The sequence below is a fragment of the Streptomyces sp. NPDC096176 genome (assembly GCF_044763255.1).
Lineage (GTDB): Bacteria > Actinomycetota > Actinomycetes > Streptomycetales > Streptomycetaceae > Streptomyces.
The window spans coordinates 1-115,343 of the sequence record NZ_JBIWFV010000010.1 but is presented as its reverse complement, the minus strand read 5'-3'; the positions used below and the strand labels follow the sequence as shown (position 1 = coordinate 115,343).

87 protein-coding genes, 6 pseudogenes and 1 riboswitch (1 of these 94 running past the window's edge) are annotated in these 115,343 nt (G+C 70.9%); of the genes and pseudogenes, 29 read left to right on the top strand and 64 right to left on the bottom strand.

What is annotated here, in order from left to right; all coding sequences use genetic code 11:
- A protein-coding gene (locus ACIQ7Q_RS26060; RefSeq protein WP_403866784.1) for a hypothetical protein crosses the window boundary here: on the top strand, positions 1 to 210 show its end. The gene continues 225 nt to the left of window position 1, outside the view; the window shows 210 of its 435 coding nt (coding positions 226–435); its start codon lies beyond the left edge, outside the window; it ends in the stop codon at positions 208 to 210.
- Here the strand turns inward: ACIQ7Q_RS26060 and ACIQ7Q_RS26055 are convergent.
- Both ACIQ7Q_RS26055 and ACIQ7Q_RS26050 read right to left on the bottom strand, forming a co-directional pair.
- The gene (locus ACIQ7Q_RS26055) at positions 197 to 2,677 is read right to left on the bottom strand and encodes a bifunctional salicylyl-CoA 5-hydroxylase/oxidoreductase (RefSeq protein WP_403866781.1); all 2,481 of its coding nucleotides are present in this window, start codon (positions 2,675 to 2,677) and stop codon (positions 197 to 199) included. The two genes, ACIQ7Q_RS26060 and ACIQ7Q_RS26055, sit on opposite strands and share 14 nt — an antisense overlap.
- Position 2,678: 1 nt before the next feature.
- Entirely contained in the window at positions 2,679 to 3,506 is an 828-nt protein-coding gene (locus tag ACIQ7Q_RS26050) for an enoyl-CoA hydratase family protein (protein WP_403866778.1), read from the bottom strand.
- A 264-nt stretch (positions 3,507 to 3,770) separates the two neighbouring features.
- Between ACIQ7Q_RS26050 and ACIQ7Q_RS26045 the strand changes: the two genes are divergently transcribed.
- Positions 3,771 to 4,196 (top strand): ATP-binding protein, encoded by a 426-nt coding sequence (locus tag ACIQ7Q_RS26045; protein WP_403866775.1) that lies wholly within the window; start codon positions 3,771 to 3,773, stop codon positions 4,194 to 4,196.
- An 83-nt stretch (positions 4,197 to 4,279) separates the two neighbouring features.
- Here the strand turns inward: ACIQ7Q_RS26045 and ACIQ7Q_RS26040 are convergent, their stop codons facing one another.
- From ACIQ7Q_RS26040 to ACIQ7Q_RS25905, 28 genes and pseudogenes are all read right to left on the bottom strand, one after another.
- On the bottom strand, positions 4,280 to 5,710 hold the full coding sequence (locus ACIQ7Q_RS26040; protein WP_403866772.1) for an amino acid permease: 1,431 nt from the start codon (positions 5,708 to 5,710) through the stop codon (positions 4,280 to 4,282).
- Positions 5,711 to 5,831: 121 nt separating this feature from the next.
- Positions 5,832 to 6,863, bottom strand: a complete 1,032-nt coding sequence (gene argF / locus ACIQ7Q_RS26035) for an ornithine carbamoyltransferase (RefSeq protein WP_403866769.1) — start codon at positions 6,861 to 6,863, stop codon at positions 5,832 to 5,834.
- 61 nt (positions 6,864 to 6,924) lie between these two features.
- The gene (locus tag ACIQ7Q_RS26030) at positions 6,925 to 8,157 is read right to left on the bottom strand and encodes an arginine deiminase (RefSeq protein ID WP_403866766.1); all 1,233 of its coding nucleotides are present in this window, start codon (positions 8,155 to 8,157) and stop codon (positions 6,925 to 6,927) included.
- 67 nt (positions 8,158 to 8,224) lie between these two features.
- Complete coding sequence (locus ACIQ7Q_RS26025; RefSeq protein WP_403866763.1) at positions 8,225 to 10,432, bottom strand: hypothetical protein; 2,208 nt, start codon at positions 10,430 to 10,432, stop codon at positions 8,225 to 8,227.
- The gene (locus ACIQ7Q_RS26020) at positions 10,429 to 12,543 is read right to left on the bottom strand and encodes a hypothetical protein (protein ID WP_403866760.1); all 2,115 of its coding nucleotides are present in this window, start codon (positions 12,541 to 12,543) and stop codon (positions 10,429 to 10,431) included. Before ACIQ7Q_RS26020 ends, ACIQ7Q_RS26025 begins: the two co-directional genes overlap by 4 nt.
- Positions 12,540 to 15,110, bottom strand: a complete 2,571-nt coding sequence (locus ACIQ7Q_RS26015) for a hypothetical protein (protein ID WP_403866757.1) — start codon at positions 15,108 to 15,110, stop codon at positions 12,540 to 12,542. The genes ACIQ7Q_RS26020 and ACIQ7Q_RS26015 overlap by 4 nt, the downstream gene beginning before the upstream one ends.
- On the bottom strand, positions 15,104 to 18,880 hold the full coding sequence (locus ACIQ7Q_RS26010) for a tubulin-like doman-containing protein (protein WP_403866754.1): 3,777 nt from the start codon (positions 18,878 to 18,880) through the stop codon (positions 15,104 to 15,106). The genes ACIQ7Q_RS26015 and ACIQ7Q_RS26010 overlap by 7 nt, the downstream gene beginning before the upstream one ends.
- 51 nt (positions 18,881 to 18,931) lie before the next feature.
- On the bottom strand, positions 18,932 to 21,346 hold the full coding sequence (locus ACIQ7Q_RS26005; protein ID WP_403866751.1) for a VWA domain-containing protein: 2,415 nt from the start codon (positions 21,344 to 21,346) through the stop codon (positions 18,932 to 18,934).
- 6 nt (positions 21,347 to 21,352) lie between these two features.
- Entirely contained in the window at positions 21,353 to 21,898 is a 546-nt protein-coding gene (locus ACIQ7Q_RS26000) for a Pycsar system effector family protein (RefSeq protein ID WP_403866748.1), read from the bottom strand.
- Positions 21,895 to 23,145, bottom strand: a complete 1,251-nt coding sequence (locus tag ACIQ7Q_RS25995; protein ID WP_403866745.1) for a hypothetical protein — start codon at positions 23,143 to 23,145, stop codon at positions 21,895 to 21,897. Before ACIQ7Q_RS25995 ends, ACIQ7Q_RS26000 begins: the two co-directional genes overlap by 4 nt.
- Positions 23,145 to 25,457: a hypothetical protein gene (locus ACIQ7Q_RS25990; RefSeq protein WP_403866742.1), complete on the bottom strand. Its 2,313-nt coding sequence runs from the start codon at positions 25,455 to 25,457 to the stop codon at positions 23,145 to 23,147. The genes ACIQ7Q_RS25995 and ACIQ7Q_RS25990 overlap by 1 nt, the downstream gene beginning before the upstream one ends.
- Entirely contained in the window at positions 25,454 to 26,305 is an 852-nt protein-coding gene (locus ACIQ7Q_RS25985; protein WP_403866739.1) for a hypothetical protein, read from the bottom strand. Before ACIQ7Q_RS25985 ends, ACIQ7Q_RS25990 begins: the two co-directional genes overlap by 4 nt.
- Before the next feature lie 70 nt (positions 26,306 to 26,375).
- Positions 26,376 to 27,104, bottom strand: a complete 729-nt coding sequence (locus ACIQ7Q_RS25980; RefSeq protein ID WP_403866736.1) for a Crp/Fnr family transcriptional regulator — start codon at positions 27,102 to 27,104, stop codon at positions 26,376 to 26,378.
- 343 nt (positions 27,105 to 27,447) lie between these two features.
- Positions 27,448 to 30,042 (bottom strand): polynucleotide kinase-phosphatase, encoded by a 2,595-nt coding sequence (locus ACIQ7Q_RS25975; protein WP_403866733.1) that lies wholly within the window; start codon positions 30,040 to 30,042, stop codon positions 27,448 to 27,450.
- Complete coding sequence (locus ACIQ7Q_RS25970; protein ID WP_403866730.1) at positions 30,039 to 31,583, bottom strand: 3' terminal RNA ribose 2'-O-methyltransferase Hen1; 1,545 nt, start codon at positions 31,581 to 31,583, stop codon at positions 30,039 to 30,041. Before ACIQ7Q_RS25970 ends, ACIQ7Q_RS25975 begins: the two co-directional genes overlap by 4 nt.
- A 76-nt stretch (positions 31,584 to 31,659) precedes the next feature.
- Positions 31,660 to 32,574: a homocysteine S-methyltransferase gene (gene mmuM / locus ACIQ7Q_RS25965; protein ID WP_403866727.1), complete on the bottom strand. Its 915-nt coding sequence runs from the start codon at positions 32,572 to 32,574 to the stop codon at positions 31,660 to 31,662.
- Between the two features lie 16 nt (positions 32,575 to 32,590).
- A complete protein-coding gene (locus ACIQ7Q_RS25960; RefSeq protein WP_403866724.1) occupies positions 32,591 to 33,514 on the bottom strand; it encodes an LLM class F420-dependent oxidoreductase in 924 nt (307 codons plus the stop codon).
- Between the two features lie 72 nt (positions 33,515 to 33,586).
- Complete coding sequence (locus ACIQ7Q_RS25955) at positions 33,587 to 34,072, bottom strand: DUF6099 family protein (protein WP_403867145.1); 486 nt, start codon at positions 34,070 to 34,072, stop codon at positions 33,587 to 33,589.
- A 190-nt stretch (positions 34,073 to 34,262) separates the two neighbouring features.
- Complete coding sequence (locus tag ACIQ7Q_RS25950) at positions 34,263 to 34,595, bottom strand: nucleotide pyrophosphohydrolase (RefSeq protein ID WP_403866721.1); 333 nt, start codon at positions 34,593 to 34,595, stop codon at positions 34,263 to 34,265.
- Positions 34,592 to 35,887: an AAA family ATPase gene (locus tag ACIQ7Q_RS25945; RefSeq protein WP_403866718.1), complete on the bottom strand. Its 1,296-nt coding sequence runs from the start codon at positions 35,885 to 35,887 to the stop codon at positions 34,592 to 34,594. Before ACIQ7Q_RS25945 ends, ACIQ7Q_RS25950 begins: the two co-directional genes overlap by 4 nt.
- A 55-nt stretch (positions 35,888 to 35,942) precedes the next feature.
- On the bottom strand, positions 35,943 to 36,341 hold the full coding sequence (locus ACIQ7Q_RS25940; protein ID WP_403866715.1) for a cell division protein SepF: 399 nt from the start codon (positions 36,339 to 36,341) through the stop codon (positions 35,943 to 35,945).
- A gap of 83 nt (positions 36,342 to 36,424) precedes the next feature.
- Complete coding sequence (gene pulA, locus ACIQ7Q_RS25935) at positions 36,425 to 41,842, bottom strand: pullulanase-type alpha-1,6-glucosidase (RefSeq protein ID WP_403866712.1); 5,418 nt, start codon at positions 41,840 to 41,842, stop codon at positions 36,425 to 36,427.
- 97 nt (positions 41,843 to 41,939) lie between these two features.
- Positions 41,940 to 43,319 (bottom strand): annotated as a pseudogene (locus ACIQ7Q_RS25930) (alpha-amylase family protein); the annotation flags it as partial.
- A 398-nt stretch (positions 43,320 to 43,717) separates the two neighbouring features.
- Positions 43,718 to 44,779 (bottom strand): LacI family DNA-binding transcriptional regulator, encoded by a 1,062-nt coding sequence (locus tag ACIQ7Q_RS25925; protein ID WP_403866710.1) that lies wholly within the window; start codon positions 44,777 to 44,779, stop codon positions 43,718 to 43,720.
- On the bottom strand, positions 44,767 to 46,416 hold the full coding sequence (locus tag ACIQ7Q_RS25920) for a glycoside hydrolase family 13 protein (RefSeq protein WP_403866707.1): 1,650 nt from the start codon (positions 46,414 to 46,416) through the stop codon (positions 44,767 to 44,769). Before ACIQ7Q_RS25920 ends, ACIQ7Q_RS25925 begins: the two co-directional genes overlap by 13 nt.
- Positions 46,417 to 46,499: 83 nt before the next feature.
- Positions 46,500 to 47,351 (bottom strand): sugar ABC transporter permease, encoded by an 852-nt coding sequence (locus ACIQ7Q_RS25915; protein WP_403866704.1) that lies wholly within the window; start codon positions 47,349 to 47,351, stop codon positions 46,500 to 46,502.
- On the bottom strand, positions 47,348 to 48,358 hold the full coding sequence (locus ACIQ7Q_RS25910) for a carbohydrate ABC transporter permease (RefSeq protein WP_403866701.1): 1,011 nt from the start codon (positions 48,356 to 48,358) through the stop codon (positions 47,348 to 47,350). Before ACIQ7Q_RS25910 ends, ACIQ7Q_RS25915 begins: the two co-directional genes overlap by 4 nt.
- Before the next feature lie 20 nt (positions 48,359 to 48,378).
- The gene (locus ACIQ7Q_RS25905) at positions 48,379 to 49,653 is read right to left on the bottom strand and encodes an extracellular solute-binding protein (RefSeq protein WP_403866699.1); all 1,275 of its coding nucleotides are present in this window, start codon (positions 49,651 to 49,653) and stop codon (positions 48,379 to 48,381) included.
- A gap of 465 nt (positions 49,654 to 50,118) precedes the next feature.
- Here ACIQ7Q_RS25905 and ACIQ7Q_RS25900 point away from each other — a divergent pair, with 465 nt between their 5' ends.
- The 4 genes and pseudogenes from ACIQ7Q_RS25900 to ACIQ7Q_RS25885 all read left to right on the top strand — a co-directional run.
- Positions 50,119 to 51,168 (top strand): LacI family DNA-binding transcriptional regulator, encoded by a 1,050-nt coding sequence (locus ACIQ7Q_RS25900; protein ID WP_403866696.1) that lies wholly within the window; start codon positions 50,119 to 50,121, stop codon positions 51,166 to 51,168.
- Positions 51,161 to 52,078, top strand: coding sequence for a carbohydrate kinase family protein (locus tag ACIQ7Q_RS25895; RefSeq protein WP_403866693.1), 918 nt, complete (start codon positions 51,161 to 51,163; stop codon positions 52,076 to 52,078). The genes ACIQ7Q_RS25900 and ACIQ7Q_RS25895 overlap by 8 nt, the downstream gene beginning before the upstream one ends.
- A gap of 45 nt (positions 52,079 to 52,123) precedes the next feature.
- A complete protein-coding gene (locus ACIQ7Q_RS25890) occupies positions 52,124 to 53,149 on the top strand; it encodes a LacI family DNA-binding transcriptional regulator (RefSeq protein ID WP_403866690.1) in 1,026 nt (341 codons plus the stop codon).
- Between the two features lie 167 nt (positions 53,150 to 53,316).
- A pseudogene (locus ACIQ7Q_RS25885) lies at positions 53,317 to 53,556 on the top strand (helix-turn-helix domain-containing protein); the annotation flags it as partial.
- Positions 53,557 to 53,687: 131 nt separating this feature from the next.
- On the opposite strand, the gene ACIQ7Q_RS25880 reads toward ACIQ7Q_RS25885, so the two are convergent.
- Genes ACIQ7Q_RS25880 through ACIQ7Q_RS25870 form a run of 3 tightly spaced genes read right to left on the bottom strand, consistent with a single transcriptional unit; the run spans position 53,688 to position 58,454 of the window.
- The gene (locus tag ACIQ7Q_RS25880) at positions 53,688 to 54,575 is read right to left on the bottom strand and encodes a hypothetical protein (RefSeq protein WP_403866687.1); all 888 of its coding nucleotides are present in this window, start codon (positions 54,573 to 54,575) and stop codon (positions 53,688 to 53,690) included.
- Positions 54,572 to 56,497: a hypothetical protein gene (locus tag ACIQ7Q_RS25875; RefSeq protein WP_403866684.1), complete on the bottom strand. Its 1,926-nt coding sequence runs from the start codon at positions 56,495 to 56,497 to the stop codon at positions 54,572 to 54,574. Before ACIQ7Q_RS25875 ends, ACIQ7Q_RS25880 begins: the two co-directional genes overlap by 4 nt.
- A 31-nt stretch (positions 56,498 to 56,528) precedes the next feature.
- On the bottom strand, positions 56,529 to 58,454 hold the full coding sequence (locus ACIQ7Q_RS25870; RefSeq protein ID WP_403866682.1) for a tetratricopeptide repeat protein: 1,926 nt from the start codon (positions 58,452 to 58,454) through the stop codon (positions 56,529 to 56,531).
- A gap of 587 nt (positions 58,455 to 59,041) precedes the next feature.
- Here ACIQ7Q_RS25870 and ACIQ7Q_RS25865 point away from each other — a divergent pair.
- A complete protein-coding gene (locus ACIQ7Q_RS25865; RefSeq protein WP_403866680.1) occupies positions 59,042 to 59,266 on the top strand; it encodes a hypothetical protein in 225 nt (74 codons plus the stop codon).
- A gap of 156 nt (positions 59,267 to 59,422) precedes the next feature.
- On the opposite strand, the pseudogene ACIQ7Q_RS25860 reads toward ACIQ7Q_RS25865, so the two are convergent.
- Both ACIQ7Q_RS25860 and ACIQ7Q_RS25855 read right to left on the bottom strand, forming a co-directional pair.
- Positions 59,423 to 59,506: pseudogene (locus ACIQ7Q_RS25860) on the bottom strand (IS5/IS1182 family transposase); the annotation flags it as partial.
- A 48-nt stretch (positions 59,507 to 59,554) separates the two neighbouring features.
- Positions 59,555 to 59,716, bottom strand: coding sequence for a hypothetical protein (locus ACIQ7Q_RS25855; protein ID WP_403866677.1), 162 nt, complete (start codon positions 59,714 to 59,716; stop codon positions 59,555 to 59,557).
- 456 nt (positions 59,717 to 60,172) lie between these two features.
- Here ACIQ7Q_RS25855 and ACIQ7Q_RS25850 point away from each other — a divergent pair, with 456 nt between their 5' ends.
- A complete protein-coding gene (locus ACIQ7Q_RS25850) occupies positions 60,173 to 63,535 on the top strand; it encodes a hypothetical protein (protein WP_403866674.1) in 3,363 nt (1,120 codons plus the stop codon).
- Here the strand turns inward: ACIQ7Q_RS25850 and ACIQ7Q_RS25845 are convergent.
- Positions 63,510 to 63,632 (bottom strand): annotated as a pseudogene (locus tag ACIQ7Q_RS25845) (IS5/IS1182 family transposase); the annotation flags it as partial. The gene ACIQ7Q_RS25850 and the pseudogene ACIQ7Q_RS25845 overlap by 26 nt on opposite strands.
- Positions 63,633 to 65,092: 1,460 nt before the next feature.
- Between ACIQ7Q_RS25845 and ACIQ7Q_RS25840 the strand changes: the two are divergent.
- Positions 65,093 to 65,383: a hypothetical protein gene (locus ACIQ7Q_RS25840; protein ID WP_403866670.1), complete on the top strand. Its 291-nt coding sequence runs from the start codon at positions 65,093 to 65,095 to the stop codon at positions 65,381 to 65,383.
- Between the two features lie 120 nt (positions 65,384 to 65,503).
- Here the strand turns inward: ACIQ7Q_RS25840 and ACIQ7Q_RS25835 are convergent, their stop codons facing one another.
- Positions 65,504 to 65,824, bottom strand: coding sequence for a hypothetical protein (locus ACIQ7Q_RS25835; RefSeq protein WP_403866667.1), 321 nt, complete (start codon positions 65,822 to 65,824; stop codon positions 65,504 to 65,506).
- Positions 65,825 to 66,000: 176 nt separating this feature from the next.
- Here ACIQ7Q_RS25835 and ACIQ7Q_RS25830 point away from each other — a divergent pair, with 176 nt between their 5' ends.
- Both ACIQ7Q_RS25830 and ACIQ7Q_RS25825 read left to right on the top strand, forming a co-directional pair.
- Entirely contained in the window at positions 66,001 to 66,279 is a 279-nt protein-coding gene (locus ACIQ7Q_RS25830) for a hypothetical protein (RefSeq protein WP_403866664.1), read from the top strand.
- A pseudogene (locus tag ACIQ7Q_RS25825) lies at positions 66,276 to 67,426 on the top strand (winged helix DNA-binding domain-containing protein). Before ACIQ7Q_RS25830 ends, ACIQ7Q_RS25825 begins: the two are co-directional and overlap by 4 nt.
- Here the strand turns inward: ACIQ7Q_RS25825 and ACIQ7Q_RS25820 are convergent.
- The 3 genes from ACIQ7Q_RS25820 to ACIQ7Q_RS25810 all read right to left on the bottom strand — a co-directional run bounded on the left by ACIQ7Q_RS25820 (position 67,380) and on the right by ACIQ7Q_RS25810 (position 69,563).
- Entirely contained in the window at positions 67,380 to 67,865 is a 486-nt protein-coding gene (locus tag ACIQ7Q_RS25820) for a hypothetical protein (RefSeq protein WP_403866661.1), read from the bottom strand. The pseudogene ACIQ7Q_RS25825 and the gene ACIQ7Q_RS25820 sit on opposite strands and share 47 nt — an antisense overlap.
- Positions 67,866 to 67,992: 127 nt before the next feature.
- A complete protein-coding gene (locus tag ACIQ7Q_RS25815; RefSeq protein WP_403866658.1) occupies positions 67,993 to 68,826 on the bottom strand; it encodes an SDR family oxidoreductase in 834 nt (277 codons plus the stop codon).
- Positions 68,817 to 69,563, bottom strand: coding sequence for an SDR family oxidoreductase (locus tag ACIQ7Q_RS25810; protein ID WP_403866655.1), 747 nt, complete (start codon positions 69,561 to 69,563; stop codon positions 68,817 to 68,819). The genes ACIQ7Q_RS25815 and ACIQ7Q_RS25810 overlap by 10 nt, the downstream gene beginning before the upstream one ends.
- Before the next feature lie 463 nt (positions 69,564 to 70,026).
- Here ACIQ7Q_RS25810 and ACIQ7Q_RS25805 point away from each other — a divergent pair, with 463 nt between their 5' ends.
- A complete protein-coding gene (locus tag ACIQ7Q_RS25805; protein ID WP_403867142.1) occupies positions 70,027 to 71,304 on the top strand; it encodes an MFS transporter in 1,278 nt (425 codons plus the stop codon).
- Here ACIQ7Q_RS25805 and ACIQ7Q_RS25800 read toward each other — a convergent pair.
- The 10 genes from ACIQ7Q_RS25800 to ACIQ7Q_RS25755 all read right to left on the bottom strand — a co-directional run bounded on the left by ACIQ7Q_RS25800 (position 71,277) and on the right by ACIQ7Q_RS25755 (position 82,537).
- Complete coding sequence (locus tag ACIQ7Q_RS25800; protein ID WP_403866652.1) at positions 71,277 to 72,344, bottom strand: glycosyltransferase family 9 protein; 1,068 nt, start codon at positions 72,342 to 72,344, stop codon at positions 71,277 to 71,279. The two genes, ACIQ7Q_RS25805 and ACIQ7Q_RS25800, sit on opposite strands and share 28 nt — an antisense overlap.
- A gap of 22 nt (positions 72,345 to 72,366) precedes the next feature.
- On the bottom strand, positions 72,367 to 73,776 hold the full coding sequence (gene rfaE2 / locus ACIQ7Q_RS25795; protein ID WP_403866649.1) for a D-glycero-beta-D-manno-heptose 1-phosphate adenylyltransferase: 1,410 nt from the start codon (positions 73,774 to 73,776) through the stop codon (positions 72,367 to 72,369).
- Entirely contained in the window at positions 73,773 to 74,447 is a 675-nt protein-coding gene (locus ACIQ7Q_RS25790) for an SIS domain-containing protein (RefSeq protein WP_403866646.1), read from the bottom strand. The genes rfaE2 and ACIQ7Q_RS25790 overlap by 4 nt, the downstream gene beginning before the upstream one ends.
- Positions 74,448 to 74,597: 150 nt before the next feature.
- On the bottom strand, positions 74,598 to 75,881 hold the full coding sequence (locus tag ACIQ7Q_RS25785) for a glycosyltransferase (RefSeq protein WP_403866643.1): 1,284 nt from the start codon (positions 75,879 to 75,881) through the stop codon (positions 74,598 to 74,600).
- Positions 75,878 to 76,843 (bottom strand): glycosyltransferase, encoded by a 966-nt coding sequence (locus ACIQ7Q_RS25780; RefSeq protein WP_403866640.1) that lies wholly within the window; start codon positions 76,841 to 76,843, stop codon positions 75,878 to 75,880. The genes ACIQ7Q_RS25785 and ACIQ7Q_RS25780 overlap by 4 nt, the downstream gene beginning before the upstream one ends.
- Complete coding sequence (locus ACIQ7Q_RS25775; protein WP_403866637.1) at positions 76,840 to 77,925, bottom strand: glycosyltransferase family 9 protein; 1,086 nt, start codon at positions 77,923 to 77,925, stop codon at positions 76,840 to 76,842. The genes ACIQ7Q_RS25780 and ACIQ7Q_RS25775 overlap by 4 nt, the downstream gene beginning before the upstream one ends.
- The gene (locus ACIQ7Q_RS25770; protein ID WP_403866634.1) at positions 77,922 to 78,659 is read right to left on the bottom strand and encodes a D-glycero-alpha-D-manno-heptose-1,7-bisphosphate 7-phosphatase; all 738 of its coding nucleotides are present in this window, start codon (positions 78,657 to 78,659) and stop codon (positions 77,922 to 77,924) included. Before ACIQ7Q_RS25770 ends, ACIQ7Q_RS25775 begins: the two co-directional genes overlap by 4 nt.
- Positions 78,656 to 79,723 carry a glycosyltransferase family 2 protein gene (locus ACIQ7Q_RS25765; protein ID WP_403866631.1) on the bottom strand — a complete coding sequence of 356 codons (1,068 nt, stop codon included), beginning with the start codon at positions 79,721 to 79,723 and terminating at the stop codon, positions 78,656 to 78,658. The genes ACIQ7Q_RS25770 and ACIQ7Q_RS25765 overlap by 4 nt, the downstream gene beginning before the upstream one ends.
- On the bottom strand, positions 79,720 to 81,411 hold the full coding sequence (locus ACIQ7Q_RS25760) for a carbamoyltransferase (RefSeq protein ID WP_403866628.1): 1,692 nt from the start codon (positions 81,409 to 81,411) through the stop codon (positions 79,720 to 79,722). Before ACIQ7Q_RS25760 ends, ACIQ7Q_RS25765 begins: the two co-directional genes overlap by 4 nt.
- Before the next feature lie 166 nt (positions 81,412 to 81,577).
- On the bottom strand, positions 81,578 to 82,537 hold the full coding sequence (locus tag ACIQ7Q_RS25755) for a UDP-glucuronic acid decarboxylase family protein (RefSeq protein WP_403866625.1): 960 nt from the start codon (positions 82,535 to 82,537) through the stop codon (positions 81,578 to 81,580).
- A 250-nt stretch (positions 82,538 to 82,787) separates the two neighbouring features.
- Here ACIQ7Q_RS25755 and ACIQ7Q_RS25750 point away from each other — a divergent pair, with 250 nt between their 5' ends.
- Together ACIQ7Q_RS25750 and ACIQ7Q_RS25745 are read left to right on the top strand one after the other, a co-directional pair.
- A complete protein-coding gene (locus ACIQ7Q_RS25750; protein WP_403866622.1) occupies positions 82,788 to 83,609 on the top strand; it encodes an SDR family NAD(P)-dependent oxidoreductase in 822 nt (273 codons plus the stop codon).
- On the top strand, positions 83,609 to 84,793 hold the full coding sequence (locus ACIQ7Q_RS25745; protein ID WP_403866619.1) for a zinc-dependent alcohol dehydrogenase: 1,185 nt from the start codon (positions 83,609 to 83,611) through the stop codon (positions 84,791 to 84,793). Before ACIQ7Q_RS25750 ends, ACIQ7Q_RS25745 begins: the two co-directional genes overlap by 1 nt.
- Positions 84,794 to 84,973: 180 nt before the next feature.
- Here the strand turns inward: ACIQ7Q_RS25745 and ACIQ7Q_RS25740 are convergent, their stop codons facing one another.
- The gene (locus tag ACIQ7Q_RS25740; RefSeq protein ID WP_403866616.1) at positions 84,974 to 85,570 is read right to left on the bottom strand and encodes a TetR/AcrR family transcriptional regulator; all 597 of its coding nucleotides are present in this window, start codon (positions 85,568 to 85,570) and stop codon (positions 84,974 to 84,976) included.
- 79 nt (positions 85,571 to 85,649) lie between these two features.
- Here ACIQ7Q_RS25740 and ACIQ7Q_RS25735 point away from each other — a divergent pair, with 79 nt between their 5' ends.
- Positions 85,650 to 86,072 (top strand): DUF1707 domain-containing protein, encoded by a 423-nt coding sequence (locus tag ACIQ7Q_RS25735; RefSeq protein WP_403866613.1) that lies wholly within the window; start codon positions 85,650 to 85,652, stop codon positions 86,070 to 86,072.
- A 124-nt stretch (positions 86,073 to 86,196) separates the two neighbouring features.
- On the opposite strand, the gene gdhA is transcribed toward ACIQ7Q_RS25735, so the two are convergent.
- Together gdhA and ACIQ7Q_RS25725 are read right to left on the bottom strand one after the other, a co-directional pair.
- Positions 86,197 to 87,552, bottom strand: a complete 1,356-nt coding sequence (gdhA, locus tag ACIQ7Q_RS25730; RefSeq protein WP_403866610.1) for an NADP-specific glutamate dehydrogenase — start codon at positions 87,550 to 87,552, stop codon at positions 86,197 to 86,199.
- 263 nt (positions 87,553 to 87,815) lie between these two features.
- Positions 87,816 to 89,468 carry an FAD-dependent oxidoreductase gene (locus tag ACIQ7Q_RS25725; protein ID WP_403866606.1) on the bottom strand — a complete coding sequence of 551 codons (1,653 nt, stop codon included), beginning with the start codon at positions 89,466 to 89,468 and terminating at the stop codon, positions 87,816 to 87,818.
- A 266-nt stretch (positions 89,469 to 89,734) separates the two neighbouring features.
- Between ACIQ7Q_RS25725 and ACIQ7Q_RS25720 the strand changes: the two genes are divergently transcribed.
- The 7 genes from ACIQ7Q_RS25720 to ACIQ7Q_RS25690 all read left to right on the top strand — a co-directional run bounded on the left by ACIQ7Q_RS25720 (position 89,735) and on the right by ACIQ7Q_RS25690 (position 95,040).
- Complete coding sequence (locus ACIQ7Q_RS25720; RefSeq protein ID WP_403866603.1) at positions 89,735 to 90,862, top strand: SchA/CurD-like domain-containing protein; 1,128 nt, start codon at positions 89,735 to 89,737, stop codon at positions 90,860 to 90,862.
- Between the two features lie 76 nt (positions 90,863 to 90,938).
- Complete coding sequence (locus ACIQ7Q_RS25715; RefSeq protein WP_403866600.1) at positions 90,939 to 91,379, top strand: cupin domain-containing protein; 441 nt, start codon at positions 90,939 to 90,941, stop codon at positions 91,377 to 91,379.
- On the top strand, positions 91,376 to 92,644 hold the full coding sequence (locus ACIQ7Q_RS25710; protein WP_403866597.1) for a beta-ketoacyl-[acyl-carrier-protein] synthase family protein: 1,269 nt from the start codon (positions 91,376 to 91,378) through the stop codon (positions 92,642 to 92,644). Before ACIQ7Q_RS25715 ends, ACIQ7Q_RS25710 begins: the two co-directional genes overlap by 4 nt.
- Entirely contained in the window at positions 92,641 to 93,900 is a 1,260-nt protein-coding gene (locus ACIQ7Q_RS25705) for a ketosynthase chain-length factor (RefSeq protein ID WP_403866594.1), read from the top strand. Before ACIQ7Q_RS25710 ends, ACIQ7Q_RS25705 begins: the two co-directional genes overlap by 4 nt.
- A 16-nt stretch (positions 93,901 to 93,916) precedes the next feature.
- Entirely contained in the window at positions 93,917 to 94,174 is a 258-nt protein-coding gene (locus ACIQ7Q_RS25700) for an acyl carrier protein (RefSeq protein ID WP_356638108.1), read from the top strand.
- Position 94,175: 1 nt separating this feature from the next.
- Positions 94,176 to 94,670: an SRPBCC family protein gene (locus ACIQ7Q_RS25695; RefSeq protein ID WP_403866591.1), complete on the top strand. Its 495-nt coding sequence runs from the start codon at positions 94,176 to 94,178 to the stop codon at positions 94,668 to 94,670.
- Between the two features lie 37 nt (positions 94,671 to 94,707).
- Positions 94,708 to 95,040 carry a TcmI family type II polyketide cyclase gene (locus ACIQ7Q_RS25690; protein WP_403866588.1) on the top strand — a complete coding sequence of 111 codons (333 nt, stop codon included), beginning with the start codon at positions 94,708 to 94,710 and terminating at the stop codon, positions 95,038 to 95,040.
- A gap of 77 nt (positions 95,041 to 95,117) precedes the next feature.
- Here the strand turns inward: ACIQ7Q_RS25690 and ACIQ7Q_RS25685 are convergent, their stop codons facing one another.
- The 4 genes from ACIQ7Q_RS25685 to ACIQ7Q_RS25670 form a co-directional block, all read right to left on the bottom strand.
- A complete protein-coding gene (locus ACIQ7Q_RS25685; protein ID WP_403866585.1) occupies positions 95,118 to 96,143 on the bottom strand; it encodes a methyltransferase in 1,026 nt (341 codons plus the stop codon).
- A gap of 52 nt (positions 96,144 to 96,195) precedes the next feature.
- The gene (locus ACIQ7Q_RS25680; RefSeq protein ID WP_403866582.1) at positions 96,196 to 97,260 is read right to left on the bottom strand and encodes a nitrous oxide reductase family maturation protein NosD; all 1,065 of its coding nucleotides are present in this window, start codon (positions 97,258 to 97,260) and stop codon (positions 96,196 to 96,198) included.
- Positions 97,261 to 97,351: 91 nt separating this feature from the next.
- Positions 97,352 to 97,897, bottom strand: a complete 546-nt coding sequence (locus tag ACIQ7Q_RS25675) for a hypothetical protein (RefSeq protein WP_403866579.1) — start codon at positions 97,895 to 97,897, stop codon at positions 97,352 to 97,354.
- A gap of 600 nt (positions 97,898 to 98,497) precedes the next feature.
- On the bottom strand, positions 98,498 to 98,779 hold the full coding sequence (locus tag ACIQ7Q_RS25670) for a hypothetical protein (protein WP_403866576.1): 282 nt from the start codon (positions 98,777 to 98,779) through the stop codon (positions 98,498 to 98,500).
- Positions 98,780 to 98,918: 139 nt separating this feature from the next.
- Here ACIQ7Q_RS25670 and ACIQ7Q_RS25665 point away from each other — a divergent pair, with 139 nt between their 5' ends.
- Entirely contained in the window at positions 98,919 to 99,473 is a 555-nt protein-coding gene (locus ACIQ7Q_RS25665; RefSeq protein WP_403866573.1) for a hypothetical protein, read from the top strand.
- Between the two features lie 101 nt (positions 99,474 to 99,574).
- Here ACIQ7Q_RS25665 and ACIQ7Q_RS25660 read toward each other — a convergent pair whose 3' ends face one another.
- The 3 genes from ACIQ7Q_RS25660 to ACIQ7Q_RS25650 form a co-directional block, all read right to left on the bottom strand.
- A complete protein-coding gene (locus ACIQ7Q_RS25660; RefSeq protein WP_403866570.1) occupies positions 99,575 to 100,372 on the bottom strand; it encodes a transglycosylase SLT domain-containing protein in 798 nt (265 codons plus the stop codon).
- Between the two features lie 4 nt (positions 100,373 to 100,376).
- Positions 100,377 to 100,535: riboswitch (cyclic di-AMP (ydaO/yuaA leader) on the bottom strand.
- 396 nt (positions 100,536 to 100,931) lie between these two features.
- Positions 100,932 to 102,410 carry a glutamate--cysteine ligase gene (locus ACIQ7Q_RS25655; protein WP_403866568.1) on the bottom strand — a complete coding sequence of 493 codons (1,479 nt, stop codon included), beginning with the start codon at positions 102,408 to 102,410 and terminating at the stop codon, positions 100,932 to 100,934.
- Between the two features lie 328 nt (positions 102,411 to 102,738).
- On the bottom strand, positions 102,739 to 104,028 hold the full coding sequence (locus ACIQ7Q_RS25650; protein ID WP_403866565.1) for an ROK family protein: 1,290 nt from the start codon (positions 104,026 to 104,028) through the stop codon (positions 102,739 to 102,741).
- A 184-nt stretch (positions 104,029 to 104,212) separates the two neighbouring features.
- Between ACIQ7Q_RS25650 and ACIQ7Q_RS25645 the strand changes: the two genes are divergently transcribed.
- The 5 genes from ACIQ7Q_RS25645 to ACIQ7Q_RS25625 all read left to right on the top strand — a co-directional run bounded on the left by ACIQ7Q_RS25645 (position 104,213) and on the right by ACIQ7Q_RS25625 (position 110,167).
- Positions 104,213 to 105,529 carry an ABC transporter substrate-binding protein gene (locus ACIQ7Q_RS25645; RefSeq protein WP_403866562.1) on the top strand — a complete coding sequence of 439 codons (1,317 nt, stop codon included), beginning with the start codon at positions 104,213 to 104,215 and terminating at the stop codon, positions 105,527 to 105,529.
- 11 nt (positions 105,530 to 105,540) lie between these two features.
- Positions 105,541 to 106,536 (top strand): carbohydrate ABC transporter permease, encoded by a 996-nt coding sequence (locus ACIQ7Q_RS25640; protein ID WP_403867139.1) that lies wholly within the window; start codon positions 105,541 to 105,543, stop codon positions 106,534 to 106,536.
- Positions 106,537 to 106,558: 22 nt separating this feature from the next.
- Complete coding sequence (locus ACIQ7Q_RS25635; RefSeq protein ID WP_403867137.1) at positions 106,559 to 107,398, top strand: carbohydrate ABC transporter permease; 840 nt, start codon at positions 106,559 to 106,561, stop codon at positions 107,396 to 107,398.
- A 46-nt stretch (positions 107,399 to 107,444) separates the two neighbouring features.
- A complete protein-coding gene (locus ACIQ7Q_RS25630) occupies positions 107,445 to 108,812 on the top strand; it encodes a GH1 family beta-glucosidase (RefSeq protein WP_403866559.1) in 1,368 nt (455 codons plus the stop codon).
- A 428-nt stretch (positions 108,813 to 109,240) separates the two neighbouring features.
- A complete protein-coding gene (locus ACIQ7Q_RS25625; RefSeq protein ID WP_403866557.1) occupies positions 109,241 to 110,167 on the top strand; it encodes a hypothetical protein in 927 nt (308 codons plus the stop codon).
- 72 nt (positions 110,168 to 110,239) lie between these two features.
- Here the strand turns inward: ACIQ7Q_RS25625 and fusA are convergent, their stop codons facing one another.
- Both fusA and ACIQ7Q_RS25615 read right to left on the bottom strand, forming a co-directional pair.
- On the bottom strand, positions 110,240 to 112,354 hold the full coding sequence (gene fusA / locus ACIQ7Q_RS25620; protein ID WP_403866554.1) for an elongation factor G: 2,115 nt from the start codon (positions 112,352 to 112,354) through the stop codon (positions 110,240 to 110,242).
- A gap of 399 nt (positions 112,355 to 112,753) precedes the next feature.
- Entirely contained in the window at positions 112,754 to 113,233 is a 480-nt protein-coding gene (locus ACIQ7Q_RS25615; RefSeq protein ID WP_403866551.1) for an ATP-binding protein, read from the bottom strand.
- 144 nt (positions 113,234 to 113,377) lie between these two features.
- Here ACIQ7Q_RS25615 and ACIQ7Q_RS25610 point away from each other — a divergent pair.
- Positions 113,378 to 114,028, top strand: a pseudogene (locus ACIQ7Q_RS25610) (Scr1 family TA system antitoxin-like transcriptional regulator); the annotation flags it as partial.
- Between the two features lie 175 nt (positions 114,029 to 114,203).
- Here the strand turns inward: ACIQ7Q_RS25610 and ACIQ7Q_RS25605 are convergent.
- On the bottom strand, positions 114,204 to 114,719 hold the full coding sequence (locus ACIQ7Q_RS25605) for a hypothetical protein (RefSeq protein ID WP_403866548.1): 516 nt from the start codon (positions 114,717 to 114,719) through the stop codon (positions 114,204 to 114,206).
- 210 nt (positions 114,720 to 114,929) lie between these two features.
- On the bottom strand, positions 114,930 to 115,343 hold a 414-nt coding region (locus ACIQ7Q_RS25600), incomplete at its 5' end, for a hypothetical protein (RefSeq protein WP_403866545.1).

The following is a 115,343-nucleotide window of genomic DNA, read 5'->3' as shown; positions in this document are numbered from 1 at the left end:
CATCTGCACACCTTCCGCGCCAAGCTGGTGTACACACCGGCGGTGCTGCGGCGGTACGAACTGATCGGCTACCGACCGGTGTCGGACGAGGCGGAGGCCGTGGAGCACGCGGCGATGCTGGAGCGGATCGCCGCCGAGCAGCGCGCTTCGTACCACGGGGGGCCGCACCCCGACCCGTGCCGCTGCCACGAGTGCCTCAGCGCAGGGTGAGGCGCGGCTTCGGGGCGTCGGTGCGGCCCGTGGGCGGCTTGCGGCTGCCCGCGCGGTACGGGAGGGGCCAGGGCGCGGCTTCGCCCGTGTAATCCTGGTCGGCCGCCGCGTGGAGCGTCCAGTGCGGGTCGTAGAGGTGGGGCCTGGCGAGCGCGCACAGGTCGGCGCGACCGGCCAGCAGAATCGAATTGACGTCGTCCCAGGAGGAGATGGCGCCGACGGCGATCACCGGGATGTGCGCCTCGTTGCGGATGCGGTCGGCATAAGGGGTCTGGTACGAGCGGCCGTACTCGGGGCGTTCCTCGGCGACCACCTGGCCGGTGGAGACGTCGACGGCGTCGGCTCCGTGGGCGGCGAAGGCGCGGGCGAGCGCGACGGCGTCCTCAGCGGTGGTACCGCCGTCGGCCCAGTCGGTGGCCGAGATACGGACCGTCATGGGCCGGTCGTCCGGCCAGATGTCCCGCATCGCGTCGAACACCTCGAGCGGGAATCGGAGCCGGTTCTGGCGGGAACCTCCGTACACGTCGGTCCGTTGGTTGGTCAGCGGGGAGAGGAAGCCGGACAGCAGGTAGCCGTGGGCGCAGTGGAGTTCGAGAAGGTCGAAGCCACTGTGGGCGGCGCGCCGGGTGGCCGCGGCGAACTCCTCCCGGATTTCGGTGAGTCCGGCGCGGTCGAGGGCGTGGGGGATCTGGTTGATCCCCGGGCGGTACGGGAGCGGGGAGGCTGCGGACACGAGCCAGTTGCCGGTGTCGAGCGGCTGGTCGATGCCTTCCCACATGAGTTTCGTGGAGCCCTTGCGGCCTGAGTGGCCGAGCTGGACGCCGATGGCGGTGCCGGGCGCGTTGTGGTGGACGAAGTCGGTGACGCGGCGCCAGGCCGCGGCCTGCTCGGGCGTGTAGAGGCCGGTGCAGCCGGGGGTGATGCGGCCCTCGGGGCTCACGCACACCATTTCGGTCATGACCAGGCCCGCTCCGCCGAGGGCGCGGGCGCCGAGGTGGACGAGGTGGAAGTCTCCGGGCACGCCGTCCTCGGCGACGTACATGTCCATGGGCGAGACGACGACACGGTTGCGCAGGGTCAGCCCGCGCAGCCGGAAGGGGGTGAACATCGGCGGTGTGCCCGGCGGACAGCCGAAGTCCTGCTCGACGGCGCCGGTGAAGGCGGGGTCGCGCAGCCGCAGGTTGTCGTGGGTGACGCGCCGGCTGCGGGTGAGCAGGTTGAAGGCGAACTGGCGCGGCGGCTGGTCCGTGTAGGTGGCGACCTCCTCGAACCAGCGCAGGCTGGCAGCGGCCGCGCGCTGGGTGGACTCCACGACCGGGCGCCGCTCGGCCTCGTAGGCGGCGAGGGCGGCGGGCAGGTCGGGCTGCTCCTCGACGCAGGCGGCGAGCGCGAGGGCGTCCTCGACGGCGAGCTTGGTGCCCGAGCCGATGGAGAAGTGCGCGGTGTGGGCGGCATCGCCCAGCAGCACGGTGTTGCCGTGCGACCAGTGGTCGTTGACGACGGTGCGGAACGCGATCCACGTGGAGGAGTTGCCGCGCAGGGGGCGGCCACCGAGGGCGTCGGCGAAGATTTTCGCGCAGCGCTCGGTCGACTGCTGCTCGTCGCAGGCGTCCAGACCGGCCGCGAGCCAGACCTCCTCGCGCATCTCGACGATGACGGTGGAGGCGTCGGACGCGTAGGGGTAGCCGTGCAGTTGCATCACGCCGTGTTCGGTCTCGGCGATCTCGAACCGGAAGGAGTCGAAGGCGAAGTCGGCTGCGAGCCAGATGTACCGGCAACGGTGGGTGGTGATCCGGGGAGCGAAGACGTCGGCGTGGGCGTCGCGGGTGGCGCTGTGGACGCCGTCCGCGGCGATGACGAGGTCATGGCCGGCCGCGAGTTCCGCTGCGGGCGGGGCGGCGGTGCGGAAGCGGAGGTCCACGCCAAGGCCGCGGCAGCGCTCATGCAGGATCTCCAGCAGCCTGCGCCGCCCGAGCGCCGCGAAGCCGTGGCCGCCGGAGGTGCGGGTCTGCCCGCGGTGGGTGACGTCGATGTCGTCCCAGCGCACCAACTCGTCCTTCAGGGCCTGGTAGACGACGGGATCGGCGTGCTCGATCCCGCCGAGGGTCTCGTCGGACAGGACGACGCCGAAGCCGAAGGTGTCGTCGGGAGCGTTCCGTTCCCAGACGGTGATCTCGCGAGCGGTGTCCAGCCGCTTGAGCAGAGCGGCGGCATAGAGCCCACCCGGCCCGCCGCCGATGACGGCGATACGGAGGGGGCGGGCGGACCCGGCGGGAGCGGGTTCCGCCACCGGGGCGGGTTCACTCACCCCCGCTTCGCGGCCGGCGGCCGGAGCCGGGGCCGGTGCCGCTACGGGCACAGGGGCCGCTGCCGCAGGGTCCCCCACCGACGCGGGCCCGCTCAGGCCCACCTCGCGGCCGGCAGCCGGAGCCGGGGCGGGTCGGGCCGCAGGGCCGGTCGCGGGCATGTCAGCGGCCCTGCCACTTGGGTGTGCGCTTCTCGGTGAAGGCCGCGTGGAACTCCCTGTAGTCCGCGCCGTTCATCAGCAGTGCCTGCGTCGCCGCGTCCATCTCGACCGCCGCGGCGAGCGGCATGTCGAGCTCTGCGGTCAGCAGCGCCTTGGTCTGCGCGTACGCCAGCGCCGGGCCGTCCGCCAGATGCCGGGCGAGCTCGGCGGCCCGGGCGCCCACCCCGCCTTCTTCCACCAGCTCGCTGATCAGACCGATCCGCTCGGCCTCCGGGGCCCGGACCGCCTCGCCCAGCATGAGGAGACGGGTCGCATGACCGAGCCCGACGACCCGGGGCAGCAGATAGGCCGCGCCCATGTCGCCACCTGAGAGCCCCACCTTGGTGAACAGGAAGGCGAAGCGGGCGGACGGGTCGGCGATCCGGAAGTCGGCGGCCAGCGCGAGCACCGCGCCCGCCCCCGCCGCGACGCCGTGCACCGCGGCGATCACGGGGAACGGACACTCGCGGATCGCCCGTACGACCTGGCCGGTCATCCGGTTGAAGTCGAGCAGCTGGGCGGTGTCCATGGACAGGGTGGCGCCGATGATCTCGTCGACGTCCCCGCCGGAGCAGAATCCGCGCCCTTCACCGCCGAGGACGAGCGCACGCACCGAGCGCTCCCGCGACAGCTCCGCGAGCAGGTCGCGCAGGTCCGCGTAGGCGCCGAAGGTGAGCGCGTTCAGCTTGTCCGGCCGGGCGAGGGTGACGGTGGCCACACCGTCTTCCCTCGTCAGCCGCAGATGGCGCCATTCCTCCGTGCGGGGCGCGGAACCGGTAAAGGGGCTCATGGAGTGGGGCCTCCTTCGGCGCGGGCGGCCTGCTGCTCCGCCTCTGCGCTCGTACGGCACTTCTACGGCACTCGTTCTGCAGACGACGCTATCACCCATTCGTGACTCCCGTCACGAGTACGCGATACGCATGTTCCATCTCGGCAAAGGTCCCGTCCCGGTTGTGGCACAGGTCCCGTGCGGGGCGGGCACTCGCCTCTGGTCCGGCGTCCTGGGGTTCGTAGGGTGGGGAACTGCCCACCGCCGTCGAACGGACATTCAGCCTTGCCCCCAGCCACCGGCCCCGCCTCCTGGCGCATCGCACTGCCGCATACCACTGCGGCCGTGCCCATCGCCCGCGCGTTGGTGCGCGCGGCGCTGGCCGACGGCGATCACCCGGCGCCGCCGGACTGTGACACGGCGGAGTTGCTCACGGCCGAGCTGGTCGCCAACGCCGTCGAGCACACCGACGGCACGACGCCCATAGAGCTTGTGGTGGAGCTGCTCCCGACGGGCTGCCAGGTCGAGGTGCACGACGCCGATCCGGTGCCACCCGGCGACCTCTCACCGGCGGCCCCGATGCCGGAGCCGGATCCGTGGCAGGAGCACGGCCGTGGCCTGCTGCTGATCAGGGCGCTGAGTTCCGCCTGCGGTCACCGGCCGACGCCTCGCGGCAAGGCGGTCTGGTTCACGCTCCCCGCGGAAGCCTGACGAGGCTCGGACGAGGCATCGCCAGGCCTACCAGGCTCGACGATGCCGCGACGGCCGCCGTGACGGGCGAGGCGAGCCCTGCGTCACGCGTCGACGAGCTCCTTCTCCTCGGTCGGCGGCGTCCGGTCCCCCGTGGCCAGCCGGGAATGCCGGCGCCCGTAGAGCGCGTAGACGAGGGCTCCGACCAGCAGGAACACCGCGAACTGCACCCAGGTCGGCCAGCCGGTCCCCCACATCAGATAGAGGCAGCAGGCGACGCCGAGAGCGGGCGTGAGCGGGTACAGCGGCACCCGGAACTTCGTCTCCGTCCCCGGGTACCGGCGGCGCAGCGCGATCACGGCCACGTTGACGGCGGCCATGACGGCGAGGGTGCCGATGGTCGTCAGGTTCATCACCACGTCGAGCGGTACGACGGCGGCCGGGACGGCGAATGTCGCGGCGACGATCCAGGTGTTGGCGACCGGGGTGGCCGTCTTCGGGGAGACCCGTTCGAAGACCCGCGGGATCAGGCCGTCGCGGGACATGGACAGCAGGATCCGGGTCTGCCCGTACATCACGGCCAGGACGACGGAGGCGATGGCGACGACCGCGCCGAAGGCGATCACTCCGCCGCCCACGCCGGATCCGGTGACGTCCCCCACGATCAGCGACAGCGCGGCGGGCTTGTCGGCTACGTCGTCCGCCGACATCGCGCCGATGGCGGCGAGCGCCACGAGGCAGTAGAGCAGCGTGACGACGCCGATGCAGATCATGATCGCGAGCGGGATGTTGCGCCGGGGATTCTTGACCTCCTCACCCGCCGTGGTGATCGCGTCGAAGCCGATGTACGAGAAGAAGGCGAGCGACGCGCCGGAGGTGATGCCCGTCAGGTGGTGCGGCGAGAACGGCGAGAGGTTGTCCGACGTGTAGGCGGTGAAGGCGATGGCGCAGAAGAGCACCAGGATCGCGATCTTGACCACGGCCATGACGGCGGTGGCGCGGGCGCTCTCACGCATGCCGCGGACCAGGAGCAGCGCGGCGAGGATCATCACCACGACGGCCGGGACGTTGGCGATGCCGCCCTCGCCGGGCGGACTGGACAGCGCGGTGGGCAGCGAGAGGCCGGTGAGGCTGTTCAGCAGCTCGTCGAGGTACTGGCCCCACCCGACGGCGACCGCGGAGGCGGAGACGCCGTACTCGAGGAGCAGGCACCAACCGACGAGGAAGGCGACGCGTTCGCCGAGAGTGGCGTAGGCGAACGAGTAGGAGCTGCCGGAGACCGGGATGGCGCTGCCCAGCTCGGCGAAGGAGAACGCGGTGAAGATGCAGGTGATCGCCGCGAGGACGAAGGACACGACGACCGCGGGGCCGGCCTCGGCGACGGAGTCGGAGAGGCCGACGAAGATGCCGGTGCCGACGATGGCACCGACACCGAAGCACACGAGCTGGAAGAGACCCATGGTGCGTTTGAGGCCGTGGCCCTCGATGTCCGCGCCGGAGTCGGCGACAAGCTGGGCTGGGCTCTTGATGCGCATGGGGCCGTTCTCTTCTGCAGTCGTACGGAAACACAAGGGGGCCCGGGCGTGCGAGCCCGGACCCCACTGATGGCGGACATTCTAGCCCGCTTTACGCATGATCACCCAATCAGGCGTATTGCTATACGGTTGCCCCGTTCTCGCCCGCAGTGATGCCGGCGAGCGTGGCGACCATGACCGCCTTGATGGTGTGCATCCGGTTCTCCGCCTGGTCGAAGACCACCGAGCACTCCGACTCGAAGACCTCGTCGGTGACCTCCAGCTCGGTCAGCCCGTGTCGCGCGTGGATCTCCCGGGCAACCGTGGTGCCGAGGTCGTGGAAGGCGGGCAGGCAGTGCAGGAACTTGACGTCCGTGTTGCCCGTGGCGCGCAGCACGTCCGTGGTCACCGCATACGGCGCGAGCGCCTTGACCCGCTCGTCCCAGACCTCCTGGGGCTCCCCCATCGACACCCATACGTCGGTGGCGACGAAGTCGGCTCCGCGCACGCCCTCGGCGATGTCCTCGGTGAGGGTGACAGTGGCTCCGCTTTCGGCCGCGGCCCTGCGCGCCTCAGCGACGATCTCTTGTGCCGGCCAGTAAGCCCTGGGGGCGACGATCCGGACATCCATGCCGAGCAGGGCGCCGGTGATCAGGTAGGAGTTGCCCATATTGAGGCGGGCGTCGCCGAGGTAGGCGAACGAGATCCGCTCCAGGGGCTTGTCGCTGTGCTCGGTCATGGTGAGCACATCGGCGAGCATCTGCGTGGGGTGCCATGTGTCGGTGAGCCCGTTGTAGACGGGCACCCCGGCGTGCGCGGCAAGCTCCTCGACGGTGCCCTGGGCGTCGCCGCGGAACTCGATGGCATCGAACATCCGGCCGAGCACCCGCGCGGTGTCCTTGGCGGACTCCTTGCTGCCGATGTGGGAGCCTGCGGGGTCGATGTACGTGGTCGAGGCACCCTGGTCGGCGGCGGCCACCTCGAAGGCGCAGCGGGTGCGGGTCGACGACTTCTCGAAGATCAGCGCGATGTTCCTGCCGCGCAGCCGCTGGATCTCGCTGCCGGCGCGCTTGGCGGCCTTGAGCTCGGCGGCCAGGCCGACGAGGCCGCGGAACTCCTCGGCGGTGAAGTCGAGCTCCTTGAGGAAGTGGCGGCCCTCGAGATGTATCGCCATGATGGCTGCTCCTGCGTGGCGGATGCGATGACAATGGAACTCTATACGATCCAATGCATTGCTATACAGCTTCTCTTTCCACGGGGCAGCTCATACAGCGGGGCCCGCCGCGGCCCCGGCCCAGTTCGCTGCCAGGGATCTCGATGACCTCGATGCCCTGCTTGCGCAGATGGGTGTTGGTGGTCACATTGCGTTCGTACGCGACGACGACGCCCGGTTCGACGGCCAGGACGTTGCAGCCGTCGTCCCACTGCTCGCGCTCCGCCGAGTGCACGTCCTGCGTCGCGGTCAGCACCCGGATGTCCTTGAGCCCGAGCGCCGCCGCGATCGCGTCGTGCATCTGCTCCGGCGGGTGGTCGCTGACCCTCAGGCTGCCGGTGCCCTCGGCCGGCTCGATGGTGTAGGAGCGGAGCATGCCGAGCCCCGCGTACTGGGTGAAGGTGTCGCCGTCGACCATCGCCATGACGGTGTCCAGATGCATGAGCGCGCGCCGCTTGGGCATGTCGAGGGCCACGATCGTGCGGGCGGAACCGGCCGCGAAGAGCCCGCGGGCCAGCATCTCGACCGCCTGCGGCGTGGTGCGCTCGCTCATCCCGATCAGTACGGCGCCGTTGCCGATCACCAGCACGTCACCGCCCTCGATGGTGGACGGGTAGTCGTCCTGCCCCTCCGACCAGTGATGGAACGGGTCCACCTCGGGACCGACGAACAGCGGGTGGTGCTTGTAGATCGCCTCGAAGTGCACGGTCTCGCGTCGCCGGGCCGGCCAGCGCATGGCGTTGATCGAGACGCCGTCGTAGATCCAGGCCGAAGTGTCGCGGGTGAAAAGGTGGTTGGGCAGCGGATGGAGCAGGAAATCGTCCAGATCCATCACATGGAAACGCACCGATGTCGGCTCCGAATGGCCGGCGAGGAACTCCCGCTTGGTCATCCCGCCGACCAGCGCCTCGACCAGGTCAGAGGTGGGCAGTTCGTCGAAGGCCGCCCGGAGATGGCCGGTGGCGAGCGGACCGTACTCCTTCTCGTCGAAGACGCGGTCCAGCACCAGCTTTCTGGCCTCGGGGATCTCCATCGACTCGCGCAGCAGATCACCGAAGAGATGCACCTCCACTCCTCGGTCGCGCAGCACGTCCGCGAAGCCGTCGTGCTCCTGCCGGGCGCGGCGCACCCAGAGCACGTCGTCGAAGAGCAGTGCGTCCTTGTTGCTCGGAGTGAGCCGTTTCAGCTCGAGATCGGGCCGGTGCAGTATGACCCGGCGCAGCCGCCCGGTCTCGGAGTCGACATGGAATCCCATGCCCCCATCCTGGCCGGGCGGACCGCCGGACACACGCCGTACGCGGATCTTCGGCCATGAGCGGCCGTCAGGACCTCGCGACAATCCAAACGAGCAGGGTGATCACCAGTACGCCGAAGCCTGCCAGGGCGAAGAGGAAGTTCCTGCCGTGACCGGCCGCCCCCTGCGACGCGTGGCCCGGTGCGCCCGCGGGCTGCCGCGGGGCCCGCCGGGACCGCTCCGGATCGTCCGGCGCGTAACGGGTACGGGTCTGCGGCTGCGAGGTGGGGGCGGGCGGCGGTTCCGGGTCGCGGTGCACCTGCCTGCCGGGCTCGGGCCCATGGCGGCGCGGCTCGGGGGCGTTGCGTGGCGAACCATGGCGCTCGGACGGGTGCCGCTCGGGCTCTTGGCGTTGCGGCTCGAGGGGGCGGGGGTCCTGCCGTCCGGGCATGCGGGACGCGGACTGCGTGGGCGGCGGCTGCTCGGGGGGCGCCTGAAGGCGGCCGGAAGATGCCGGGGAGCGGCGCAGCAGTTCCTGCCACACCTGGAACGTGATCCCCGGATCGTCACGGCCCGTCAAGATCTGTTCGGCCGTGGCCAGCTTGACCCGGTCGTCCCCGCGGTACATGCGGGGCAGCAGTTCGGCCAGTTGCTCGCCGACGTCCGGTTCCGCCGCGAAGGGCCGCACCGCCCAGCGGTACAGCGCGGCCGCGTTGGCGGCGCGCACCGGCTCGTCCGGGTCGCCCGGAGCCTGCGGGGCCCGGCGCGCCAGAAGGAGGTCCTGCCGCAGGACGGCCCGGCACAGTTGCCTGCGCTCGGCGGGCGGCCAGTCCGGCCAGCGGTCGGCGATACGGCGCACGATCAGTGTCAGGGCGGTGTACGAGGGCTCGCTCACGAGCACCCGGAGCAGGTCCGTGTCGCCGGCGTCCCCGAGCACGTCGGCCTCTTCCCGCTCGTCGCGGCAGGCCTGCAACCGTGCCGCAAGCACATCGGCGCCCAGAGCGGCGGGCTTGCGGCCGAGGACCGGCAGCCGGCGCCGCACGCCGCTCGGCTCCGGCCAGGTGGGCCGCACCACCGGCAGTGCCTCGGCGCGCGGAGCACCAGTCGTCGGTGGCGGTGGCGGTGGCGGCATGGTGGGAGGCGCGGGCGTCTCCGCGCGGGCTGCGGGGAAAGGCTGCGGCTGCGGGTCGAAGGAGGAGCCCCGGCTGCTGCCGTACGAGGAGAGCGAGGACGAGGCGGACGGCCCGCCGAACAACTCGTCCACCGGCGCCCGCTCCGACACGGGCCGCCCGGGCTCATGCCGCTCCGCCATGGGCCGCCCGCGCTCGTGCCGCTCCCCTTCGGGCTGAACCGGGTGCGCTCTCCGCTCACGCGGCGCGCGGCGCTCCAGGGAGGCGAGCGCGTCCTCGGCGGCGGCCACCAGCATCCGGCCGTCTCGCGCCGCACCGGGGTGGGACAGCGCCGCGAGCAAGGCATCCGCGAGCTCGAACTCGTGCGCGTCGCCGCGTGCGACCGCGCGCAAATAGCCGCGCACCAACTGCTCGGCCACCTCCCGGGGCCGGTCGTCGGGCGGCTCCCAGGGGTCGGTGCGCACCCGCGGCCCGTCCTGGTCGGGCGAACTGGGCCAGCGGCTCACGAACATGAACCCGAGTTGCCGGCTGTCGGCTGTGTCGTGCGTCGCGAAGGTCCATGCCCGGGGCAGAGCTCTGCTGAAGATCCCGTACAGACCCCAGAGCAGACAGCACGGCCCGTCGTCGCCCATGCGGTCCAGCACGGTGTAGAGCCCGCCGGGATTCCGCAGCACCTCCGCCGCGACCGCCGTGAGCTCCGGCGCGGCATGCGCAAGGCGGCCGGCCAGCTGTCGCCCGCCGGCGAGGGCGGACTCCCCGAGGGCCGCGAGCGGAACGGGATCGAGCGCGCCGCGCACCTCACCGACCGGTATCCCGCTGCCCTCCCAGTTCCAGTCGTACAGACCGAGGCAGGTCTCGGCGTCGAGGCTCTCCTCCGGCCCGTACAGGGCGTGGCACAAGGTGTCCTGGCGTCCGCCGTGGCCGCGCCAGGGCCTGCGGTGCACCAGCATCGCCGTCGGCGAGTCGTCGCTCACCAGGCGCACGAGTGCCGGGGACGTGTCCCGGCCCGCCGACCGCAGCAGGTGGGAGATCGGCCTGAACAGCCGGGCCACCTCGCTGCGTTCGCCGGACCAGGCGACCGGTCCGAAGCCGGTGTTCCCCAGCGGGTTGGCGCCGTCCCAGCGGAAGACGATCTGGTCCACCGCCCCTGCCCGACGTGCCGTCATACCCCTGTCTCCCTCAACTCGGCCCCGGGCAGCAGCCCGCACATCGCGAACACGGAAAGCAGCGGAGCCAGGACCCGACGCGGCCGTACGCCGTGCGGGAAGGTCTCCCCCTGCTCCTGGCCGCCGGTCGCCGCCACGAAGTGCAGCGTGCAGCGGGCACAGTCGTCGAACGGTTTCAACCACGCCTTGCTGCCGTGGTGGCGGACGAAGGCGTGGACGTCGCGGCTCTCCTCGCGCAGTTGCCTGTCGTCCAGCAGGGGCGGCAGGCCGCGGGCCAGCCAGCGGTCGACCGAGGGGTCGAAGCGGATCAGGTCGCTCTTGTTCAGCGCCACGGCCGCAGGAGCCTCGATGTACGGGCCGCTGCGCGGGATCCTGCCGAGCACGGTGGCGAACGCCTCGTCACCCAGGTCGCGCCGGGCCAGACCGGTGCGCTCGCGGACCGGGTCGAGCTGGGGGATGCGCAGGGCACGCAGGGGGTCGAGCACGAAGATGAACGCGCCCACGCCCATGAGGAACCGCGTCACGTCACTGTTCTGTGCGAGGTCCTCACCGGCCAGGTCGAAGAAGACCACCGGACGCGTCCCCCCGGGACCGGAGACCAGCAGGCCGTCGGCGAACTCGGCGAACCGCACCTGACCGGTCCGCCGCAGTACCTCTCCCCGGTGCAGCGGATGCACCATCTCGTCGAGGTACTCCCGGTGCTCCTCCGGGTTGAGGGGCAGGCACTTGAGCCCGTACGGCTCGAGGCCGCCCTGCTCGATCTCGCCGAGCATCGCGGCCAGCAGATGGGTCTTGCCCGCCGCGGAACTGCCGACCATGGCGACGGTGAGCGGCTCGCCGCTGGTGAGGTAGGGGACGGGCAGCCGGTGAGGCTGGTTCTCGTCCGCGTGCGGGCACATCTGGAACGCCTGGCGCAGGGCGTCCTGACGGTGCATCGGGCGGCGTTCCGTGCTCAGGTCCAGCTTCTTCTGCTCCCTTCTGCTGTCGAGGGTGAACAACTGCGTCTCGTCGTACTGCACGGGCAGCAGGCAGTGCGGGCACAACGGGGGCGTCCCCGGCAGGGGCGCCGCCGCCGGAACCTCGGGCCGGACGACGGCGGGCCGGCCACCGCCCAGGAGCCACCGCAGCGAGCGGCGCGCCGGGATCTCCGCCGGCTCCTCGAACGTCTCCTCGTCCCGGTCGAGCCCGAGTCGGGAGCGCTTCTCCGCGAGCCTTTCGTCGAACTCGGTGCGTGCGCCGGCGAGCGGATCCGCGGCGGAGGAGACCGCGGCGAGCGGGTCGCTCACATTGAGCAGGCGCAGGAGTTCGGCCGGCCGCGCCCGCGCTTCCGCCCGGGGAGCGAACGCGCCGGCCTCCCCGAGCGCGGCAAGTCTGCGGAATTCGTCGAGGTCGTCGGGAGCCCCGTCGGCGCGGCCGTGCCGTCCCGAGAGCAGGAAGTACATGAGCTGCGCCACCGACCACAGGTCGTCCCGGGGGTCGGCGGTGCCCTGACCGTCGCGCTGCTCGGGCGATGCCCAGGGAGCCTCGCCGAACGATTCGCGGGGCTCACCGACCCGCTGGGTGCGGTACGGCTCGCACAGCCGTACGTGGGACCCGTCCCAGCGGACCGTGTACGGGCTGATGGCCCGGTGCACCAGCCCGGCCTCCTCCAGCAGACGCACCGCCAACGTGAGCTGGCTGAGCACCTTGAACTGGTCCGCGACGGTCAGCGCGCCCTGCCAGGCGGCGACGGGCCGGCCGCCCGGAGCCTTGTAGAGGACGAACGGCTCCGGCGCGTCGAGATGGAAGCCGACCATGCGGGTGAACAGCTCGCAGTAGGGCTCGGAACCGAAGCCGCGCTCCACCGCCATCGCCGCGCTCAGCTCCCTCTCGAGCGCGCTGTATGCGCCGGCGACTCCGCTCGCCGAACGCGGCAGCCGGTACTGGAGCACCCGCCAGCCCTTGCCGAGCACCACTTGGCGGGCGGAGAACGGCGCCCACTCGGTCCGGTGGACGTCGTCGGCGAATCGGGCGGCGAAACGGACGAGGTCCTGCCGGGGTGTGTAGAACTCCAGCTCCTCCATGGCCTCCACCGATGTCACCGCGTCGCCCGAGTTGTGCGGCAGGGTCATGGCGCCCCGCCCTCCTCTCCCCTGACCGACCTGACCGTCTCCGGCCGCATCGGCACCAGCTTCAGCACCCCCGCATGCCGGCCGCCCGCTGTCCAGACCACGTCCTCGGCAGTGGGCCAGGCGTCCTGACCGGTGTCCGGCTCGGCGCCCCTGCGCATGGCCTCCGGGGCGAAGCGGAACAGACGTGCCGCGTGCGGGTCCTTGGAGAGCAGCCGACGGTGCTCGGCACCGCAGAGCGGGACCAGGTGCTCGGCGCCGCCCTCGCCGAGGAGGCGGCCCACCCGGTCGGCGGAGACGCCCAGCAGGCTGGCGATACCCGGCCGGTTCGCGGGGTCGGGGGCGTACGGCGGCGCGGCGGCGGCTCCGTCCCTGCCGAGCCGCCGCTGCTCCTCGTCGAGGAGTTCGTCCATCCGGGGGCGCAGCGACGCCCCGCCCGCGGTCGCCGGTTCACGCTCCACGGCGGCCCAGCGGGTCGCGAGGATCCTCACGGTCCCCTGGGTGAGGTCGCCGACCAGGGTGTCGACCAGTTCCGGTCCGCCGTCGCCGGTCTCCCGCTCGAGCCAGGGCAGCGCGTCGGCGCCCGAGCCGGACGGCCACAGGTCGCGCAGGGCGTGCTGCTGCTCGTCGGCAGGCGGTGTTGCGTCGGCGCCCTCCGGCGCCCAGGCCGGTTCCGGCCACGGCGCGGGCCGCGGCACCGCACGGTCGGTGCCGGAGCCCGGACCCGGGGCTGGGACGGCGTCCGGCGCGAGCGATTCGGACCACGGGTCGTCGGACCAGTCGTCGGCGCCGCTTCCCCAGCTGTCCCAGTCGAAGCCGCCCCCCGCGCCGCCCGCCGCACCGGCCGGCGGACCGACCGGTTCGTCCACCGGCAGCGGCCGGCCGGCGGCCGAGCCGGCGCGCAGTCTGGCCTCCACGGTGTCGGCAAGACCGCGCACCAGCAGCGCGACGGCACGGGACGCGTCGGAGCAGTGGTAGCGCGCGTCGGCGAGCAGCCAGTCGTGCACGACGGTGTCGGCCAGCAGTTCGTCGATCTCCGAGACGGCGCGGGAGGCGAAGGTCCAGTCGGTCTGCGACCACCAGTTGTCGACTGCCGCCGTCCAGTCGCGAACCGCCAGCAGCATCAAGGCGGTCACGGCGGCGACCAGGGCGACCGGGCCCACCCACGTCGGCGGCGACAGCGCCAGGCCGGCGGCGGCACCGATCACGCCGCCGGCGACGCCCGCGAGGAGACGGGTGAGGGCGCGGGTGTCGCCCCCGCCGTCGAGGCGGCCGTCACGTGAACGGCCGGGCCGACGCCGCAGCATCAGTACGGCCGGCGCCGCGGCCACCAGCCCGGTGAGCGGGCCGGTGACCCAGCCGGTCACCGGCCACAGCCCGGCGACGCAGCAGATCAGGAAGGCGAGTCCGGCGTCACGGCCCCACGGTCCCGGCGTCGTGAAGCGTGGTGGCAGGGAGAGTTCCGCGACCCTCTCCGGCGGACAGGCTTCGTCGAGCCGCCGTAGCCGGGCCGTGCTCCCGGCCGGCGCCGACCGGTCGGCGAGCGCGATGAGCCGTGCGGCGACCGATCGCAGCGGAAGCCTGCCGCCGAGCAGACGCTCCGTGTGCCCGCGCAGGGCCGGGCCGACGCTCGCACGGGTGACTTCCGGGACCTCGGTCAGCTCGATGCCGCGCTCCAACAGGCGGCTGCGCTGCTCGGGGAGGATCCGGTCGCCGCCGCCGTCGCCGAGTGCGCCCGCGACCTCGGCGCGGAAGGCCGCCAGCGCGTCGGCGAGACGCTCGAACCGTGCGGGCAGGTCGGCCTCCTGGCCTGCCCTGCCGAACAGACCCGCCGCGCCGCGGATTCCTTCGTAGACCTCCCTGGTCTCGTCCAGGGCGTCCAGGCACTCCGTGTGCCGGTCGTCCATCCGTCCCCCGGGGACCAGCCACGGGCGGTCGGCGAGGCTGCGCGGCACCGACTGGCCGAGCAGAAGGGAGAGTCCCGGCGCGAGACCCTCCTGGGTCCCCGTCCCGGAGGATGCCCCCCGGGGCGGGGGCACGTGAGCCGGTACGTCCTGACCGGCGAACTGCTCCAGGGCCTGCCGCCAGGATCGGGACCGCGCGTCGTCGGTCAGGTCGTGTTCGAGCACACGGACGGCGAGCACGGCGACGCCCTGCGGCACGTCGGCCAGTTCCCGCAGCACCGAGTCGAAGGCTGCTGATTCCAGCAGGAGTTCGACCAACGGACGCAGCGACGCGTCGAACCTCTCGGTCCCGGGAGCGGCACCCGCGAGAGTGTCCGGGAGCCACAGCACGCCCGCCTCCGGCGGGCCGAGCGGCAGGGGCCTGCGGAGCTGTCGCTGTTCCGGCGCGCCCACCGCGAGGCACAACAGGCGGGCGGGGCCGTGGGAGTAGAGCCGTTCGTGGAGCAGTTGGTGGCCGACGAGGTCCGCCGCGCCGTCGATGATGAGGAACCGCCGGGTGGGGTCGTGTTCCGTCTGCTTGAGCGCCTCTTCCACGGACGCCGAGGCGCCGTCGCGGATGTCCACGACGACGACACCGCCCGCGGGGCTCTGAGTCCGGTTCACCATCGGTCGCCGTCCCGGTGCTGGTCGTGCTCCTGGTTCTTGTCCTGGTCCTGGTCCTGGTCCCGGTCCTGCCGTCCCCAGTCGCCGTGGTCCCACGGGTCGGCGCCGCCGCCGGGCGGCCCGGAGTGGGCCGAGGCCTCATCGGGGTCACGGCGGGGCGGGGGCCGGTGGTCGTAGGCGTCACGGCCCGGGGCGGGTTCGCGGTCGTACCCGGCCTCACGGTCACGACCCGAAGCCGGTTCGCGATCCCACCCGGCCTCACGGTCACGACCCGAAGCCGGCTCGCGATCCCACCCGGCCTCACGGTCACGACCCGAAGCCGGCTCGCGATCCCACCCGGCCTCACGGTCACGACCCGAAGCCGGCTCGCGGTCGTACCCGGCCTCACGGTCACGACCCGAAGCCGGTTCGCGATCCCACCCATCGTCACGACTCGAAGCGGGCGCGCGGCCGTACCCGTCGTCACGACCCGAAGCCGGCTCGCGGCCGTACCCCTCACGATCGCGGGCGTAGCCATCCCGATCGCGGGCGTGCCCGGGCTCCCAGGCGGGGTCCTCGTCCTGGCCCCGGCCGTCCCGCCGTTCGCCGCGGGCGTCCGGTGCCTGTTCCGGGCGCGGCGGCGGGATCGGCCCGGTGTCACGGCGTCGGGCGCCGCCCTGGGCGTGGCGTTGGTGCAGCGCGCGCAGGGAGGGGCGGGTGGGGCGGGTCGCGCCGGGGAAGCGCATGTCCAGCGCGCCCGGGAAGGTCTGCTCCCAGAAGTCGCGCAGCGGTACCAGCCACTCCTCGTCCTCCGCGCCGAACTCCCCGGTCAGCTCCTTGATCAGCGCGAGCTGGCGGGGTGCCACCTCGTGCACCAGCCGCAGGAAGAGCGGTGACGGCGCGTCGGGCGTCGTGGCGAGTCCGTTGGGCTGGGCGCTCATCAGACGCTCGCACACCTCCTCGACGATCCGGCCCTCGTCGAGGAGGGCCCACTCCTCGTAGGCCCGCAGCAGCCCGGCCCAGCTGGAGACGTTGTCGTCGAATGCCTCCAGACGCAGCGTCATGGTGGCCGCGCCGCCCTCCTGGAGGCGGATGCGGATCTGATCGGGCGAGTCGGGCGAGCCCTTGATGTCGACCAGGCCGTTCCACACCGCGCACAGGATGCGGTGCAGGATCCGCCGCCGGTCCTCCTCGGTGCTGGCCAGCCAGTCGTCCCGGTAGCCGAGGCGCTGGCGCCAGTGGAGGAAGTCGTCCACACCCGCCGCGTTCCGCGCTTCCGCCCACAGCCGCAGCACGTGCCGCACCTCGGAGATGTCGGTGAGGCTCATGCCGCTCCGGAACAGCACGACCGTGATCGACTCGGTGTCCACGGCCCTGAACTCGGGCACCGTCCCGTAGGGCAGGCGCAGTTCACGCCGCAGGAAGGCCGCCGCGCCGGACCCGGCCTCGCTCTGCGGGTGCACGATCAGCACCTTCAGCGGACCGCTGCCGTCCGGCTCGAATCCGACGGGGAGGAGTCCGACGAGCTGGGAGCGGAACTGCTCGAGCCATCTGGCGTCCACCTTCGCGGCGGCGTCCTCGTCACCGGCCGCGGCCTGCAGCAGCACTCCGAGGGAGGGCAGCAGCGGGCGGTCGCCGAGCACGCTCGACTCCACGAACAGTCCCTTGACGCGGCGTTCGATGACCTGCTTGATCTCCTTGACCGCGGCCTGCGGCGAGCGGCGCACCGACTCCAGGGCGCGCATCCAGTCGTCCGGCCGGATCAGCTTGGCCACCAGGCGCGCGGCGCCCGGATTCTCCGGGAGGTCCTCGTGCTGGTAGAGCCTACGGATCACGTCGTCGTAGAAGGCGGCGAGCGTGTTCTGCGGAGGCAGCAGGTACAGCACACCCTTGCGGTCCTTGCGGTAGAGCTCCTTGCGCCGCTCCGCGAAGAACTTCCGCTCCTCCTCCTCGTGCCCGCGCAGCGCCTTGACCAGCTCGCCGATCTCCTTGGTCGTGCGCAGCAGCGGCGGGCGCCAGCGCGTTTCCTGGTCCTTCCAGCCGCGGTGCCACTTCTGCCGGGACCGCCACTCGTACCAGGCGTTCTGCTCCTCGAGGGCATGCTGCACGTCGGGGTCGCCCCAGCGGGCCGGGACGAGCCCGCCGACCGCCCGCTTGATCAGCGGGATCTGTGGCGGGTGGACATCCACACCCTCGGCGCGTTCCGGGTCGTTCCTGCGGTTGTCCAGCATGCCGACGAACCCGGCTTCAGCGACGCGCTGGGGGTGCCCGGGCAGTCCGGTGAGCAGCTTCTCCAGCTTGAACGGGTCGACAAAGCCCAGTAGTTCACGGGCGCCCGGGCCGGGCCGGAACTCGTCGACCAGCCGTGGGACCTCGATGTCGAGTTCGCGCTGGAGCCGGCCCAGCGCGTCGTCCATGTCTCCGAGCCGGTTCCGCAGGGCCTGCATGATGGCCCTGGTGCCCCTGGGCAGCGGGTCGGGCGGTGTCACGACGGGTGCCTCGCGGGCCCACAGCGCGCCAATGGCGGAGCGGTCGAACATGTCGCGGACCCGTTCGGTGCCGTCGTCGGCGGCCTTGCGCGCCTCCTCGTCCATGGCCCGCACGGCCTGCGCCAGCAGCCGGCCCGCCACTATCTCGGCGAGGTCGTCGACCGGAACGGTCAGTGAGGCGGCGAGGCTCGTCGACATGGACCGGTGGCCGATGCCCGACTTCGACGGCTTGGACCGCTCCACGCTCTTGTTGACGAAGCTCGCAGCGAACGACTGGTAGTCGCCTTCGGTACGGCCCGGGCCGTTGTCGTCGCCGAGTTCCGTGCCGATGAGGGACATCACCATGGCGGTGATGGAGCGGCGGAGGTCCTCCGGCTCGATGCCCGCGGTGCGACTGAACAGGAAGGCGGTCTGCACCGTCGAGGGGCGCAGCGCGACCAGGCCCTCTCCGGGGTAGCGCACGCCGAGCGTGCCGTGCTCCTCCACGTCACCGAAGTCGGACCGGGCGCTGGGAACGTTCTGGTCGTCGACCAGTCGGGAGAGGTCCACCAGGGCGCGGGACGAGTTGAGTTCGGCCTCGCGTCCACCGCCGGCCTCGGGCGGGAAGGCCGAAGGCATGACGACCAGCGGATAGATCTTCACCCCCTTGACCTTGGACTTGCGGAACTCGTGCCCGATGAGGTGGATGAAGTCGTAGAAGATGCCGGCCCCGGTCCCGCCGGCCACGGAGAACGCCACGAACACGTCGCATCCGCGGATCTGTCCGCCGCCCATCTCCCGCAGGTCGCCCTGGCAGGCGCTGATCGCGCCGATCGCCTCACGCAGTTGACGAAGCACCGGCTCGAGTCCGCTGCGGAGCGTCGCGAAGAGCGCCGACCTGCCCACGGTCGGCAGTTGCCCTGCCCCGGTGTGCAGGGGGGCGACCCTCGGCTGCCGCTCCTGCGGCGGCAGCCAGTCGTGCGTCTCGTCGTGCAGCGCGACGCGCAGCATCCTGGCCACTTCGGGCGAGCTGTCGTAGTCGGTCGGGAGCAGGTCGTGGATGACCCGTGAGGTGCGGGCGTGGGCGGCGGCCTCGCCCGCTTTGAGGCCGGCGGGCTGCAGCTTGTCGAGTTCGGACTCGCTGAAGTCCGCGTAGACGAACTGCAGGCAGTCCGGCAGTTGGAAGGGCAGCCGACGGCCGTCGGTGACCAGCTTGTTGCCGTCGGGACCGCACAGCTCCCGGCGCAGTCCGCGCTCCAGGTCCGCGCCGATCCGGGCGCCAGTGCCGCCCAGACCGACGTAGAGCATGGGCTGGTAGATCTTCATGTGGTCTCTCCTTGCGCCGTCGTCGACGGCCGCTCATGGCCGGGAGGGGCTTCAGAAGTTGGGGTCGCGACGCCCGGTGGTGCCGCGTTGCCCCGGGGTTACGGAGGCGTCGCCGCGGCTCCGGCCGCCGCGTGGGCCGCTCCCGTTCGAGGAGCCCGCGGGGCTGCCGCCTCGGGGGCGCGGCATCCGCCACCGGCCGCCTCGACCCCCGCCGTCGCCCGGTCCGCCGCTCCCGTCGCGGCCGGTGCGGCTGCCTCTGCCGGCCCGGCCGGGGCCGGAGGCGGTACTGCCGTCGCCGACGACGAGTTCGAGCCCGTCGCCGAGCGCGGTCGCTTCGCCGGGCCCGACGCTCCGTTCCCGGCCGCTCGGGGGCTTGAGCAGCATCTGCCCGGCCGTCGTGCGCCGTAGGCGGTACGCCTGGGTGCCGCCGCGCCGTAGCGCGGGCGCCCCTCCGCCGGAGCGGTCGATGCTGAACAGGAACTCGCCGCCGGTGCTCTGACCGGACCTGACGGTCAGCGTGTCCGGCCGCTGTCCCTGCGCCCGCAGTTCGAGCCGTACTCCTGTGAGGTCCCGTCGCTTGGCTCCGGCCTTGTGGCGTACGACGGCGACCGCTGCCAGTGCGAGCAGCAGCAGCGCCGCTGCCGAGAACGCCCACCACCACTCGTCCCACAGGGTGGGCTTCTTGGTGACGTGCACCCCGAGGAAGACGTTGTCCACCACCCGGTCCCGGTCGCCGAGGTCGGTCACCGTGATGCGTCCCGACAGTTCCCCGAGCGGGGCGTCCGCGCCGAGGGTGACGGTGAACGGGGTGGAGCTGCCGCCGGGTGCGGCGTTCACCGTGGCGGGGGTGATGCGCAGGCCGGACCCGGGCGGCTGGTCGGCGAGCGCGAGACGCAGGGTGTGCGGCCCGGAGTCGTTGTTGGTGACGTCGAGGGTTCCCGTGAACGTCCCGCCGGGGTGGAGCTCGCCACGGTCGACGGTCAGTCCCGCGGTGAGCACCGGCGTGCCCTCGGAGACCCGCGCGTGCAGGGGACGGCGGTCGCTGGTGACGCCGGGTGCGGCCATCTCCGTGACGACTTCGATTTCCCCGGAGGCGGTCTCGGGTACGGTGACGCGCCCGCTGTAGCGCACGTCGTCCGCCTGTGCGTCCGGTTGCTTGCCGTTGTCGGCCAGCGGCACGACGACCGGGTCGAACCCGGCACCGGACATCCGCGCCGAGACCCGTACGCCCTTCAGCAGCTCGGGGTCGGTGATCACCACGCCGCGGCGGGTCTGCATGCGGACCTCGACGACGGCCTCCTCACCCGGTCGCGGGGAGGCCGGGCCGAGGGTGACGGCGGACCGCAGTCTGCCCTGCCAGATGGCGCGTACGGCGACCTCACGGTCGCGGTGGCCCTCCGGCGCCTCGATGTGCACCCGCCATTTGCCCGGCAGCGGGTTCTTCACCCGGAGCGCTTCCACCGGGCCGTCCTGTCCGCTGCTCTCGAAGGAGGAACCGGCGAACTCGCCCTGGGTGGGCACTCGTCGGCCGTCGGGGTCGTAGTAGGTGACGGTGACCTTGGGGTCGTGCTTGCCGACGGTGATGGAGCCGTCGGTGGCGATGGGCGGGATCGTGACGTGCAGGTCGGCGGGCGGTTTACCCACGGTGCCGTGGGCCAGGCCTGCGCAGCGCGCGGCGGCGAAGGTCTCCTGGAGGGCCTTGTCGATCTGCGCCGAGCTGCCGACCACGCGCATCTTGGGGGCCGAGCCGGGCCGGTCGGTGCATCCGTTGCGGAATCCGCCCTCGGCCATCCTGGTCAGCGCGGTGCGGTCGATCTTGTCGCCGAAGCCGAGCGGCCAGATCTGCACGGACTCCTTCCGCGCGCGGGCCAGTTCCTCCGCGAGGCGTTTGGCCCCGTTGGCCTGGCGGCTGGTCTTGTCGGTGCCGTACTCCGGGCTGTCGGAGACGTCGAGCCGGCCGTCGGTGAGCAGGAAGACGACCTTGGGGACGTTCTCGGCGTCGTCCTCCGTGAGCCGGTCGACGGCCTGCCGCACGGCGGCGGGGAAGTCCGTTCCCGGCCCCATCGTCTTGTCGTCCCTCTCGCCCAGCTGCTGGACGCAGTCGCTCAGCCGCTGGCGCCCGGCGGTGTCGGCCGTCGTCAGCGCGCACACCTCGCGGACCGGTGACTGGCCCTCTTTCTCCGAGCTGCCGAAGCCGATCACGGCGGCGCGGGACCGCTCGGAGATCTCGCCCTGCGTGATCAGCGAGGCGGCTTCCACCTCACGGGCCAGGTCGTCGTCGGACAAGCTGTCCGACTGGTCGACCACGACGGCGAAGTCGATCGGGTCGGGTCCGTCGGCCGCCGGGGCGGCCGCCGTACGCTGCGGGCCGCCCGGCCCGGCGGACACCTGCGCCGGTGCTGCTGCCACCAGCGTCAGGAGCACGCAGGCCAGAACCGGCGCATTGGTCTTGCGGATCAGTCTCATCGTCTCTCACCACAGCTCGCCGAAGAGGACCAGCAGCGCGCCGAGGGTCAACGAGCAGACCCCCATGCGCAGCCACCGGTATTTGGCGGCCAGGACCGCCCCGTGCACCCGTGCCTGGCCGACCAGCCAACGCACGACGTCCTCACCCGACTCGGAGAGCCGGGCGAGGAGTACATCGGCCGGTGTGCCGACCGAGAGATCCCGCAGGAACGTGCTGTCCGCGCCGGTGCGGGTGCGGGGCAGTATCACGCCGACGAGCATCAGCACGCCCGCCGCGCAGAACAGCAGACCGGCCGTCACGACGACTGCCGCCGGGCGGGAGGCCGGCAGCGGGAGTTCGTTGCGCGAGAAGGCGACGGCCAGCGCGGCGACCGCCCCGGAGAGCAGGATCGCCGCCTTGGCATCGGCGCGGCCGATGTCCTCACGCACGGAGTTGAGCAGCCGCTCCGCCACGAACCGCACATCGGGCCCGGCATCCGTGCCGGGCGGCGGGGCGGGGTCGGGGCCCGGCGGCGGCGCGGGGTCGGGGCCGGGCGGCGGGGCAGCGCTCATTCGTCACCCCAGTCGTCGAAGTCGGCGCTGGGGCGGGCATCCCGCGGCCCGGCCGTGCGCAGACCGTCGCGATCCCTGTCCCGATCGCCGTCGCGGGCGCGGTCCCGACCGCCGTCGCGGTCGCGTTCCGCGGACGACTGCACCCGCGTGGGTTCGTAGATGTGCCCGTCGTCCTCGGGATTGCCGGCCGGACCGGCGGGAGCGGCGTCCTCCGGCTCCTCGTCCCAGAACGGTCTTCTGGGCTCCGGGGTTTCGTCCGAACCTGCGGACAGCGCCGGCCTGTCCCCGCCGGACGTCAGGACCCGGTCGGTGACTCCGCCGATGACACGGCTGTTGTTGTCGCGCAGGTAGCGAAGCACCTCGTACATCTGCTCGCCGACGTCGTGGCGCTCGAGCATGCCCGCGTCGAGCAGCCGGTTGAAGAGGTTCAGGTAGTCGGCCTGACCCTCCCGCTTCTCCTGCCGGATCGCCTGGCGGATCTCCCACACCTTGTCGGGGTTGCTCGCCATCAGATGGATGATCTCGGCCTCCTCGCCGCGCCGCAGGACCTGTTCCAGCTCGGCGGCCCGGCCCGCGACCCGTTCCCGTTCGTACCTGTCCCTGTGGCGTTCCGCCTCGGCCTGCGCCCGGTCCTTCTGCATCTCGAAGGTGACGTTCTCGACCTCGACCACCCGGTCCCTGACCTGCTCGCTGAGGTCGATGAAGACGTGCACACGGGTGCGCAGACCGAGGTCGCGGCCGAGGTCCATCCGCCCGGCCCGCAGTTCCGCCTGGACGGCCTCGTCCGCGCGCTGCGCCTCTGTCAGCCGGAACCGGCGCGACACCTGGCGCAGCCCGTACAGCAGGTCGCCCCGCAGCATCTCGCGGACGTCCCAGACGGCCTTCTCGACGATCAGGTGGGGGTCGTCGACCTCCCACTGCACCTCCGCCGTCGCCTGGAAGGACTGGGCGTCGCCGGCGGCGGGCAGGGCCAGTTCGAAGGTGGTCACATGGCGCCCGAGGAGCACCTCGAAGACGCTGAACGGCTGCCCGAACCACGGTTTGTCGTGGTCCTCCCTGCGGCTCGGCCAGAGCACGCTGTGGCCGCCGTTGGAGTACAGGCACACCGCCGCCACCTGCCCGCTGCGCCGCTGGTACGGCAATGCGCATTCACGCAGCAGGGGGCCCTTCCGCGGTCCGTCGGGAGTCTGCGGTGCGTGGGGGCTTTCCTGCTGCGCGGGATGCTCTCCGGCGCCTGACGGGGTCATCACATCGCTCCTTCCGCCGCCGCGTCCCACATCAGGCGGGCGGCGTTCTTGTCCAGCGGGTCGTCCTCGTCCCGCACCAGCCGGGCCAGCAGGTGCCGCACCCGGTCGCGGTCCCTGCGCTCCTCGGTGATCAGCGGGAGGAAGCCGCACATCAGGTCCAGCTGGGCCGGGTCGTCGGCACACTGGCGCAGCACGCGCCCGAGGGCGTCGAGCGCCACCTCGCCCGACCTGGCGGTCTCGAGGGTGAGAAGCACGAGGTCGGCGAGCTTGCGCACCAGGGGGCGGTGGGTCGCGATGAGCGCCACGAGCAGCGGACGTCTGGCGTGCGCCTCGAGCGCGTCGGTCTCCTGAAGGCCCCACAGGTAGGTGGTGCGCGTGGTGAGCGTGCCGAGCACACTCAGCAGCACCAGGTCGGCCAGCTCCCGCCGGCCGCCGCGCAGCCAGTCGCCGAGCCTGGCCACGACCGTCTCCGGTTCCACACCGGCGAGCAGTCGGGTGACGCTGAACGCCGCGTTGGACAACACCGTCACGTCCCCGGTGCGGACGGTTTTCGCCAGCGCGTCGAGGGAGGCACGGACGGAGCCGGCCGCCATGCCGTAGCCGTGGGTCAGCAGGGCGGTCGTGACCAGCGTGTCCCGGTCGGACGCGGCCCACTCCTTGAGCAGCGCGCCGACCGCGGGCTGCACCGCCGGGTCCCTGGACGCCTCCGCGAGCGCCGTGGCGGCGGACATCTGCTGTACGGGGCTGTCCACCGCCGCCATCGGGACGATCAACTCGCCCGCCCCGTACACCCAGTCCCAGGAGCACAGCACCCCGGCGGCCACGGAGGCACGCACCCACACGTGGGGCCGCGGGTCGTCGCAGAGTGCGCGCAGCCACCGCACCATCGGTCCGCGCACATTGTGATAGCCGTGCCAGACCTCGCGCAGAACGGCGGTGGCGAGTGCTTCGCCCTGGAAGCGGATGGCGCGCACCGGGATCTGGGCGTCGCCCAGATCGAGCTCCGCGTCCTCGACCACGGAGCGGGCCAGGACCGGCCGTTCGTCGGCGTGCGTACCGAACAGCCTTCTGCCGAGGGCCTGTTCGGGGTCGAGAGTGACCGACATCTCCCAGGCGAGCTGCTCCGCGGCTTCCGCCGCCAGGCCGTAGGGCGACCCGTTGAACACGGCCACCGCGATACGGAAGGCGGCCGCGTTGATCGTGGGAGCGGCCTCGGGGAGGGTGCCGGGGCGGTCGGCGCCCGCGAACCACGAGCGTGCCTGTGCTCGTACGAAGGTGGCGCAGCCGTCGAGGAGCTCGTCCTTGCCGATGTCGCCGCGGTGGTGCCGGGCGAGCAGATCGGCGAGGCGGGCGGCCTCCCGGGGCCGTAGCTCGTCGAGTCCGAGTGCGCCCCGGACGTCGTCGTGACGGGCCAGTTCCCGGCAGCTGTCGAGGGCTTCCTGCGGCTCGTCGCCGAGCCGGATGCGCAGATGGCGGTGGAGCACGTCCTCGGTCCCGGGCGGCCGGGAGTGCATGCCGTAGCGGCCACGCAGCAGCCGCTCGGCCAGATCTCCGGGCTCGACGAGAACGACACCGAAGGCCTTTGCGACCAGCAGCAGCCGGCTGAAGCGGTCCAGATGCAGTTCGGAGAGTCGGCCGGGGCCGCCTGCGGCCTCCCGTCCGTCGGCGCCGGGGCTGCGGCCGCCGTCGCGGTGCAGTTCCTCGGAGGGGAGCTCCAGCAGGTGCCCGTACTGTTCCTTGAGCATCTCGCCGGTGAAGGTGTGCACGGCCTGGCTGGGGTCGAGCCGGGTGACCTGGTTCTCGGTCAGTTCGGCGAGCAGTGCGAGGGCTGTGGCCTTGCGGCCGCTGCCCCGTTCGCCGCACAGGACCAGCAGACCGCACTCGCGAAGCCGGGACCGCATCCGGCCGTACCCGGGCGATTCGCAGTAGACGCCGGCGAGCGTTCGCAGTTCCTCTGCGGGGACCGGTCCGTCGAGCAGGGCCGGGCCGACGCCCGCGCCGAACTGGCTGATGAAGTAGTTGCCGTGGAAATACTGGCCGTCGTCGCCGAAGTTGACGACGCGTTCCGCCTGCCGGGGTGCGAACGTCCGGCGTGCGGCGTGGGCGGTCCCGGATCCGCCGGTGCCGCCTGCCGAACCGATCGGGTTGCGGCCTGCCGTCGCGAAGGGGTTGGGCGCCTCGGGTGTCGGCTCCGCGCCGTCCGGCGCGCCGGCGCCGGCCTCGGCCTCTGCGGGGGGCCTCTGGTCGGCCACGGGTGGTTTCTCGTCCGCCGGGCCGCCGTCGGCCGGCGGGGTCTGGTCCTGGTCGCTCATGCCGCATCACCCGGGTCGGGTGCGCCGGTTCCGCGGTCCTTGCGGATGCCGGTCACCGGCGCGTGGAACACGTTGTTCTCGAACGCCGCCACGTCACCCCGCGCATTGATCTGCGTCCCGGTGCGTGGCGGGGCGGAAGGCGGTGGGCCGTCCCCCTGTACCGGCCCACCGCCGGTCGGTGCTCCCGGTGCGTCGGCCGCACCGGGGGTCCCCGCGCCGCGCCCCTGACCGGCACCCGGCAGGTCGTCCGGCCGGTCCTCGGGCAGGGTCGGCACGGGTAACCGCGGGATGTGGAACCAGGCTTTCTCGTCGGTCTCCTTGAACCGGACCCGGGCGCTGCGGTACGTCTCCGGCTCCACGTAACGGCCGCCCTCCGCGACCACGTTGGTGTAGAGCCAGTCGGACACGACCAGCAGCAGGTCGGAGCCGGGGGCCAGCTCCATCGTCCGCTTGGCGGTCGGGCTGTCGCAGAGCCGGGCCGCCAGGTCCACGGCCCGTCCGACCAGCCCTCTGCCGTCGTCGAGCACCGGCCCTGCGTTCATCCCGATGCGCAGCCGCAGACGGTGGGCGCTGCCCGCGTTGTGTTCGCGCAGGCTCTGGAACAGGGTGTCGGTCCAGGTGCCGACCATCAGCGTCGGCGGTACGCCTGGATCGAGCGCCGCGAGGATCCCGTCTCCGCGGTCCTCCTGGTGGATACGGCGCATGTCGACGCCGACGGCGCTGTACGCCTCGGTGAACGCCCCGTACATGGCGTTCCGCATGCGCCGCTTCGCTTCGAGGCCCATGGTTCCCGAGCCGCAGGCGTCCCCGAACACCACCATTCTGTTGACGGCTGCCGCACTGTTCACTGGGACCCCCTGGGTGCTGTTCGTCTCGGAGAAAAGACTGGGCGCATCGGGCGACGGGCGATGTAGCCGTTTACACAAGTGGCGGCTTTTTTCTCGCCGTTCTTCGCTGCGGCGGTTGTTCGCGGCCATCGGCCAGCAGCCGCAGCAGGTCCATGTCGGTGACGATCAGGCGGCGGTGCGCGGTACGCACCACGCCCTGTTCGCGCAGGAGGCGCAGCGCCTTCGCCACGGCCTCCCTGGTCGCGCCTATCGCCGCCGCGAGGTCGTGCTGCGGCAGGGGCAGGTCGATGACGGTGCCTTCGTCGCAGAGGCGGCCCACCCGTCGGCCGAGCTCGACCAGTCGCGCGGCGAGCCGCTGCAGCACCGAAACGGAGGCCAGCGACCGGCGTTCGACGTCCGAGCTGCGCAGCCGCGCGCTGAGCTGGCGCATGATCAGCGCCGTGGCCTGGGGCCGGGCGGCGAGAAAGCTGCGGAAGCGCTCCCCGGACACGGCCACGGTGCGCACGTCGCCGAGCGCGGTCACCGTGGCGCTGCGCGGGCCCCGGTCCACGGCGGCGAGGTCGCCGACGACCTCGCCGGCGCCCCTCAGGGCGAGGATGAGGCGCCCTCCGCGGTCGGTGTCGACGGACACCACGGCCCATCCCGAGAGCAGCAGCAGTACGAAGGTGCTGGTGCCGCGCTCCTGGATCATGACCGCGCCGGATTCGTAGACGCGGGGGGCTCCGAGGGCGATGAGGGTGGCACGGTCCTGCGGAGTGAGGGCATCGAGAAACGAACTACCCCCTCCGAACAGACTCATCGTTCGCCCCCCGCAGCGGATGTGCTGGCCCGTCGGGGGACCACTTCCTACGCCGGTGTGTCGTCCCGCGCCGTGGGCTCACGAGGCACTCGGTGCCCAGAGGTGATCAATGGTCACTCTGCGTCGGGGCAACGACGCTATGGGCCGGTCACCGGTCGGTCAATATGACCTGAAAGGGTCTTGGAGGCACATGGGGGCGCACTGGGCAACGCGCGGGCGCATGCCCTCGTGCCGTACCTCCCGGGTGAGCCCCCGGTCGCCTTCTCGGCCGCCGGCACGAGTCCTGCCCCCGGCACGACGCCCCGACCGCCGGGGAGGCGACCGGGGTCTCGTGCCGTTCCGCTCACAGACGCGGGTCGACCGGCTCCGACTCCAGCGCCAGCACCGCGAACACGGCCTCGTGGACGCGCCACAGCGGTTCGCCGTCGGCCAGGCGGTCCAGCGCCTCGAGCCCCAGGGCGTACTCGCGCAGGGCGAGCGAACGCTTGTGGTTCAGGAACCTGCCGCGCAGCCGCTCCAGGTTCCGCGGGCGGGTGTACTCGGGGCCGTAGATGATGCGGAGGTACTCACGGCCGCGCACCTTGATGCCCGGCTGCACGAGCCGGCCCTTGCCGTCCCGCGCGAGTGCCTGCAACGGCTTGACGACCATGCCCTCGCCGCCCCGCCCGGTCATCTCCAGCCACCAGTCGACACCCGAACGCACCGAGGCTTCGTCGCCGGTGTCGACGACCAGCCGACGGGTGACCTGGAGCAGGCCGGTGGGGTCGTGCTCCACCAGCCGGTCCAGCCAGGCCAGTTGTTCGTCGTGCGGCACCGCCGCGAGCGAGCGCCCCCGCACCGCGAGGATCTGGAACGGCGCGAGGCGCACCCCGTCGAGTCCGTCCGTGCTCCAGCAGTAGCGCCGGTACGCCTCGGTGAACGCGGCCGCGTCGGCGGCGCGCTCGTGCTGCCGCTCCAGCAGCCCGTCCACGGCGGCGCCACGCGCCGCCGCGGCCGCGAGGGCAGCGGTCGCGCCCGGCAGTGCGGCACCGGACGCGGCGCCGACCGCGGCGTACTGCGAACGCAGCAGACCGGACGCCTTGAGGGACCAGGGCATCAGCTCGGCGTCCAGCAGCAGCCAGTCGGTCTCGAGCTCGTCCCACAGCCCGGCGGCGGTGACGCCGGTGCGCAGGCGTTCGAGGATCTCCTCGGTGACCGCGGGGTCGTCGAAGAAGGGCCGCCCGGTGCGGGTGTGGAGTGCGCCCGTAGGGCCTCTCCGCTGGCCGTCGTCGCGGGAGGTACCCCCACCAGCACCGAACCGCTCGCGTGCGACGTCGGCGTCCCGGCAGACCAGCGCCACGGCACGCGAGCCCATGTGCTTCTCCTCGCACACGACCTTGGCGACACCGTCGGACCGGTACTGAGCGAAGGCCTCCGCCGGGTGCTCCAGGTAGCCCTCCTCCTTCGACGTGGCGGTCGGCGCCATGGTCGGCGGCAGATACGCCAGCAGGCGCGGGTCGATCGCGAAGCGGCTCATGACCTCGAGCGCGGCGGCGGCGTTCTCCTCGCGCACGCCGATGCGGGCCATGTGGCGGGTCTCCACGACTCGCCGGCCCTGCACATCGGCGAGGTCCAGCGGCCGGCCCTCACGGCCGCCCGGCGCCTCCGTGACGAGCGGCCTGACCGGCTCGTACCAGACCTTCTCCGCCGGCACGTCGACCAGTTCCCGCTCGGGCCAGCGCAGGGCGGTCATCTTCCCGCCGAAGACCGCGCCCGTGTCGAGGCAGATGGTGTTGTTGATCCATGAGGTGTTGGGCACGGGTGTGTGGCCGTAGACAACCGCGGCCCGGCCCCGGTAGTCCTCCGCCCACGGGTAGCGGACGGGCAGCCCGAACTCGTCGGTCTCGCCGGTCGTCTCCCCGTACAGCGCGTGCGAGCGGACCCGGCCGGAGGTGCGGCCGTGGTACTTCTCGGGCAGTCCGGCGTGGGCGACGACGAGCCGGCCCTCGTCGAGCACGTAGTGGCTGACAAGTCCGTCGATGAACTCCCGCACCTGCGCACGGAAGGCGTCGTCCTCCTTCTCCAGCTGTTCGATCGTCTCCGCGAGCCCGTGGGTGTGCTGGACGTTTCTGCCCTTGAGCCAGCGTCCGAGCTTGTTCTCGTGGTTGCCGGGCACGCACAGGGCACTGCCCTCGGCGACCATGCCCATCACCCGGCGCAGTACGCCGGGGCTGTCCGGGCCGCGGTCGACGAGGTCTCCGACGAAGACGGCGGTCCGGCCCTCGGGGTGTACGCCGTCCGCATAACCGAGCTTGGCGAGCAGGGTCTCCAGCTCGGAGCTGCAGCCGTGGATGTCGCCGATGATGTCGAACGGTCCGGTCAGGTGCCGCAGGTCGTTGTAGCGGCGCTCGAGGACGATTCCGGCGCTGTCCGCCTCCTCGACGCTGCGCAGGATGTGCACCTTGCGGAAGCCTTCACGCTCCAGGCCGCGCAGCGAGCGGCGCAGTTCGCGGCGGTGGCGCGCGATGACGTGGCGGGGCATGTCGGAGCGGTCGGGGCGGGTCGCGTTGCGCTGCGCGCAGACCTCTTCCGGCACGTCGAGCACGATCGCGATCGGCAGGACGTCGTGCTCACGCGCCAGCCGGACCAGCCGGCGGCGGCTCTCCAGCTGCACGTTGGTCGCGTCGACGACGGTCAGGCGCCCGGCGGCGAGCCGCTTGCCGACGATGTAGTGCAGGACGTCGAAGGCGTCGCCGCTGGCGCTCTGGTCGTTCTCGTCGTCGGCGACCAGGCCGCGGCAGAAGTCGGAGGAGATGACCTCGGTCGGTTTGAAGTGCTTGCGCGCGAAGGTCGACTTGCCGGAGCCGCTGGCCCCGACGAGGACGACGAGGGACAGATCGGTCACCGGGAGTCGGCGGCGGCCGGGGGTGCTGCCGGTGGTGTTCTCTGTGGTGCTCATGCGGCCTTCGCCTCCTTCGCCTTCTCCGTGATCTCAGCCTTCTCGGCCTGCTTCGCCTTCCCGGCGTTCTCCCTCTCCGGGTCGGTGGCCCCGTCGGTGGTCCCGTTCATCTCGAACACCGCCATCTGCGTGGGCGGGCCCACCTCGGGGTCGTCGGGCCCCACCGGCACGTATCGGACCTCGTAGCCGTGCCGCTCCGCCACCCCGTCGGCCCACGTGCGGAACTCCTCGCGGGTCCACTCGAACCGGTGGTCGCCGTGGCGGACATGGCCGGCGGGCAGCGTCTCCCAGCGGACGTTGTACTCGACGTTGGGGGTCGTCACGAGCACCGTCCTCGGCCGGGCCGAGCCGAACACCGCGTACTCGAGCGCGGGCAGCCGCGGCAGGTCGAGGTGCTCGACGACCTCGCTCAGCACGGCCGCGTCGTATCCCGCAAGACGCTTGTCCGTGTACGTGAGCGAGCCCTGCATCAGCTTGACCCGGGCCGCCTGGCGCTCGCCCATCCGCTCCAGCTTGAGCCGCCGTCCGGCGATGGTCAGCGCCCGCACCGAGACGTCCACGCCGACGATCTCGGTGAAGCGGACGTCCTTGAGCAGGGCCTGTACCAACTGGCCCTGACCGCAGCCCAGGTCGAGCACCCGGCTCGCCCCCGTCGTGCGCAGCGCGTCGAGGATGGCCTCCCTGCGCTGCTCGGCGAGCGGGACGGGACGCTCCTCGGTGTCGGTGGTCTCGTCCACGGCGTTGTCCACGTCCTCGACCTGGAGGTCGTCGGCCTCCGCGAGACGCGCCAGCTCCAGGCGCTCCATGGCCTGCCGGGTCAGCCCCCAGCGCCGGGACAGATAGCGGCTGGTGATCAGCTTCTGCTCGGGGTGCTCCGCGAGCCAGCCCTCGCCGGCGCGCAGCAGCTTGTCGACCTCGTCCGGTGCGACCCAGTAGTGCTTGGCATCGTCGAGGACGGGCAGCAGGACGTAGAGCTGGCGCAGCGCGTCGGCGAGCCGCAGCTCTCCTTCGAGCACCAGCTGTACGTAGCGTGAGGCGCCCCATTCGGGGAACGTCGCGTCCAGCTCGACCGGTTCGGCCTTGACGGAGCTCCAGCCGAGCGGCCCGAAGAGCTTGCCGACCAGTTCGGCGCCGCCTCGCGCCGGCATCGCGGGCACCTCGATGCGCAGCGGCAGCGGTGCGTCGACCCGCTCGGGCAGCGCGGCGCAGACGCCGCGCAGGGCGCTCTTGAAGACTGTGCTCAGGGCCACGGCCAGCAGGGACGACGCCGCGTACGGACGGTCGTTGACGTACTGCGCGAGCGCCGAGTCGGGGGCGCCGCCGCGGCCCTTGCCCTTGCCGCGCCGCACCAGCGCCACCGGATCCACCTCCAGGAGCAGCGCTGCCGTGCACCGCTCGGCCGACGCCTCGGGGTAGAAGACATGAGCCGTGCCGTGCGAGGTGGAGAACGCCTGCGCCTTGTCAGGATGCTTGTGGAGCAGGAAGCCCAGGTCGGTCGCGGGACGCTCACGGGTGCCAGTGGTACTGATCGTCAGGAACACGCGTTTGAGTATCGTCCAGTCGGTCGGCCCCGACCAGGGGTTTTCGCCGCGGACTGGACCGGGCGGTCCGCCTTCGTCACTTTTCCTCCTCCTCGGCCAGCAGCCGCGCGAGTTCCCCGATGTCGCGCGGCCCGACCCGGCAGCAGCCACCGATCAGACGGGCGCCGGCCGCACGCCATTCGCGCACCTGGGCCGGGTCGTAGGCCGACCCGCCCCGCCAGGCCCGTCCGGCGGCGTCCCACCGTTCGCCGCTGTTGGGGTAGACCACGGCGGGCTTGCCGGTCACCTCGCAGGCGAGCGCCGCCGCGGCCACGGTTTCGCCCGGATCGCAGCAGTTGACCCCGACGGCGATCACCTCGTCGCGGCCGGCCGCCAGGGCGAAGGCCTCGGCCGCGGGCCGGCCGGCCCGCGTCCTGCCGTCCGCGATCGTGTACGACAGCCACACCGGCACTCCGCACCCTTCCGCGGCGTCCAGCAGCGCCTGTGCCTCGTCCGCGTCGGGCACGGTCTCCAGCGCGAGCACGTCGGGGCCGGCCGCCGCCAGTGCCTCGATCCTCGGCCGGTGGAAGCGCTCGAGCTCGCGCACACTCAGCCCGTAGCCGCCGTGGTACTCGCTGCCGTCCGCGAGCATCGCGCCGTAAGGCCCGACGGAGGCGGCGACCCACACCTCGTGGTCGGCCGCCTCCGCCGCGGACCGCGCCAGGTCGACACTGCGGCCGAGCAGCCGGTGGGCTTCGGCAGGGCCCAGACCCCGCCGGGCGAACCCCTCGAAGGTGGCCTGGTAGCTCGAGGTGATGAGCACCTGCGCACCCGCCCGTACGTATGCCGTGTGCGCTGCCTCGATCTGCCGCGGGCCGTCGACGAGCAGGGCGGCCGACCAGAGACTGTCGGACAGGTCGCACCCCTGGGCCTGCAGTTGATTGGACAGACCGCCGTCGAGCACAAGGGTTCCTTGGGCGAGGGCGGCGGCGAGCGTACGGACGGGCCTCACATCTGCTCCCGGTGGATCAGGTCAGCTGGGTCTGGACCTGGGACGAGATCAGCTCCAGGTGGTCCAGGTCGTCGAGGTCGAGCACCTGGAGGTAGATGCGCGAAGCTCCGGTCTCGGCATAGCGGCCGATCTTGTCGACGATCTCCGCGGGCGAGCCGGCCAGTCCGTTCGCCTTCAGCTCGTCCACGTCGCGGCCGATCGCCGCGGCACGGCGGGCCACCTCCGCGTCGTCCTTGCCGGCGCACACCACCAGCGCGTTCGAGTAGACCAGGTCGTCCGCGGCACGACCGGCCTTCTCTGCGGCAGCGCGCACCCTGCCGAACTGCCGCTCGGTGTCCTCCAGCGAGGCGAAGGGCAGGTTGAACTCGTCCGCGTACTGCGCGGCGAGGCGGGGTGTGCGGGTCGCTCCGTGGCCGCCGATCAGCACGGGCACCTTCTGCTGGGCGGGCTTGGGCAGGGCCGGCGAGTCGGTCAGCTGGTAGTGCGTGCCCTCGAAGGAGAAGGTCTTGCCGGTCTCCGTGGCCCACAGACCCGTGATGATCGCCAACTGCTCCTCCAGTCGTGCGAACTTCTCCTTGGGGAACGGGATGCCGTAGGCCTTGTGCTCCTCCTCGAACCAGCCTGCGCCCAGGCCCAGTTCGACACGGCCACCCGACATCTGGTCGACCTGGGCGACCTGGATCGCCAGCACGCCCGGCAGCCGGAAGGTGCCCGCGGTCATCAGCGTGCCGAGACGGATACGCGTGGTCTCACGCGCCAGTCCGGCCAGGGTGATCCAGGCGTCGGTCGGCCCGGGCAGGCCGTCGGCGGAGCCCATGCTCAGATAGTGGTCGGAGCGGAAGAAGGCGTCGAAGCCCAGGTCCTCAGTGGCTTTGGCAACGGTCAGCAGGGTGTCGTAGCCGGCACCTTGCTGGGGCTCGGTGAAGATTCGAAGATCCATGCTTCCATCCTGCACCTTCGGCCACCGGCCCGTCGCAGCCCCTCGCGGGCCAGGACCGCTCGCCCGCCGGCCTCAGGGCCCCGCCCGGCCGCGGACGGTTTCCGGCGGCCGGTCCGGCTCGCGGGCCGCGAGCCGGCGCAGCATGCCGCGCACCCGGTCGCTCGACTCATCGGCGGTGTCTATCGTCTCGATGCACTGCCAGTACAGACCCTCGTCGTCGGTGGCGCACGCGACGCCGACCAGTGCGATGCCCACGTCCCCCAGCAGCACGTTCAGTCCGAGCAACGTGGCCTCCGGGTCGGCCACTTCGGTCAGTTGTGTGGCCCGGACGGAGCCGCTGCGCACCATCGGATGGTCGAGCACGCCGCAGCCACGGCCGCCGGTCTCGCTGAGGCCCCTGGCCTCGCCTCTCAGCTCCAGCGGTCCGCTGAGCGCGATACGGGCCCCGATCGCCTGCGCGAGGGCCTGCGCCTGCCAGGCCTCCGCGACGATGTCCGGCACTTCCCGGCTCTGAGCCAGCGCATGTCGGCAAACCTTGACGAGCCGTTCTGCGTCCATGTACGCGCCCCCGTTCGTACGACTGTCCACCCATCGAGTTCATTACCCAGAGTGAAGCCCGTTGAGCCGAAAAGCCAGGGGAATTCGGAAATCTATGGACAGCAAGCCCGTTGTGGATAACTTGATGACTCCATAGAGTGATGAAATTGTGCCGTGCACCCTGTTGAGCCCGCCCGTTCGCCTTCGGTTCTCACTTCCGCGGAAAACGGATCTCGTTCCGGTCGATCTTCTCCGACAGCGCCTGAAGGGCGTCGATCCCGAGCACCTCGCAGAACTGCAGCAGATACGCCAGCACATCGGCGACCTCGTCCCGCACCCGGTGCGCCACCTCCTCGTCCTCCATCACCCGGGCCGACTGCTCAGGGGTCAACCACTGGAAGATCTCCACCAGTTCGGACGCCTCGACGCTCAGCGCCACAGCCAGGTTCTTCGGGGTGTGGTACGGCTCCCAGCCGCGCGCCGCTGCGAATTCGGCCAGCCGGCGCTGCAGCGCTTCGACATCCAGCCCGTCGTCTCTCGTCACGGCACCAGGTCTACCACCGTCACGCCGCCGATCTCCCGCGCGCACGAGCCGTCGGTGACCGTCCCCACCAGCCTGATGTGACCCCGGGCGCACATCTCGGCGCCCAGCGCGATGAGTTGGCGCGTCTGCGCCGGGTCGAGGCTGCGGTCGAAGCCGTCCGCGAGAACCGACAACGACTGGTAGGCCACCGGCACCTCGGCCACCTGGTCCATGGCGAGCACCCCTGGACCGGTGAGCAGCACCAGGGCGAGACCCAGATACCTGAGCTCGCCATCGCCGAGCCGCCCCACCGGAGTCGACCCTCCGGCGCCGCCCCGTGCCAGCAGTGCGCGCACCCGCCCGTTCGCCAGTTCCTCGACGGCCAGGTCGTCCACGGCTCCCGCGCACCCCATCCGTGCCGCCGCCGTGAGCCGCGCATGCCGCTTGGCGCATTCGCTGCGGGTGCGGTGCAGCACGGCGGCCAGGTTGTCGCAGCCACGGCGCAGCCGTCCCGCTCCCGCGGGCACCGGCTCGCGCATCAGCTCCGGCCGCGGGTCGCAGGCGAAGACCGAGCGCAGTGCGACGACCACCTGCTCGGCCGCCGCGAGCACCTGTAGCTGCTCGTCTGTCCTGCCCGCGACGTGCAGCGGCAGCAGCGCCGTGCCGAGCCGGTCGTCGGGCAACGGCCCGCGGGTGACGCCCGCGGAGCCCGCGGTGAGCCAGGCGGCCTCAACGACGGAGCGCCCCGGATCGCGCAGCGCCGTGTTCAGGAGGGTGCGTCCGCCGCAGGTCAGCCGCTCCCCCGCGATGCGCAGACGTGGTTCGGCCTGCACCGCCAGATCGAGCAGGACCGGACCGGCGGGTCCGTCGACCGTGCAGCCGATGCGGAATCCGCGCCGCCCCTGCCGGTCCGCCACCGCCCGCTCGGGGACGCACTCGGAGGGCTCGGGGAAGGCGGTGGTGAGGTCGTTTCCCGCGCAGAGGAGGGCCAGTGCCTCGTACGCAGCCAGGGCGCTCGACTTGCCGCTGCCGCTGGCGCCCGCGAAGAGCGTCATGGGGCCGAGCGGGAAGGCGGCGGAGCGATGGGACCTGAAGGAGGAGAGCCGCAGTTCCGTGACGGCCGGACGGGCCTTGGCCGAGCTGGTGCCGACCGAACGGGCTCCGGCCGGGCGGGCGGTGGCGGGGTCGGCGCCGGCCGGTTGTGCGCCGGCCGAGCGGGCGTTGACCGGCGGGCGGGAGTTGACCGGCCGGCGGGCGGCGGCCGCCCCGCCCGGTGACGTCTGCGGGTCGACGACCAGCGTCTTCTCGTCCATGAGCGGGACGTTACGCAGCCCGCGACACGCCGAACCGTTCCGCCTCGGGGCCTTCCTACGAATGGGGGACGGCGGCCGCGGCGATCCCCTCGACCTCGGTACCGACAGGCGCGAGCAGGAAGACGTTCCGGTCGACCCGGTGCATTCCGCTGCCGAGTCCGAACACGACTCCACTGGTGAAGTCGAGGATCCGCTTCGCGACGTCGGTCTCCGCGCCGGTGAGGTCGAGCAGTACCGGCGTCTGGTTGACCAGGTACTCCGCGACCTCGCGCGCGTCGGCGAAGACCTGGACCCGCAGTACGACGAAGCGACGGTTCTCGGGGGCCGCGTACTCCCGTGCCACGGTGCGGTGATCGGCCCTCGACGGCCACTCGTTGCGACTGCGCAGTGGCACTACCTGGGCCAGGCCCTCCCACTGCTCGTCGGTGACGTCGTACCTCTCGTACCTACTCATGGCTCCATCCTCGCTCCCCTCACCCGTTCGGCCCAACAGCGACACGGGTGAGGGGAGGGGAACCTTGTGTGACGAAGCGCTCGTCAGCCGCGCTCGAACACGGCGACCGTACGCGCCGGGACCGTGAAGGTGCCCGAACTCGCTTCGTAGGACGATGCCTTGACGACATCGTCCGCGCCGGACCGCTGGACGGGATGCAGGGCGTAGCCCTTGCCGGCCAGAGTCCCGACCCGCTGGGTCTGCTGCTCGGGCGTGGCGTTGAACACCACCACGAGGTCGTCGAGCCGCATCGTGATCACACCAGGGGTCTCGTCCTTCCCGGACAGCGGGAAGGACAGCGCCGACTGCACCTGACCCGCGGTGCTCAGGCCGAAGGCCGGCTCACCGGTGCGAATCTCGAGCAGGTCGCGGTAGGCGGCGGCGGTGCCGTTGATCTCCGCACAGCCCACGGTCAGTGACGGGGCGGTCAGCAGCGGGCGGGCGAAGCCCCACTTGGACTTGTTGTCGGCCTCCGGAGGCAGACCGCGGCCGAAGCCGTTGCCGTCCCGGCAGTCCCAGTGGATGGCGTTGAACCAGTCACCGCTGTCGTACGAGTTGCGGTCCAGCGACTTGGAGCGCAGCAGGTCGGTTCCCGCCTGGGAGAGCGCGGGACCCTGGGACAGCGCGGAGGTCGCCATCGCGAGCACCTGCATACGGGCTCGGTCGGACGAGGAGGTGCCGGCCGGGAGTTTGAAAGCGAGCGCGTCGTACAGCGACTCGTTGTCGTGGGCGTCGGAGTAGGCCAGGGCGTCACCGGGTGCGGCTGCGTAGCCCGCCGGGGCGCCGTTGTAGTCGACCTCGGAACCCTTTACGGTGCGGCCGCCGGTGTCGGTGAAGGAGTAGGACGCGAGGTTGCCGGACAGACCGACCTTGATCAGGTCCTGGTAGTGCAGCAGCCGCGCCTTCTGCTCGGCCTCGGTGCCGTTGGCCTTCGAGGTGTTGGGGTCGGTGTAGAGACCCGAACCGAAGCCCTGCACACCGGGGTCCTCGTCGAACGGGCCGCCGCCGCGGACCGCGTCGCGAGCCCGGTCGGAGAACGTCGCGATGCCGGTGCCGGCCATGTTCTTCTGAGTGGCCTGGACGAAGCGGGCGTCGTCGGCGATCTCTCCGAAGTTCCACCCCTCCCCATAGAGAATGATCTTCTTTCCGTCCACGCCGTCACGCTCGAGCGTCAGCTCGTCGAGTGCGGCGCGCACCGCCAGGATGTTGGCCTTCGGGTGGTGGCCCATCAGGTCGAAGCGGAAGCCGTCCACCTTGTAGTCGCGCGCCCACGTCACGATCGAGTCGACGACGAGCTTGCCCATCATGGCGTTCTCGGGCGCGGTGTTCGCGCAGCATGTGGAGGTGGCGACACTGCCGTCGGCCAGCAGGCGCTGGTAGTAGCCCGGTACGACCTTGTCGAGCACGGACTTGTCCGACTGGCCGCTTGCCACGGTGTGGTTGTAGACCACGTCCATGACGGTGCGCAGCCCGTCCTCGTTCAGGGCCTTGACCATCTGGCGGAACTCGACGGTGCGCCGGGTGCCGTCCGGGTCCGTCGAGTAGGAGCCTTCGGGGACCGTGTAGTGCAGCGGGTCGTAACCCCAGTTGAAGGCGTCGTTGGCCGCGGCCTTCGCGACGCATGCCTGCTGCTCCGCGGAGTCGGGCGCGTAGATCTTCAGGTCGCACTCGGGCTGCTGCTGCTCGGACTTCTTCTCGGGGATGGTGCCGATGTCGAAGGCGGGCAGCAGATGGACGTACGACGTGCCGGCGCCGGCGAGGTCCCGCAGGTGCTTCGAGCCCTTGCTGTCCTTGTCGGTGAAGGCGAGGTAGGTGCCTTTGTGGTCGGCCGTGGGGTCCGCGACGGAGAAGTCGCGGATGTGCAACTCCTGGATCTGGGCGTCCTTGAGGGGCACAGCCGCCGGCTTCCTGAGCGTCGACCAGCCCTTCGGGGCAAGGGACGTGTCCGTGAGGTCGGCGACGACGCTCTGCTGCGAGTCGGTGGTCAGCGCGAGTGAGTAGGGGTCGGTGACCTTGTTGGTGACGACCTTCTGGACGCTGGGCGCCCAGACCTTCACGTGGTACCGGTAAGCGTCGCCCTTCCAGTTCTTCCTGCCCTTGGCGGACCAGACGCCGCTCATGTCGTCGCGTCGCATCGCGACGGTCTTCCCGTCGAGTTCCAGGGAGACCTGCTGGGCGGTCGGCGCCCACAGCCGCAGCGTCGGCACACCCTTGCGGTCGAAGGTGGCGCCGAGGTCGGCCTTGGTGGCCTTCGCGGCGTACAGGTCGTCGAGTACGCCGGCGATCTGGACGCCCGTGGCGGTCAGGGCCGCCCCGTTGGCGGCGTACTGCGCCGCCACGACCTGCCCGCGCAGCGCCTCACGCACCCGGTCGCGGTCGCGCGGGTCGACGCTGTACGCGTTGTACGCCTTGAGGTGGGGGAACTTCGCCTTCTGGGCGTCGCTCAGCTCCGACTCGTTCAGCCGCAGCACCTGCCGGTCGCCGGTGAGGGCGCCGCCCTCGACGGCGATGGAGCCGTCGCGGGAGTAGAGGAGCGCGCTGGAGGCGGCGGCGTCGCTGCCGTTCCAGGCGACGGTGTTCTCGTCGATCCACACGGCCTTCGACGTGGTGAGGTCCAGTGCCGCGCCGCCCCCCTTGGGCTGGGGCAGCAGGTACTTCTGCTGCCCGGCAAGCATCCACACCTCGTGGCCGGTGGCCTTGAGGTCGAGCGACTGGTCGGAGGGCAGGTCCTTCTCGTCGCCCTTGTGCAGGATGTAGCTGAGCGAGGTGGCCCCGGGCGCGAGCGGCACTTCGTACACCGCGCCGAACGCGTCGGTCCGAACGGGCTCCAGCGGCTTCGACCAGTCGGTCGGGTTCGCGGCGCCGGTCCAGGTGTGCAGGCCCCAGCCGGCGTAGTCCCCGTCGGCGCGCTTGTAGTGCAGGACGGCCTTCGTCGTGTCCTGGGGCGGGTAGGCACCCTCGGGGGCGGCGCTCAGGACCTCCGGCTTGCCCTGCTCGATCCACACCTCGCCCGTCCTGGACAGGTCGATGGCGCGGTCGGCGTCGGTGTCCTTCACTCCGTCCTTGTTCACGACGATGAAACCGACGGAGGAGGCACCGGGCTTGAGCTTGACGTACGCGAAGGCGCCGTAGGCGTCGCGGCCGGTGAACGGCTTGCCGGCGGGCCAGGTGGTGCCCTCGCCGTCCGCGATGTCGCCCCACGTGTACAGGCCCCAGTCGGCGTAGTCTCCCCCAGAGCTTCCGGCCTGGGAGGCGCCCCCGTCCGTGCGCTTGTAGTGGACGATCGCGTAGTCGCGCCGGGTGGCGGTCGGCGGCTGCTCCACGGCGGGCGCGCCGCTGGTGGCGGAGGCGGTCGCGCTCGCGATGCGGCCCGCGCTGTCGACGACGACGGCCTTGTAGCGCAGGGCCGTTCCGGCCGGGGCGGTGACCTTGTGCGTGACCTTGTAGGGGGCGTGGTCGGCGGTGCCGAGGACCTGCCACTTGGCGTTGCCGGTCTGGGCGGCGAAGACGACGCGGTTGAGCTGTCCGCCGTCGACGTCGGCGGAGATCTCCACGGTGCCGGTGGCTCCGTCCGCGGGTGCCTTCAGCGTGAGCGACGGCTTCGCGGCGGGCGCGGCGAGCGGCTTCGTCGCCTTCAGCACCAGGGAACCCAACGCCGGGACGGTCACCTTCACTGTGGAGTCCGTGCCGCTGGTGACTTTGGTGTCACCGCCGTGGATCGCGGTGAAGTCCATGCCGGCGGAGCCGGTGGGGATCTCGACGGTCTTCGCCTCGGTGGCGCTGTTCACGGCGACGACGTACTCCGCCTTCGCGCGGGCGTCGGTACGGGAGAAGGCGTACACCGAGCCCTCCGCGTACCGTTCCTGCTGGATGCCGTCGCGCAGCGCCGGGTTCGCCTTCGTGAGTTTCGCCAGCGCGGCGATCTGCCGGTACAGCGGATGCGTGGTGTCGTACGCGTCCTTCGCGTGCGTGCGGTCGGTGCCGATCTGGTCGTCGTCCAGGTAGTCGGCGGTCTTGGAGGCGAACAGGGTCTGGCGGGAGTCCTTGTCGCCGCCGGCGCCAGTGTAGCCCTGCTCGTCGCCGTAGTAGACGACCGGGTTGCCGCGGCTGAGGAACATCAACTCGTTGGCGAGCCGGTACCGCGCCAGCAGCTCGTCGTCGTCCGCCTTCGCGTTGTCCTGCCGCAGGAAGGTGCCGAAGCGGCCCATGTCGTGGTTGCCGAGGAAGGGCACCGATTCGTAGGCGTTGGCCTTGTCGGTGGTGTAACGGTAGTCCTGTGCGAAGAGGTTCGCCGGCTTGTCGGCGGAGCCGCCCTGCGAGGCGAAGCTGCGCACCGCGTCCTGGAAGGGGAAGTCGAGCGTGGCGTCAAGGCGGCCCTCGGTGACGTACTTCGAGGTGATGGCCGGGTCGGCCGAGTAGACCTCGCCGAACATGAAGAAGTCGTCGCGGCCCCGCTTTGCGGCGTACTCGTCGAGCGCGGTGGCCCACTGGGTCCAGAACTCGGTGTTGACGTGCTTGACCGTGTCGATGCGGAAGCCGTCGATGCCGAAGTCGCGGACCCAGCGCTGATAGATCTTCGCCATGCCTTCGACGACCTCGGGACGCTCGGTCCACAGGTCGTCCAGCCCGACGAAGTCGCCGTACTCGGAGGACTCGCCGGCGAAGGTCGAGTCACCCCGGTTGTGGTACATCGTCGGGTCGTTGAGCCAGGACGGGACCTTGAGGTCCTTCTTGGCCGCGGGGACGACGGGGGTACGGGGGAAGGAGTCCTCGTCCGTCGCGGGGAAACGCTTCGTCCCGTCCGCGTGGTCGGCGTCGTCGAACGGAACGCCGTCCTTCGTCAGATACGGGAAGGCGCCCTTGGAGAGGTAGCCGTAGGACTTTTCCTCGTAGTCGACGACGTCGGCGGTGTGGTTGGTGATGACGTCGAAGAAGACCTTCATGCCCTTGGCGTGGGCCTTGTCGATCAGCCGCTCGAGGTCGGCGTTGGTGCCGAAGTGCGGGTCGACCTGGGTGAAGTCGGTGATCCAGTAGCCGTGGTAGCCGGCGCTGGCGTCCTTCCCCTCCCCCTGCACGGGCTGGTTCTTGAAGATGGGCGCCATCCAGATGGCGGTGGTGCCGAGTCCCTTGATGTAGTCCAGCTTCTCGGTGAGCCCCTTGAGGTCTCCGCCCTGGTAGAAGCCCTTGTCGGTGGGGTCGTAGCCGGTGGTGAGGCGCGAACCGGTCAGCGCGCCGCGGTCGTTCCTCGTGTCGCCGTTCGCGAACCGGTCGGGCAGGACGAAGTAGAACTGCTCGCGGGTCAGGTCGTGGCGAGTCGGCTCGGCGGCCAGTGCGCGGTCCGACGGGGGCGGGGGCGGCTTCGGTGCCGCTGCCGCCGGGAGGACGGAAACGAGCGCCGCGACCGTCGCCGTCGCCACGACGACGGCCGCGGCCGGACGCAGCGGGAGGCTGGGGCGTATCAAGGGGTATCTCCTGGATGAGGCTGGACGAGGGTGTGGAGAGCCGCGCCGCCCCACGCCCGGGGACCCGGGGGGGGCGGCCCGTTGAACGGAGAGGTCAGCCGCAGGTCCTTGCCCCGGTGTGCAGGGCGACCGCGGTGTTGGGGCCGAGCATCGCCGTGAACTGGCCGGAACCGTTCACCGTGACGGGCGTGTTGTTCTGCACATTGCAGTAGGTGCCGGCGGGCAGTGAGGTCTGGAACGTGCGGTTCAGCGTCCACGTCTCGTGGTTGATGGCGACATATGCCTTGGAGCCGCGCCCGAACGCGATCTGGTCCCCGCCGTTGTCCCACCAGTTGGTGACGCCCTGGCCGCGGGACGCATTGCGCAGGGCGACCATCGAGGAGATCTCGCGCCAGGCGTGCTGGCACTTCCAGCCGTCGCTGTAGCAGGCGTTCACGGTGCCGCCGTTCGGCGGACCGGCGTCCTTGTCGGACCATTCGTAGCCGGAGTGGACGTCGGGCGAGCCGTACGGCCAGGCCAGCATGAAGACGCCTGCGAGGGTGTAGTTGGCGCCGTCCTTGTAGTTGAGGGTGTCGCCGCCGCGCTCGGTGTCGTGGTTGTCGACGAACACGGCGGACTTGTCGGACTGCATGTAGCCCCAGCCCTCGCCGTAGTTCTTCAGGTAGGCGAGGTTCTCGTTGTTGAAGACGCGCTTGAGGTCACGGGCGTAACGGAACTCCTGGACGTCGCCGTTGCCCAGGTACTCACTGGGCGAGACCGCCTCGCCGGCGCCGTATATGGCTTCCTGCTTCCAGTACACGGACGGGTTGGTGAGCTTGCTCTTGACGGCGGCCAGATCGCTCGCCGGCATGTGCTTCGCGGCGTCGATGCGGAAACCGTCGACGCCGAGGGACAGCAGGTCGTTCAGATAGCCGGCGATCTTGGTGCGGACGTACTCCTCACCGGTGTCGAGGTCGGCGAGGCCCACCAGTTCGCAGTTCTGGACGTTGCCCCGGTCCTGGTAGTTGGTGATGGAGGCGGTGCAGTTGTCCATGTCCCACGACGCGTACAGGCCGGGGTAGTCGTACTTGCTGTACGAGGAGCCGCCGGTGCCCGTCCCGGCGCCCGCGGCCATGTGGTTGATGACGGCGTCGACGACGACCTTGACGCCCGCCGATTGGCAGGCGTTCACCATGCTCTGGAAGGCGGCGCGGTCTCCGAGCCGGCCGGCGATCCGGTAGCTGACGGGCTGGTACGAGGTCCACCATTGGCCGCCCTGGATGTGCTCCTGGGGCGGTGACACCTGGACGTACCCGTAGCCGGCAGGGCCGAGGGTGTCCGTGCAGGCTTTGGCGACCGAGGCGAACGTCCACCCGAACATCACCGCGGTGACGTCCTTGTCGCCCGGCGGGGCGGCCTGAGCGGGACTGGGTGCCGTGACGGCGACGGCGGCTCCTGCCACTACGGCGAGCGCCGCGGCCACGGTTCTGCTGGCCATGAATCCTCCTGGGCTCACAGGAAGGTGCGGATGCGAGGGGTCAGCCTCGTGCGGCAACGCGCCGTGCCCGCAAGGCCTTTGGGATTTCTTGCTGCAAGAAGTCTGAAACTCGTTGCGGTCGAGACCGTAAGCCCCACCCGCGCACCGGTCAAGCCTCCGGGCAGACCCCGATGACATGCGCGAGAACAAGCTGTTTCGTGACCGCAAACTCTTTCGCAAGTCATTGCAGTGGTGTTACGTTCAACCACGACTCCGGTCCGGTCCTCACAGAGCCGTGGCCGGCCCGTGGCAGGGGCCGTCGGTGGTCACCCTTGGTGGGTGGCTTCCACGGGGCTTGCCTCGGCCGGGGGTCCCGGTCAGTGCCGGGCCCCACGCGCCCGGCCGACCGGGCCGGTCACTCAGGACCGCCGCGGCGCACCCGTCGATCCGCGCACCACGAGCTCCGGCTGGAAGACGAACTCGGTGCGCTGCACCGGGTTTCCGTCGATTTCCTCGACGAGTGCGTCCACCGCGGCCGTCGCCATCGCCTGCACCGGCTGCCGCACCGTGGTCAGCGGCGGATCCGTGAACGCGATGAGGGGCGAGTCGTCGAAGCCGACCACCGAGACGTCCGCCGGCACGTCGAGCCCCCTCGCGCGCACCGCCCTGATCGCGCCGAGCGCCATGAGGTCGCTGCCGCAGACGATTCCGGTGCACCCCTGGTCCAGCAGCAGACCGGCGGCGGCCTGTCCGCCCTCGACCGAGAACAGGGTGCGCTGGATGAGCCGTTGGGCGTCGTCCGGCGCCACGCCGAGCATCGACTCGAGGGCGGCGGTGAAGCCCTCCGCCTTGCGCAGGGAGGGGACGTAGCGGGTCGGCCCGATGGCCAGACCGATGCGCTCATGGCCGAGTTCGACGAGGTGGCGTACGGCCATCCGGGCCGCCGACCGGTCGTCGGGCGACACGAACGGCGCCTCGACGGCCTCGTTGTAGCCGTTGACGAGAACGAACGGCAGGCCCCGGCCGGTCAGTTTGAGATAGCGTGACGGATCGGCCGTCATGTCGGCGTGCAGGCCGGACAGGAACACGATGCCGGTGACGCCGCGTTCCTCCAGCTGCTCGACCAGCTCGTCCTCCGTCGAGCCGCCCGGCATCTGGGTGCACAGCACGGGCGTGTAGCCGTGCCCTGCCAGCACCTGCTCTATCACCTGGGCGAAGGCCGGGAAGATCGGGTTGGTCAGCTCGGGGATGATCAGACCGACGAGGCCGGCGCTGCGCCGGCGCAGCCGCACCGGCCGCTCGTAGCCGAGCACGTCGAGCGCGGCCAGCACCTTGTGCCGCGTGGCGGCGGCGACACCGGCCTTGCCGTTGAGGACCCTGCTGACCGTGGCTTCGCTGACCTGGGCCTGGACGGCGAGGTCGGCGAGCCTCGGGGCGGCGCTCGCGTCGCCCCGAGGCACGGGAATCGTCACACCGCCCACCAGACGGTGGTGTCGGCGGGGATCTCTGCCGTGTCGTCCACGATCAGGACGGTCTCGTTGGCGAGCAGGTTCCGGCCGGGCACCGGAAGACCGACCGTGGCGCCTGTGGTGTTGGCGGTGCACACGAAGCCGTCGCGGCGGAAGGCGAGCACCCCCTCGGGGGCGTCCAGCCACTGGACTTCCTCGCCCGCGCCGAGCCCAGGGTGCTCCCGGCGGACGGCCAGCGCGCTGCGGTAGAGCTCGAGAGTGGAGCCGGGATCGCCGGTCTGCGCCTCGACGCTCAGCGCGCCCCACTCGGCGGGCTGGGGCAGCCAGCTGCCGCCGCTGCCGAAGCCGTACGAGGAGCCGTCCGCGGTCCACGGGATCGGCACCCGGCAGCCGTCGCGGAAGCCGTCCTGCCCGCTGGCCCGCCAGAACGACGGGTCCTGGCGGACTTCGTCCGGCAGGTCGGTGACGTCGGGCAGGCCGAGCTCCTCGCCCTGGTAGACGTAGGCGGAGCCCGGCAGCGCCAGCATCAGCAGGGTGGCGGCGCGGGCGCGGCGCAGTCCGAGCTCGCGGTCGCCGGCCTCGCGCAGCTGGGTGCCGAGGCCGGCCGGGTTGGCGAAGCGGGTGGCGTGCCGGGTGACGTCGTGGTTGGAGAGCACCCAGGTGGTGGGCGCGCCCACGGGCCGCATGGCGGCGAGCGAGTCGTCGATGACCTTGCGCAGCTCCGCGGCGTCCCAGTGGGTGCCCAGGTACTGGAAGTTGAAGGCCTGGTGCATCTCGTCGGGGCGCACGTAGTTGGCGGTGCGCTCGACGGTGGGCGTCCAGGCCTCGGCGACGAGCACGCGCTCGTCGCCGTACTCCTGGAGGACCTTGCGCCAGGAGCGGTAGACCTCGTGGACGCCGTCCTGGTCGAAGAACGGCATGACATCGTTTCCGAGCAGCTTCAGCTGGTCGTGCTTGCCGAGGTCGGGCAGGCCCTGGGCCTTGATCAGACCGTGGGCGACGTCGACGCGGAAACCGTCGACGCCCATGTCGAGCCAGAACCGCAGGATCGAGCGGAACTCGTCGCGTACGGCGGCGTGCTCCCAGTTGAAGTCGGGCTGCTCGGGCGCGAACAGGTGGAGGTACCACTCGCCGTCCGGGGTGCGAGTCCAGGCGGGGCCGCCAAAGATGGACTCCCAGTCGTTGGGGGGGAGTTCGCCGTCCACGCCCTTGCCTTGGCGGAAGTGGTAGCGCTCCCTCAGCGGCGAGCCGGGGCCTTCGCGCAGGGCGCGCTGGAACCACTCGTGCTGGTCGGAGGAGTGGTTGGGCACCAGGTCGACGATGATGCGCAGGTCCAGTTCGTGGGCCTCGCGGATCAGGGCGTCGGCGTCGAGCAGGTTGCCGAACATGGGGTCGATGGCACGGTAGTCGGCGACGTCGTATCCGGCGTCGGCCTGCGGCGAGGCGTAGAAGGGGCTGAGCCAGACGGCGTCGACGCCGAGGTCTCGCAGGTACGGCAGCCGGCTACGGATGCCTTCCAGGTCTCCCATGCCGTCGCCGTTGCCGTCGGCGAAGCTGCGCGGGTACACCTGGTAGATCACCGCGTCGCGCCACCAGCCCGTGTGCGTGCCGGAGGTGGGGGCGGCGGGGGCAGCAAGGTGCTGGGTCATGTCATCCCTGGAGGTGATGGGGTGGGGTGCGGCGCCGGCCCGGGGATCAGGCACGGACCGGCGCCGCCGCTTCGTACGAGTGGTCAGCCCTTGACGGCACCGGCGGACATACCGGTCACCAGATGCCGCTGGGCGAAGAGGAACACGAGTGCGGCGGGGATCGCGATGAGCACGGACGCCGCGGACATCGGGCCCCACTGGGCGCCGTATTGGTTGACGAACTTCTGCAGACCGCCCGCGAGTGTCATGTTCTCGTCCCCGACCATGAAGGCGGACGCGTAGGCGACCTCGCCCCAGGCGGTGATGAACGAGTAGAACGCCGTGACCGCGATGCCGGGCTTGGCCAGCGGCAGGATGAGGCGCCAGAAGGTGCCGAACGGAGTGAGGCCGTCGACCTGTCCCGACTCGTCGATCTCCATGGGGATCGTGTCGAAGAAGCCCTTCATCATCCAGGCGCAGAACGGCACGGCGATGGTCAGGTAGGTGATGACCAGACCGGCCGGCTCGTTGAGCAGCCCCATGGACGACATGATGTTGTAGATCGGCACGATCAGGACCGCGACCGGGAACATCTGGGTGATCAGAAGGGTCCACATCAGCCCCCGCTTCCCGGGGAAGCGGAAGCGGCTGACGGCGTAGCCGGTGGTGGCGGCGATGAAGACACCGAGGAGCGTGGTCAGGCCCGCGACGAGCAGCGAGTTGGCGAACCACGTCAGGAACGGGGTGTCCTCCAGCAGCTTCGTGTAGTTCTCGAACGTCGTCGCCTTGACGAAGTCCGTCGTGGTCGCGAACTTGGCCGGCTTGATCGAGGTCAGGAAGACCCACAGCACCGGGAAGACCGCGATCACGGAGGCCACCACCAGGGTGGCGTGCAGACCGAGGGAGGCGAGCGGCGAGCGGCGGCCGCGGCGGGGTGTGTTGACTGCGGTGGTCACCAGACTTCTCCCTGCTTGCGAAGGACTCGCCGGTAGACCGCGGCGAAGACCATCAGGAGGACCAGGATCAGCACGCCCCAGGTCGACGACTGGGCGAAGTCGCGTGGACTGATCTCGAAGGAGAACTTGTACGCCTGGGTGACCAGGATCTGCGTGGCCTCGCCGGGTCCACCCCGGGTCAGCAGGAAGATCACCGGGAACATGTTGAACGTCCAGATGGTGCTCAGCAGAATCACGGTGGTGCTGACCGAACGCAGCCCGGGCAGGGTGATGTTGCGGAACCGCTGCCAGGCGTTCGCGCCGTCCATCTCGGCCGCCTCGTAGAGCTCGCCGGGTATGGACTGCAGGCCGCCGAGCAGGGCGACCATCATGAACGGGACGCCGAGCCAGACGTTGACGGCGATCACCGAGAACTTGGCCCAGGTCGGGTCGTTGAGCCAGGGCAGGGCGTCGATGCCGCCGCCGGCGAGGATCTGGTTGAGCAGGCCGCGGCGCTCGTCGTAGAGGAAGCGCCAGGCGAAGACGGACACGAAGCCGGGCACCGCCCAGGGCAGGATCAGCAGCATCCGGTAGAAGGAGCGGCCGGCGATGCGGCGGTTGAGCATGTTGGCCAGACCCATGCCGAGCGTGAAGGTCACCGAGACACAGGCGACCGTCCACACCAGGGTCCAGCCGAGCGTCCCGAGGAACTGCTCACCCGTCAGCGCGTCGGCGTAGTTGTCCAGCCCGACGAACTCGTAGGTCGCGGGGATGTGGTTGACGCCGATACTCCGTTCGACGTTCCTCTCGTTGGCGTCGGTCAGCGACAGATACATCCCGCGGAACAGCGGGTAGCCGATGATCACGCCGATCACGACCGTCACCGGGGCGACCATCGCCCAGGCGTACCAGTGAGTGGAAAGGGAGCGCCGGAGCCTGCCCTCGCGCTTGCCAGTACCGCGGCTCCGGCCGCGGGCGACGTCGCCCGCGGCCGGAGCCACCGACTGGCTGCTGGTGTCCACAGCCATCAGCCGGCCAACCTTCCTTGTTACTTCCAGTCCTTGAGGAGCTTGCGGTAGGCGTCGCCCGTGGTCTTGACGCCCTTCTCCGGGGTGGTCTGCCCGGTGAGGACCTTGGTGTACTCGGTCACCAGCGGGGCGAAGAGGCTGCCGGTCTCCGGGATCCAGGGGCGCTCGACGGCCTTGTCGACGACCGGGCGGAAGAAGCCGACGATCTCGTTGCTCGCGACACCCGGCTGCGAGTAGACCGAGTTGCGGGTCGGGAGCAGGCTGAGCTGCTGGGCGACCTTGGCCTGGCTCTCGGCGGAGGTCATGTACTCGGTGAAGGCGTACGAGGCGTCGAGGTTCTTCGAACCGGCGTACACCGCGAGGTTGTGGCCGCCCTGCGGGGCGCCCTGGCCGGCCGAGCCGGCGGGGACCGGCGCGATGCCCAGGTTGGCCTTGTCCGTGAACTCGTTGCCCGCGTAGGTGTCGGAGACGGCCCACGGGCCGTTGATCATCATGGCGACCTTGCCGTCCTTGAAGGCGGCCTGCATGTTGTCCCAGCCGTTGGTGGCGTCGGTGATCGCCGCCTTGGAGTCGACCAGGTCCTTGACGACCTTCATCGCCTTGACGCCCTCGGCGTTGTCGACGGTGACCTTCTTGGCCTTGGCGTCGACCAGGTCGCCGCCCTCGCCGTACAGGAAGGAAAGGAACCAGTAGGCGTCGTCGCCGCGCAGGTAGAGGCCGGTCTTGCCGGTCTTGTCCTTGATCTTGGTGGAGACGGTCTTCAGTTCGTCGATGGTCTTGGGGACCTCGACACCGGCCTCCTTGAAGATCTTCTTGTTGTAGAAGATGCCCATGGAGTCGATGACCTGCGGCACCGCGTAGGTCTTGCCGTTGTACTCGGTGGAAGCCGCGGCCTGCTTGAGGAAGTCGTCCTCGTTCTTCAGAGCGGCGGTGCCGTCGAGCGGCGCGAGGTAACCGAGGTCGGCGAACTCGGGGGTCCAGGCGACCTCGGAGCGGATGACGTCGGGGGCACCGGAGCCGGACTGCGCGGCGTTCTTGAACTTGTTCTGCGCCTCACCGAACGGCACGTTGACGTACTTGACGGTGACCTTCGGGTGCAGCTTGGTGAAGTCCTCGGCCAGCTTCTTGAAGACCTTGTCCTCGCTGCCGACCGTGGAGGTGTCCCACCAGGTGACCGTGCCGCTGAGCTCGCCCGAGCTCTTCTTGCCGGTGTCGCCGCCGTCGTCTCCACCGCACGCCGTCGCCGACAGGGCCATCGCCGCTACCAGCGCAGTGGCCGCTATGCCACGCCGCATGTGAACTCCTTCAACTGAGCCCGGAAGGGCGGAGACGAAGACCTGCCTCCTGCCGTCCGCTCCCTCGCGGTGCCGGGTTGCCAGGAACGTAACAGGGCTGAAAACCATCGGAAAGACCTTGCGGCAAATTTCTGCAAGGACGGGTGATCGTTACATCCGCGTGTCCGGAGAGTTGCCGAAGGATCGCTTGACACCCTGCCCCGACGGCGGACAGGCGCCAGGGTGGGCGCGCACCGGGGCCCGCCGCAAGCGCTCCGCAAGGCCTTGCAGCGATGTGACGCGCCTCATGGGCTCCGGCTTCCTTCCCGGCCCTCTTTCCCGGCCCTCTTTCGCCGGTCTCAACGGCCTGCTCGCGCCGCCCTCCTTCCGGCGGTTCGGAGCCCCTCGTCCGCACCTGATGGGATGAACCCGTCGAGGCGGGCACCTGGTGGGCAATCCGACGCACGCCCGGTACAGTCCACTTCCATGACCGCGCGGCTCGCCGACATCGCAGCCCAGGCGGGGGTCAGTGAAGCCACAGTCAGCCGCGTGCTCAACGGCAAGCCCGGTGTGGCCGCGGCCACCCGTGAGTCAGTCCTTGCCGCCCTGGACGTACTCGGCTACGAACGGCCCGTCCGCCTTCGGCAGCGCAGCGCGGGGCTCGTGGGACTGATAACCCCGGAGCTGGACAACCCGATCTTCCCCGCCCTCGCCCAGGTCATCGGCCAGGCGCTGACCCGGCAGGGTTACACCCCGGTGCTCGCCACCCAGACCCCCGGCGGGTCCACCGAGGACGAACTCACCGAAATGCTGGTGGACCGGGGCGTCTCCGGCATCATCTTCGTCTCCGGGCTGCACGCCGACACCACGGCCGACACGGAACGCTACGACCAACTGCGCGCCAAGGGCGTTCCGTACGTCCTGGTCAACGGTTTCTCACCCAAGGTCCAGGCGCCCTTCGTCTCGCCCGACGACCGGGCCGCGATGCAGCTGGCCGTGACCCACCTCGCCTCGCTCGGGCACGCCCGGATCGGCCTCGCGCTCGGCCCCCGGCGGTTCGTCCCGGTCCTGCGCAAGATCGAGGGCTTCCAGCAGGCCATGGAGGAGCGGCTCGGGCTCTCGCCCGAACAGTCGCAGGAGCTGATCCAGCACTCCCTCTACACCCTGGAGGGCGGCCAGGCCGCCGCGGCCGCGCTGATCGCCAAGGGCTGCACCGCGATCGCGTGCGCCAGCGACATGATGGCGCTCGGCGCCATCCGGGCCGCCCGGCAGAAGGGGCTGCACGTCCCCAAGGACATCTCGGTGGTCGGCTTCGACGACTCGCCGCTCATAGCGTTCACCGATCCGCCACTGACCACCATCCGCCAGCCAGTGCAGGCGATGGGGCAGGCGTCGGTGCGTGCCCTGCTGGAGGAGATAGGGGGCACACCCGCCCCGCACAGCGAGTTCGTGTTCATGCCGGAGCTCGTGGTCCGCGGTTCGACCGCTTCGGTGGCCGGGCGGAACCCGAGCCGGGGACGGGCCGACCATGAGTGAGCCGTCGTACGACATCCTGGTCGTCGGAGGCACCGGCGTGGACACGGTCGTACGCGTCGACGCGCTCGAAGTGCCGCCGGGCGATTCGGTGTTCGTGCCCCCCGTGCACGACTACGTGGGGCACACCGGCAACGGGGTGGCGCTGGGCTGCCACGCTCTCGGGCTCGCCACCAAGTTCATCGACTTCCTGGGCGACGACATCCAGGGCAGGACCGTGCTCGCCGCGTACGCGGAGCGGGGCCTGGACTTCAGCCATGTCCACAGCCCGCACGGCACGCCGCGCGGAGTCAATCTCGTCGACACGCAGGGCCGTCGCTTCTCCTTCTACGACGGCCGCCACCCGGCGGACCTCCGGCTGCCCCGCGCCTTCTACCTGCCGTACCTGGAGCGCGCCCGGCACGTCCATCTCTCGATCGTGGGCCACAACCGCGACGTGTACGACGACATCCACCGGCTCGGGATCACCAGCTCCACCGACCTGCACGACTGGGACGGCCGCAACCCCCACCACCGCGACTACGCCCTCGCCTCCGACTACGTCTTCCTGAGCGCCGCGGCCATTCACGACCGGCTCGACGAGGTCCTGCACACGATCCTCGACGAAGGCCGGGCACGGCTCGTCGTGGCGACGGACGGCGCGGCGGGCTGCCATGTGCTGGTACGCGGCGAGACGAAGGCGCGCCACTTCCCGGCGGTGCGGCCCGAGCGTCCTGTCCTCGACAGCAACGGCGCGGGGGACGCGTTCGTCACCGCCTTCCTGCACGCGCTGTCCGAGGGACGCGCGGTGGAGGAGTGTGTACTCGCGGGCTCGGTGTCGGGCGCCTTCGCCTGCGCGTCCGCGGGGACCCACACCGAGTTCATCGATCTGCCGGGGCTGCGCGCCGCGTGCTCGCGGGCGGCCCACCGGTAAGAGGAGCATCGAAGGTACCGGCGTACCCCTCACCGGAGGTCAGTCATGGCAGCAGCGGGCCGCTTCGGCCAGCCCACACTCGAGCAGGTGGCCGCGCGTGCCGGCGTCGGGCGCGGCACCGTGTCGCGGGTGATCAACCACTCCCCCGGCGTCCGTGACGCCACCCGGCACGCCGTCGAACAGGCCATCGCCGAACTGGGCTACATCCCGAACCACGCGGCCCGCGCCCTGGCCGGCAGCCGCACCGACGCGGTGACCCTGGTCGTCCCGGAGACGGAGAAGCGGTTCTTCACCGAGCCCTACTTCTCCGAGATCATCCACGGCGTCGGCGTCGGTCTCGCGGACACCGAGCTCCAGCTGCTGCTGACCCTGGTGCGCACCGAGCGCGAACGCACCCGCTTCCTCCAGTACGCGAAGGCCCGCCGGATCGACGGCGTCCTGCTCGTCTCCGTGCACCGCGACGACCCGCTGCCGGACCAGCTCCTCGAGATGGGCATGCCGACCGTCCTGGGCGGTCGCCGCACCGAAGCCGAGCCGGTCCCCTACGTGGACTCCGACAACGTCGGCGGCGCGCGGCTCGCCGTGCGCCACCTGGCCGCCGCCGGCCGCCGCAGGATCGCCACCATCACGGGAGGTTCCGACATGTACGTCGCCCAGTGCAGACTGCGCGGCTACGAGGAGGCGGCCCGCGACGCGTGCGAGGACTTCGACCCCTCGTGGATCGCGGCCGGTGATTTCACCGAGGAGAGCGGTCGCCACGCCATGCGGGAGCTGCTGCGGCAGAACCCCGGCCTCGACGCGGTGTTCGCCGCGTCCGACGTCATGGCAGCCGGTGCGCTGCACACGCTGCGGGCAGCGGGGCGCAGGGTGCCGGACGACGTCGCCGTCATCGGCTTCGACGACTCCCCGCTCGCCCAGCACACCGACCCGCAGCTCACAACGGTCCGGCAGCCGGTGGAGGAGATGGGCAGCGCCATGGCACGTGTCCTGATCGACCGGATGGCGGACCCCGTCGCCGCCCCGACCAACGTGGTGCTCCGCACCGAACTGGTACGCAGAGGCACTGCTTAGACCGTGTCCTGCATGGTCAGTCGACAGTTGTTCGAAATGAGAATCCAGGCGTGGTCTGATCGGCTTCAGCGAGTGGAACGTAGCTGGTGCCGCATCAGAGAACCTTTGCGCCTTGGTGATGTGACGCGCCGTTCGAATACTGGTCCGGACGGCGCGGTGTCGCCAGGCTGTGCGGGGGGGCAGAACGAGTACGCGTCCGCGAGATCGATGATGACGAAGGACAGCGCCTGTTGCGGATCGTCCGCAGAGGCACCGGTTCGGTGGTGACCTGGCGGCGGGCCCAGATGGTGTTGCTGTCCGCGCAGGGCATGCCCGTGGCGAAGATCGCCGAGGTGACGTTCACCAGCGAGGACCGGGTCCGGGACGTGATCCACAACTTCACCGCCGACGGCTTCGAAATCATCTGGCGGAACAAGCATGCCGCCGACGAGCGCCTCCGCGAGGTCGTGAAACAGGGCGAACGTTGCCTGATACGGCACTAGTTTGGTGACTCTTGACCATGGGCTTCAGCCCTTCGCTGTCGTGGTGTACTCACGTCTCAAGCGAAGGCTGTGTACACGGGCGAACCGACGTACACCCGTTTGCAGCCACGCAGTAGCCTCAATCGCTCTGGTCCTCCACCGCCCTCGCCGAGGATGCTCAGGAGCCGAGCCGGCAGTGGGCCGCGATGGCCCAGCATCACGTGCTGGGAGATGCGGAACGTGGTTTCGATGCGCTCGGCCGGAAGGACGGACAGGTAGCGCAGGCACAGGGTCGCCAGTGCCATGCCTCGGGGCGAGACCAACAGCTCAGGTGGAGCAGGTGTCTCTGTCAGCTCTACCAGGTGGCCGTGCCAGTCGGCCCACGGCAGGCCTGCGGTATCGGGGGCCTGTGCGTTCGGGCTTCCCGTGACGCCGAGGAGGGGCGATTCTTCGTCGGGTCCGCGCAGGCCGCTGTCGGCGAACCGGATGATGGTTGCCCATGTGCCGGTGGTCCCGCGTGCCCGCAACCCTTGGCGTACCAGGAGGTCGGCTTCGCTGAGCACGTTGAGGGGTGATCCTGCCAACAGAATGATCGAATCGTGCCAGCGCCTCCACGCCAGGTAGGACACGACGCGCACCCCGTCGCCGTCCAGGGCGGCGTCGCCCGCGAAGGAGTACAGACCATGGGCCCATACGGAGTGGTCCCGGTAGTAGTCGGAGGTGCCCAGTACGCCGGCCCCTGGCAGCGTCGTAATCATCTTCCGCTTCTCCAGCCGGCGCCGTACGTCATGCGTGCGTCGATGGAGATCGGTCTGTGCACCTGAGGGGGAGGGGGCGAGTTCGATTCCGCCGATCCCCGGAATCTCGGCACTCAACCGGCCGGTGACGGGCACCTTGCGAAACAGTGTCGCCTCAAGGCCCTCGACTTTCGTCTTCGAGATGTAGATGTATTGGCGGACTGTCACTGTGCCCCCTGTTCTTTGTGCTGCTCCAGCCGCCTGAGCAGCGCCGTCGCTAGTGTGTTGCGGCACAGATCGTCTTCGGGCTGCAGCAGGTGGGCCGTTGCCGCAGGGTCAAATTGCGGGGCCTTGGCGGCCAGCTCCCGCACCCGGGTCGACGCCCGTTCGATCCGTTCCCAGTAGTGGTCGAGGCCCAGCACCGCGAACCAGTTCCCCGGAACGTAGCCGGTCACGGTTTCTTGCGGGTCCCTCGCCAACGACATCAGCGCACGTGCTTCGTCCAGCAAGGACTCGGCGTCCTCCTTGAGAGACATGCCGGCGCACAGCTCGGCCGCCTCGCACCAGGGGACAACCGTGTAGGCATACACGTCCTGGACGAGGGTCAGGGCAGTGCTCACGAAGTCGGCGGCACCCATGAAGTCTCCTGCGTCTCTGCGCCGGCGAGCCTCTTCAAGGAGGGCGAGAGCCTTCTCCTCGGCCAAGCCTTGACTAACGATCAAGGTTCCGCGGGCGATCTCGCCCCGGGCAAGGAAGGAGGCGAGGCGACCGCCCGCCTCATCCAAGACGGTCCGGAGATACGCGTGGTGGGGAGGAGCTTCCTCGCCTTCTGGGACCTCGGCGAGTTCCTCCCGTAGGCGGGACAGTTGATGTGCACCCTCGAGCTCGAGTGCGGTGCTGGCCACCTCCTCGTCACCGTGGATCGCGAGGAGGACGAGGCACGACCGGTAGTCCCGGTTCAGCCGTTCGGCTTCTCCCGGAGACCCGTCGGCCTCGATGAGGGGAACGGCCTGCCTCTGCAGTTCGCTCGCGGTGCGCAGGAGACGGGGGTCGTCGGTCATGCCGAGCCTCATGAGCAGCCGCGCGAGGTGAGTGTTCACGCGGACGTGGTTGGCCGGATGCCAGTCGTGGCGTCCAAGCCGGCGTGCGGCCGCCGCGAAGCACACTCCTGTCCACAGTTCGTCCTCGTCGACGGCCTCCAGCAGGAGCGCGGCCATCCTGTGCTGCACTTCGGCGCGCATCCCTGGCCGGGCACCGCCACCGATCCGCTCAGCCGCGACCAGGTATTTTTGAAGGGCTCGCAGCCTGTAGGCGTCCTGTCGCGTGGGTTGGGACAAGGAGGCGTTCAGTGCCGTGTCGCCTTCCTCGAGTGGGGTTTTGAGCAGGTACTCCGATGCGTCGACCGGTCGGCTGGCACCGCCTGTGAGTGCGGCCTGCCAGATGCGCGTCGCGGTGTCGAGCGTCTCCTGGGCGACCTTCTGGGGGAGGGAGCCCCCCAGCCGATTGATGAGCTGTACAGCCTCACGCAGATGAAGAACCGCTTTCTCAAGATCGGCCGCGGTTCCGTTCGCCATCGAGCCGCATTGGCCTGCCAGAAAGTGGAGGCAGGCCGAGATTTCGTCCTCCAGGCCCCCAAGTGCCAGGGCTTGTTCGCACGCTTCGATCGCCGCGTGCAGGGCGTCGGGGTCGCCGGCGGCTTCGTCCTGGCGGGCCATCGCCAGATGGTGCAACAGTCTGGCCTTCTCTTCGGTGGGGCGGGGCCAGGTCACTAGCTCGGGTACGGCGAACTCCAGCAGTTCCAGCCGTCGCTGTCCCGACGCGGGATCGTCTCGGAGCGTCTGGCCGAGCTGCGCGGCACACAGCAGTATCAGCTCATCCGTGCCAATGCGCTGGGCGACGTGCCACTGGAACTCTGCGATGCGGCAGGCCTGTTCGGAGCGTCCGGAGTCGAAGAGATCGAGAACAACGGCGTAGAGGCCGTCGAAGCCCGGGGGGCTGCGATGCTTTCCCGGCACCTTGCCGCCCTCCTGGCTGTCGGGCTCGACCGGGGCCCAGTGCCCGGCCAGCCGCACCGCACCCTCCAGCGGCTCCATCTCCCCCGCCAGGACGGCCTGGAGGACTGGTGCTGCGTGCTCGTCGAGACCGGCCACGGCGAAGTCCGGTGCTCCCGTGCCGTCGGCGTCAGGCATTGAGCCGTGCCAAAGCGTCTTGAGCCCGTTGGTATCCGGGGTCCAGGTCGAGCGCCCGCTGGTAGGCCTCACGAGCAGTGTCGGGCTGCTGCCAGTCCTCGTAGATTTGGCCCATGTTGAACCATGCCTTCGCATATTCCGGATCGATTGCGATGGCGCGCTGGAAGTAGCGGGCAGCCTCCTGATGTCCCCCGTGAAGGAGGAAGACGGTACCCAGAGTGTTGAGGGCCTGAACGAAGTGGGGAGTGATCTCCAAGGCTCTGGCGAGAGCCACGACGGCCTCCTCGAAGCGCTGCAGGTGCGTCAGGGCCGTGCCGAGATTGAAGAACACCAAAGCGTCCTCAGGATCCGCCTCGCTGGCCTGACGAAAGCTCTCCGCGGCGTCGGTCCATTTGCCGCCCCTCATGTACACGTTGCCGCGACGATTCAACAGAGCGCAGTGGCTCGGTTCCAGCTCGAGGCCCTTGGTCACGGACCACAGCTCCTGCTCGCTGTCACCCTCTGCCTCGCACAACACCGCACGGTCCCACCACAGCTGCACAGTGGGTTCACGCGCGAGAATCCGATCGAGGAAGCCGATCGCCTCCTGGCTGCGCCCGAGCTTCTCCAGCGCGTACGCTGCGTCTTTGAGGGCCTTGGTGTCTTCCGGCCGTAGCTCGAGCTCGGCATGGCACAGTTCCAGGACCCGCTCCGGGCGGCCGGCCAGCATGAACGTACTTCTGGCATCGCGAATGACCTCAAGGTCGTCCGCGTGCGCCCGCAGATGCTCCTCGGCCTCGTCGAGATGTTCCTGGGGGACGATGGTCACCCAGCCGTGCTCCTTGTAGTCCATGAGAATGAAGGGCGCACGCTCCTCCTCCGTAGGAGGATTCGGCTCCTTGATGCGACGCATGTCCCGCATCAACTCGGCCTGCACACGCATCCCTTCATCGATGTGGCCGAGCATGAGGAGGCCATAGGCTCGCTGTCCTCGATCGGCGTAGTGTTCTTCGGCGCTTGTCGGACTCGGCTCGAAGGGGACTCCGACGACTTCCTCGAAGGCAGCCGCCAGGAGGGCTTCGATCTCCGCGACCGTCGGCCGATCCTGCGGCCGGGGTGACAGACACGACGCAAGCGCATCGGCGAAGACTGTGCGTCTGGAGAGTGCCAGGGCGTCCAGATGCGGAAGCAGCTGCGCCGTGGACGTACCTGCGGGCACGCACCGCCCGGTGAGCATTTCCGCTAGCACGACGCCAAGGCCGAACAGGTCGGCGGCAGCGCTGGCCCCCGTCTCGGCCTTCAGTACCTCTGGCGCCGCGTATCCGCGTGTGCCGTGGCCCCGTGTGCCTGCCTGGGACGAGTGAGGCCCGCGGCGGTAGGGCGCGGCGGTTACCGAGGGAAGGGGAACGCCGGGGGCGGAATCCAGGCGGGACAGTCCCCAGTCGGTGACCTTCGCGACCCCGCTCGGGGTGACCATGACGTTCTCGGGTGTGATGTCGCCGTGAGCCACCAGGCCTTGACCGGTGGCGAATAGCAGTGCGCGTGTCATTTGCGCACCGAAGCGCACGGCTGACTCGAACTCCAGCAAGTGGTGGTCGAGCCAGCCGCGCAGTGTGTGCGGAAATCCGCGCTGCGGCACGTATTCGGCAAAGGCGAAGGGCTGACCTGAGAGCCGGTCCGCATAGAACAGCCGGACCACATGCTTGTGCTGCCCCAGGTACAGCCATGCACGGCACTCGGCCTCGAACTGCGACACGCGGGCGGGATCCTTTGCCAGCTCCGGCCAGAGCGTCTTTGCGGCCAGGACGAGAGGGCGCCCGGACTCGTGTGCGTCGTCACGGAGGTCCTTCGTCACGTACACGATCCCGGAGCCGCCGAGCCGTCGGTCAAGCACCAGCAGGTGCTCGAGTCGATCACCGGGTTCCAACAGCCCGATCATTCCGCCCCTTCCCCCGCCTACCGGCATGGAACCGGGCGGCCCTCTCATGCTTACACATCTGGCAACAGGAGCGCGGAAGTCGGAGCAATCGGATACGACCGAGCAGTTGGTGCACCACTGCTCAGACAACCCTCACCGAGTACGCGCCCTTCCCTCGCACCATCTCTGAAGGACCGACTCGCTGCGTGACACGGGTTGCTGTCCGGGCGGCAGCGCATTTGCAGGCCCAGCACTCCCCCGGGTCAAGACGGGATCGATTTCGCCAGCTTCCGCGCGGGCGGCGGGAAACCAGCAGCGTCCCGTCCGACCGCCACCCCCGAAGACGCAGAGCACTCCGACGCTCCGGGCTCCGACGCTCCGGGCTCCGGGCTCCGGGCTCCGGGCTCCGGGCTCCGGGCCAGGACGGCCTTCACCCGGCCTGAATGGCGGAGCGTCGCTGGCTGAGATCAGATTCTGCTGCGGTCGTGAGTATTCCGAACCCCCGCATCCGAACCGTCGTCGCCCTGGTGGGGCTGCTGGAACTCCTAACGGAATGACTCATTGGGGTCGGCTGCCCGGCGTGGGGCGCTGTCGGGCAGCATGGGGCGATGGACTTCGACCAGCCGCTGCCTCGCGAGGTGAAGGTCATCGATTCGGCCTCGCTGTTCAGACTGGAGGAGCAGGCGGGTGACCTCGGCCTGAGCCAGCGGTTGGACCCGGCGTGGGTGCGAGCGAATGCGGCGCCTGAGGGCACCCACTACCTGTGGCCGGCCCTGTGGCACAGCTGTTCCACCGCCCGGACGTTCCGCGTCACGTGCGGTGCGAACTGCTGATCACTTTGCGTGCGGGAGACCGCGTGCTGAGCCTGCTGGATGTGATTCCCGACGACTTCACCCCGCTGCCGAGGGCGACCTCACGCGAAGAGGGGATGCAGGTCAGGCGGCTCCTGGCGTTTCGTGGAGCCGGGGCCACACGCCGGCCTCGGTCTACTCGGCCAGGCGCCGCCAGCACGTCATGCCCGAGCCGAAGCCGAGCTCCTACGGCAGGTGTTCCCATGCGATCGCGGTATGCAGAGTGCCTGGTCGGAGCCCAGCGGCCATGAGGAAACGTCACCTGGGCGGTCAGCGGGTGGAGAGCCACCACTGGAGGAGCGCGACGGCCGCCGGGCCGCCGGTGGTGGCGAGGGCGAGGACGGCACTGCGGGTGGCCTCCCGCCACAGGGGGTTCGGAGGGGTGGCAGGCGGGTGGGCGGCGGGGCGGCGGGTACGGCGGCGCTTGCTCATGGGACCACTCCTGTCGTCGGAAGCTTTCGCGGGTCGCGCCTGCCGGGCCTGCGTGACCTGCCACCGACTTTGCCGCCGTGCCGTCCGGCTGTGCCAAATGTCGGGCAGGGCGGGCGGCTTGGTCCCTAGGCTGCTGCTCACGGCACTGGCCGGGGGCCGCCCGCCGCGTCCGCCTGCGGGCACGAGCGGGCGCCGTGCTGATGCATTTGGTGGGCTCCCGGGGGCCGCGCGCGACAGGAAATGGGGTGGGGGCTGGTGGGGCCACAGGTTCACGAACTCCACGCGCGACTCAGGGGGTTACGGGAGCGCGCCGAGCAGGCCAGGCGTGTGAAGCGGCTGTCGGCCAGCCAAAGGGCCGTAGAGGGCCATATCAGTGCCTCGGGCGTCTTCGGTGCGGAAGGCTTTCGCGGACAGCGGGTCAGCGACTGGGCGCCGGAGGACCCGGCGTCTTTCCGCATGCCCGGTCCGGACAGTGACGATGTAGTGCTCGCGCTGGTGAAGCTGTGGTCGTCCTGGGCCGGGGAGCGCGTGGACGAGCCCTGGTGGCGCGCTCAGTTGGAACGGGCTCGTACGGAACGGGCGGCTGCTCGCCGCAGTATGTCCGAGAGCGGCGGCGGCCCTGTCGAGACGGTGACGACCCTCGGCCCGCTGGTGCTGGAGGTCCATCAGGCCGTCCTACCCGCCACCGGATCCGGGCCTGCGCCCGTTCTCCCGGTGCTGACCCCTTACCTGCCCCGGCCCCATGACGCACTGCTGCGTGAAGCCCTCGTCCCGCCCCTGGAGGGCGGCCCGTCCACCCTGGCGGTGCTGACCGGAGGCTCCTCCACTGGCAAGACCCGTTCCGTGTATGAGGCGCTGAGCGACCTCGCCGCCCACCGCCCCCTCCTGCGCCCCGGTAGCGCGGCCGCGCTGCTGCATCTACTGACCGCCGACCGTCTCGCCCCTGGCGTGGTGCTGTGGCTCGACGAAGCCCAGCGGCACCTCTACGGCAGCGACGGGGAACAAGCCGCAGCCGCCCTGCTGGAGGCGCTCCGCGGCCGGCGTGGTGTGGTCGCCGTGGGCACTCTGTGGACCGACCCCTATTGGCGCGACCTGACCCGCCGGGGACAGCCGGGCGACCCTCACAGCCACGCCCGTGCCCTGCTCACCGCACCGGTCACCCACCGTATCCCCGTCGCTGACGCTCTGACCGACGCCGAACTGGGTCGTTGGGCCGAGCTCGCCGACCAGCGGACGGATGGCCGCCTGGCCGCCGCGCTGGCCGCCGGAGGGGTGGACGGCCGCGTCGTGCAGCACCTCACCGGCGGCCCGGAACTCCTTGCGGCCTACCTTCACGGCCCCGGCGACCTGTTCACGCCCGTCGAGCACGCCCTGATCACCGCCGCCCTCGACGCCCGCCGCCTGGGCCACCGCACCCCGCTGCCCGCCGCACTCCTCGCCGACGCCGCCGACGGGTCCCTCAACGACCGCGCCCGGCCCGGCGAGCCGGACTGGGCCGGCAACGCCCTGACAGCCCTGAGTACCGGGACACGCCCGGACGGCACCCGCACCGATGTCCGGTGCGCCCTCAGCCCCCTGACGTCCCTGCGCACACGCGCCGGCACCCCGGCCCGCTACGAAGCCGCCGACTACCTCGACCAGCACACGCGGCAGCTGCGCGCCGACGAATTGGGCTCCCCCGCCCTGTGGGAGGCGCTGGTGGAGCACACCACCGAACCGGGCGACCTCCACCTGCTCGCCCACTCCGCCTGGCGGCGAGGCCTGTACCGACAGGCCGTCCTCCTGGGACGCAAGGCGACCCTCGCGGGCTCTCCCGACGCCCCGGCCGCCCTGATTCGACGGCTCGGCACCCTTGAGGACCCTCAGGTCCACCACGCCGCCGACTGGGTCGCCGCCCACGCCGACCTCACCTATCCGGGCGCGGTTACCTCCCTGCTCCAGGCGTTGAACGAAGCCGGTGCGGAGCAGGCCGTCACCGTGCTCCTCGACCGACGGCCGGAGGCACGCCTCGACCTGACCAGCGCCATCGACGCCGCTGCCCTGTTGATCGCGGTGGCGGAGGCGGGGGCCGTGCCGGCCGTGGACCCGGTGGTCCGCCGCGCCGTGGACGAAGCCGACCTCACCGACCCGGTCGGCGCCTACCTCCTGATCAGGACACTGCAGTGGGTAGGCGCCGACGACGCCGCGGCAACGGTGGCGCTCCGCTCCCTCGCCGAAGCCGACATCGGCAACCTGCACCAAGCGGCCGACATGCTGGGGGCCCTGGCGGGGAGGGACGGCGGGGAGGCCGCGGAGGCCATGGCGTACCGCGTCGTCGTGATGGTCGACTTCGCCACCTTCCACGACCGCGCGCTGCTCACGGATGTGCTGGCGTTCGCCACGTCACGCACCTCTTCGGCGCTCACGGAACTGGGCTTCGCACAGGACCCGTCCACAGGTCACGTCGTGCTTCGCGCCCCCGACGAGGCCCGTGCCCCCGATCCGCGGAAGGCCGGCGCCAAGCTGCGGGCGGTCCTGGCGAAGGATCGCGGTGACGCCGTGACCGCCCTGGCGCACCGCATCCTCGACGCGGCGGACCTCACCGACTCCGAGAACACCGGCCTTCTGGTGAGGCTCCTGTCGGCCGGTGCCGACCCGGTCACGGAGACAGTGGTGCGGCGGATCGAGGAGGAGATCGACCTCGGCCGGCCGCGCCATGCCGTGCTCCTGCTGTCCGCGTTGCGCGGAGCGGGGCTGCGCGAGGCCGCGGACAGGGTGGCGCTGCATGCCGTCGGCGCGGCCGATCTCACCGACCCGGACGGCGTTGCCCGGCTGTTGCAGGAGTTCCGCTTGGAAGACCGAGGGGAACTGGTGCCTGTCCTGATCGGCCGACGACCTGAGGTCCACGTCGCGCTCACCGACGCGCTGGGGGTCGCCCGTCTGCTGGGAGAGTTCCGTGCGCAAGACGCATGGGAGGCGGTGTCCGTGTTGCTGGACCGGCACCCCGAGGCCCACGTCCGGCTCACCGACGGCGAGGGAGTCACCTGGCTACTGGAGGAGTTGTGTGCCCTCGGTGAGGGGGATGCGGTGTCCGTGTTGCTGAGCCGGCACCCCGAAACCCACGTGAGTGTCACCGATGGACGCGGCTTCTACAGGCTGATGAAAGCGCTCCTGGCGGCAGGCGGAAGCCGGGCCGTCGACACCCTGGCGCGTCGTGTGGCCGCCGAGGCCGACCCCGGCAACCCGCGCATGGACGATGTGCTGCTGTGGTTGCGGGCGGAAGCCGCCGACACTTTGGCGTGCCGCATGGCCGCCCACGCCGATCTCGGCGAACCGCATCGCGTCGGCAGACTGCTGGACAGGATGCTGGAGGCGGGCGCGTACGAGGCGGCCGACACACTGTTGAGCCGCATCCTCGACGCGCCCCTCGACCCGGACGTGGCCGTCGTCGTACTGCCGAAGCTGAGGGGAGAGGCCGCCAGGACCCTGGCACGCCGCGCCGCCGAGGAGACTCCCCTCACCGACCCCCATGTGGTGGCCTCCCTCGTGGAAGCGCTCCAGAGCGCGGGTGATGCGCAAGCCCTCACGCTCCTGCTCGACCGCCACCCGCAGCACCGCGCCGACCCCTCCTCCCCGTACAGCGTCGACAGACTCCTGGAGACGCTCCGGGGCGTCGGCGCCCACGAGGCCGCCGACACCCTGGCGCGCCGTGTCCGCAGAGCCGGTTACTCCACGCCCGTTCCCGCACCGCGCCACGGGTGGGAACCCGATGAACGGCCCGCCGCACCATGGACGTGGAACGATCTGCCGCCGTTGCCTGTAGCCACCGCGGGCAGATGATGCTGCAGGTCAGTTCCGGCAGGCCCTGATGGAGACCGGACCGGCGTTCGTAGCGGATGCGGAGTCGTTTGAACTGATGGAGCCAGGCGAACGATCGCCTGCTCCGTGGCCGCTGCAGAAGTACGTGCCGACTTCACCGCTACGGCTGGTCCGGTGCGAACGGACCAGGCCGAGCACGCCGCCAGCTGCTCGAGCGCAGGGATCGCCGCCCGCATGGTCTCACCAGCCGCGTTGAGAGCATCGACGCAGCCGCTCACAAGGTCGGTCGCTGTCGTCACGTGCGGCCCTCCCGCAGACGAGGCCCGTCCCACACCGCGTCCCCCGTGCGTCCATGTTCGGGGCAATTGTTCCACCTGGGCTTCCGACGTCTTCGTCATGACCACTGGGTTCGGATGATCATCAGCCGTGGTCAGCACGAAGTCGGGTGCCGTCGACCCAGGAGCAGCGCTCCCCTGCACCGGCGGGGGTGACCCGGACGATGCGGCCGGTGTAGTCGCGAACGTGTAAGTCCCGCGCGAGCGGGGAGCGGATCCTCCCAGCTCATACCCCTCACCCCGCCCGAACTCCGACGGCTGGTCAGCCGACTCGCCCGGCCCCGACCGACCCTCGAGCATGTCCTGCAGTGGTCACACTGGCGCCGCCGCAGGAACCCTGCTGAGGAAGGGACGCGCCAGGGCCCCTACGCACGGCCGGCACCGCGCAGGACGTGCTGGCAAAGGGCGAGCATTGCGCCGGGAGCCACCCATATGGTGCCCGCCAGCCGGTGCAGCCTGCGCAAGGGGCCACATGGCGATGGCACTCGGCCGGCCGACGGGCGAGACCAGGCTGTTGGGCACCCACACGAGCTTTGCCTCAGCCAGCATGCGCTGTAGTCGATGCGTGCATGCGAGCACGAACTCCTCGACGAGCCGCGTCATGTCCCACTGGCCCAGGGCCGGATCGATGTGGCTGCACCGGGGACTCCCGAACACCCGGAAGCAGCGGTCGAGACGGACGTCGATCGACGCGGGCTGCCCCCAGCTTCGCCACGGTTCGATGCGGATACGGCCGACGTGGACTTCGGCGCGGAGGTCCGTGTCGGACAGGAGCACGCTCTCGACGGCAGGGCAGGGAGGGGGAGTTGCCTCTCGGGCGCCGGACGGCTCTGGACTGTGCGTCAGGGGCCGTCGGCGCACCGCTGGTTGATGCCCATGGAGGAGATCCGCGCCACACGAAAAATCCCGTTCGCTCCATTCGCGAAGTATCCCCAAACATGCACCATCTACAGCGTAATTATGCCCTATGCCCGGAAAGTGAAAAAGTGCTGACCTGCGACTTTCCCAGGCCGTCTCAAAGTCTGATACGCGACTTCTGGAGACCGGAGAGAGTGCAAGCCTGGTATCCGAACGGCACGAGCCGAAGCCCCAACGGGCGACGGCTCCCTGCGCCAACAGGAAGCCGTCTGTGGTTGACAACGTCCGCCCGCGTGAAAGGCTGGCTCGCCATCACTACCAATGCTATGGGGTCGCGCAACAGAGCCCCAAGTTCAATAGGCCCCGACGGTCCCCAGGGGACGCCATGTGCAACGGGCTGAAGCCGGAATACGTCACTGGCGAGCTGAAGCGCCTCGCCCGCATCGAGAAGGCAGTCGACGGGCTCATCGCCACCGCCGCCGGCATCACCTTCCTCACCGCCGCCGTCTTCTACCTCGCCATCATCTCCTTCGCCCTGGACAACAACGGGGCGGCCACCACCGCCTGCGGCGCCTTCGGCACCCTCGGGACTGCCATCGGCGCCTGGCTGGTCCGCGTATTCAAGCGACGCCGGAAGAAGCGCCGCCAACGGACCGAGGAAGGGCAGACCTCGTAGCCCTGAACAGCCAGGAAGCCGCCCCCGGATGAGTCCCGGAGGCGGCTTCGTGGCGTTGGTGCGGGGGCAGTGGCGCGGGGCAGCTCCCCGTCGCCTGGTGCCGCCGACGGCTGAAGGGCTTCAGTTCGCCGGGCCGTCGTCGGGGAGCTCTCCGCTCCCCCACCGGTTCCAGAGTGTGTGGTGCCACTCGTCGGCGCCCGGGCCGGGCGGCGGCACCGTGGGGACGGGGCCGGGAGCGGTCTCGATGAGGTGCAGCAGCGTCCAGGCGACGCCGTAGCAGTCGTCCGGGCCGAAGCAGCCGGCCAGAGCCTGCGCCTCCTCGGCCGTGACGGGCGCCAAGACCGCCTCGAGTTGCCTGACGCGACGGTCGATCTCGTCCTCGTCGGCGTCCTGGTCGGGCAGGGGGCCGCCGGCGACGAAGGCCTGGGTCTCGGGTCTCATCCCCCCATCATGACCGGTACGGATTGGCCCAGGGTTTCGGCGTCGGAATGACCCGGAGCGCAGGGCACTTCGGACCGTAGGATCGTGATCACGATTGAGGAAACGCCCACCGGATCCACGTCCACCACGTCCCTTCAGGCGGTGCTGACAGTGCATGGGGCGACCGCGGCGGCAGGGTGCTCGATCCGTTCGGCAACCTCTGGTGGGTGACGAGCCGGATTGAGGACGTCGCGCCGGACGTGGCCTGGCAGCGGCTGTCCGAGCCGAAGTACGCCGAGTCGATGCGCATCGCCCAGGAGACCCTGGACGCGAAACTCAGCGGCCGGAGTCGGGGGTGGTTAGTGCCCCGCAGCGCCCGGCCCGTTGAGCCCTTCGTCCCGCCCGTCCGCCCGGCCCGGCATTTTTTCGCCGCCCGGGCCCGGGCGGTGGCCGCACCCGGCACAATCCCCGCATGAAGATCACCGCGCACGGGCTCAACCGTGCCACGCTCGCACGGCAGTTGCTGCTCGTCCGCGAGCCGCTCGATGTCGCGGAGGGGGTGCGGCGGGTGGTCGCCCTGCAGGCGCAGCAGCCCGTTTCGCCGTACATCGCCCTGTGGAACAGGCTGAGCGGCTTCGACGCGTCGGGGCTCGACGCGTCGGTGGCCGGTCTGCGGACGGTGAAGGCGACGCTGATGCGGCTCACCCTGCACGCCGTTCATGCCGAGGACTACCGGACGTTCCGTGAGGCGATGGAGCCGGCGCTGCGCGGCTCCCGGCTCGGCGATCCCCGTTTCACGGCGTCCGGGCTCGCAGCGGACGACCCCGGTGAACTGGTCGCGGATCTGCTGGACTTCGCCGACCGGCCGCGGACCGCGGCCGAGATAGGGAGCCGGCTCGAGGAGCGGCTGGGCGCGCCGATGGAGTCGGCGGCGCAGCGGATGTGCTGCGTCAGTATGTGCCGCTGTGGCATGCGCCGACGGGAGGGCCGTGGTCGTTCGGTACGCGGCCGTCGTTCGTGGCGGCGGGTGAGCGGCCGGTGCTGGCGGATCCGGAGGTGGCCGCGGGGAGCCTGCGGGAGCTGGTCCGGCGCTACTTGGAGGGCTTCGGGCCGGCGTCGGTGGCGGACATGGCGCAGTTCGCGATGGTGCAGCGGGCCCGCATCAGGGCGGCGGTGCTTTCGCTGGGCGGTGGGCTCGTTCAGTTGGAGGGGCCTGACGGCACGGTGCTGTACGACGTTCCCGGCGGGCTGCTTCCGGCGGAGGACGTTCCGGCGCCGCCGAGGCTGATGGCGATGTGGGACAGCGTCCTGCTGGCCTACGCCGATCGGAGCCGTGTCGTCCCGCCCGAGTGGCGCCGGCATGTGACGCGGGTGAACGGCGACGTGCTGCCCACGCTGCTGGTCGACGGTTATGTCGCGGGTGTGTGGCGGGCGGTGGAGGGCGGGGTCGAAGCCGCGGCGTTTCGTCCGCTTCCCGGTCATGTCTGGGAGCAGCTGGCCGTGGAGGCGGCGTCGCTCGTCGCGTTCCTCGCTCCTCGTGACCCGCGGGCCTACCGGCGCTACGACCACTGGTGGGTCAAGGGGCTGCCGGCGGCCGAGGTCCGGCTGCTTCCGGGTGGGTGAGCCGGGGAGGGCCTCGAGTGCGCGGCGTGTACGGGGTTGTCATGGGTGGGCGGGGGCGTCCGGGAGGCTGCATCGTCAGCTTGGCTGAGCGGGATGTGAGTGACTGTCCGCCGGCCAAGGTGGTTCCTGCCGGGATTCGGGAGCCACCGGTGATGCCGTCGATCACGAAGGAAGAACCGAAGGACATGTTGTCGGTGCCGCGAGTCTTGCCAGGCCAGCCGAGCATGGTGTTGTCGGCCTTCCGGGCCCACAGGTCGGCCCGTCCGTCGCCGGTGACGTCGCCGACGGAGCCGGCGGCCGGGTATAGGGACACGGGGTAGCCGGTGCCGACTTTCACACGGCTCTTGGCGTTGCCCCAGGTGGTGGGGTCGAGGACGCCGTCGGTGCCCTTCTTGCCGTACGAACGCCAGATGCTGCCGTGCTGTCCTCGCGCAACCACAGGTCAGGCACCTGGTCTGCGTTGACGTCGCCAGGCGCGATGACGGTCCTGCCGACTTCCGCACATCGGACCGTGAGCGGTCCTCGTGATCCCCGCGGATGCATCTGACGCCGCGTCACGCCCCTGCTCAGGGACGGCGCCAGGAGTCGTCGTCGAGATGGGAGCCCGCCATGGGACCCATGCGCAGCATCCCTCCGTCGACCGACCACGACGCCCCGGTGACGTAACTGGCGTCCGGCCCGGCCAGGAATGCGATCACCGCCGCGACCTCCCGGGCGTCACCGGGGCGGCGCAGCGGGATGCCGGGACGGTCGGCGGCGTGCACGTTCTTGTCCTCCTGGCCGGTCATGGGGGTCGCGATCTCGCCGGGGGCAACGGAATTGACGGTGATGCCGTACTCGGCCAGTTCGAGCGCCATCACCTGGGTGAGCAGTCCCAGCCCGCCCTTGGCGGCGCAGTAGGGCGCGGCACCGACCCGCGGCTGGTGCTCGTGGACCGAGGTGACGTTGACGATCCGACCGCCGTCCCCCTGGTCGATCATGCGGCGGGCCGCCCGCTGGCCGCACAGGAACGGCCCGATCAGATCCACGTCGACGACCCGGCGGACCGTGTCGAGACCGAGTTCGAGGAACGGCGTGGCGGTGCCGGTGCCCGCGTTGTTGACGAGCACGTCCACCCGGCCCAGTTCCTCGGCGAGCCGGTCGACCACATCGGCCGCTTCGGGCAGGACCGTGAGGTCCATACGGGCCACGGCGGCGCGGCGGCCGTGACCGCGTACCTCCTCGGCCGTGGTCTCCGCGCCGTCATGGTCGGTGTGGAAGGTGATCCCGACGTCCATGCCGGCGGCGGCGAGCCGGGCGGCCGTGGCCCGTCCGATGCCGGAGTCGGAGCCGGTGATGATGGCGACGGGCGCCTGCCCGCCCTGCGGAGGGTGCATGGGGGTTCCTGTCGTCAGGGCCATGAGGGTTCCTTGCGCGGCACCACGACCAGCTCGGAGACGGCGCTGGTGTCCGGGACCGACAGCGCGTAGAGGACGGTGTCGGCGACGACGTCCGGGCTCTGCAGCAGGGAGAGATCGGCGTCCGGGAAGCGGTCGAGGATGAACGGGGTTGCCATCCCGCCCGCGATGACTCCGGTCACGCCGATTCCCGGGCAGTCGCGCTGCGCCTCCTGGAACAGCGTGTGGGTGAAGGCCCGCAGACCCGACTTGCCCGCGGCGTACGGCCCTGCCTCGGTCCACGTCCGGTTGGCCGCGGTGGAGAGGATGTTGACGATGTGACCGCCGCCATGGGCGACCATCCGGCGATAGGTCTCCAGGCAGAGGAACATCGGCCCGAGCAGATTGGTGGTGATCACCCGGGTCACCTCTTCGGCCGTCAGATGCTCGATCGGCTTGCAGACGTCGACGGCCGCGTTGTTGACCAGGAGGTCGACCCGCCCGCCCGACACCTCCACGTCACGGAAGACGTCCGCGACCGCGCCGGCGTCCGTCACGTCCATCTCGACGAAATCCGCCCTGCCGCCGGAACGGGCGATGTCCTCGCACAGCTCCTCCGCCAGGTCCTTGCGTACGTCCGCGACCAGTACGGACGCGCCCGCACCGGCCAGCCTGCGGCTGATGGAGGCGCCCAGCCCGCGTGCCCCACCGGTCACCAGGGCCTGCCTGCCGTGAAGATCGACCTGCACTCCGCTGCTCAATGCTCCGCCTTCCGTCCGTGCCGGTTGGGCACGCCGCCGTGTCGGGGGCGCCCGCGAGGGAATCAGCTCCCGCCCACCGAATCCACTGTGACGCGCGCAACTCCGTATGGCACTTGGGGCATCGGCCGTCCGGCGGGGCCGGTCCCTGTGAGCAAACCCACCAGCAGTGCGCGAGCCCAACGGGCGCAAGGGCTCGGGGCTTCCGAGACGGCCCGTGGGCTGCCGGGCGGCGACGCTTCCCGCGAACCGTCTGCCACGATGGTCACCGCCATGATCCGGTGGAGCGGCCGCGCAGTGCAGCCGGTGTTCCGAGTTTCCGCCGCATTCCGCCGCATCGGTCCCCTGGGCCTCGTCACCCGAGTACTTCACCGTGTCTTCTTCCTCTTCCCCGTCCGGCTCCGGCCGGCTCGCACAGCGCCTCCTGGGTGACCATTCGCCGTGGCGCTGCTTCAAGTACCCGAGCATGCGCTGGTGGTCCGTCGCGAACTTCGTGTCGAACGCCGGTACGTGGATGCAGCTCACGGTGCAGAACCTGCTGGTGCTCCAGATCACCGGGTCCGCTGCGGCGACCGGCCTGTCGATGTCCGTGCAGGCGGCACCCGGCCTGCTGATGAGCCTCGCCGGCGGAGCGGCGGTCGACCGCTGGCCCCGCAAGCTGACCGCCGCGGTCAGCCAGGCGCTGCTCGGCGCGGTCGCGTTCCTGACGGCGTTCCTCGTGGCCGTTGACCAGCTGAATCTGGGTGTCCTGATGGCGCTGGCAGCCGTCACGGGCATCATCGCCACCGTCGACGGCCCGGCCTGCGCCCTGCTCGGCAACGACCTGGTCCGCACGGAGGACGTGCCCTCCGCGATCGGTGTCGGCTCCCTGGTGCACAACGCGGGCCGGCTGGCCGGTGCCGCGCTCGCCGGTGTGACGGTGGGCTTCCTCGGCACGGCCGCCGCCTACGCGGCGAACGGCGTCTCGTTCCTGTTCGTCACCGCCGTCATCCCGTTCCTGCGTCCGGTGGCCGGAGCCGTCCGTGCACGCGCCGAGCGCCGGAACACGGAGCCCGCGAAGCCCGCCGGCACCACGAAGTCCGCGGGCGGCGAGGACATGAGCATGCGTGAGGGGCTCAGGTATTTCGCGCGCAGGCCGCGGCTGGTCGCGCTCGCCGGGATCACCGGCCTCAGCGCGGTCTTCGGACGGAACTACCAGCTCACACTGGCCGTGCTGGTCGTGGGACCGCTCGCGGGCGGCGCCGGCGCGTTCGGAACCGTCTCGACCGTGCTCGCCGTCGGGGGCATCCTCGGTGCCGTACTCGGAGCCCGGCTGCGCAGGCCGTCCGTGCGGCTCGTGGGCATGCTGGCGGCCGCAGGCGGTGTCCTCCAGGTCGTCGCCGGTCTTTCGCCCTCACTCGCCGTGCTGCTGGTCGTCGTGCTGCCCATGGCCCTCGTGGAGTCGGTCTCCGACACCGCGGGGACCACCGTGCTGCAGACCGATCCGCCCGCGCACATGCGCGGCCGTGTCCTCGGCGTCTGGGGCAGCGTCAAGACGCTGTGGGGCCTCGCGGGGCCGCCCGCGCTCGGGCTGCTCATGGAGCTGGCCGGTGCGCGCGGCGCCCTGGTGTCCGGCGGACTGCTGATCGCGGGCGTGATCGGGGCGGGCTACGTCCTGCGCGAGCGCCGCGTCGCCCGGCCGGTCGTCGTACGGACCGAGGAGCCCGGCCTCGCGGGTCAGCCGGGTCTGACCACGGCCGCCTGACCCGTACGCGGCCATGGCCCGGGCGGCGGCAGGGTGCGTACCGCGTCCAGGACCTCGTCGACGGTGATCCGCAGCAGCCGCTCGTCCGGCCGGTTGCCGTGGGCATCGCCCGGACGAGGCGGGTCGTCGGCGTCGGGGTGCCACAACACCCGGTGGCGGGCCCGGGCCGGCGGTCCCCACAGGCGGGGTGCCACAGGGCCGAACAGTGTGACGGACGGGGTGCCGAGCGCCGTGGCCAGGTGAGCGAGTCCTGTGTCCCCCGCCACGACGCAGTGTGCCTCGGCGACGAGGGGGGTGAGGACGTCGAACGGGACGTCGCCGCTCCGTCCGCCGAGGACCGCGTCCTGCGGCAGGCCGGCTTCTGCCGCCACGAACGCCGCGAGGCGCTCCTCGGCCGCCCCTGCGGTGACCACGACGCGATGTCCCGCGGTGCACAGCTCCCGCGCCACCGCGGCGAACCGATCGGCGGGCCAGCAGCGGGCGGCGGCGTCGGCGCCGGGATGCACGATCACGGCCCGGGGTGCCGGCGAGCGCGTCACCGGCCTCGGGATGGACACGTCGGCCGGATCGGCGTCGAGGCCGTACCAGCGCAGCAGCCGGCACCAGCGGTGACGTTCGTGCTCGTCCTCCTGCCAGGCGGGGCCGTCCGGGTGCGCATAGGCGTAGAGGCGACGCGGGTTCAGCCGGGCGAGGAGCAGACGGCTCTCGTGACCGTTGCCGTGCAGGTCCACCGCGACCTCGGGCGCGGGACCGTCCCAGGCGAGCGCTGGGGGCACGGACCGCCCGGGGGCTGACGCGGGCAGCAGCCGGTCCACCAGCCCGGTCGCCTCTGCGGCCGGCGCGAGCCGCTCGGGCGCGGCCAGCACGATGTCATGACCGGGCAGCCCTCGCCGCAGGGCCCGCAGCGCCGGCACGGCGGCGAGCAGATCGCCGAGGCCGAGCGCCCGCAGCACCAGGATTCGCGGACGGACGGCGGCGTACTTTCTCGACGGGTGTCCAAGGGGGCGCGGGTGCCCGGTGCGGTCGGCGCTCGATGTCATCGCTGGGTCTCCTCGGGAGCGGTCAGCTCCGCTCGGCCCGCCGCAGGACGGTCGCGGACCGGGCCGCGCGGCGGGCCAGCAGGGTGGTGGAGCGGCCGTCGAGGTAGGGCAGGACGAGTGCCTGGCCGCCCCAGGCATGTACGACGTCGGCCTCCGGGAGGTCCTCCGCCGAGTAGTCGCCGCCCTTCACCCACACGTCCGGCCGCAACCGACTGAGCAGTGCGACCGGAGTGTCCTCCTCGAAGACCGCGACGGCGTCGACGCTGCCGAGGCCTGCGAGGACACGGGTCCGGTCCTCCAGCGGGTTGAGGGGCCGGCCCGGCCCCTTGCGCCGGGTGATCGACTCGTCGGAGTTGACGCACACGATCAGACAGTCCCCGATGCGCCGGGCGCTCTCCAACAGCCCCACATGACCGGCGTGCAGCAGGTCGAAGCAGCCGCCGGTGGCGACCACCGTGCCGCCGTCCGCCCGGACCCGTTCCGCCAGAGCGAACGGGTCCTCCTCCACGGCATGGATTGGACGGGCCGGGGTCGCCGTACGCCACAGTTCCGGGTTGCCTGCGCCACCGGCCGCCACGAATCCCGCCGCACGGGCGACGGCCCGCTGCACGGCCTCCTCCGGCAGGGCCCCGTCGGCGAGTTCGGTGGCCGTGGCGGCGGCGAAGCAGTCGCCGGCGCCGCAGGTGTCGCCCTCCGCCCGGTACGGGGCGGGGACCAGCATCGGCGTTCCGTCGCCCGGCCGGGTGAGCAGGACGCCCCGTTCGCCGAGGGTCACGGCGACGGCCGCCGCCCGCCAGCGCTCCGCCAGTTCGCGCCCGCGTTCGGCGATGTCGCGCAGGGAGCGGCCCGCGCCCCCTGTCGGTCCAGGTGCCGAGACCTCCGCGGCGTTGGGCGTGACGATCCGGGCGCCGGGCACGGGCGCCTCGCCCTTGGGATGGGGGTCCCACACCAGGGGCCCGCGCCGGGCGGCGGCCACGAGATCCTCCCGCACGGCGCCGACCGTCCGGCGCCCGTAGTCGGCGACGAGCACGGCATGGGCTCCGGCCAGCGCGTCACGGACCGCGTCGTCCGGTTCGCCCGGTGTGCCGCCGCCGCGGTCGATCCGTACGAGTGGGCGGCCCCCCGCCATGACGCGGGTCTTGACGGGCAGGGTGCCGTCGAGCGGCAGCTCCACCAGCCGGACCCTGTCGCGCAGGGCAAGGCGTACCGCCTCACTGGCCGGGTCTCTGCCCAGCGCGGTCACCAGCACCACCTCGCGGCCGCCCTGTGCGGCGAGTGCCGCCGCGAGCCCCGCGCCGCCGGGGCGGCGGACGTTGCTCCGTACGTCGACGACGGGGGCAGGCGCGTCGGGCGCGAGCCGTTCGGCGACGCCTTGGATGTCCTCGTCGAGCAGTACGTCCCCGACGACCACCAGCGGCCGGCGCGCCGTCACGACAACCTCCGGCGAGCGGCGGCGGCCTGGGTCGCCGCGGCCCCGGGGGCCCGACGCACTGCCCGTGCCGGCATGGTCGTGGCGGTGACGGTCGCGGTGGCCGCGTCGAAGGCCTCGCAGAGCAGATGGACGGCGACGAGGTGGGTCTCCTGCACGGTGGCGGAGGAGTCGGCGTCGATGCACAGCGCCTCGTCGGCCGCCTCCGCCAGTGGGTTGGGCAGCCGGCCGGTCATCGCCCACACGCGCAGACCGGCCGCCCGGGCCGTCCGTGCCGCGCCGAGCAGGTTGTCGCTGCGGCCCGAGGTGGACAGGAGGAGGAGGACGTCGCCGGGGCGGCCGTGGGCCTCGACCTGGCGGGCGTAGACATGGCCGAATCCGTAGTCGTTGGCGATCGCGGTGAGGCTCGACGTCTCCGCATGCAGGGCGATGGCGGAGAGTGCGGGCCGTTCGTCGCGGTAGCGGCCTACGAGTTCGGCGGTCAGGTGCTGGGCCTGGGCGGCGCTGCCGCCGTTGCCTGCCGCGAGCAGACGTCCGCCGACGGGCAGGACCGCGGCGAGGTGGTTGCCCCACTCGGCGATCTGTTCCAGGCCCTGCCGACGGAACCGGCCGAGCGCGTCCTGTAGTGACTGACAGTGCCGGTGCGCGGCCTCGGTTGTACGGGGTTCGCTCATGCTGGTCGGGTGCACCGCGCCCCGGGGGACGGCGGCCTGACCCGCACCTCCTTCGAACGTCGGTCTCTTCGGGCGTCGGTGCTGCGGTCGTCGGGCAACGGGTCGGGCAGGGACAGGGTGCTGCGGTTGGGGAGACGGGCCGGTGGCCGGTCACGTCACCCGCGCCGCCCGGCTCCCGCCGGTGACCCGGAGCAGGGCCGGCCGGGCGGCCAGGACGCCGAGGTACTCGGCTTCCGTGGCGGCGGCCACCCGCACCCAGCCGAACCGGCTCAACACCCGTCGCCGGCCGGCCGCTCCGCAGGCCTCTCGCGCCGCCGGGTCGGCGAGCAGTCCGGCCACGGCCCGGGCGAGGGCGTCCGGGTCGCGGGGCGGCACCAGCCGTCCGGTGGCGGGATCGGCGACGGTGTCGAGCTGACCACCGACGGCGGTGGCGACGACGGGCCTTCCGCAGGCCATGGCCTCCAGTGGGACGATGCCGAAGGGCTCGTAGTCGCCGGGGCACAGCACCACGTCCGCGCTGCGCAGCAGCGGTGGCACGTCCTCCCCTGCCACACCGCCGGTGAAGCGGACCCGGTCGGCGACGCCCAGCCCGTGGGCGAGGTCGCGCAGCAGGCGGATCTCGTGGTCGTCGTCGAGCCGGTCCGGCCGGGGGCCCCCGACCACGAGCAGTTCGACACCGGGCAGCCGCGTCAGTGCCGAGATCGACACTGCCGCGCCCTTGCGGGGCACCAGCCGGCCGAGCTGGACCAGCCGGTAAGGGTGTGCGCCGCGATCGGCGACGGGTCCGTCCGGCGTGAACACGTCGGTGTCGACGCCGCAGGGCACGACTCCGACCTTGTCGGAGGAGATGCCCATGGCGGCCAGCTCCGCGACCTCGTCACGGCAGGTGGCCACGATCCGGTCGCAGCCGATGCCCACCTCCTTCTCACAGGAGATGCGGGCCGGCGAGCTCGTGTCCGCGTGCCGTTGGTTTCTGCGCTTGACGGTGCCGAGGGCGTGGAACGTGTGCACCAGCGGCAGCCGGGCCTCCCGTACGGCATGGAGCGCGGCGAGGCCGGACATCCAGAAGTGCGAGTGGACCAGGTCGGGCGGGTGGTCCCGCCACTCGCGTGCCAGGTGGCGGCCGAACCCCAGCATATGAGGCAGGAGTTCGTCCTTCGGTATCTCCTCCGGCGGGCCCGCCGGGACATGACGGACTTCGACACCGGCGCGCAGTCGCACCAGGTCCGGCAGATCGCGCGCGTCGCGCCGGGTGTAGACGGTGACCTGATGGCCGCGGTCGGCGAGGGCTCCCGCCAGCCGGGCGACGTGGACGTTCTGGCCGCCGGCGTCCACTCCGCCGAGGGCGGCGAGCGGGCTGGCGTGCTCGGAGACCAACGCGATCGACAGTGCATCGGTTCGGATGGGACCGCGATGGGTATCGCCGTACGTCATGTGCGCACCTCCGTCATCAGGCGCTCCCAGTCGTCCAGGAAGCGTTTGAGGCCGTAGCGCTGGAGTGCCGCCTGGCGGGCGCGTGCGCCGTCCTCTGCCGCCGCTTCCGGCTCTTCGAGATACCGTCGGGCGGCCAGCGCGAGGACCTCGGGCCGGGTGGACAGGGTTCCGGTGCCGGGCGGGATCGCCTCGACCGCCTCCGTGGTGGCGAGGGCGACGACCGGCATCCCCAGATGCATGGCCTCCAGCAGGGAAAGGCCCAGGGAGGTCCAGCGCACCGGGTGCAGATACAGGCGGCGTTCCGCCATGGCGCCGTGCAGTTCGTGCTGGGGCAACTCGGTGGTGCGGCAGCGGTCCGGCGGCAGGCCGAGACGCTCCGCGAGGCCCTCGGTGCGCATGCCGAACACATCGAGCGGGGCGGCCTCGGCGAGGGCGGGCAGCAGGTCGGTGCCTGTGTAACGGCCCCTTCGAACCGGCTCGTTGACAACGACCGCGGCGCGCGCGAGCCGGCCGGTGTACAGGTGCCCGGGATCGACGATGCCGTGTTCGATCACCTCGGTACGGGTCGTGCCGCAGTCCCAGAACAGCCGGTTGAAGTGGGTGACGTGCACCAGCGTGACGTCGTGCCGATCCGTGAAGGGGTGCCGTGTCCTCGGCACGTCGCCGTCGGGCGCGTTGTGTTCCAGATAGACGGCCGGTACATCGCGCCCCGGCCGCCTGCCGCCCAGCCACCGCTCGGCGAGCTGCATCTCGTGCGGCCGCTGAAGGACCACCAGGTCGACGGGGGCGTCGCGCAGTTGTTCCGGCGTCACTTCGCGCACCGAATCGGGCCATGTGAAGGTGCGGGCCCGCCCGAGCCCGTCCGGATCGCGGCCGGGGGTGACGGGAACGAGATACGTGTGGGGGCCCTGCACGAACGCCGTCGTCCAGGAGCCGTGCACGTGCCACAGCAGGATGTTCATCGTCGCGCTCCTCGTTCCTCGTCCATTGCATCCGCTTCCGCGCCTTCGGCGGCGGGTGGTCGGTCGGCGCCGAGGGAGGCCACTGCGGCGAGCACCTCCGCATTGCCCACCCCGTCGAGGCAGGGGTGCCCCGGGAGGGGACAGCCGCGGGCCCTGCTCCCCGCGCACAGCGCGCCCTGGTCGCCGAGCAGCACGTGCGGCACGTGGTACGGACGCCAGCGCTCCGCCGGGACCACGGGTGCGAACAGGCAGGCGACCGGGGTCCCTACGGCGGCGGCGAGGTGCCCTGGGCCGGTGTTGCCGACAACGGCGACCCGCGCCCCGGCGAGTACACCGGCCAGTTGGTGGAAGTCCGTCATACCGCCGAGGTCGAGCGCGTGGTCCCCCGCGACCGTCGCGGTCAGCTCCTTCTCCGCCCGGCTTCCGGTCACCACGACGCGGTGGCCGGCGGCACAGAGCGCGGCGCAGGCCCGAGCGGCACGGTCCGGGCTCCAGGCGCGCGCGGGTACGGCGGCGCCCGGGTGCAACACCACGTACGGCTCCCGCCCGGTCAGGTGGGCGGTTTCGGGCGGGGCGCAGATGCGCAATGCGCCGTCGTCGCCGGGCGGGAGGGCGAAGCCCGAGTCCAGGGCCAGGTCCAGGGCGGCGAGGGCCTCGTGGCGGTGTGGCTGCCGACGGTGCCGCAGATCGAGCAGCGTGCCGGGGTAGTCCTCGCTGTAGGCCGCGGTCCAGCCGATGCCCGCGAGTTTGAGGAGGAGCGCGATCGGCAGAGGGCTCTGGTGGTGGGAGACGAGGATCAGCGCGCGGTCGAAGCGGCCCGCTCGCAGCATCTCGAGGAGCAGCTGCGTTGCTTCGCACGAGACCGGTTCGGGCTCGAGCCCGACCCACGGGGCGTCGTGGACGAGTATCTCGTCGACGCCGGGCAGGAGGTGTGCGGCCTGCACGCCGAGGGGCCCGCAGAGCACAGCCGTGTGCGAGGAGCCGGCCGCGACGGCCCGGACGGCCGGCCCGGCCAGCAGCACGTCACCGGCGCTGTCCAGGCGGACGACGAGGGTGCGGGGCAGTGCTCGGGTGCCGCTCATCGCCGCTCCTGCGCCACGGGACACGACGGGCGTTCGTGCGCCTCCGCCACGTCACAGCCCGGCGCGACCGTCGTCCGCACAGCCGCCGGTCCACGGCAGGGTGCGGCGGGGTCCAGCACCAGCCGTACCGCCCGGAGCAGGTCGGGCGCGGTCTCCGGGGCGCTCCGGATCTCCTCGGGGCGGGTGGCCGGCGTGGGTACGAGGACGCCGCGGGCGCCCGCGGCCACGGCGGCCGCCATGTCGGCGCCGATGTCGCCGATGACGGCGGTGCGCGCCGGGGAGACACCGAGGCGCTCGCACGCGGCGAGCACGAGCCCGGGCGCGGGCTTGCGGCACGTGCAGCCGTCGGCCGGTCCGTGCGGGCAGACCGCCCAGACGGCGAACGGCCCGAGCAGCGAGTCGACGCGGTGCTGCACCGCCGCCACTTGACGGAATGTCACATAGCCGCGGGCCACGCCCGACTGGTTGCTGACGACGCCCACGGGTATCCCGAGCGCTCGGACCGCTGCGAGGGCCTCCCTCGCGGACGGCATCGGCACGACGCGCGCCGGGTCGCCGTTGTAGGGGACGTCGGCGACGAGGGTGCCGTCGCGGTCGAAGAGGACCGCGTCCGGCAGCCCTGCCCCGTCCGGCGGCGGCGCGGTGGCCCGCGGGACGACCGGGCCTTCGAACAGCCACGGTCCGCCGCGGCTTTCCGGCCCCCCGACCGACCGGGCCGTGAGGGAGCCGTTCACGGCAGCACCCGCTCCGGGACCGGCGCTGCACCGGGGCGCGTGGCCGCGGCCGTCCCGGGCGGGGACAGGGGCGGGGTGCGCCGGTGGCGCATCTGTGCGCCCAGCCAGTACCAAGTCGCCACCGGCGGTATGAGCGCGCTGGTGAGCGCCATCGAGACGATCTCGTCGCGGGTCCTGGGGCCCGGCGCGATCCGGGACCAGGCGAATTCGGCGGTCCCGGCCAGCCAGAGCGCGGCGCAGGCCGTGGCCGCGACGGGCCGGGCCGCAACGGCGCACGAGACCGCGGTCGCCGCCGCGGCGGTCACTGCGAGGTGGCGGGGCAGGCGCCCCCGTGGCGCGTCCGCGCGCCGCCACCAACTCCGGCCGTGGAGCCGGTTCATGAGCACGTCGTCGGCGTTGCCCGCCTGGACCCGCAGGGAGACCCAACGGCCGGCCGGACGTACCGGATGGGTCGTGGTGCGGGTCCCGACCGCCAGTGCCCAGCCCGCTGCCTGGGTGCGCAACGCGAGGTCGGCGTCCTCCCTGAAGGCGCGCGGGAAGCGTTCGTCGAAGCCGCCGACGGCTTCCAGCACCTCCCGCCGGTAGGCCATGTCGGCCGTGATCCAGCGGGCGGTGGCGAGACCGGCGGTGTTGCGTTCCCAGTCGGTGGGTGCACGGTCGGTCGGCAGCGGCACGATGATCCGTGCGGTGACCCCGGCGGTCCGTCCGTCGGCCGCCGCGAGGTCGCGGGCCAGGTCGTCGCACCAGGTGGGGCCGGGCACGACGTCATCGTCGAGGAAGACGACCCAGGGGACAGGACCGGCCACGCGCAGGCCGGTGTTGCGGGCCGCCGCCGGTCCCCGGGCGCGGCCGGGCACCACCGAGGTGATGGGCCGCAGCTCCGCCGGGATCTCGACCGGGAGCGGGTTGCGCGGGGCGCCGCGGCGGTCGTCGACGAGGACGACCCGTACCGGCCCGGGGCCGGTGGCCGCGGCCAGGGCGCGCAGGCAGACGGTCAGGCCGGCCCGGCCGACGGTCGGTATCACCACGGCATAGCGCAGGCCCTGAAATCCGGCGGCGGTCATCGCGCGGCTCCCGTTCCGGCGGCGTCCGTGTTGTCGGTGTCGTCGAAGCGGCGGAAGAAGTCGCCTCGCCGGACGGCGTAGGGGCCGATGGCCAGCAGGTCGACGGGCGAGGAGCCGAAGCATTCGAGGGCGTCCCTCGGGTCGTCGACCATGGGCCGTCCGGCCGTGTTCAGGCTGGTGTTGACGACGACCGGCAGCCCGGTGAGCCGTTCGAACTCGCCGAGCATGCGGGCGACCAGGGGCTCCCTCGACCGTTCGACGGTCTGGATGCGGGCGGTCCCGTCGACGTGCACCGCGGCCGGGATGCGCTCCCGCCAGGCGGGGTCCACGTCGTGGACGAAAAGCATGTACGGGCTCGGCATCGGGCCGTCGAAGATCTCCGGGGCCCGTTCCGCGAGCACCATGGGGGCGACCGGCCGGAACTGCTCGCGACCCTTGACGTCGTTGAGCCGTTCCAGGTTGCCGGCGTGACCGGGGTGGGCGAGCAGCGAGCGGTGGCCCAGCGCCCTCGGCCCGTACTCGGAACGCCCTTGGAACCAGGCGACGATGGCGTTGTCGGCGAGAGCCTCGGCCACGGTCGCGGCGATGTCGGCCGGCCGGTCGAACGGCACGGCGGCCGTCTTCAGCCAGGCACCGAGCTCCGCGTCGGACCAGTCGCGTCCGAGGTCGACGCCGTCCATCGGCTCCGGGTCGTCCCCCTGGCCGGCCGCCAGCAGCAGGGCGCTGCCGAGCGCGGTGCCGGCGTCGCCGGCGGCGGGCTGGACCCAGACGCGGGAGAACGGACCTTCGCGGGCGATACGGGAGTTGGCGACGCAGTTGAGCGCGACGCCTCCTGCCAGGGTGAGCAGGCTGTCGTGGGTCTGGCCGTGCAGCCGGCGCACGAGGTCGAGCATGGTCTCCTCGAGGACGGCCTGGACGCTCGCGGCCACATCGGCGTGCTCCTGGGTCCAGGCCTCCTCGGGGCCGCGAGGGACGCAGAGTTCGTGCCAGGGAACGCCGGTGGCATGGAACCCGCCGTCGCCGGTGGGGTACACGTACCGGCGCAGTTCGCCGAGCATGCGGGGCGTGCCGTGGGAGGCGAGAGCCATCACCTTGAACTCGTCGGAGGAGCGCAGGAATCCGAGGTGCTCGGTGCACTCCTCGTAGACGAGCCCCAGCGAGTGCGGCAGTTCCTGGGCGTGCAGGGGTTCCAGCCGGTCGTGGATGCGGCGCGCGGAGAGGTGCGAGGCGCGCTCGCCGCGGCCGTCGAGGACGAGGACGGAGGAACGGTCGGCGTCCGGCGCGGCGAAGGCGCCGGAGGCGGCGTGCGACATGTGGTGGGGCACGAAGCGGACGATGTCCGCGTCGAGTCCGGGCAGCGCGCTCTGCAGAAACCCGGGTGCCTCCCGCGCGTATGCGAGCCGCAGGTGGTCCCAGGGGTCGTCCAGGCCCATGGTGGCGGTGGGTCTGGCGAGGGAGGGGTCGAAGGAGTAGGCCACGGCGTCGAGGTCCTGGGGGCGCAGGCCGGCCCGCTTGAGGCACCAGGCGGCGGCCTGTTGGGGGAGTTCCCAGGCGGAGAAGGGCAGCGGCCGCTTGCCGTGCTTGCGCCGTGAGAACCGTTCCTCCTCGGCTGCGGCGACGGTCCGGCCGTCGATGACAAGGGCGGCTGCGGGGTCGTGGAAGAGAGCGTTGATTCCGAGAATGCGCATGTCAGTCCCTTTCGGCGGGCGGCCGTCCGGGGAGCCGGGCGGCGCGGGCCGGGCGGCGGGGTGAGGGTGGCCGGGCGACGGGGGTGGGGGTGACCAGGCGGCGCGGGCCGCGGTGGCCGGCCGGCGCAGGGGGCCTGCCGGGGGAAACGGCTCGGTCAGGCGCCGATCAGTCTCCCTGCTCGCGGAACCAGGCGATGGTGCGCCGCAGGCCTTCCTCAACGGTCACGCCGGGCTCCCACTCGAGCTTGTCGCGGGCGAGCGTGATGTCCGGGCAGCGCACGGCGGGATCGTCCGTCGGCCGCTCGACGTAGCGGATCTTGGAAGCGGATCCGGTGAGTTCGATGACGAGGCCCGCCAGTTCGAGCATGGTGACCTCGGTCGGGTTGCCGATGTTCACCGGCCCGCGAAGCCCGTGGGCGGCGGCCGCAAGGATGCCTCGTACGGTGTCGTCGACGTAGCACAGCGACCGGGTCTGGCGGCCGTCGCCGGTGACGGTGAGGGGCTCTCCGGCCAGGGCCTGGCGGACGAAGGTGGGGACGGCCCGGCCGTCGTAGCCCCGCATCCGCGGGCCGTAGGTGTTGAACAGGCGCACGATGCCGGTGTCGGTGCCGTGGGAATCGGCATGCGCCGTGGTGAGCGCCTCGCCGAAGCGTTTGGCCTCGTCGTACACGCTGCGTGGTCCGACGGGGTTGACGTTGCCCCAGTAGCGCTCGTTCTGCGGGTGCTGCTGCGGGTCGCCGTAGACCTCGGAGGTGGAGGCGAGCAGGAAGCGGGCTCCGGACGCGTGGGCGAGGTCCAGAGCGTTGCGCGTGCCGAGGCTGCCCGTCTCCAGGGTGTGCAGGGGCAGCCGCAGATAGTCGGCGGGCGAGGCCGGGGATGCGAAGTGCAACACCAGGTCGGGGGGCCGGTCGACGGTCAACGGCTCACAGATGCTGGCCTGAGTGAAGGTGAAGCCGGGGCGGCCGCGCAGCGCGGACACGTTTTCCGGGCGGCCGGTGCTGAGGTCGTCGACGCAGGTGACGGCCGCGCCGGCGTCGAGCAGTGCCGTGCACAGGTGCGAGCCCACGAAGCCCGCTCCTCCGGTGACGACGGCGTGTTCCCAGGTGCGTGAGAAGGCGGCGTTCATTCGTTCTCCTCCGTACGTGCCGTGCGTCGGCCGGTTCACGTCCCCCTCGGGCCGAGGCGATGCCCCTGCCGGGGGGCCGGATGGGCCCCTGCGGCCGGTCGCCGGCCTTCGACCAGCGTCGGCTGCGATCGGGCGCCGGACCGCGTTCACCTACTGCATTCGGGTGAGCTACGACGTGTGACGGACCGCGTTCTCCCAGGTGCCGGGCCGTTGTCCGGTGAAAGGCCGGAGCATGGGTACCCGGCGCTGCATGAGCGGCATCAAACCCCTGGCCGTTGTTACCGGCGCGTCCAGTGGCATCGGCTTCGAACTGGGAAAACAGCTCGCCGAGCGCGGTTTCGACCTGATCGTCAACGCCGAGGACGACGCACGGCTCCACGAGGCGGCGGAGCGGATGCGCGCCGCCGGCGCGACCGTGCAGACGGTCCGGGCGGACCTGCGCGACTACGACGAAACCGAACGGCTGTATGACGTGATCAGCGGGACCGGACGTCCCGTCGCGGTCGCGGCGCTGAACGCCGGCATCGGCCGGGGCGGTGCGTTCGTCGACAACGATCTCGCCGACGAACTCTCGATCGTCGACCTCAACGTCCGGTCGACCGTGCACCTGGCCAAGCGTCTGCTGCGCGACATGTCGGACCTCGACGAGGGCCGGATCCTCATCACGTCGTCCATCGCCTCGACCGTGCCGGGCTCCTTCCAGGCGGTGTACAACGCCTCGAAGTCGTTCCTGCAGTCGTTCGCCCAGGCCCTGCAGAACGAGCTCAAGGACACGGGCGTCACCGTCACGTCGTTGATGCCCGGCCCGACGGAGACGGACTTCTTCCGCCGCGCGGCCATGAGCGACACCAAGGTCGGACAGCAGAAGAAGGACGATGCGGCCGACGTGGCGAAACAGGGCCTGGACGCATTGATGGCCGGTGCGGACAAGGTCGTCGCAGGCTCCGCGAAGACGAAGATGCAGGGGCTCGCCAACAAGGTGCTGCCCGACAGGCTGAAGGCCGCGGCCCACCGCGGCATGGCCGAACCCGGATCGGGAGACCGGCCGAGGGACGCGGACAAGGAGGCGTGATGAAAGCACTGACTTGGCACGGCAAGCGCGATGTGCGCGTGGACACCGTTCCCGACCCGCAGATCCGCGAGGCCACCGATGTCGTCATCAAGGTGACGACGACCGGCCTCTGCGGCTCGGACCTGCATCTGTACGAACTCTTCGGGCCGTTCATCGACCCGGGCGACATCCTCGGGCACGAACCCATGGGCATCGTGGAGGAGGTGGGCTCCGAGGTCACCCGCGTACGCCCCGGCGACCGTGTCGTCGTTCCCTTCAACGTCTCCTGCGGCACCTGCTTCATGTGCGCGCAGGGCCTGCACTCGCAGTGCGAGACCACCCAGGTCCGCGAACACGGCTCGGGCGCCTCGCTGTTCGGCTACACCAAGTTGTACGGCCAGGTACCCGGCGGCCAGGCGGAGTACCTTCGCGTGCCGTTCGGGAACACCCTGCCGATCAGCGTCCCCGAGGGCCCGCCGGACGACCGGTTCGTCTACCTCTCCGACGTGCTGCCCACCGCCTGGCAGGCGGTGGAGTACGCGGCCGTGCCACCCGGCGGCACCGTGGCGGTGCTCGGCCTCGGACCGATCGGCGACATGTGCACCCGTATCGCGGCGCATCGCGGTGCGGGACAGGTCATCGGCATCGACCTGGTGACCGAACGGCTCGAGCGGGCCAGGGCACATGGCGTGCGGACCCTTGACCTGGAGGAGTACGGCGACAAGATCGTCGACGCGGTCCGCGACCTCACCGACGGCCGCGGCCCCGACTCCGTGATCGACGCGGTCGGCATGGAGGCTCACGGCGCGCCGGTGGCCAAGGGCGCCCAGCAGATGACCACCATGCTGCCCGACCGCATCGCGGCCCGGATGATGAAGCGCGTCGGCGTCGACAGCCTGTCCGCCCTCCATCTGGCCATCGACCTCGTACGCCGCGGCGGCACCATCTCGCTCGCGGGCGTCTACGGCGGGATGGCCGACCCCATGCCGATGCTGACCATGTTCGACAAGCAGGTGCAGCTGCGGATGGGGCAGGCCAATGTGTGGCGATGGGTGGCGGATCTGCTGCCGCTCGTCACGGACGGCGATCCGCTCGGCGTCGAGCAGTTCGCCACCCACCGCGTGCCGCTGGAGAAGGCCCCGGAAGCGTATGAGATGTTCCAGAAGAAGCAGGACGGGGCCGTCAAGGTGCTCTTCACGCCCTGAGCCCACGGCAAGGCCACCCCAAACCTCGGTAAACCACCCACCGGCGGGCATCCACCGTTCGGCTGCTCCGATTCGCTCGCCGGGCACGTGTCCGTCGTCCGGACGGTCCCGCCTCTTCAGTCGCCTCTGGGCTTGCTCTACGGCCGCCTCGCCGCAGACTGTGAGCCTGAGCCCGCAGCTTCAGGACGGGGTGACGGCGTCCGAGCCGTCGGGCGGGATCAGGGCATCCAGCGCCTGGTCGAGGACGGTCAGCAGGTGCTCGCACTCCTGCGGGGCGTACAGCATGCGCAGTGCGAGCCCGTCTGACAGTGCGATGACGGCGTCGGCGATGGCCACCGCGCGGGCCAGGTGCCCGGCCGACTCCAGCCAGGCGGAGAGCGCCTGGCGTACCTCCTGGTCGACCTGTCGCCGGATCACGGCGAGGCGGGGGTGATGTGCCGCGTGGACGGCGAAGGCGAGTTGCACGGTGGCCTCTGCTCGTCGCTCACCGTCCACCGGGAGCGTGGTCAGGACCAGTTCGAGCAGCGCCTGACGCAGCGGCAGCGCGGTGTTCACGTCGGCCATGCGTCGCTCGGTGCGTTCGCCGGCCAGCTCGGCGGCGAAAACGAGCATCTCCTCCTTGGTGCGGAAGTACTTCTGCACGGCACCGGGAGAGCGGCCCGCGGCGGCGGCCACGGTGCGCACGCTGACCTCGTCGAGGCCGCGCTCGGCGACCAGTTGCAGCAGGGCCGCACCGATCTGCCGGCGCTGTCTGTCCCTGTCGACGGTCTTTGGCATGAGTCACGCCCCCAGGCTTTAGGATACATCCGTATTCTAAAGCTCAGGATTCAGGCGCCCGAGCCGAAGGGGGAGAACCATGGACGACCGACACGAAACAGTCGCACCCGCTGTGCGGGTCTCGGACCACGACCGCGACGACGTGCTTGCTGTCCTTGCGGCGGCACTGGCCGAGGGCCGCATCGACCGGCACGAGCACGAGACCCGCTCGCAGCGCGCCCTGCGGGCGCGTACCACCGATGAACTCGCCGTGCTCACGGCCGACCTGCCCGCACCGTCGCCGACCAAGGCGGAGCAAGACCGCAAGGACCTCAAGGAATGGCTGGCCGAGTGGCGCTACTGGCTCGGCGGGGCAGTGATCATGTCCGGCATCTGGGGCGTCCGTTGTGCGCAGAAGGGGGAACTGACGACCTACTGGCCCCTGGCACCGCTGGGCGTGTGGGCGGCCGTTCTGATCGCCGTCGCCATCTGGCCGCGTGACGCGGACAGCACCCGTGAATAGGACGGGGGCCACCGTGCCGGATCACCCCGCCCACCCTCGGGCACGACGCCCTCGTGCCCCCTCCGATCCGAACAGACCCCGGCAGCGCTGCTCAGCCCGAACACCCTGACGGCGTGTCCGTTCGTCAGACGAGTCCCTGGGCCAGCATCGCGTCCGCGACCCGCTCGAAACCGGCGATGTTGGCGCCCGTCACATAGTCGCCGGGGGCCCCGTAGCGGTCTGCGGTCTCGTGGCAGATGCGGTGGATCTCCCGCATGATGCCGGCGAGTTCTGCCTCGACCCGGTCCGCGGTCCAGCTGTCGCGCGCCGCGTTCTGTCGCATCTCGAGGGCGCTGACGGCGACTCCGCCCGCATTGGCCGCCTTGCCGGGGCCGAAGGCGACACGGGCCTGCTGGAGGACGCGGACCGCCTCGGGAGTGGTGGGCATGTTCGCGCCCTCGGCGACGGCCTTGACGCCGTTGCGCACGAGGGTGAGGGCGTCCTGTTCGCCGAGCTCGTTCTGGGTCGCGGACGGGAAGGCGAGGTCCGCGGGTACCTCCCAGACCCGGCCGCCGGGCACATAGCGGGCGGAGCCGCCGCGGCGCTCCGCGTACTCCTCGATCCGAACGCGCTCGACTTCCTTGATCTGCTTGAGCAGTTCGAGGTCGATCCCCTTCTCGTCGACGACGTAGCCGGCGGAGTCGGAGCAGGTGACGGGGTGGGCGCCGCTGCGGATGAGCTTCTCGATGGTGTGGACGGCGACGTTGCCGGAGCCGGAGACGACGGCCGCCTGCCCTTGGAGCTCCTCGCCGCGCAGGCTCAGCATCTCGGCCGCGAACAGCACGCTCCCGTAGCCGGTGGCCTGGGTGCGGATCGCGGAACCGCCCCAGCCCAGGCCCTTGCCGGTGAGGACACCGGCCTCCCAGCGGTTGGTGATGCGGCGGTACTGGCCGAAGAGATAGCCGATCTCGCGACCGCCGACGCCGATGTCGCCCGCGGGCACATCGGTGTGCTCGCCGATGTGCCGGTGCAGTTCCGTCATGAACGACTGGCAGAAGCGCATGACTTCCGCGTCCGACCGGCCGCGCGGGTCGAAGTCGCTGCCCCCCTTGCCGCCGCCGATGGCAAGCCCGGTGAGGGCGTTCTTGAAGATCTGCTCGAAGCCGAGGAACTTCACGACGCCCAGGTTCACCGACGGATGGAAACGCAGTCCGCCCTTGTACGGTCCCAGCGCGCTGTTGAACTCGACCCGGAACCCCCGGTTGACGTGGACCGCGCCACGATCGTCCTGCCAGGGCACCCGGAAGATGATCTGCCGCTCGGGCTCGCAGAGCCGCTCGACGATTCCCGCCTGCGCGTACTCGGGACGCGCGGCGAGAACGGGCGCCAACGTGTCCAGCACCTCCCGTGCCGCCTGGTGGAACTCGGGCTGCGCCGGATTGCGCTGCTCGAGGTCGGCACGGAGCGAAGCAAGTCGGTCCTTCGGGGATGACGGTGTCACAGCATGTCCCTTCCTGCCCTGGCGTGGAATGACGGCCGTTCGGTGGCGCCCGCTCGTGGACGTCGCCGCCGGGGAGCAGTACGGGCGGACACCCGCTCGACGTTCAGCTCCGCCCGGATCATCTCGTGCGGCAGGCTCGAAGTGGCTGTCGAACCACGCGGCCATCCGTGCGGGGGGGCAAAGGGCCCGGCGGGGTGGGGCGAGGCGAGCCCCGCCCCACCCCCATGGGCGCCGGCGCGGGGCGGGCCGACGCCCGTGGAGGGTCAGGCGGTGCGGTGGAGCAGTGACGCCAGGGCGTTGAACAGCGCCGCCTCCGGGTCGGGGTCGGCACCGGGGGAACGCCATGCGACGAACCCGTCCGGGCGCACCAGGACCGCGCCCTGCGGGGACGTGCCGTGGGTCTCCGCCCAGTCCGCGTTGGTCTCCGGGACCAGGTCAGCCTCCGGGCCCTCACCGATCCGGTAGGCGTCGATGGCGATGGAGAGCCGGGCGGCGACCAGTTCGGCGGCCGTGTACCAGTCCTTGCCGCCGGCGCCGGTCAGTACAACGAAGGACCGCTCGTAGAGATCCAGCGTGGAGAGCCGGCGTCCCACGCCCGGACGCTGCAGCCACATGTGCGGCGCCCGGCTGCCGGGTGCGGCTGTGAGCTCCATCTTCGCCGGAATGACGGGCATGTCGGGGTCGGTGCCGAGGACCGCGCCGCGCGGGTAGCGGTAGCCCAGGGCGACGGGGAGCAGGCCGCCCTTGGGGCCGCCCGTCATGCCGGGAGCCGGAGCGTATCCGGGGTGGCTGTGCTCCACGGACCGGGCGGAGGCGCGGGCGCTGGTCGCACGGGCGACCGGCAGACGTTCCGCCTCGTAGGAGTCGAGCAGGGCGGGGGCGGCAGAGCCGTCGATCACCGCCGCGATCTTCCAGGCGAGGTTGTGCGCGTCCTGGATGCCGGTGTTGGAGCCGAACGCCCCGGTCGGCGACATCTCGTGCGCGGAGTCGCCCGCGAGGAAGACCCGGCCGTGCGCGTACCGCTGCGCGACGCGTTCCGCGGCGTGCCACGGCGCCTTGCCGGTGATCTCGACGTCGATGTGGGGCGCTCCGGTCGCCGCGCGGATGGTGGCGACGCAGCGCTCGTCGGTGAAGTCCTCGAGCGTTTCGCCGCGCTCGGGCTGCCAGGGCGCGTGGAAGACCCACTGCTCCGCGTTGTCCACCGGGAGCAGTGCGCCCTCCGCGGTGGGCCCGGTGAGGTAGCAGACGACGAAGCGCCGGTCGCCGACGACGTCGGCGAGGCCGGTGGAGCGGAAGGTGATGCTCACGTTGTGGAACAGGTCGCCGGGGCCGGTCTGTCCGATGCCGAGCCGCTCGCGGACGGGGCTGCGGGGCCCGTCGGCCGCGATGAGGTAGTCCGCGCGGACAGTGCTGTCCTGGCCGGTCCGGCGGTCACGGACGAGGGCGGTGACGCAGTCCGCGTCCTGCTCGAAGGAGAGCAGTTCGGTGGAGAACCGCAGATCTCCGCCGTTCCTTCGGGCCGCCTTCAGCAGCACCGGCTCGAGGTCGTTCTGGCTGCACACGCACCACCCCGAGGGACTGATGCGCCCGGTCGGGGGGCCCTTCTCGTCGATCTGCCGGATCAGCCACTCGCCGGCGTCGGGGTCGGCGAGCACGGGTGTCTGCAGGATGCCGTGGTTGTCGGCGAGCAGCGACGCCGCCTCGCGGATCAGATCCTCGACGCCGGCGGCGCGGAACACCTCCATCGTGCGCAGGTTGTTGCCGCGGCCCCGCGGATGCCTCGAGGTGTCCGCGTGCTTCTCGACCAGCATGTGCCGGACGCCGAGACGGCCAAGGAAAAGTGATGCGGACAGGCCCACCAGGGAACCGCCCACGATGAGGACCGGTACGCGGTGTTGTTCTGCGTTCTCTTCCATCAGTGCTCCAGCTCCAACCGCCGGTAGGGAATTGGCGTCTCCATGCCCGGCTTTTCTGCCCGCGCGGGAGGGCATCGGCTCGCCCGTTCACCCACCTGGTGCACACATCTCGCGCCACCCGTGTTACCGACCCAGGATCGAAGCCGGACCACCACATCGCGTCAAAGGGTGGATTGCCGTCCGTATGCGCCGGGTCTCTCGCTCGGATCCTCCGAGGGCCGGCGTTGTCTCACAGGCGGCCTCACTGACAAGGAGATGCGTGGAACATGACAATGCTGTCCGAACGTGTGTCTCAGTCCGCATTCGACGGCTCCCGGCTCCGGGTCGTACTGCTGCTTGATCTCCAGGACGGCGCCCAGCAGCGCTTTCTCACGGCGTACGAGCACATGCGCAACCAGGTCGCGGCCGTCCCGGGTCATCTCAGCGACCAGCTCTGCCAGTCGATCGAGAACCCGTCGCAATGGCTCATCACCAGCGAATGGGAGAGCGCACCGCCGTTCCTCGCATGGGTGAACAGCGAGGAGCACGTCGAGACCGTGCGGCCGCTGCACGACTGCGTGCGTGACACGCGATCGCTGCGCTTCAGCGTTCTGCGCGAGACCAGAGGCGTGCACGCCTCCGCCACCGCCACCCGCAAGGCCGTCGGCGGTCTGCAGCCCTTCCCCCGGGTCGGCGACGGCGTGGTGCGCCATGCCCTCACCTTCACCGTCAAGCCCGGCAGCGAGAGGACCGTGGCGGAGATCCTCTCCGGCTACACCTCCCCGCAGGCCCAGGTCGACGACACCACCCGGCTGCGCCGCACCACCCTGTTCATGCACGGCAACCGTGTCGTGCGGACCCTCGAAGTGCAGGGCGACCTGCTCGCGGCGCTGCGCCACGTGGCCCGGCAGCCCGAGATCAGGGCGGTCGAGGAGGCCATCAACCCGTACCTGGTCCAGGACCGGGACCTCGACGACCCGCAGTCGGCCCGACTGTTCTTCACCCGCGCCGCACTGCCCGCGGTCCACCACCTGGCACCCGCGGGCACCCCTGCCGAAGACGTGGAACGGCACGCGATCCTCTACCCGGCCAAGCCGGGATGCGGGATGGCCCTCGCCCGCTTCCTGGCCGGCCAGGACGAGGTGGCGGCCGACCTCCCCGGGTCCCACATCGACAGCAGCACCGTCTTCCAGCGCGACGACATCGTCGTACGCCTCGTCGACGTACGCGGCCCCCTCGACTCCGACCCGCCCGCCGCCGTGGGCGCTCTCGGTCCGCGCAAGCCCGCCGTGCTGACGAAGCTGCTCGACACCGAGGCGCTCGGCCTCGACAACTCGAGCCACGACGAGAAGACGATGCTCCGTCTCCTCGAGAACGCGCAGATGCGCCTGATCACCGACCGCCGTGCCCTCTGACCCGCGCACCCGGCCGCCGGCTGCCGTGCGACACCCCGAAGTCCGCACGCCGCAAGGTCCTGTGGAGGAACCAGTCATGACCACACCCCATCGCATCGTCGACCTGAGCGAGACCCAGCCCAACCGCAGGCGCGGAGGCGATCTGCGCGCCTTGCTCACCCCCACCGCCGTGGGTGCCACGAGCGGATTCATGGGCCTGGCCATCGTCGAACCCGGTGACCGCATCGGCGAGCACTACCACCCGTACTCCGAGGAGTTCGTGTACGTCGTCGCCGGCGAGCTCGAAGTCGACCTGGACGGCGAGCCGTTCGCCATCCGGCCGGACCAGGGTCTGCTCATCCCGCCCTACGTGCGGCACCGCTTCCGCAACGTCGGCAGCACCGAGGCCCGCATGGTCTTCCACCTCGGACCCCTCGCCCCGCGGCCCGAACTCGGCCACGTCGACACGGAGGAGACTCCCATGGCGGAAGGCGCCGCAGCACACCGCCCGCCGGAACGAACGGAGTCGGTGTCGTGACCCGGCGGGTGGCGGTGACCGGCGTCGGCATCGTCGCACCCGGAGGTGTGGGCACCCGCGCATTCTGGGACCTGCTGGCGAGCGGACGGACCGCGACCCGCGGCATCACGTTGTTCGACCCGACAGGTTTCCGCTCGCGCATAGCCGCCGAGGTCGACTTCGATCCCGCGGCCCACGGCCTCGGTGCGGCGGACGCCCAACGCGCCGACAGGTACGTGCAGTTCGCCCTCGTGGCCGCGCGTGAGGCCATGGCGGACGCCGGCCTCGACGCGGGTGCGATGGACCCCTGGAGGACCGCGGTGTCCATGGGCACCGCGGTGGGCGGCACCACCCGGCTGGAGCGCGACTATGTGAAGGTCAGCAGTACGGGACGGCGCTGGGACGTCGATCACAGCGAGGCGGCGCCCCATCTCCACCGCGCCTTCTCTCCCAGCGCTCTCGCCTCCGAGGTGGCCGAACTCGCCGGCGTCCAAGGGCCCGTGCAAACCGTTTCCACGGGCTGCACCTCCGGTCTCGACGCGATCGGCTACGCCTTCCACGCGATCGAGGAGGGCAGGGCCGACATCTGCATCGCCGGTGCGTCGGACTCGCCGATATCCCCGATCACGGTGGCCTGCTTCGACGCGATCAAGGCGACCTCCCCCAACAACGACGATCCGGCCCACGCGTCGCGCCCCTTCGACGCCAACCGGGACGGGTTCGTCATGGGCGAGGGCGGTGCCGTGCTCATACTCGAGGAGCTCGAGCACGCGCGTGCCCGTGGCGCGCACGTGTACTGCGAGATAGGCGGGTACGCCACCTTCGGCAACGCCCACCACATGACCGGCCTGACCCGTGAGGGCATGGAGATGGCCCGCGCGATCGACGACGCCATGGGCCACGCGCAGGTCGATCCGACGGACATCGACTACGTCAACGCGCACGGCTCCGGCACCCAGCAGAACGACCGGCACGAGACGGCCGCAGTGAAGCGGTCGCTCAAGGAGCACGCCTACAAGGTGCCGATGAGCTCCATCAAGTCCATGGTGGGCCACTCGCTCGGTGCCATCGGCGCCATCGAGCTCGTCGCCTGCGTACTGGCCCTGGCCGAGCAGGTGGTTCCGCCGACGGCCAACTACGAGACCCCCGACCCCGAGTGCGACCTGGACTATGTGCCACGCACCGCACGCCCCCTGAGGCTGCGCAGTGTGCTGTCCGTCGGAAGCGGCTTCGGCGGCTTCCAGTCCGCGGTCGTCCTCACCCGACCAGGCGGGAGGACACGATGAGCCCCGGTTCACGGCAGACTCGGCGCCCCGTCGTCACCGGCATCGGTGTCGTCGCCCCCAACGGCGTGGGCGCGGAGACGTTCTGGAAGTCCACCGTCGAGGGCATCAGCGTCCTCGACCGAGTCACCCGCGAGGGCTGCGACCACCTGCCCCTGCGCATCGCCGGTGAGGTGCGCGGCTTCGACCCGGAGACGATGGTCGAGCAGCGCTTCCTCGTCCAGACCGACAGGTTCTCCCACTTCGCGATGGCGGCGGCCGACATGGCGCTGGCCGACGCGCGCATGACCAGTGGCGCGACCGGCGAGAACCCGTACGCCGTGGGCGTGGTCACCGCCGCCGGCTCCGGCGGCGGTGAATTCGGCCAGCGCGAGCTGCAGCGGCTGTGGGGGAAGGGCTCGACCTACGTCGGCCCCTACCAGTCCATCGCCTGGTTCTACGCGGCGAGCACCGGGCAGGTCTCCATCCGCGGCGGCTTCAAGGGCCCCTGTGGCGTCGTCGCCAGCGACGAGGCCGGCGGGCTGGACGCCCTCGCGCACGCCGCCGGGGCCATCAGGCGGGGCACCGACACCGTCGTCGTCGGCGCGGCCGAGGCACCGCTGGCCCCGTACTCGATCGTGTGCCAGCTGGGCTACCGCGAGCTGAGCACATGCGACGACCCTGACCGCGCCTACCGGCCGTTCACCGCCAACGCGTGCGGCTTCGTCCCCGGTGAGGGCGGCGGCATGTTCGTCGTCGAGGACGAGTCGGCGGCCCGCCGGAGAGGAGCGCAGATCCGCGCGACCATCGCCGGCCACGCGGCGACCTTCACCGGGGCCTCCCGATGGGAGCAGTCCCGCGAGGGGCTGGCACGGGCCATCAGCGGCGCTCTGGAGGCCGCGGACTGCGCACCCGAGGAGATCGACGTGGTCTTCGCGGACGCGCTCGGCCTGCCGGAGGCCGACCGGGCAGAGGCCCTGGCCATCGCCGACGCCCTCGGGCCGCACGGCACGCGCGTACCGGTGACCGCGCCCAAGACCGGGACCGGCCGGGCGTACTGCGGAGCGCCGGTGCTCGACACGGCCGCCGCGGTGCTCGCCCTGGAGCACGGCGTGGTCCCGCCCACCCCTCATGTCTTCGACGTCTGCCACGACCTGGCCGTGGTGACCGGCACGGCTCGGCCCGCCGAGCTGCGTACGGCGCTGGTGCTGAGCCGAGGACTGATGGGTTCGAACGCGGCGCTCGTGCTGAGGCGCGGCGCCGACGACACCGCCTCGTGAGAAGGAGAACGTCGCCATGACAGCACAACTGACCGTCGACGAACTGGCCGCCCTGATGAAGAAGGGCGCCGGCATCGCCGTCGACCCGAACGAGATGGGCCAGCGGCCGGACACGCCGTTCGAGGTCTACGGCCTCGACTCGCTGGGGCTGCTGGGCATCGTGGGCGAGCTGGAGAACCGGTACGCCCGGCCGCTGCCGCCCGACGCGGACCGTTGCAAGACCCCGCGCGAGTTCCTCGACCTCGTCAACAACTCACTGATGGCAGGAGCCTGACATGCCCGGACACACCGAGAACGAAGTCGTCATCGACGCGCCCCTCGACCTCGTGTGGGAGGTGACCAACGACCTCGACCACTGGCCGCAGCTGTTCAGCGAGTACGCGTCCGTGGAGGTGATGGAGCGCGAGGGCAACCGGACGGTGTTCCGGCTGACCATGTACCCCGACGAGAACGGCCGCGTCTGGAGCTGGGTCTCCGAACGCGTCGCCGACCGTGCGGCGCTCACGGTCACCGCCCGCCGCGTCGAGACGGGTCCCTTCCAGTACATGAACATCCGCTGGGAGTACGAGCAGACACCCCGCGGTGTGCGGATGCGCTGGACGCAGGACTTCGCGATGAAGCCGGACGCCCCCGTCGACGACGAGTGGATGACCGGCAACATCAACCGCAACTCCCCGATCCAGATGGACCTCATCCGGAACAAGATCGAGCAGCGCGCCCGGCTCGGCGGCACGTCGAAGGACTCCGCCGCCCCGGTGACCGCGGTCTGACACACCCTGCCCACGGCATCCGAAGGGACACCACCCGATGCATCAAGCCCTGATCGTCGCCCGGATGGCACCGGGCTCCGCCCCGGACATCGCCGAGGTGTTCGCGACCTCCGACAGAGGTGAGCTGCCGCACCTCGTCGGGGTCCGCCGGCGCAGCCTCTTCCAGTTCGGCGACGTCTACCTCCACCTGATCGAGTCGGACCAGCCTCCCGGTCCCGCGATCGCCAAGGTGACGGAGCACCCGGAGTTCCGGGACGTCAGCGAACGGCTGTCCGCCTTCGTCTCCGCGTACGATCCGCAGACCTGGCGCAGCCCGAAGGACGCCATGGCGCAGCAGTTCTACACCTGGCAGCGCGACGACCGGACCTGAGGTCCGGCACCGCACAAGCCGTCGGCCCCGCGGATCAACCGCGGGGCCGACGGCTTGCGCGCACGGCCACGGGCGGCTCAGCCCGGGACCACGCTCTCGAAGACGTGCAGATAGGCGTTGACGGGACGGATGTCGCCGATGACCAGGCCGGCGTCCGTCATCCGGCTGGTCATGCTCTCCTGGGTGTGCTTGGCGCCACCGACGTTGAGCAGCAGCATCAGGTCCATCGAGGTGGTGAACTTCATCGACGGCGTGTCGTCGACGATGTTCTCGATGACGGCCACCCGGGCTCCCGGGCGGGCCGCCGCGACGACGTTGCCCAGGGTGCGGCGGGTGCTCTCGTCGTCCCACTCCAGGATGTTCTTGATGATGTACAGGTCCGCGTCGACCGGCATGGTCTGCCGGCAGTCGCCCGGGACGATGCTGACCCGGTCGGCGAGGGAGCCGCCCTCGAGCAGCCGGGGATCGGCTGCGGCGACGACGCGGGGCAGGTCGAGCAGCGTCCCGGTGGCCCCGGGGTGCTTCTCCAGCAGGCTCGCCAGCACATGCCCCTGACCGCCGCCGATGTCCGCGACGGTCTTGACCCCCTCTAGGTCGAGCAGTTCGGCGACGTCCCGCGCCGACTGCATGCTGGAGGTGGTCATGGCCCGATTGAAGACTTGGGCCGACTCGTGGGCGTCCTCGTGCAGGTAGTCGAAGAACTCCTTGCCGTACAGGCCGCCGAAGACGCTGCGGCCGGTCCGGACCGCGTCGTCGAGGAGCGGCCAGGCGTCCCAGGTCCACGGCTCGGTGCACCACAGGGCGATGTACTTGAGACTGTGCGGGTCGTCCTCGCGCAGCATCCGGGACATGTCGGTGTGGACGAACCTGCCGTCCTCCTCGGCGAAGATCCCGTAGCAGGTCAGCGCGCGCAGCATTCGCCGCAACGCCCTCGGGTTGGCCTTCAGTTGTGCCGCGAGCTCCTCCGCGGTCGCCGGTGCGTCGCCGAGGGCGTCCGCGACACCCAGCCGTGCCGCCGCGCGTACGGCCGCGGCACAGGCGGCACCGAAGACGAGCTCCCTCAGCCGCATGGCGGTCTGAGGTGTTGCGCTTGCAGTGGTCATGCGGTCTCAGTCTTTCGTGAGTGGGCCGGGCCTGTGGGCTCCATCCGATCGGTCAGCACAGGCCGGCGGGCTCGGAGGCCCGGCACACGTTCCCGGCGAAGGTGTTTCCGGTGCCCTTGGTGTCCCTGTTGGCCAGGTCCGCCTTGCCGTTGCCCGTCACCAGGTTGTGCCTGATGACGTTGTCGGTGCCGGCGGTGCCCACGATGCTCTTGAACAGCACGATGCCGCCGGACATGGGTGCCGATCCCACGTTGTCACGGATCAGGTTCGCTTCGACCAGGGTGTCCTCGATGCCGGTGAGGACGATGCCCGTGCCCTGGATCTCGGGCAGCCGGGCGGTGGCGTCGCAGTGCTTGTTGTTCTTGTAGATGTGGTTGAAACGGACCGTCAGCGCGCCCGCTCGGGGCACCGTCTCGTCGCCGACGAGAAATACGCCGGCGCAGTTCTGGGTGATCTCGTTGCCCTGGAGCGTCAGGTTCCGCACGCGGCGGATGGTCGCGCCGATGCGGTTGTCGATCATGCGGTTGCCGCTGACGACCGTTCCCTTGGTGTCGGTGGCACCGGCCTCCTCATTGACGGTGTTCGCCACGAAGATGCCTGCGTCGCCGTTGCTGCGGACGACGTTCTGCCGCAGCTCCGAACGGATGGACCGCTCCTGCGCGATGCCCCAGGTCCCGTTGTTCTCGGAGGTGACGTGGCGCACCGTCAGCCGGTCGGTCCAAGCGGCCCAGATGCCGTTCTTGGCGAACCCGCTGAGCCGCAGCGAGCGGATCCGGACCTCTTCGAGCGGCTGCGCCTTGGTACCGAGGGCGCAGATCCCGTTGCCGGCCGCGGCACAGGAGTCGGTCTTCGCGGGCTTGGCCGCCGGCTTGATCACCGTCCGCGCGCCCGCTCCCTGGAGGGTCAGGCGGGGCTTGGTGATGCGGACGCTTTCCTTGTAGGTGCCGGCGGCGATGTTGATCGTGTCGCCGGGCTGTGCGGCGTTCACGGCAGCCTGGATCGACTGGCCGGGCTGCACCTGGTGTGTGACGGAGGCATGGGCGGGGGCGGAGGCGCCGAGGCCGGACACGACGAGCAGAGCCGTGCAGCCGAGGACGGTCGTTTGTCGCTTTGTCATAAACCGAAACTAAGCGGCAGAACACCCAAAATGGCGCAAACCACGCCTGGGCGAGCTTGTTTCCCCCCGCCCAGACGTGGTCCGCAGGCCGTCAGGACTCTTCGAAGTAGGCGTCGAGGACCGCGTCGAGCTCCGCCGTCCACTCGCTCAGACGGCTCCTGGCGGGCGCTTCGACGTCGGCGTTGAACCAGCGGTTGGCCGCCACGTGGACGGTGACCGTGAACCGGCGCCCGAAGCGGGCCGGCCTCACCTCGACGGCGCCGATCTCGTCCCAGTGGAAGTCCGCCTCCTGGTCGTCCAGGGTGAAGCGGATGCCGGTGCGGTCGGCGGTGATCGAACCGCGGCGGTCGCGGGCCTCGAAGACTGGCCCGTCGGCGTCGTCGTCATCGGCGGCCTCGGCGTCCGGCTCCTCGGCGGGTGCGTCCGCCTCGTCGGCCGCCGCCCCGGTTTCGTCGCCCTCGGCCACGGGAACGGTCTCGCCCTCGGCCTCGTCCTTGGGCACGGTCTCCTCGGCCCTCTTCTCCCCCTCCTCCCCACCCTTGACGGCAGGCGCGGGCGCCGTGAGTCCCGGGATGTACGCCGGGTCCGTCCCCACGCCGATTTCGATCTTCGTCTTCGGATCTATCTGCTGCTCCACGGCGGGCAGTATGGACGACGAACCTGTACGAGACCAATGCGGTCGGCCGATCGACCTCCGCGTCTCCTCACCCACCGGCGACGGTGTTCCACCGTCGCGTCGCGATCGACTGATTCCGGGCAGGGAGTCAACCACCACCCCGGCCACGAAGCCGGCTCCATTGATAGGCAGGGCGCACTCGGCCCACAACTCCTTGCCATGTCGGGGACAGGGGGTGGTACGGGCCGGCCGCGCAGGCTGGGTGTCGGGCACCTCGATCCGGGTCACGCCGCGGTGGTTGTCGCAGGCGAGGTGCAGGGCACAGTCCTGACCCCGTACGCAGCCGTGGAGCTCGGCGTCCGCAGTGAGTTCGGCCGACGACGAGCGTGACCGCGTCGTGCCCGGCACCGCGTGCGTGGCTCCACTGGGCGAGCTGATGCGCGCCCAGCAGGCGGGCGAGGCGGGCACCCGGGGGTTCGCAGAGATGCACTGCGCGAACGCCACGCCCTACGCACCGACGGTGGCCATGCCGAAAGGACCACGGAATGCTGTCATGGCCGTCTTCCCACGAGCAACACGGAAACAGGTCCATATCCGGCTCATATCGGCACGCGTGGAGCCTCACGCCGCGGGAGTGTGGCGGCCCGACCGGGCGCGGACCGCGGTGCGGGCCGTGCGGCAGTGGCGGAGGGCGCTCCTGCCGCAGCCGCGCCACTGGGCCCGGGTGACGCGGGCGCGATGGCCGCCGCTGGTGATCATCGCATTCACCGGTGTCATCGGGTCCGTGGCCGCGGCCTTCGCCAGCAGGACGCCGACCGCGAGCGGGAGCAGGGTCACGGCAAGGGCCGTGCCGGCTGTGGTGGCGTTGCGGACGCGCGGGTGGCGGAGGGCTTCAGGGAGCATGCTCCGATTCGACCGGTGAGGGGGGTGCGGGCGGATCCGGGCGGGTACTCAGAACGTCCGGACCTCGTACTCATCCCGTGGTCGCGGCTGGTTGCCCAACTACCGTTCTGGGACCGGAGGATCGCTGTAGCCTCCGGCCATGACCACCGACACGGAGCGCCTGACACTCACTCAGCAGTTGCGCCGCCGGGGCGCCGTGGTTCTCGCGGTTTTCGCCCTGGTGTGGGCCTTCGCGGCCGGTTCCGGGCTCGCATCGACGACTGCTGCCGTCGTAGTCGGCATTGTGGGGGCGGCGCTGACCGTCGCGGCCGTTGTTGCTGCGTTCCGGGGCGCCGCGGGGACCGCACGCCGCATGGTGCGGCTGCCGGGGAAGTGGAACCGCGGGGTCGGCCTCGTGAACGCCCTCGAGGTCGTCGCGATCTTCGCGGTGATCGCCGCTTCGAACGCCACGGGCCACGCCGAGCTGATCCCGCCGGGGATCTGTCTCGTGGTGGGTCTGCACTTCTTTCCGCTGGCGCGTCTCTTCGACCAGTGGCAGTACACCTGGACGGCTGTTCTGCTGACGGTTGTCGCGGTCGTCGGCACCGCCGTCGCCCTGGCCGGGTACACGGACGAGACCGTGCGCGTTGTGGTGGGGGCAGGAGCGGCCGTTGTGTTGTGGCTGTCCTCGTTCCATGTGGCCGCGCGGGGCTGAAGACCGGCACAACACGGGGCCGGAGACCGGGGGCGCCGCCGGACGCCCCGGGCTCCGGCCCGGTGAAGTGTTGCGGCCTGTCGGCCGTCGCAACGGTCCCGTCAGTAGGGGCCGTTCACGTTGTCGATCGAGCCGTACCGGTCGGCGGCGTAGTTGCACGCGGCCGTGATGTTGGCGACCGGGTCGTACAGGTCGTTGGCCGTGCCGGGGACGTGGTAGGCGTCGAAGGTCGGCTGGATGACCTGAAGCAGGCCCTTCGAGGGCGTGCCGTTGACGGCGTTGATGTCCCAGTTGTTGATGGCCAGCGGGTTGCCGGAGGACTCGCGCATGATGTTGCGGTGAATTCCCTCGTAGGTTCCCGGAATTCCGCGCTGACCCATGATGGCCAGCGATTCCTTGATCCAGCCGTCGAGGTTGTTCGCGTAGGTGGCGGGCTTGGCCGCGGGGGCCGCCTTCCGCTCCGAGCGGTCCGCGCGGTCGGTCGCGGCGGCCCGGTCGGCCTTCTTGGGCGCGGCCTTTTCCTTGGCCGGGGACTTTGCACCGATCGTGAGCTCGAGACCGGGGCGAATCAGTGCCGGATCGTGGCCGATGGCTCTCCGGTTGTCGTTGAAGAGCTCCTTCCAGCCGCCACTCAGAGAATACTTGGTGGCAATCTTGGAAAGGGAGTCACCCGCGACCACGGAGTACGTGACGGCCTTGGACTTCTGTGCGGCGACCTGCGCGGCGGCGGCCACGGTGGCCGGCGCGACGGCCTTCTCCGCGGCCACGGGCAGCGCTGCCTGAGCAGTGGTGGCGCCCATGAGCGGGAGGGCGAGTGCGGCACCACCCGTGCCCGCTGCCACGAACCCGCGGGTGAGTGAACGGGACTTGGGACGACGGTGCTTACCCTTTGTGGGCATGGCGAATTCCTCTCCGTCGCCTGCGAGGTGAGCTGTCGGGTTCGGGCTGGAGATGCCCGGTCGCAGCTGATGGCGACTTCACCCCGAGCCGTTCCGGGATTCCGGATCGGCGGCTTACCTGGTTCCCCCGCTCCTGCCGTACGTGAGTGGGTGCGGTTTACCGGACGGCGGCAGGATTCGGCGGTCCATCCGGATTGACGGTGACGTTAAGCGAGAGGATCCCGGCGGAACAAGTCCCGAATTCCACATCACAAAGCGGACGTCTCCCCCTGACGGGAAATCCGCATTGTCAGTGTCGCGTCAAAAGGCTCAAACTCCGCCCCAGAGAAGGGAAATGGCCCGCGCGGCGGTATCCACACAGAGCGGACCAGGTGACCGACATCACGGGGGATCGGGGCAACCTCCAGGGTTGCCCCATAACCCCCAAGGAACCCCAACCAACAGGAATACGCGGCAATTCGACTTACAAACTTAATGCGGAGAAAAGACCCCTATACCGGACATAGGTGAGCATCGCCGGGCAGGTCGCCCGGCCCCCTACGGAACGAGCGAGGAACACTCAGTCAACGGGCCAGGTGTGCGCCGGCGCGTTCAGATGCATGTAGTCGATGTACTGCCGCGTCATCAGCCGAAGCGCCTCATGGTGGTCGACGCGGCTCGTGGCGTCGATGTGGTGGTACATCTCCGCCTGCCACACCGCGCCGTTTCGGCCGGTGACACAGCGCTGCTCGATGATCCCCAGCAGCGGCTCCCGCCACGCCGCGTCCATGCCGGAGAGCTCGAGACCGCGATGGGCCATGGGCAGCAGACGCCGCAGTACGAGCTCGACCACCGGCACCTCGCCCATGCCCGGCCAGTACAGGTCCGCGTCGATGCCGTGCCGCGCCGCGGCGTGCAGATTGTCCTCAGCGGCCTGGAACGACATCCGGGACCAGATCGGCCGCTCCTCGTCGACCAGTGCGCGTGTCATCCCGTAGTAGAAGGCGCCGTTCGCGAGGGTGTCGGCGACGGTCGGGCCGGCGGGGAGGACCCGGTTCTCGACGCGCAGGTGCGGCCTGCCGTGGGCGACGGCATAGACGGGGCGGTTCCACCGGTAGATGGTGCCGTTGTGCAGGGTCAGCTCGGGCAGCTCCGGGGTGTCCCCGCCGTCGAGCTTCTCCCGCGGGTCCTCGTCGTCACACAGGGGCAGCAGGGCGGGGAAGTAGCGCACGTTCTCCTCGAAGAGATCAAAAACGCTGGTGATCCACCGCTCGCCGAACCACACCCGCGGCCGGACCCCCTGCACCTTGATCTCCTCGGGGCGGGTGTCGGTCGCCTGCTCGAACAGGGGGATCCGGGTCTCGCGCCACAGTTCCTTGCCGAAGAGGAACGGCGAATTCGCCGCCAGCGCGACCTGGACCCCGGCGATCGCCTGCGCGGCGTTCCAGTAGGCGGGGAACTCGCCCGGCGAGACCTGCAGGTGGAACTGCGTACTGGTGCAGGCGGCCTCGGGGGTGATCGTGTCGGCGTAGGTGCGCAGCCTCTCCACCCCGTCGACGGCGATCCGCAGGTCCTCGCCCCGGGCCGCGAAGACCTGCTCGTTGAGCAGCCGATAGCGCGGGTTCTCCGAGAGCGCCGCCTCGCCCACGTCCCGCTGCCGCAGGGTCGGCAGAATGCCGATCATGGTCAGATGGGCCCCGACCTCGGAGGCCCGCTGCTCGGCGTGGTTCAGGGCGTCCCGGATCTCCTGCTCCCAGGCGTCGGGGCCGCCTGCGGTCAGTGTCCGCGGCGGGATGTTGATCTCCAGGTTGAACCGGCCCAGCTCGCTGTCCCAGGCGGGGTCCGCGATGGCCTCGAGCACGTCGGTGTTCTTCATCGCCGGCTCCCCGGCGGCATCCACCAGGTTCAGTTCGATCTCGAGACCCACCTGGGGCCGCTCCGACTCGAAGCGCGCCTCGCTCAGCATCGTCGCGAACGTGTCGAGGCACGTCTGCATCTTGTCCCGGTACCGGCGGCGATCGTCACGGGTGAAAACGAGCGCCGGGACGTCACGTCCCATCGGGCCCTCCCGCTCTCGTCGGGCAGACACCTTCCCCCACAGCGTCCCACTCACCGGCTGCCCGGACCAGCGGTGACCGGGGCAGCGGACGGCAGCGAGGCGCCGCCGCGGAGCCTTGCCCGGAAGCCCGCTCGGGCCGCGGCGACAGCCGGTTCCCGGCCCGCCCCGGGCCCGTCTTTCGCTACGGCCCCGGCCCGCCCCGAGCCCGTCTTTCGCTACGGCCCCGGCCCGCCCCGAGCCCCAGGACCGTGGCGAAAGACGCTGCACGCTTCTTTGACCCCGGGCTGTGCGGCCGCACACGCATGGCCGGGGAGAACACGCAATCCGCTCAGTTCGGGACCCGGCCCTCCAGCGCCGTGCGCCACGCCGGGGCGGCCGCCCCGGGCGTCGGCGCGGGGCGCCTGCCGCCCCCGGCGAAGAAGTCGGCGAGCGGCAGAGTCGCTGCACCCACCGTCACCGCGTCCGGACCGAGTTCTCCCAGGTCTATGCTCACTCGGGCCGCCGGGTGGCTCAGGGAGTAAGCCGCGGCATACTCCCGCACGGCGGCGAGGAAGCGGGGGCCGAGCTGCAGTCCGGCCCATCCACCGATGAGAATCCGTTCCGGCTGGAAGAGATTGATGAGACCGGAGAGCCCGGCGCCCAGGTATTCGGCGGTCTCGCGCACCACCTCGCGCGCCACCGGGTCGCCCCCTTCCCCGTCGGCCGGATAGGCGGCGGCGAGCAATGCCGTGAGGGCGGTCTCCTCACCGGCCCCCGCCCCGCACCGTCCGCCGGCTTCCCGCCACCGGTCCAGCAGTGCCTTTGCCCCCGCGTACGCCTCCAGGCAGCCGAGCGCACCGCAGCGGCACCTGCGGCCCCGCACCTTGACCGTCAGATGCCCCCATTCGAGGGCCCGGCCCTGCTCCGCGACATCGGTGACGTGGCAGGCGCCGACCCCGGAGCCGAAGAGGATCACGGCCACGCTCTGGGCGCCGCGACCGGCTCCGAACCACATCTCCGCCTGCCCGAGTGTTCTCGCGCCGTTCTCGATGAAGTACGGGACCGTGTCGGGGAGTTCGCGGGTGGCACGCAGCAGCGACTCCAGCGGGACGGCGTTCCAGCCGATCGTCTGGCCGTGGACGATCGCTCCGCGCTCCGGCGTGCGGGCCACGATCCCGGGGACGCCGACGCCGACACCGATGAGCCGCTCGGCGGTGCGGCCCGCGCGGTGGAGCACCTCGCGGATGCCGTGGCGGATGTGTTCCACGATCGCCTCGACGTCGTACCGGCTGCCGGTCAAGGCCCGCTCATCGCGGGCGAGTTCGGTGAGCGTCAGGTCGAAGAGCTCCACCCTGACGCGGGTCTCTCCGACGTCCACACCGATGAGGTGGCCGCTGGCCGGTAGGACGCGCAGCAGGGTGCGGGGGCGTCCGCCGTCGGATTCGACGCTGCCCGCCTCCTCGACCAGCCCGTCGGTGGCGAGTTCGCCGACGACGTTGCTGATGGTGCCGGAGCTGAGTCCTGTCGCCGGGCCCAGTGCGTGGCGGCTCAACGGCCCGTCGAAATACAACCGTTGCAGTACCGCGGCGCGATTGCTCCGTCGCAGGTCATTGACCGTCCGCCCGGTCCGTCCAGCCATCCTTCGCCCTTCCGACCTGCGGTGTCCCGGCAGACGGTCCCCGCTCACCTCTTGACGCTGTCGCCCGCCCGAGCTTAACTCACGTCCTAAATTAAGCCGTGAGGGTGTTCAGGAGTTGAAGCCGCAGTCCGTCGGCCCCTGCCTCCGGCAACCCCGCTCCTGAAGGAAAGGGACACCTGGAGCCATGCGCAGAATCCGAGCAGTAGCCAGTGGTGCAGTCGCCGTCTCCCTGCTCGCCACCGCAACCGCGTGCGGCGGCGGCACCTCGACGGACGGTGGTTCCAACGAGTCGCCGAAGACCCTCACGTACTGGGCGTCCAACCAGGGGCCGAACATCGAGGCCGACAAGAAGATCCTCGGACCCGAGCTGAAGAAGTTCGAGGAGCGGACCGGTATCAAGGTCAAGCTGGAGGTCGTGCCCTGGTCCGATCTGCTCAACAGGATCCTCACCGCCACCACGTCGGGTCAGGGCCCGGACGTTCTCAACATCGGCAACACCTGGTCCGCGTCTTTGCAGTCCACCGGTGCGCTGCTGCCGTGGGACGAGAAGAACTTCTCGAAGATCGGCGGGAAGGACCGCTTCGTGGAGGCGGCGCTCGGCTCGACGGGAGCGTCCGGCACCGACCCGGCCGCCGTGCCCCTGTACTCGATGTCGTACGCCCTCTACTACAACAAGAAGATGTTCGCGGACGCCGGCATAGAGAAGCCGCCGGCCACCTGGGACGAAATGGTCGCCACGGGCAAGAAGCTGTCCAAGGACGGCAAGTGGGCCTTGGGCGCGGAGGGTTCGAACCTGTCCAACAACATCCACCAGGTGTTCGTCCTCGGGCAGCAGCACGGCGCCGACTTCTTCGACGCCGAGGGCAAGCCCGACTTCACCTCGGACGGCGCCGTGGCCGCCGTCAAGCAGTACGTGGACTTCATGGCGAAGGACAAGATCATCGCCCCGGGCAACGCCGAGTACGCGCAGAACCAGTCACTGAGCGACTTCGCCAAGGACAAGACCGCGATGGTGCTGTGGCAGGCCGCCGCATCCACCTTCAAGTCCCAGGGCATGAACGACGACGAGTGGGGCGTCGCCCCCGTCCCCGTGCAGTCCGGCACTCCCGGACTGGACAAGAACGTCAACTCCATGGTCGCCGGAATCAACATGGCCGTCTTCAAGAACACCAAGAACATCGACGGCGCGCTGGAGTTCGTGAAGTTCATGACCAGCGACGAGGAGCAGAAGATCCTCTGCGGGACCTACGGATCGATCCCGCCGGTCAAGGCCGCCCAGGGCGACCCGGCGTTCGACCGTCCGGAGCTGAAGGTGCTGCGCGACACGCTCGCCACGAGCGCCACCGCACTCCCCCAGGTCCCCAACGAGTCGCAGTTCGAGACGGTCGTCGGCACCGCGGTCAAGAACCTCTTCGCCGCAGCCGCCGCGGGGAACTCCGTGACCACGGAGTCGGTGAAGGCCGAACTGGTCAAGGCCCAGCAGCAGATGCCCAAGCAGTGAGCGACACCCCTTTGAACACGACCGCTGTCCGGGACGTCGGGGGGCCGTGCGTGCGCAAGGACACCCCCGGGGCGGCGCGGGTCCCACGCCGCCCCGGGCGGATCCGCCGCACCGCGCTGCCGTACCTGCTGCTGCTCCCCGCGCTGCTCCTGGAAATCCTCGTCCACGCGCTGCCGATCGTGATCGGCATCGTCATGAGCTTCAAGGAGCTCACCCAGTTCTACCTCCGCGACTGGAGCACGGCCCCGTGGGTCGCGCTGGAGAACTACAAGATCGCGATCGACTTCGACACCCCGGTCGGTGCGGCACTGCTCCGCTCGTTCGTGACGACGTGCCTGTTCACCGTGGCCTCCGTCGGCCTGTGCTGGCTTGTCGGAACGGCCGCGGCCGTCTACATGCAGGAGACCTTCAAGGGGCGCGGCGTCCTGCGGGCCCTGTTCCTCGTGCCGTACGCGCTGCCCGTCTACGCCGCCGTCATCACCTGGGCGTTCATGTTCCAGCGCGACAACGGCCTGATCAACCGTGTGCTCCACGATCAGCTCGGCCTCACCGACACCCCGTCCTTCTGGCTCATCGGCGACAACAGCTTTGTGGCACTGCTCACCGTCTCCGTCTGGAAGGGCTGGCCGTTCGCCTTCCTCATCGTGATGGCGGGCCTGCAGAACATCCCGAAGGAGCTGTACGAGGCCGGGGCGCTCGACGGCGCCGGTGTGTGGCAGCAGATCCGGCACATCACCCTGCCGTCGCTGCGGCCGGTCAACCAGGTGCTGGTCCTCGTCCTGTTCCTGTGGACGTTCAACGACTTCAACACGCCGTTCGTGCTGTTCGGCAAGTCGGCGCCGGAGGCGGCGAACCTCATCTCCATCCACATCTACCAGTCGTCGTTCGCCACCTGGAACTTCGGCACCGGAGCCGCCATGTCGGCACTGCTGCTGGTCTTCCTGCTGCTGGTGACCGGCGCCTATCTCCGGCTCACCTCCCGCGGGAGGAAGGTTTCCGATGCCTAGGACCACAACGCCCAGGTCCCCCATGGCGGCTCCGCGTTCCTTCGTCTGGTCGCGGCGTGTCTTTCTGACCCTGCTGACGGGCTTCGTGCTGCTGCCCGTCTACGTCATGGTCTCCAGTTCCCTGAAGCCACTGGAGGACGTGTCCGGCGAGTTCCGCTGGATGCCGAGCGGGCTGACCGTCCGCCCCTACTTCGACATCTGGGAGACCATTCCGCTGGCGAAGTACTTCGTGAACTCAGTCGTCGTGGCCGGCGCCGCGACCGTCTGCTCCGTCGTCATCGCGGTCTTCGCCGCCTACGCCGTCAGCCGCTACCGGTTCCGCGGCAAGCGCCTGTTCACCGTCTCCGTGCTGTCGACCCAGATGTTCCCCGGCATTCTCTTCCTGCTGCCGCTGTTCCTCATCTTCGTCAACATCGGGAACACGACGGGGGTCGCCCTGTTCGGCTCGCGCGGCGGTCTGATCCTCACGTACCTGACCTTCTCGCTCCCGTTCTCCATCTGGATGCTCATCGGCTACTTCGACTCGGTGCCCCGCGAACTGGACGAGGCGGCGCTGGTCGACGGATGCGGACCGCTGAAGGCCCTCTTCCGCGTGGTGGTGCCGGCCGCGATCCCGGGCATTGTCGCCGTCGCCGTCTACGCGTTCATGACCGCCTGGGGTGAGGTCCTCTTCGCCTCCGTCATGACGAACGACACCACCAGGACCCTCGCCGTCGGCCTGCAGGGCTACTCGACGCAGAACGACGTGTACTGGAACCAGGTCATGGCGGCGTCGCTCGTCGTCAGCATTCCCGTGGTCGCCGGCTTCCTGCTGCTCCAGCGCTACCTCGTGACCGGCCTCACCGCCGGTGCCGTCAAGTGACCTTGTCCCCCGCCAGTGACCCCTCCCCCCGCCCGAAAGGACGTCCGTGACCAAGCCCATCGACCTTGCCGCGCTCCCGCACAACTTCGCCTGGGGCACCGCCACATCGGCGTACCAGATCGAAGGCGCCGTCGCCGAGGACGGCCGGTCGCCGTCGATCTGGGACACGTTCTCGCACACCCCCGGCAAGATCGACCACGACGACCACGGCGACATCGCCTGCGACCACTACCACCGCCGGCACGAGGACATCGCACTGATGAAGCAACTGGGCACGAACGCCTACCGCTTCTCCGTCGCCTGGCCGCGTGTCATGCCGCAGGGCGACGGCCCGGTCAACGGCAAGGGCCTCGACTTCTACGACCAGTTGGTGGACGAACTGCTGGCGGCGGGCATTACCCCGTCCCTCACGGTCTACCACTGGGATCTGCCCCAGGTCCTGCAGGACCGCGGCGGCTGGCCGGAGCGTGACACCGCCCACCACCTCGCGGCCTACGCGTCCGCACTCGCCGAACGGCTCGGCGACCGCGTCCACCACTGGGCCACCCTCAACGAACCGCTGTGCTCGGCGTGGATCGGCCACCTCGAGGGCAGAATGGCCCCCGGCCTCACCGACCTGACCGCCGCCGTACGGGCCTCCTACCACCTGCTGCTCGGACACGGGCTGGCCGCCCAGGCGATCCGCGCGGCGGCGCCCGGCGCGCAGGTCGGCATCGTCAACAACCTCTCGACCGTCGAACCGGCCGGTGAACGTCCCGAGGACATCGCCGCCGCCCGCCGCATGGACGGCCACACCAACCGCTGGTGGCTCGATCCCGTGCACGGCCGCGGCTTCCCGGCCGACATGCTCGACGTCTACGGAGTCGAGCTCCCGGAGCGCCCCGGAGACCTGGACAGCATCGCCGCGCCCCTCGACTGGCTCGGCCTCAACTACTACTTCCCGGCCGTCGTCGCCGACGACCCCAGCGGTCCCGCGCCGTACGCACGCCAGGTGCGCCGACCGGGTGTCCCGCGCACCGGCATGGACTGGGAGGTCGACGCGAACGGAATCGAGGCGCTGCTGCTGCGCCTCACGAACGAGTACGGCGCACGGAAGCTGTACGTGACGGAGAACGGTTCCGCCTACCCGGACGTCCTGAGTGCCGACGGCACCGTCGACGATCCGGAGCGTGCGCGGTACCTGGAGAAACACCTGGCGGCCTGTGCCCGCGCCGCCCGCAAGGGCGCCCCGCTGGCCGGCTACTTCGCCTGGTCGCTGCTGGACAACTTCGAGTGGGCGTACGGCTACGACAAGCGCTTCGGTCTTGTCCACGTCGACTACACGACACAGCGGCGGACCATCAAGGGCAGCGGCCACCGGTACGCGGACATCATCCGCGGCCACCGCGGGCGCCGCTCGGACCACGCGGCCTGACCATGGCCCCGACCGTGACCGGCCCGGGAACGTGCTCGTTCCCGGGCGGCTCGGACGGCGGCGGTCAGCGGTCCGGCAGGGGGCGGTTCGGACGGGACACGCCGAGCCGGAGGCCCTGTGAGATCTCGGGAACGTAACGAGTCATCCTGCCCCTGATCAAGCTCGCGAGGGAGCCCACCGCGACCGCACCCCCAGGCGAAGGGAGCCGAGCCATGCGCGGCATCCGAGAAACCGTCACGAGCCGCACCCGAGAGGGCGGAAGACGGCGGTTGCCTGTCTGCGCGGTGTCGCTGCTGGCGTGCACCGCACTGGCACTGGGGTCCGAAGGCGCGTCCGCCGGTCCCGCCGGTTCGCCCGCGCCCCCCGATTCGCCACCGTCCGCAGGTTCGTTCCTGCCCGCCGGTTCGCCCGCCGACGAACGGCGGAGCGTGAGGTGGGACGTGGACCTCGGCGGCGACACCGCCGACGACTCCAACGTCATCCATCACCCGGACGGCACCGTGCGCATCCGCGACAACGGCCTCGGACCCGCCTCAGCGGGCACCGGACGCGCCCAGGCCTCGGCCGTACTGGCAGTGCGCCACCTGGACCACGGCGTCAACCGCGTCGTGGCGGACGTCGAGGCCGAGCTGCCCATGGGAACGTGGGTGGCCGTCGACGTCCGCGGCCGTACCGGCAGCGGCCCTTGGACCGAATGGCGGGAGGCCGGTTCCGGCGCACCGGCCGAACTCCCGCGCACGATCACCTCCGTACAGGCACGGCTTTTCCTCCAGGGCGGCCCGGGCGGCGCGAACCCCACCGTGCGGGGTCTGCGCCTCACCGCGTACTCCGAGTCGACGGACAGGCCCGGCACGGCAGCCGCCGCACCGTACACGGCGCGCGTCTTCGCGACCCGCGAGGGCCTGGTCGGCCACACCACCGCCAACGGACATGTGATCCGGCCGGACGACCACTTCGTCGCCCTGCCCTCCCGCCGCGGTCTGTCACCCAAGGGCAGCGACGAGTATTCGGTACGGGTCTGCGGCCCCGCGCGGTGCGAGACGGCACCGGTGTGGGACGTCGGACCGTGGAACACCCACGACGACCACTGGAACCCGTCGTCCGTACGGGAGACCTTCAAGGACCTCCCCCGAGGCATGCCGGAGGCGCAGGCCGCGTACGAGGACGGTTACAACGGCGGACACGACGGATTCGGCCGCGAAGTCCTCAACCCGGCGGGCATCGATCTCGCCGACGGCACCTTCTACGGCGTCGGCCTCGACGACAACGGCTGGGTCACCGTCACCTACCTGTGGACCGGCGACACCGTCGGCGCCACCTTGTTCCGCCGGCCCCCATGCGGGCCCACCTGCTGATCGGCTCCCGGTCGCAGGCGCCTGCCGCCCGCGGGACGGCCCCGCCCCCCGTAGGCGGGGCCGTCCCTGGTTCTACGCCGGCGTCCCGTTCCGCACCGGCGTCCCGCCGGACACCGATGCCGGTGCCGGCGCATGGCCGACGGCGCGGGACGTGAAGGTTCCACGGCCCTGGGTGCGGCTGCGCAGCCTGGACGCGTAGCCGAACAACTCGGCCAGCGGCACCGTCGCGGTGACCACCGCCGTGCCGGACCGCGCCGCCTGGCTCGACACCCGGCCGCGCCGCGCCGCCAGGTCGCCGAGCACCGCGCCCACGGCGTCGTCGGGCACGGTGACCGTGACCTCGACCACCGGTTCGAGCAGAGCCATCACGCTCGAGCGCAGTGCCTCCCGCAGCCCGAACCGGCCCGCCGTTTTGAACGCCATCTCGGACGAGTCCTTGGAGTGCGTGGCCCCGTCGCACAGGGTCACTCGCAGCCCGGTCACCGGGTGGCCGCCGAGGGGGCCCTCTGCGAGGGCGTCCCGGCACCCGGCCTCCACGGCGCGGACGTACTCCTGCGGCACCCGCCCACCGGTGACGGTCGACCGGAACACGAAGCCCTCCGTGCCCGTCTCCAGTGGTTCGACATCGAGCACGACATGGGCGAACTGACCGGCGCCGCCGTCCTGCTTGACGTGCCGGTGGACCAGCCCGGACACGCCGCGGACAACGGTCTCGCGGTACGCCACCTGCGGCCGGCCGACGCCGACGTCCAGCCCCTGGGCTCGGCGGATCTTCTCCACCGCGACCTCGAGGTGCAGCTCGCCCATGCCCGACAGCACCGTCTGACCGGTCTCGGGATCGGTGCGGACCGTGAGGGACGGATCCTCCTCCACCAGTCGGGCCAGCGCCGACGCCAGCCGGTCGGTGTCGAGGCGCCGACGGGCCTCCACCGCCACGGAGACGACCGGATCCGCCGCGGTGGGCGGTTCGAGCAGCAGCGGCGCGGCCGGCGCGCACAGCGTCGCACCGGAACGGGCGGCCTTCAGCCCGACCACGGCGACGATGTCCCCGGCCACGGCCCGGTCCATCTCCGCATGCCGGTCGGCCTGGACGCGCAGGATGCGGCCGATCCGTTCCGGGCGGCGGGCGCCCACGTCCAGCACGGCATCTCCTTTCTCGATCGTTCCCGCGTACACGCGCACATACGTGAGCCGCCCGGTGCTGGTGGAGTTCACCTTGAACACCAGCCCCACGAACGCCGCGGCCTCGTCGGCTTCCCGCTCCTGCTCCGCGCCGGCGTGGGTGCCGCGTACCGGCGGCACGTCCAGCGGTGACGGCAGGTAGGCCACCACAGCTTCCAGCAGCGGCTCGACACCGCAGTTGCGGTACGCGGAGCCGCACAGCACCACGACGCCCTCTCCGCTGTGCGTCAGGTCGCGCAGCGCCCCGGTCAGCGTCTGCGGAGAGAGTGTCGAACGCTCACAGAACTCCTCCAGCGCGATCGGGTGCAGTTCGGCGACCGTCTCCTCCAGCAGACGACGGCGTCGTTCCGCCTCCTCGCGCAGGGCTTCGGGCACCGGACCTTCCTCGTACGTGTCGCCGCCGGCCCTGTTCGTGTCACCGCCGGCCCGCCAGATCAGCGCGCGCATACGCAGCAGATCCACCACTCCGGTGAATTCGTCCTCCTGCCCGATGGGCAGCTGAACGACCAGAGGAACCGTGTGCAGGCGTTCCCTGATCGACGAGACCGCCGAGTCGAGGTCCGCGCCGGCACGGTCCAGCTTGTTGACGAACGCGATCCGGGGGACCGCGTGCCGGTCGGCCTGCCGCCAGACCGCCTCGCTCTGCGGTTCGACTCCCGCGACGGCGTCGAACACCGCGATCGCACCGTCGAGCACCCGCAGTGACCGCTCCACCTCGTCGAAAAAATCGACGTGGCCGGGTGTGTCGATCAGGTTGATGCGGTGGCCGTCCCAGACACAACTCACCGCCGCGGCGAAGATGGTGATGCCACGATCGCGCTCCTGGGAGTCGAAGTCGGTGACGGTCGTCCCGTCGTGGACCTCACCGCGTTTGTGGGTGGCGCCGGTGAGATACAGGATCCGTTCGGTGACGGTGGTCTTGCCTGCGTCGACGTGGGCGAGGATGCCCAGGTTTCGGACGCGGGTCAGCTGACTGGCGGAACGGTGTCGGAGGTCGGTACGCACGGCCCATGGCCTTTCGGGTGTTGGTGAGCAGGGCAGCGCAATTCCCGGACGAAGCAGTTCGGTTGTGCGCCTGCGCTGCCCCTGCCGTGGCCGTCGACGCATCAGGGCGTTCGGGTGCGGCGACGCGACGGTCGCCGACCGGGCAGGCGGTCAGGCAGCAAGCAGGCGGAGCAGGGTTCAGGCGTTCGTCACGGACGTCCGGTGGCGGCCGCGCAGCCGGCACCGGAAGGACGAAGACACCAGGATCACGTCGTAGCGTGACCGGGGAGCAACGGCGGCATGGCAACAACGCATGGCCGAGCTCCCCTCTTTCGTCGATACGCGCTGCGATGCCGTGTGCACCGCGCGAGCCGAGTGTAGGGAGACCACCCGGTTCAACAACACCGATTTTCACAGGCCTTACCGGCCTTGCAGGTCGAGTTCGGCCCGGACCGTCTTCCCCACGGGTACGCGGTCGTACACACACCACCGGGAGGCCAGCGCTTCGACGAGCAGCAGACCGCGCCCGGAGTCCTCGGCCGGTCCTGGTGCGGCCAGGGTGCCCGGGGTGGGCGGCCGTCGCTCGCCCCGTGTGTCGGACACCTCGATCCGCAGGACCGCGCCGGGCGCCCGGGTCAGTGTGAGTTCGAAGTCCCGGCCGGGCACGCGACCGTGCGTCACGGCGTTGGCCGTCAGCTCGGCGACGATCAGGGCTGCCGCGTCGGAGAGTTCACTGCCGTGCGGCAGACCCCAGCGGTCCAGCTGATGGACGGCGAGATGCCGGGCGAGGCGCGCGCCGCGTGGCGTGGAGCTGAACCGCTGAGTGAACACACGTACGGTGAGCGGGCTTCGGGCGGCGGCTACGGCGTCGGCGGCTGCGGGCGTGGTGGGGATCGTCATGCGGCCAATCTGGCCTGGGCATATACCGGTTCTCCAGATTCTCGCCCCGTACGCTGAGTCAGCGTACGGGTACGAACAGTGGACGGTACGCGTGACGAAGCGTGACGATGGGCGCGTTGCGACACGTACGCGGAGGTGGCCGGCATGGTGGTGGGTGGGACGGGCGAGGCGACGGCGGGCGGGCGTGCCTGCGGGGCCCCGGCGGGTGGGGGCGGCGCGGAGCCGGAGAGCTCCGACAGCTTGAAGGCCTTCGGCGAGGTCGTCAAGGCGTTCCGGAAACGGACGCGACTGACACAGGAGGAGTTCGCACCGAGGGTGCGGTACTCCCTCCCGACCGTCGCCTCGATCGAGCAGGGCCGCCGGTTCCCGCCGGCGGCGTTCGTCGACCGGGCGGAGGAGGTGCTGGACGCGTTCGGCGCGCTGCGCGGTGCGGCACGACACCTGTCGCGGCGGCCGGGGCTGGCGAGTTGGTTCCGGCAGTGGGCGCAGCTGGAGACGGAGGCGGTCAACCTCCACACGTACGAGTGCCGGCTGATCCCGGGCCTGTTGCAGACGGAGTCCTACGCGCGATCGTTGTTCTCGGAACGCCTGCCGCCGCTCGGGGACGACCAGATCGAGGCGAGGCTGGCCGCGCGGACTGAACGGCAGCGGCTCCTGCGGGAACGCCCGAACACGGCGTTCAGCTTCATCATCGAGGAACACGTGCTCCAGCGGGGTGCGCAGGCTTCCGCGGAGCTCGTCGATCACCTTCTGGAGCTGGCGGTACTGAGGAACATCGAGGTCCAGGTCATGCCTCAGAGGGCGTTAAGTCCCTTCTCTCTCGGTTCATGATCGCTCGTTCGTGGTACTGATCGTCGCACAGGGCAGCCGTTCGCCATGTTCATGCCGGGGTGCGGGCATGGAGCGAAGACCGTATCCGTGCCCACGACCTCGAGTTGGCACCCACCCTGCTGGGTATGGATCGGATGCCTCAATGGCCGGCGAGGAGTTTCACGGCGACGACGGTAATGCCGATCAGGGTGTCGACGAGGCCCGAGAGCAGGGCGCTCAAGGGTTTGTTGCCTATGCGTAGGCCGGTTCGCCAGCTCCACAGGAACAAGGTGGCTACCTCTACGCCTGCGCTGATCAGCAGGGCGGTTTCCAGCTCCAGGGCGCCGAGAGCGGAGATCCCGATAAGCACCAGCGGGCCCACGGCGGTGAGCAGCAGCGGACTCGAAACATGCAGGGTGGTGCGGATCTCCTGAAGGGTGGCGCTGCGTCTGGTCAGCGCCCGGTGGGACTGTTCGTCAGCAACCAGGGTGGCCAGCCAGATCCCTAGTGCCGTCACGGCTACGGTCAGGGCGGATTCGATGTGTTCGGGGTGCTTGGTCTCCGCCAGGGCGACGATGACAGCGGTCAGGGAAAGGGCCGCGTAAATGCGTTCCTTGAGGCGCGCGGCGGCGATGTCCCCCGCTCGGGCGGCGGTGACAGCCACGGTGGGCGTCATGCCGGCGTCCCCCTGTTGTCCTGCAGCCATCGTGCATCACCCGCGCCTTCCGATGGCACACCGTAGAGACCCTTGTGGGGCTTTGCCGCATGAATCGCGGGCGTTCGGCCGATCAGGCGAACTGCCAAGCCGCGTCGAGGCAACCAGTGACGACGTCGGCGAGGACTCCGAAGGGATTGGTGCCCGGCGCCGACTGACACTGAGTGGACGTTAAGTCCGTTTCTGGTAGCGGCCTCGTCCGGGTTGGGTGAGGAAGCCTTGTCGGACGAGACGTCCGAGGCGGCTGCGGGTGATGTTGACGGTGGCTTCGTCGGTGGGCATGCCGAGGAGTTCGTGCAGCTCACGGGCTTTGAATGCCTGGTCGGGGTGCTGATTGCAGGCGTTCACGATGGCCTGGTAGGCGGTGGTCGACCCTGCCGGTTCGGAGTCTTCTTGGGCCGGTGCGAGTTCGGTGATGACCTTCCGGGTGGTGGCCAGGTCCGCGAGTCGTGCTTCGGTCTCGGCCAGGGTGGCGGTCAAGTGCTCGATATGGCCGCGTAGTTCATCGGTCCGGGACGTGGTCTCGTCGTGCTGGGCCTGGAGGTTGGCCAGGAACTCGGTGATGTTCACGCGGCCAGCTCGAGG

Coding starts and splice junctions, on each gene's coding strand:
- ACIQ7Q_RS25805 (WP_403867142.1), top strand. CDS start 70,027: ATGCGCTGGTGGTCCGTCGCGAACTTCGTGTCGAACGCCGGTACGTGG.
- ACIQ7Q_RS25800 (WP_403866652.1), bottom strand. CDS start 72,344: ATGACATCGAGCGCCGACCGCACCGGGCACCCGCGCCCCCTTGGACAC.
- ACIQ7Q_RS25790 (WP_403866646.1), bottom strand. CDS start 74,447: ATGAGCGAACCCCGTACAACCGAGGCCGCGCACCGGCACTGTCAGTCA.
- ACIQ7Q_RS26005 (WP_403866751.1), bottom strand. CDS start 21,346: ATGAGACTGATCCGCAAGACCAATGCGCCGGTTCTGGCCTGCGTGCTC.
- ACIQ7Q_RS25815 (WP_403866658.1), bottom strand. CDS start 68,826: ATGGCCCTGACGACAGGAACCCCCATGCACCCTCCGCAGGGCGGGCAG.
- ACIQ7Q_RS26020 (WP_403866760.1), bottom strand. CDS start 12,543: ATGACCCTGCCGCACAACTCGGGCGACGCGGTGACATCGGTGGAGGCC.
- ACIQ7Q_RS25855 (WP_403866677.1), bottom strand. CDS start 59,716: ATGAGCAAGCGCCGCCGTACCCGCCGCCCCGCCGCCCACCCGCCTGCC.
- ACIQ7Q_RS25990 (WP_403866742.1), bottom strand. CDS start 25,457: ATGAGCGACCAGGACCAGACCCCGCCGGCCGACGGCGGCCCGGCGGAC.
- ACIQ7Q_RS25760 (WP_403866628.1), bottom strand. CDS start 81,411: ATGCGCATTCTCGGAATCAACGCTCTCTTCCACGACCCCGCAGCCGCC.
- ACIQ7Q_RS25955 (WP_403867145.1), bottom strand. CDS start 34,072: ATGGACGCAGAACGGCTCGTCAAGGTTTGCCGACATGCGCTGGCTCAG.
- ACIQ7Q_RS26055 (WP_403866781.1), bottom strand. CDS start 2,677: ATGCCCGCGACCGGCCCTGCGGCCCGACCCGCCCCGGCTCCGGCTGCC.
- argF (WP_403866769.1), bottom strand. CDS start 6,863: ATGGCGATACATCTCGAGGGCCGCCACTTCCTCAAGGAGCTCGACTTC.
- ACIQ7Q_RS25960 (WP_403866724.1), bottom strand. CDS start 33,514: ATGGATCTTCGAATCTTCACCGAGCCCCAGCAAGGTGCCGGCTACGAC.
- ACIQ7Q_RS25865 (WP_403866680.1), top strand. CDS start 59,042: ATGGACTTCGACCAGCCGCTGCCTCGCGAGGTGAAGGTCATCGATTCG.
- ACIQ7Q_RS26000 (WP_403866748.1), bottom strand. CDS start 21,898: ATGAGCGCTGCCCCGCCGCCCGGCCCCGACCCCGCGCCGCCGCCGGGC.
- ACIQ7Q_RS25940 (WP_403866715.1), bottom strand. CDS start 36,341: ATGAGTAGGTACGAGAGGTACGACGTCACCGACGAGCAGTGGGAGGGC.
- ACIQ7Q_RS25650 (WP_403866565.1), bottom strand. CDS start 104,028: ATGGCTGGACGGACCGGGCGGACGGTCAATGACCTGCGACGGAGCAAT.
- ACIQ7Q_RS25735 (WP_403866613.1), top strand. CDS start 85,650: ATGGACGACCGACACGAAACAGTCGCACCCGCTGTGCGGGTCTCGGAC.
- ACIQ7Q_RS25975 (WP_403866733.1), bottom strand. CDS start 30,042: ATGAGCACCACAGAGAACACCACCGGCAGCACCCCCGGCCGCCGCCGA.
- ACIQ7Q_RS26050 (WP_403866778.1), bottom strand. CDS start 3,506: ATGAGCCCCTTTACCGGTTCCGCGCCCCGCACGGAGGAATGGCGCCAT.
- ACIQ7Q_RS26015 (WP_403866757.1), bottom strand. CDS start 15,110: ATGGTGAACCGGACTCAGAGCCCCGCGGGCGGTGTCGTCGTCGTGGAC.
- ACIQ7Q_RS25750 (WP_403866622.1), top strand. CDS start 82,788: ATGAGCGGCATCAAACCCCTGGCCGTTGTTACCGGCGCGTCCAGTGGC.
- ACIQ7Q_RS25685 (WP_403866585.1), bottom strand. CDS start 96,143: ATGACCACTGCAAGCGCAACACCTCAGACCGCCATGCGGCTGAGGGAG.
- ACIQ7Q_RS25665 (WP_403866573.1), top strand. CDS start 98,919: ATGACCACCGACACGGAGCGCCTGACACTCACTCAGCAGTTGCGCCGC.
- ACIQ7Q_RS25850 (WP_403866674.1), top strand. CDS start 60,173: ATGCCCGGTCCGGACAGTGACGATGTAGTGCTCGCGCTGGTGAAGCTG.
- ACIQ7Q_RS25655 (WP_403866568.1), bottom strand. CDS start 102,410: ATGGGACGTGACGTCCCGGCGCTCGTTTTCACCCGTGACGATCGCCGC.
- ACIQ7Q_RS25835 (WP_403866667.1), bottom strand. CDS start 65,824: ATGAGACCCGAGACCCAGGCCTTCGTCGCCGGCGGCCCCCTGCCCGAC.
- ACIQ7Q_RS25905 (WP_403866699.1), bottom strand. CDS start 49,653: ATGCGGCGTGGCATAGCGGCCACTGCGCTGGTAGCGGCGATGGCCCTG.
- ACIQ7Q_RS25680 (WP_403866582.1), bottom strand. CDS start 97,260: ATGACAAAGCGACAAACGACCGTCCTCGGCTGCACGGCTCTGCTCGTC.
- ACIQ7Q_RS25715 (WP_403866600.1), top strand. CDS start 90,939: ATGACCACACCCCATCGCATCGTCGACCTGAGCGAGACCCAGCCCAAC.
- ACIQ7Q_RS25945 (WP_403866718.1), bottom strand. CDS start 35,887: ATGGACGAGAAGACGCTGGTCGTCGACCCGCAGACGTCACCGGGCGGG.
- ACIQ7Q_RS25995 (WP_403866745.1), bottom strand. CDS start 23,145: ATGACCCCGTCAGGCGCCGGAGAGCATCCCGCGCAGCAGGAAAGCCCC.
- ACIQ7Q_RS25980 (WP_403866736.1), bottom strand. CDS start 27,104: ATGAGTCTGTTCGGAGGGGGTAGTTCGTTTCTCGATGCCCTCACTCCG.
- ACIQ7Q_RS25700 (WP_356638108.1), top strand. CDS start 93,917: ATGACAGCACAACTGACCGTCGACGAACTGGCCGCCCTGATGAAGAAG.
- ACIQ7Q_RS26010 (WP_403866754.1), bottom strand. CDS start 18,880: ATGAAGATCTACCAGCCCATGCTCTACGTCGGTCTGGGCGGCACTGGC.
- ACIQ7Q_RS25765 (WP_403866631.1), bottom strand. CDS start 79,723: ATGACCGCCGCCGGATTTCAGGGCCTGCGCTATGCCGTGGTGATACCG.
- ACIQ7Q_RS25870 (WP_403866682.1), bottom strand. CDS start 58,454: ATGATCGGGCTGTTGGAACCCGGTGATCGACTCGAGCACCTGCTGGTG.
- ACIQ7Q_RS25920 (WP_403866707.1), bottom strand. CDS start 46,416: ATGACCCAGCACCTTGCTGCCCCCGCCGCCCCCACCTCCGGCACGCAC.
- ACIQ7Q_RS26030 (WP_403866766.1), bottom strand. CDS start 8,157: ATGGGATTCCATGTCGACTCCGAGACCGGGCGGCTGCGCCGGGTCATA.
- ACIQ7Q_RS25725 (WP_403866606.1), bottom strand. CDS start 89,468: ATGGAAGAGAACGCAGAACAACACCGCGTACCGGTCCTCATCGTGGGC.
- ACIQ7Q_RS25635 (WP_403867137.1), top strand. CDS start 106,559: ATGGCGGCTCCGCGTTCCTTCGTCTGGTCGCGGCGTGTCTTTCTGACC.
- ACIQ7Q_RS26025 (WP_403866763.1), bottom strand. CDS start 10,432: ATGACGGCACGTCGGGCAGGGGCGGTGGACCAGATCGTCTTCCGCTGG.
- ACIQ7Q_RS25660 (WP_403866570.1), bottom strand. CDS start 100,372: ATGCCCACAAAGGGTAAGCACCGTCGTCCCAAGTCCCGTTCACTCACC.
- ACIQ7Q_RS25605 (WP_403866548.1), bottom strand. CDS start 114,719: ATGACGCCCACCGTGGCTGTCACCGCCGCCCGAGCGGGGGACATCGCC.
- ACIQ7Q_RS25780 (WP_403866640.1), bottom strand. CDS start 76,843: ATGAACATCCTGCTGTGGCACGTGCACGGCTCCTGGACGACGGCGTTC.
- ACIQ7Q_RS25775 (WP_403866637.1), bottom strand. CDS start 77,925: ATGAGCGGCACCCGAGCACTGCCCCGCACCCTCGTCGTCCGCCTGGAC.
- ACIQ7Q_RS25745 (WP_403866619.1), top strand. CDS start 83,609: ATGAAAGCACTGACTTGGCACGGCAAGCGCGATGTGCGCGTGGACACC.
- ACIQ7Q_RS25705 (WP_403866594.1), top strand. CDS start 92,641: ATGAGCCCCGGTTCACGGCAGACTCGGCGCCCCGTCGTCACCGGCATC.
- ACIQ7Q_RS25695 (WP_403866591.1), top strand. CDS start 94,176: ATGCCCGGACACACCGAGAACGAAGTCGTCATCGACGCGCCCCTCGAC.
- ACIQ7Q_RS25910 (WP_403866701.1), bottom strand. CDS start 48,358: ATGGCTGTGGACACCAGCAGCCAGTCGGTGGCTCCGGCCGCGGGCGAC.
- ACIQ7Q_RS25690 (WP_403866588.1), top strand. CDS start 94,708: ATGCATCAAGCCCTGATCGTCGCCCGGATGGCACCGGGCTCCGCCCCG.
- ACIQ7Q_RS25720 (WP_403866603.1), top strand. CDS start 89,735: ATGACAATGCTGTCCGAACGTGTGTCTCAGTCCGCATTCGACGGCTCC.
- ACIQ7Q_RS25645 (WP_403866562.1), top strand. CDS start 104,213: ATGCGCAGAATCCGAGCAGTAGCCAGTGGTGCAGTCGCCGTCTCCCTG.
- ACIQ7Q_RS26040 (WP_403866772.1), bottom strand. CDS start 5,710: ATGCGCATCAAGAGCCCAGCCCAGCTTGTCGCCGACTCCGGCGCGGAC.
- ACIQ7Q_RS25840 (WP_403866670.1), top strand. CDS start 65,093: ATGTGCAACGGGCTGAAGCCGGAATACGTCACTGGCGAGCTGAAGCGC.
- ACIQ7Q_RS25740 (WP_403866616.1), bottom strand. CDS start 85,570: ATGCCAAAGACCGTCGACAGGGACAGACAGCGCCGGCAGATCGGTGCG.
- ACIQ7Q_RS25615 (WP_403866551.1), bottom strand. CDS start 113,233: ATGACGATCCCCACCACGCCCGCAGCCGCCGACGCCGTAGCCGCCGCC.
- ACIQ7Q_RS25900 (WP_403866696.1), top strand. CDS start 50,119: ATGACCGCGCGGCTCGCCGACATCGCAGCCCAGGCGGGGGTCAGTGAA.
- ACIQ7Q_RS25670 (WP_403866576.1), bottom strand. CDS start 98,779: ATGCTCCCTGAAGCCCTCCGCCACCCGCGCGTCCGCAACGCCACCACA.
- ACIQ7Q_RS25895 (WP_403866693.1), top strand. CDS start 51,161: ATGAGTGAGCCGTCGTACGACATCCTGGTCGTCGGAGGCACCGGCGTG.
- ACIQ7Q_RS25785 (WP_403866643.1), bottom strand. CDS start 75,881: ATGACGTACGGCGATACCCATCGCGGTCCCATCCGAACCGATGCACTG.
- ACIQ7Q_RS25755 (WP_403866625.1), bottom strand. CDS start 82,537: ATGAACGCCGCCTTCTCACGCACCTGGGAACACGCCGTCGTCACCGGA.
- ACIQ7Q_RS25890 (WP_403866690.1), top strand. CDS start 52,124: ATGGCAGCAGCGGGCCGCTTCGGCCAGCCCACACTCGAGCAGGTGGCC.